This is a genomic window from Nocardia sp. NPDC004123 (assembly GCF_053603795.1).
Genome location: NZ_JBSGGG010000003.1, coordinates 1 through 111,822, shown reverse-complemented (window position 1 = coordinate 111,822; position 111,822 = coordinate 1). Strand labels below are relative to the sequence as shown.

Annotated in this window: 109 protein-coding genes and 11 pseudogenes; 42 read left to right on the top strand and 78 right to left on the bottom strand. The window is 64.3% G+C overall.

Translation table 11 applies throughout. The features are described from left to right. Positions 1-50 precede the first annotated feature (50 nt). Both ACWEQQ_RS04950 and ACWEQQ_RS04945 read left to right on the top strand, forming a co-directional pair. Positions 51-896, top strand: coding sequence for an IclR family transcriptional regulator (locus ACWEQQ_RS04950; RefSeq protein WP_452347188.1), 846 nt, complete (start codon positions 51-53; stop codon positions 894-896). A gap of 814 nt (positions 897-1,710) precedes the next feature. Then, complete coding sequence (locus tag ACWEQQ_RS04945) at positions 1,711-1,926, top strand: hypothetical protein (protein WP_452347187.1); 216 nt, start codon at positions 1,711-1,713, stop codon at positions 1,924-1,926. A gap of 109 nt (positions 1,927-2,035) precedes the next feature. Here the strand turns inward: ACWEQQ_RS04945 and ACWEQQ_RS04940 are convergent, their stop codons facing one another. The 12 genes from ACWEQQ_RS04940 to ACWEQQ_RS04885 form a co-directional block, all read right to left on the bottom strand. Continuing rightward, entirely contained in the window at positions 2,036-2,941 is a 906-nt protein-coding gene (locus ACWEQQ_RS04940) for a bifunctional 5,10-methylenetetrahydrofolate dehydrogenase/5,10-methenyltetrahydrofolate cyclohydrolase (protein WP_452347186.1), read from the bottom strand. A gap of 39 nt (positions 2,942-2,980) precedes the next feature. Next, positions 2,981-3,856, bottom strand: a complete 876-nt coding sequence (locus ACWEQQ_RS04935; protein WP_452347185.1) for a polysaccharide deacetylase family protein — start codon at positions 3,854-3,856, stop codon at positions 2,981-2,983. Positions 3,857-3,869: 13 nt separating this feature from the next. Further along, positions 3,870-4,556: an isochorismatase family protein gene (locus ACWEQQ_RS04930; RefSeq protein ID WP_452347184.1), complete on the bottom strand. Its 687-nt coding sequence runs from the start codon at positions 4,554-4,556 to the stop codon at positions 3,870-3,872. Between the two features lie 330 nt (positions 4,557-4,886). Then, a complete protein-coding gene (locus ACWEQQ_RS04925; RefSeq protein ID WP_452347183.1) occupies positions 4,887-6,413 on the bottom strand; it encodes an FAD-dependent monooxygenase in 1,527 nt (508 codons plus the stop codon). A 119-nt stretch (positions 6,414-6,532) separates the two neighbouring features. After that, a complete protein-coding gene (locus ACWEQQ_RS04920; RefSeq protein WP_452347182.1) occupies positions 6,533-7,423 on the bottom strand; it encodes a cupin domain-containing protein in 891 nt (296 codons plus the stop codon). Then, positions 7,423-7,833 (bottom strand): hypothetical protein, encoded by a 411-nt coding sequence (locus tag ACWEQQ_RS04915; RefSeq protein WP_452347181.1) that lies wholly within the window; start codon positions 7,831-7,833, stop codon positions 7,423-7,425. The genes ACWEQQ_RS04920 and ACWEQQ_RS04915 overlap by 1 nt, the downstream gene beginning before the upstream one ends. Continuing rightward, on the bottom strand, positions 7,833-8,993 hold the full coding sequence (locus tag ACWEQQ_RS04910) for an amidohydrolase family protein (RefSeq protein ID WP_452347180.1): 1,161 nt from the start codon (positions 8,991-8,993) through the stop codon (positions 7,833-7,835). The genes ACWEQQ_RS04915 and ACWEQQ_RS04910 overlap by 1 nt, the downstream gene beginning before the upstream one ends. A gap of 123 nt (positions 8,994-9,116) precedes the next feature. After that, the gene (locus ACWEQQ_RS04905) at positions 9,117-9,428 is read right to left on the bottom strand and encodes an EthD family reductase (RefSeq protein ID WP_452347179.1); all 312 of its coding nucleotides are present in this window, start codon (positions 9,426-9,428) and stop codon (positions 9,117-9,119) included. Between the two features lie 97 nt (positions 9,429-9,525). Next, complete coding sequence (locus ACWEQQ_RS04900) at positions 9,526-10,758, bottom strand: cytochrome P450 (protein ID WP_452347178.1); 1,233 nt, start codon at positions 10,756-10,758, stop codon at positions 9,526-9,528. Positions 10,759-12,155: 1,397 nt separating this feature from the next. Then, positions 12,156-13,427: an FAD-dependent oxidoreductase gene (locus tag ACWEQQ_RS04895; protein WP_452347177.1), complete on the bottom strand. Its 1,272-nt coding sequence runs from the start codon at positions 13,425-13,427 to the stop codon at positions 12,156-12,158. Positions 13,428-13,623: 196 nt separating this feature from the next. Further along, complete coding sequence (locus tag ACWEQQ_RS04890) at positions 13,624-13,794, bottom strand: hypothetical protein (protein WP_452347176.1); 171 nt, start codon at positions 13,792-13,794, stop codon at positions 13,624-13,626. A gap of 116 nt (positions 13,795-13,910) precedes the next feature. Beyond that, positions 13,911-14,045 carry an HNH endonuclease gene (locus tag ACWEQQ_RS04885; RefSeq protein WP_452347425.1) on the bottom strand — a complete coding sequence of 45 codons (135 nt, stop codon included), beginning with the start codon at positions 14,043-14,045 and terminating at the stop codon, positions 13,911-13,913. Positions 14,046-14,068: 23 nt separating this feature from the next. On the opposite strand from ACWEQQ_RS04885, the pseudogene ACWEQQ_RS04880 reads away from it, so the two are divergent. From ACWEQQ_RS04880 to ACWEQQ_RS04865, 4 genes and pseudogenes are all read left to right on the top strand, one after another. Then, positions 14,069-14,684, top strand: a pseudogene (locus ACWEQQ_RS04880) (3-oxoadipate enol-lactone hydrolase); the annotation flags it as partial. A gap of 298 nt (positions 14,685-14,982) precedes the next feature. After that, positions 14,983-15,800, top strand: a pseudogene (locus ACWEQQ_RS04875) (transposase); the annotation flags it as partial. Between the two features lie 120 nt (positions 15,801-15,920). After that, on the top strand, positions 15,921-16,148 hold the full coding sequence (locus ACWEQQ_RS04870; protein ID WP_452347424.1) for an IclR family transcriptional regulator domain-containing protein: 228 nt from the start codon (positions 15,921-15,923) through the stop codon (positions 16,146-16,148). Positions 16,149-16,175: 27 nt separating this feature from the next. Then, a complete protein-coding gene (locus tag ACWEQQ_RS04865) occupies positions 16,176-16,559 on the top strand; it encodes a thiolase family protein (RefSeq protein WP_452347175.1) in 384 nt (127 codons plus the stop codon). Here ACWEQQ_RS04865 and pcaB (ACWEQQ_RS04860) read toward each other — a convergent pair. Genes pcaB (ACWEQQ_RS04860) through ACWEQQ_RS04805 form a run of 12 tightly spaced genes read right to left on the bottom strand, consistent with a single transcriptional unit; the run spans position 16,493 to position 25,645 of the window. Then, positions 16,493-17,848, bottom strand: coding sequence for a 3-carboxy-cis,cis-muconate cycloisomerase (gene pcaB / locus ACWEQQ_RS04860; RefSeq protein WP_452347174.1), 1,356 nt, complete (start codon positions 17,846-17,848; stop codon positions 16,493-16,495). The two genes, ACWEQQ_RS04865 and pcaB (ACWEQQ_RS04860), sit on opposite strands and share 67 nt — an antisense overlap. Then, positions 17,841-18,374, bottom strand: a complete 534-nt coding sequence (gene pcaG / locus ACWEQQ_RS04855; RefSeq protein WP_452347173.1) for a protocatechuate 3,4-dioxygenase subunit alpha — start codon at positions 18,372-18,374, stop codon at positions 17,841-17,843. Before pcaG (ACWEQQ_RS04855) ends, pcaB (ACWEQQ_RS04860) begins: the two co-directional genes overlap by 8 nt. Then, positions 18,367-19,080, bottom strand: coding sequence for a protocatechuate 3,4-dioxygenase subunit beta (gene pcaH / locus ACWEQQ_RS04850; protein ID WP_452347172.1), 714 nt, complete (start codon positions 19,078-19,080; stop codon positions 18,367-18,369). Before pcaH (ACWEQQ_RS04850) ends, pcaG (ACWEQQ_RS04855) begins: the two co-directional genes overlap by 8 nt. Beyond that, the gene (locus ACWEQQ_RS04845) at positions 19,077-19,562 is read right to left on the bottom strand and encodes a hypothetical protein (RefSeq protein ID WP_452347171.1); all 486 of its coding nucleotides are present in this window, start codon (positions 19,560-19,562) and stop codon (positions 19,077-19,079) included. The genes pcaH (ACWEQQ_RS04850) and ACWEQQ_RS04845 overlap by 4 nt, the downstream gene beginning before the upstream one ends. Positions 19,563-19,599: 37 nt before the next feature. After that, entirely contained in the window at positions 19,600-20,364 is a 765-nt protein-coding gene (locus ACWEQQ_RS04840; protein WP_452347170.1) for an SDR family NAD(P)-dependent oxidoreductase, read from the bottom strand. Beyond that, entirely contained in the window at positions 20,361-21,116 is a 756-nt protein-coding gene (locus ACWEQQ_RS04835; RefSeq protein ID WP_452347169.1) for a class II aldolase/adducin family protein, read from the bottom strand. The genes ACWEQQ_RS04840 and ACWEQQ_RS04835 overlap by 4 nt, the downstream gene beginning before the upstream one ends. Beyond that, complete coding sequence (locus ACWEQQ_RS04830) at positions 21,113-22,309, bottom strand: NAD(P)/FAD-dependent oxidoreductase (protein ID WP_452347168.1); 1,197 nt, start codon at positions 22,307-22,309, stop codon at positions 21,113-21,115. Before ACWEQQ_RS04830 ends, ACWEQQ_RS04835 begins: the two co-directional genes overlap by 4 nt. Beyond that, the gene (locus tag ACWEQQ_RS04825; RefSeq protein WP_452347167.1) at positions 22,306-22,503 is read right to left on the bottom strand and encodes a ferredoxin; all 198 of its coding nucleotides are present in this window, start codon (positions 22,501-22,503) and stop codon (positions 22,306-22,308) included. Before ACWEQQ_RS04825 ends, ACWEQQ_RS04830 begins: the two co-directional genes overlap by 4 nt. Before the next feature lie 40 nt (positions 22,504-22,543). Beyond that, positions 22,544-23,326, bottom strand: a complete 783-nt coding sequence (gene hcaB, locus ACWEQQ_RS04820) for a 3-(cis-5,6-dihydroxycyclohexa-1,3-dien-1-yl)propanoate dehydrogenase (RefSeq protein ID WP_452347166.1) — start codon at positions 23,324-23,326, stop codon at positions 22,544-22,546. Beyond that, positions 23,323-23,631 carry a hypothetical protein gene (locus ACWEQQ_RS04815; RefSeq protein ID WP_452347165.1) on the bottom strand — a complete coding sequence of 103 codons (309 nt, stop codon included), beginning with the start codon at positions 23,629-23,631 and terminating at the stop codon, positions 23,323-23,325. The genes hcaB and ACWEQQ_RS04815 overlap by 4 nt, the downstream gene beginning before the upstream one ends. Beyond that, the gene (locus ACWEQQ_RS04810) at positions 23,628-24,215 is read right to left on the bottom strand and encodes a 3-phenylpropionate/cinnamic acid dioxygenase subunit beta (RefSeq protein WP_452347164.1); all 588 of its coding nucleotides are present in this window, start codon (positions 24,213-24,215) and stop codon (positions 23,628-23,630) included. Before ACWEQQ_RS04810 ends, ACWEQQ_RS04815 begins: the two co-directional genes overlap by 4 nt. Next, a complete protein-coding gene (locus ACWEQQ_RS04805; RefSeq protein ID WP_452347163.1) occupies positions 24,212-25,645 on the bottom strand; it encodes an aromatic ring-hydroxylating dioxygenase subunit alpha in 1,434 nt (477 codons plus the stop codon). Before ACWEQQ_RS04805 ends, ACWEQQ_RS04810 begins: the two co-directional genes overlap by 4 nt. A 106-nt stretch (positions 25,646-25,751) precedes the next feature. Between ACWEQQ_RS04805 and ACWEQQ_RS04800 the strand changes: the two genes are divergently transcribed. From ACWEQQ_RS04800 to ACWEQQ_RS04780, 5 genes are all read left to right on the top strand, one after another. Beyond that, positions 25,752-25,961, top strand: a complete 210-nt coding sequence (locus ACWEQQ_RS04800; protein WP_452347162.1) for a hypothetical protein — start codon at positions 25,752-25,754, stop codon at positions 25,959-25,961. A 214-nt stretch (positions 25,962-26,175) separates the two neighbouring features. Continuing rightward, the gene (locus ACWEQQ_RS04795; protein WP_452347161.1) at positions 26,176-26,955 is read left to right on the top strand and encodes an IclR family transcriptional regulator; all 780 of its coding nucleotides are present in this window, start codon (positions 26,176-26,178) and stop codon (positions 26,953-26,955) included. Between the two features lie 325 nt (positions 26,956-27,280). Then, the gene (locus tag ACWEQQ_RS04790; RefSeq protein WP_452347160.1) at positions 27,281-27,532 is read left to right on the top strand and encodes a hypothetical protein; all 252 of its coding nucleotides are present in this window, start codon (positions 27,281-27,283) and stop codon (positions 27,530-27,532) included. Between the two features lie 35 nt (positions 27,533-27,567). Beyond that, complete coding sequence (locus ACWEQQ_RS04785; RefSeq protein WP_452347159.1) at positions 27,568-28,068, top strand: DDE-type integrase/transposase/recombinase; 501 nt, start codon at positions 27,568-27,570, stop codon at positions 28,066-28,068. Continuing rightward, positions 28,007-28,339, top strand: a complete 333-nt coding sequence (locus ACWEQQ_RS04780; RefSeq protein WP_452347158.1) for a transposase — start codon at positions 28,007-28,009, stop codon at positions 28,337-28,339. Before ACWEQQ_RS04785 ends, ACWEQQ_RS04780 begins: the two co-directional genes overlap by 62 nt. Positions 28,340-28,647: 308 nt before the next feature. On the opposite strand, the gene ACWEQQ_RS04775 is transcribed toward ACWEQQ_RS04780, so the two are convergent. Next, entirely contained in the window at positions 28,648-29,901 is a 1,254-nt protein-coding gene (locus ACWEQQ_RS04775; protein ID WP_452347423.1) for a LuxR C-terminal-related transcriptional regulator, read from the bottom strand. Between the two features lie 187 nt (positions 29,902-30,088). On the opposite strand from ACWEQQ_RS04775, the gene hxlB reads away from it, so the two are divergent. Together hxlB and hxlA are read left to right on the top strand one after the other, a co-directional pair. Then, positions 30,089-30,670 carry a 6-phospho-3-hexuloisomerase gene (gene hxlB / locus ACWEQQ_RS04770; RefSeq protein WP_452347157.1) on the top strand — a complete coding sequence of 194 codons (582 nt, stop codon included), beginning with the start codon at positions 30,089-30,091 and terminating at the stop codon, positions 30,668-30,670. A 45-nt stretch (positions 30,671-30,715) separates the two neighbouring features. After that, positions 30,716-31,345, top strand: a complete 630-nt coding sequence (gene hxlA / locus ACWEQQ_RS04765; protein WP_452347156.1) for a 3-hexulose-6-phosphate synthase — start codon at positions 30,716-30,718, stop codon at positions 31,343-31,345. A gap of 318 nt (positions 31,346-31,663) precedes the next feature. On the opposite strand, the gene zwf is transcribed toward hxlA, so the two are convergent. Then, the gene (zwf, locus tag ACWEQQ_RS04760) at positions 31,664-33,205 is read right to left on the bottom strand and encodes a glucose-6-phosphate dehydrogenase (RefSeq protein ID WP_452347155.1); all 1,542 of its coding nucleotides are present in this window, start codon (positions 33,203-33,205) and stop codon (positions 31,664-31,666) included. Between the two features lie 199 nt (positions 33,206-33,404). Here zwf and gnd point away from each other — a divergent pair, with 199 nt between their 5' ends. From gnd to ACWEQQ_RS04745, 3 genes and pseudogenes are all read left to right on the top strand, one after another. After that, positions 33,405-34,304, top strand: coding sequence for a phosphogluconate dehydrogenase (NAD(+)-dependent, decarboxylating) (gene gnd, locus ACWEQQ_RS04755; protein WP_452347154.1), 900 nt, complete (start codon positions 33,405-33,407; stop codon positions 34,302-34,304). Between the two features lie 241 nt (positions 34,305-34,545). Then, the gene (locus ACWEQQ_RS04750) at positions 34,546-34,629 is read left to right on the top strand and encodes a hypothetical protein (protein ID WP_452347422.1); all 84 of its coding nucleotides are present in this window, start codon (positions 34,546-34,548) and stop codon (positions 34,627-34,629) included. A 276-nt stretch (positions 34,630-34,905) separates the two neighbouring features. Continuing rightward, a pseudogene (locus ACWEQQ_RS04745) lies at positions 34,906-35,148 on the top strand (glucose-6-phosphate isomerase); the annotation flags it as partial. Positions 35,149-35,247: 99 nt separating this feature from the next. Here ACWEQQ_RS04745 and ACWEQQ_RS04740 read toward each other — a convergent pair. From ACWEQQ_RS04740 to ACWEQQ_RS04715, 6 genes are all read right to left on the bottom strand, one after another. Further along, entirely contained in the window at positions 35,248-35,880 is a 633-nt protein-coding gene (locus ACWEQQ_RS04740) for an MBL fold metallo-hydrolase (RefSeq protein ID WP_452347153.1), read from the bottom strand. Continuing rightward, on the bottom strand, positions 35,877-36,962 hold the full coding sequence (locus ACWEQQ_RS04735) for an S-(hydroxymethyl)mycothiol dehydrogenase (protein WP_452347152.1): 1,086 nt from the start codon (positions 36,960-36,962) through the stop codon (positions 35,877-35,879). The genes ACWEQQ_RS04740 and ACWEQQ_RS04735 overlap by 4 nt, the downstream gene beginning before the upstream one ends. A 747-nt stretch (positions 36,963-37,709) precedes the next feature. Next, the gene (locus tag ACWEQQ_RS04730; protein WP_452347151.1) at positions 37,710-40,013 is read right to left on the bottom strand and encodes an FdhF/YdeP family oxidoreductase; all 2,304 of its coding nucleotides are present in this window, start codon (positions 40,011-40,013) and stop codon (positions 37,710-37,712) included. Between the two features lie 860 nt (positions 40,014-40,873). Continuing rightward, positions 40,874-42,343, bottom strand: coding sequence for an amidohydrolase family protein (locus ACWEQQ_RS04725; RefSeq protein ID WP_452347150.1), 1,470 nt, complete (start codon positions 42,341-42,343; stop codon positions 40,874-40,876). Between the two features lie 491 nt (positions 42,344-42,834). Beyond that, entirely contained in the window at positions 42,835-43,278 is a 444-nt protein-coding gene (locus ACWEQQ_RS04720; RefSeq protein ID WP_452347149.1) for an MBL fold metallo-hydrolase, read from the bottom strand. Positions 43,279-43,621: 343 nt separating this feature from the next. Beyond that, on the bottom strand, positions 43,622-44,104 hold the full coding sequence (locus ACWEQQ_RS04715; protein WP_452347148.1) for a hypothetical protein: 483 nt from the start codon (positions 44,102-44,104) through the stop codon (positions 43,622-43,624). A 300-nt stretch (positions 44,105-44,404) separates the two neighbouring features. Between ACWEQQ_RS04715 and ACWEQQ_RS04710 the strand changes: the two genes are divergently transcribed. Next, positions 44,405-45,145, top strand: coding sequence for an SDR family oxidoreductase (locus tag ACWEQQ_RS04710; protein WP_452347421.1), 741 nt, complete (start codon positions 44,405-44,407; stop codon positions 45,143-45,145). Positions 45,146-45,355: 210 nt separating this feature from the next. Here the strand turns inward: ACWEQQ_RS04710 and ACWEQQ_RS04705 are convergent, their stop codons facing one another. From ACWEQQ_RS04705 to ACWEQQ_RS04660, 10 genes are all read right to left on the bottom strand, one after another. After that, positions 45,356-46,354: a 3,4-dihydroxy-2-butanone-4-phosphate synthase gene (locus ACWEQQ_RS04705; RefSeq protein ID WP_452347147.1), complete on the bottom strand. Its 999-nt coding sequence runs from the start codon at positions 46,352-46,354 to the stop codon at positions 45,356-45,358. A 62-nt stretch (positions 46,355-46,416) separates the two neighbouring features. Then, complete coding sequence (locus ACWEQQ_RS04700) at positions 46,417-47,631, bottom strand: acyl-CoA dehydrogenase family protein (RefSeq protein ID WP_452347146.1); 1,215 nt, start codon at positions 47,629-47,631, stop codon at positions 46,417-46,419. 260 nt (positions 47,632-47,891) lie between these two features. Further along, positions 47,892-49,241 carry a PucR family transcriptional regulator gene (locus ACWEQQ_RS04695; protein ID WP_452347145.1) on the bottom strand — a complete coding sequence of 450 codons (1,350 nt, stop codon included), beginning with the start codon at positions 49,239-49,241 and terminating at the stop codon, positions 47,892-47,894. Positions 49,242-49,366: 125 nt separating this feature from the next. Continuing rightward, positions 49,367-49,894, bottom strand: a complete 528-nt coding sequence (locus ACWEQQ_RS04690; RefSeq protein ID WP_452347144.1) for a DoxX family protein — start codon at positions 49,892-49,894, stop codon at positions 49,367-49,369. A gap of 539 nt (positions 49,895-50,433) precedes the next feature. Further along, complete coding sequence (locus tag ACWEQQ_RS04685) at positions 50,434-51,291, bottom strand: SDR family oxidoreductase (RefSeq protein ID WP_452347143.1); 858 nt, start codon at positions 51,289-51,291, stop codon at positions 50,434-50,436. A gap of 43 nt (positions 51,292-51,334) precedes the next feature. Continuing rightward, on the bottom strand, positions 51,335-51,829 hold the full coding sequence (locus tag ACWEQQ_RS04680; RefSeq protein ID WP_452347142.1) for a flavin reductase family protein: 495 nt from the start codon (positions 51,827-51,829) through the stop codon (positions 51,335-51,337). A gap of 24 nt (positions 51,830-51,853) precedes the next feature. Beyond that, on the bottom strand, positions 51,854-53,101 hold the full coding sequence (locus ACWEQQ_RS04675) for an acyl-CoA dehydrogenase family protein (protein ID WP_452347141.1): 1,248 nt from the start codon (positions 53,099-53,101) through the stop codon (positions 51,854-51,856). A gap of 98 nt (positions 53,102-53,199) precedes the next feature. Continuing rightward, positions 53,200-54,051 carry a fumarylacetoacetate hydrolase family protein gene (locus ACWEQQ_RS04670; protein ID WP_452347140.1) on the bottom strand — a complete coding sequence of 284 codons (852 nt, stop codon included), beginning with the start codon at positions 54,049-54,051 and terminating at the stop codon, positions 53,200-53,202. Positions 54,052-54,131: 80 nt separating this feature from the next. Next, entirely contained in the window at positions 54,132-55,613 is a 1,482-nt protein-coding gene (locus ACWEQQ_RS04665) for a CoA-acylating methylmalonate-semialdehyde dehydrogenase (RefSeq protein WP_452347139.1), read from the bottom strand. 38 nt (positions 55,614-55,651) lie between these two features. Further along, entirely contained in the window at positions 55,652-56,206 is a 555-nt protein-coding gene (locus ACWEQQ_RS04660; protein WP_452347138.1) for a nuclear transport factor 2 family protein, read from the bottom strand. A gap of 440 nt (positions 56,207-56,646) precedes the next feature. Here ACWEQQ_RS04660 and ACWEQQ_RS04655 point away from each other — a divergent pair, with 440 nt between their 5' ends. Both ACWEQQ_RS04655 and ACWEQQ_RS04650 read left to right on the top strand, forming a co-directional pair. Beyond that, a complete protein-coding gene (locus ACWEQQ_RS04655; protein WP_452347137.1) occupies positions 56,647-57,105 on the top strand; it encodes a hypothetical protein in 459 nt (152 codons plus the stop codon). A gap of 231 nt (positions 57,106-57,336) precedes the next feature. After that, positions 57,337-58,119, top strand: coding sequence for a dioxygenase family protein (locus ACWEQQ_RS04650; protein ID WP_452347136.1), 783 nt, complete (start codon positions 57,337-57,339; stop codon positions 58,117-58,119). A 646-nt stretch (positions 58,120-58,765) separates the two neighbouring features. Here the strand turns inward: ACWEQQ_RS04650 and ACWEQQ_RS04645 are convergent. After that, a pseudogene (locus ACWEQQ_RS04645) lies at positions 58,766-58,943 on the bottom strand (IS701 family transposase); the annotation flags it as partial. On the opposite strand from ACWEQQ_RS04645, the pseudogene ACWEQQ_RS04640 reads away from it, so the two are divergent. After that, a pseudogene (locus tag ACWEQQ_RS04640) lies at positions 58,889-59,755 on the top strand (cytochrome P450); the annotation flags it as partial. The pseudogenes ACWEQQ_RS04645 and ACWEQQ_RS04640 sit on opposite strands and share 55 nt — an antisense overlap. A gap of 285 nt (positions 59,756-60,040) precedes the next feature. On the opposite strand, the gene ACWEQQ_RS04635 reads toward ACWEQQ_RS04640, so the two are convergent. Together ACWEQQ_RS04635 and ACWEQQ_RS04630 are read right to left on the bottom strand one after the other, a co-directional pair. Next, positions 60,041-60,712, bottom strand: a complete 672-nt coding sequence (locus tag ACWEQQ_RS04635) for a CoA transferase subunit B (protein ID WP_452347135.1) — start codon at positions 60,710-60,712, stop codon at positions 60,041-60,043. Next, complete coding sequence (locus tag ACWEQQ_RS04630) at positions 60,709-61,455, bottom strand: CoA transferase subunit A (protein WP_452347420.1); 747 nt, start codon at positions 61,453-61,455, stop codon at positions 60,709-60,711. The genes ACWEQQ_RS04635 and ACWEQQ_RS04630 overlap by 4 nt, the downstream gene beginning before the upstream one ends. A 153-nt stretch (positions 61,456-61,608) precedes the next feature. On the opposite strand from ACWEQQ_RS04630, the gene pcaH (ACWEQQ_RS04625) reads away from it, so the two are divergent. The 6 genes from pcaH (ACWEQQ_RS04625) (at position 61,609) to ACWEQQ_RS04600 (ending at position 67,631) form a co-directional block, all read left to right on the top strand. Beyond that, the gene (gene pcaH, locus ACWEQQ_RS04625) at positions 61,609-62,328 is read left to right on the top strand and encodes a protocatechuate 3,4-dioxygenase subunit beta (RefSeq protein WP_452347419.1); all 720 of its coding nucleotides are present in this window, start codon (positions 61,609-61,611) and stop codon (positions 62,326-62,328) included. Continuing rightward, positions 62,321-62,956, top strand: coding sequence for a protocatechuate 3,4-dioxygenase subunit alpha (gene pcaG, locus ACWEQQ_RS04620; protein ID WP_452347134.1), 636 nt, complete (start codon positions 62,321-62,323; stop codon positions 62,954-62,956). Before pcaH (ACWEQQ_RS04625) ends, pcaG (ACWEQQ_RS04620) begins: the two co-directional genes overlap by 8 nt. 9 nt (positions 62,957-62,965) lie before the next feature. After that, positions 62,966-64,276 carry a 3-carboxy-cis,cis-muconate cycloisomerase gene (gene pcaB, locus ACWEQQ_RS04615; RefSeq protein ID WP_452347133.1) on the top strand — a complete coding sequence of 437 codons (1,311 nt, stop codon included), beginning with the start codon at positions 62,966-62,968 and terminating at the stop codon, positions 64,274-64,276. Positions 64,277-64,377: 101 nt separating this feature from the next. Next, entirely contained in the window at positions 64,378-65,616 is a 1,239-nt protein-coding gene (pcaDC, locus tag ACWEQQ_RS04610; protein WP_452347132.1) for a bifunctional 3-oxoadipate enol-lactonase/4-carboxymuconolactone decarboxylase PcaDC, read from the top strand. Next, complete coding sequence (locus ACWEQQ_RS04605; protein ID WP_452347131.1) at positions 65,613-66,392, top strand: IclR family transcriptional regulator; 780 nt, start codon at positions 65,613-65,615, stop codon at positions 66,390-66,392. The genes pcaDC and ACWEQQ_RS04605 overlap by 4 nt, the downstream gene beginning before the upstream one ends. Before the next feature lie 27 nt (positions 66,393-66,419). Beyond that, positions 66,420-67,631 (top strand): acetyl-CoA C-acetyltransferase, encoded by a 1,212-nt coding sequence (locus ACWEQQ_RS04600; RefSeq protein WP_452347130.1) that lies wholly within the window; start codon positions 66,420-66,422, stop codon positions 67,629-67,631. A 99-nt stretch (positions 67,632-67,730) separates the two neighbouring features. Here the strand turns inward: ACWEQQ_RS04600 and ACWEQQ_RS04595 are convergent, their stop codons facing one another. Continuing rightward, a complete protein-coding gene (locus tag ACWEQQ_RS04595; protein ID WP_452347129.1) occupies positions 67,731-68,408 on the bottom strand; it encodes a M20/M25/M40 family metallo-hydrolase in 678 nt (225 codons plus the stop codon). Positions 68,409-68,558: 150 nt separating this feature from the next. Here ACWEQQ_RS04595 and ACWEQQ_RS04590 point away from each other — a divergent pair, with 150 nt between their 5' ends. After that, positions 68,559-68,948 (top strand): hypothetical protein, encoded by a 390-nt coding sequence (locus tag ACWEQQ_RS04590; protein ID WP_452347128.1) that lies wholly within the window; start codon positions 68,559-68,561, stop codon positions 68,946-68,948. Positions 68,949-68,966: 18 nt separating this feature from the next. Here the strand turns inward: ACWEQQ_RS04590 and ACWEQQ_RS04585 are convergent, their stop codons facing one another. Beyond that, entirely contained in the window at positions 68,967-69,230 is a 264-nt protein-coding gene (locus ACWEQQ_RS04585) for a hypothetical protein (RefSeq protein WP_452347438.1), read from the bottom strand. On the opposite strand from ACWEQQ_RS04585, the gene ACWEQQ_RS04580 reads away from it, so the two are divergent. Both ACWEQQ_RS04580 and ACWEQQ_RS04575 read left to right on the top strand, forming a co-directional pair. Further along, positions 69,135-69,509 carry a hypothetical protein gene (locus tag ACWEQQ_RS04580; RefSeq protein ID WP_452347418.1) on the top strand — a complete coding sequence of 125 codons (375 nt, stop codon included), beginning with the start codon at positions 69,135-69,137 and terminating at the stop codon, positions 69,507-69,509. The genes ACWEQQ_RS04585 and ACWEQQ_RS04580 overlap by 96 nt on opposite strands. A 26-nt stretch (positions 69,510-69,535) precedes the next feature. Then, positions 69,536-70,183, top strand: coding sequence for a helix-turn-helix domain-containing protein (locus tag ACWEQQ_RS04575; RefSeq protein WP_452347127.1), 648 nt, complete (start codon positions 69,536-69,538; stop codon positions 70,181-70,183). Between the two features lie 36 nt (positions 70,184-70,219). Here ACWEQQ_RS04575 and ACWEQQ_RS04570 read toward each other — a convergent pair. The 26 genes and pseudogenes from ACWEQQ_RS04570 to ACWEQQ_RS04445 all read right to left on the bottom strand — a co-directional run. Then, positions 70,220-70,537, bottom strand: a pseudogene (locus ACWEQQ_RS04570) (MBL fold metallo-hydrolase); the annotation flags it as partial. Positions 70,538-70,593: 56 nt separating this feature from the next. Next, entirely contained in the window at positions 70,594-71,808 is a 1,215-nt protein-coding gene (locus ACWEQQ_RS04565; protein WP_452347126.1) for an allantoate amidohydrolase, read from the bottom strand. Between the two features lie 112 nt (positions 71,809-71,920). Next, entirely contained in the window at positions 71,921-73,102 is a 1,182-nt protein-coding gene (locus ACWEQQ_RS04560; protein ID WP_452347125.1) for an NAD(P)/FAD-dependent oxidoreductase, read from the bottom strand. Further along, positions 73,102-74,457 carry an FMN-binding glutamate synthase family protein gene (locus ACWEQQ_RS04555; RefSeq protein ID WP_452347124.1) on the bottom strand — a complete coding sequence of 452 codons (1,356 nt, stop codon included), beginning with the start codon at positions 74,455-74,457 and terminating at the stop codon, positions 73,102-73,104. Before ACWEQQ_RS04555 ends, ACWEQQ_RS04560 begins: the two co-directional genes overlap by 1 nt. 22 nt (positions 74,458-74,479) lie before the next feature. Beyond that, positions 74,480-75,187 (bottom strand): GltB/FmdC/FwdC-like GXGXG domain-containing protein, encoded by a 708-nt coding sequence (locus ACWEQQ_RS04550; protein ID WP_452347123.1) that lies wholly within the window; start codon positions 75,185-75,187, stop codon positions 74,480-74,482. After that, positions 75,184-76,107, bottom strand: a complete 924-nt coding sequence (locus tag ACWEQQ_RS04545) for a glutamine amidotransferase (RefSeq protein WP_452347122.1) — start codon at positions 76,105-76,107, stop codon at positions 75,184-75,186. The genes ACWEQQ_RS04550 and ACWEQQ_RS04545 overlap by 4 nt, the downstream gene beginning before the upstream one ends. A 32-nt stretch (positions 76,108-76,139) precedes the next feature. Beyond that, positions 76,140-77,471 (bottom strand): type III glutamate--ammonia ligase, encoded by a 1,332-nt coding sequence (glnT, locus tag ACWEQQ_RS04540; protein WP_452347121.1) that lies wholly within the window; start codon positions 77,469-77,471, stop codon positions 76,140-76,142. Positions 77,472-77,993: 522 nt separating this feature from the next. Next, a complete protein-coding gene (locus ACWEQQ_RS04535) occupies positions 77,994-79,496 on the bottom strand; it encodes an APC family permease (RefSeq protein ID WP_452347120.1) in 1,503 nt (500 codons plus the stop codon). An 83-nt stretch (positions 79,497-79,579) separates the two neighbouring features. Then, positions 79,580-80,647, bottom strand: a complete 1,068-nt coding sequence (locus ACWEQQ_RS04530; protein ID WP_452347119.1) for a heme-dependent oxidative N-demethylase family protein — start codon at positions 80,645-80,647, stop codon at positions 79,580-79,582. A gap of 40 nt (positions 80,648-80,687) precedes the next feature. Then, positions 80,688-81,698 (bottom strand): PDR/VanB family oxidoreductase, encoded by a 1,011-nt coding sequence (locus ACWEQQ_RS04525; protein ID WP_452347118.1) that lies wholly within the window; start codon positions 81,696-81,698, stop codon positions 80,688-80,690. Further along, on the bottom strand, positions 81,695-82,237 hold the full coding sequence (locus ACWEQQ_RS04520) for a dimethylamine monooxygenase subunit DmmA family protein (protein WP_452347117.1): 543 nt from the start codon (positions 82,235-82,237) through the stop codon (positions 81,695-81,697). Before ACWEQQ_RS04520 ends, ACWEQQ_RS04525 begins: the two co-directional genes overlap by 4 nt. Next, the gene (locus ACWEQQ_RS04515) at positions 82,234-83,232 is read right to left on the bottom strand and encodes a heme-dependent oxidative N-demethylase family protein (protein ID WP_452347116.1); all 999 of its coding nucleotides are present in this window, start codon (positions 83,230-83,232) and stop codon (positions 82,234-82,236) included. The genes ACWEQQ_RS04520 and ACWEQQ_RS04515 overlap by 4 nt, the downstream gene beginning before the upstream one ends. Next, the gene (locus tag ACWEQQ_RS04510) at positions 83,229-84,173 is read right to left on the bottom strand and encodes a PDR/VanB family oxidoreductase (RefSeq protein WP_452347115.1); all 945 of its coding nucleotides are present in this window, start codon (positions 84,171-84,173) and stop codon (positions 83,229-83,231) included. The genes ACWEQQ_RS04515 and ACWEQQ_RS04510 overlap by 4 nt, the downstream gene beginning before the upstream one ends. Beyond that, the gene (locus ACWEQQ_RS04505; protein ID WP_452347114.1) at positions 84,170-84,709 is read right to left on the bottom strand and encodes a dimethylamine monooxygenase subunit DmmA family protein; all 540 of its coding nucleotides are present in this window, start codon (positions 84,707-84,709) and stop codon (positions 84,170-84,172) included. The genes ACWEQQ_RS04510 and ACWEQQ_RS04505 overlap by 4 nt, the downstream gene beginning before the upstream one ends. A gap of 9 nt (positions 84,710-84,718) precedes the next feature. Continuing rightward, positions 84,719-85,093, bottom strand: coding sequence for an ethanolamine utilization protein (locus tag ACWEQQ_RS04500; RefSeq protein ID WP_452347113.1), 375 nt, complete (start codon positions 85,091-85,093; stop codon positions 84,719-84,721). Between the two features lie 261 nt (positions 85,094-85,354). Further along, on the bottom strand, positions 85,355-86,149 hold the full coding sequence (locus ACWEQQ_RS04495; RefSeq protein WP_452347112.1) for a DUF4158 domain-containing protein: 795 nt from the start codon (positions 86,147-86,149) through the stop codon (positions 85,355-85,357). A gap of 706 nt (positions 86,150-86,855) precedes the next feature. Beyond that, positions 86,856-87,080 carry a hypothetical protein gene (locus tag ACWEQQ_RS04490; RefSeq protein ID WP_452347111.1) on the bottom strand — a complete coding sequence of 75 codons (225 nt, stop codon included), beginning with the start codon at positions 87,078-87,080 and terminating at the stop codon, positions 86,856-86,858. Positions 87,081-87,228: 148 nt separating this feature from the next. After that, the gene (locus ACWEQQ_RS04485) at positions 87,229-87,849 is read right to left on the bottom strand and encodes a GTP-binding protein (protein WP_452347110.1); all 621 of its coding nucleotides are present in this window, start codon (positions 87,847-87,849) and stop codon (positions 87,229-87,231) included. Beyond that, on the bottom strand, positions 87,830-88,207 hold the full coding sequence (locus ACWEQQ_RS04480; protein WP_452347109.1) for a DUF742 domain-containing protein: 378 nt from the start codon (positions 88,205-88,207) through the stop codon (positions 87,830-87,832). Before ACWEQQ_RS04480 ends, ACWEQQ_RS04485 begins: the two co-directional genes overlap by 20 nt. After that, entirely contained in the window at positions 88,204-88,626 is a 423-nt protein-coding gene (locus ACWEQQ_RS04475) for a roadblock/LC7 domain-containing protein (protein WP_452347108.1), read from the bottom strand. The genes ACWEQQ_RS04480 and ACWEQQ_RS04475 overlap by 4 nt, the downstream gene beginning before the upstream one ends. Further along, complete coding sequence (locus ACWEQQ_RS04470; protein ID WP_452347107.1) at positions 88,623-90,971, bottom strand: sensor histidine kinase; 2,349 nt, start codon at positions 90,969-90,971, stop codon at positions 88,623-88,625. The genes ACWEQQ_RS04475 and ACWEQQ_RS04470 overlap by 4 nt, the downstream gene beginning before the upstream one ends. A gap of 155 nt (positions 90,972-91,126) precedes the next feature. After that, positions 91,127-91,462, bottom strand: coding sequence for a hypothetical protein (locus ACWEQQ_RS04465; RefSeq protein WP_452347106.1), 336 nt, complete (start codon positions 91,460-91,462; stop codon positions 91,127-91,129). A 118-nt stretch (positions 91,463-91,580) separates the two neighbouring features. Further along, positions 91,581-92,402 (bottom strand): formate dehydrogenase accessory sulfurtransferase FdhD, encoded by an 822-nt coding sequence (fdhD, locus tag ACWEQQ_RS04460; RefSeq protein WP_452347105.1) that lies wholly within the window; start codon positions 92,400-92,402, stop codon positions 91,581-91,583. Continuing rightward, a pseudogene (locus ACWEQQ_RS04455) lies at positions 92,402-92,674 on the bottom strand (hypothetical protein); the annotation flags it as partial. The pseudogene ACWEQQ_RS04455 and the gene fdhD, both read right to left, overlap by 1 nt. A 361-nt stretch (positions 92,675-93,035) precedes the next feature. Beyond that, complete coding sequence (locus ACWEQQ_RS04450) at positions 93,036-93,692, bottom strand: MBL fold metallo-hydrolase (protein WP_452347104.1); 657 nt, start codon at positions 93,690-93,692, stop codon at positions 93,036-93,038. Then, on the bottom strand, positions 93,689-94,774 hold the full coding sequence (locus ACWEQQ_RS04445) for an S-(hydroxymethyl)mycothiol dehydrogenase (protein ID WP_452347103.1): 1,086 nt from the start codon (positions 94,772-94,774) through the stop codon (positions 93,689-93,691). Before ACWEQQ_RS04445 ends, ACWEQQ_RS04450 begins: the two co-directional genes overlap by 4 nt. A 288-nt stretch (positions 94,775-95,062) precedes the next feature. On the opposite strand from ACWEQQ_RS04445, the gene ACWEQQ_RS04440 reads away from it, so the two are divergent. Further along, positions 95,063-96,466 carry a PucR family transcriptional regulator gene (locus ACWEQQ_RS04440; protein ID WP_452347102.1) on the top strand — a complete coding sequence of 468 codons (1,404 nt, stop codon included), beginning with the start codon at positions 95,063-95,065 and terminating at the stop codon, positions 96,464-96,466. Between the two features lie 104 nt (positions 96,467-96,570). Here ACWEQQ_RS04440 and ACWEQQ_RS04435 read toward each other — a convergent pair whose 3' ends face one another. The 3 genes from ACWEQQ_RS04435 to ACWEQQ_RS04425 all read right to left on the bottom strand — a co-directional run bounded on the left by ACWEQQ_RS04435 (position 96,571) and on the right by ACWEQQ_RS04425 (position 99,345). Continuing rightward, positions 96,571-98,037, bottom strand: a complete 1,467-nt coding sequence (locus ACWEQQ_RS04435; protein WP_452347101.1) for an amidohydrolase family protein — start codon at positions 98,035-98,037, stop codon at positions 96,571-96,573. Positions 98,038-98,114: 77 nt separating this feature from the next. Next, a complete protein-coding gene (locus tag ACWEQQ_RS04430; RefSeq protein WP_452347100.1) occupies positions 98,115-98,660 on the bottom strand; it encodes a hypothetical protein in 546 nt (181 codons plus the stop codon). 253 nt (positions 98,661-98,913) lie between these two features. After that, positions 98,914-99,345: an acyl-CoA dehydrogenase family protein gene (locus ACWEQQ_RS04425; protein ID WP_452347099.1), complete on the bottom strand. Its 432-nt coding sequence runs from the start codon at positions 99,343-99,345 to the stop codon at positions 98,914-98,916. 157 nt (positions 99,346-99,502) lie between these two features. On the opposite strand from ACWEQQ_RS04425, the pseudogene ACWEQQ_RS04420 reads away from it, so the two are divergent. The 5 genes and pseudogenes from ACWEQQ_RS04420 to ACWEQQ_RS04400 all read left to right on the top strand — a co-directional run. Further along, positions 99,503-99,685: pseudogene (locus ACWEQQ_RS04420) on the top strand (integrase core domain-containing protein); the annotation flags it as partial. Positions 99,686-100,259: 574 nt separating this feature from the next. After that, a pseudogene (locus ACWEQQ_RS04415) lies at positions 100,260-100,379 on the top strand (IS66 family transposase); the annotation flags it as partial. A 650-nt stretch (positions 100,380-101,029) separates the two neighbouring features. Continuing rightward, positions 101,030-101,224 (top strand): hypothetical protein, encoded by a 195-nt coding sequence (locus ACWEQQ_RS04410; RefSeq protein ID WP_452347098.1) that lies wholly within the window; start codon positions 101,030-101,032, stop codon positions 101,222-101,224. Positions 101,225-102,011: 787 nt separating this feature from the next. Further along, positions 102,012-102,326, top strand: coding sequence for a hypothetical protein (locus tag ACWEQQ_RS04405; protein ID WP_452347097.1), 315 nt, complete (start codon positions 102,012-102,014; stop codon positions 102,324-102,326). 435 nt (positions 102,327-102,761) lie between these two features. Further along, positions 102,762-106,268, top strand: a complete 3,507-nt coding sequence (locus tag ACWEQQ_RS04400) for a protein kinase domain-containing protein (protein WP_452347096.1) — start codon at positions 102,762-102,764, stop codon at positions 106,266-106,268. 135 nt (positions 106,269-106,403) lie between these two features. On the opposite strand, the gene ACWEQQ_RS04395 is transcribed toward ACWEQQ_RS04400, so the two are convergent. Continuing rightward, positions 106,404-106,859, bottom strand: a complete 456-nt coding sequence (locus tag ACWEQQ_RS04395) for a transposase (RefSeq protein ID WP_452347095.1) — start codon at positions 106,857-106,859, stop codon at positions 106,404-106,406. 75 nt (positions 106,860-106,934) lie between these two features. Here ACWEQQ_RS04395 and ACWEQQ_RS04390 point away from each other — a divergent pair, with 75 nt between their 5' ends. Next, positions 106,935-107,237 carry a hypothetical protein gene (locus tag ACWEQQ_RS04390; protein ID WP_452347094.1) on the top strand — a complete coding sequence of 101 codons (303 nt, stop codon included), beginning with the start codon at positions 106,935-106,937 and terminating at the stop codon, positions 107,235-107,237. Here ACWEQQ_RS04390 and ACWEQQ_RS04385 read toward each other — a convergent pair. Then, positions 107,162-107,338, bottom strand: a pseudogene (locus ACWEQQ_RS04385) (transposase); the annotation flags it as partial. The gene ACWEQQ_RS04390 and the pseudogene ACWEQQ_RS04385 sit on opposite strands and share 76 nt — an antisense overlap. 587 nt (positions 107,339-107,925) lie before the next feature. On the opposite strand from ACWEQQ_RS04385, the gene ACWEQQ_RS04380 reads away from it, so the two are divergent. The 6 genes and pseudogenes from ACWEQQ_RS04380 to ACWEQQ_RS04355 all read left to right on the top strand — a co-directional run bounded on the left by ACWEQQ_RS04380 (position 107,926) and on the right by ACWEQQ_RS04355 (position 111,742). After that, positions 107,926-108,084 (top strand): hypothetical protein, encoded by a 159-nt coding sequence (locus ACWEQQ_RS04380; protein ID WP_452347093.1) that lies wholly within the window; start codon positions 107,926-107,928, stop codon positions 108,082-108,084. Positions 108,085-108,093: 9 nt separating this feature from the next. Continuing rightward, a complete protein-coding gene (locus tag ACWEQQ_RS04375; protein ID WP_452347437.1) occupies positions 108,094-108,708 on the top strand; it encodes a hypothetical protein in 615 nt (204 codons plus the stop codon). Beyond that, positions 108,623-109,192 (top strand): HNH endonuclease, encoded by a 570-nt coding sequence (locus ACWEQQ_RS04370; RefSeq protein WP_452347092.1) that lies wholly within the window; start codon positions 108,623-108,625, stop codon positions 109,190-109,192. The genes ACWEQQ_RS04375 and ACWEQQ_RS04370 overlap by 86 nt, the downstream gene beginning before the upstream one ends. 108 nt (positions 109,193-109,300) lie before the next feature. Further along, a pseudogene (locus tag ACWEQQ_RS04365) lies at positions 109,301-109,487 on the top strand (IS701 family transposase); the annotation flags it as partial. An 846-nt stretch (positions 109,488-110,333) separates the two neighbouring features. Continuing rightward, the gene (locus ACWEQQ_RS04360; RefSeq protein ID WP_452347091.1) at positions 110,334-111,542 is read left to right on the top strand and encodes a cytochrome P450; all 1,209 of its coding nucleotides are present in this window, start codon (positions 110,334-110,336) and stop codon (positions 111,540-111,542) included. Further along, the gene (locus tag ACWEQQ_RS04355) at positions 111,542-111,742 is read left to right on the top strand and encodes a ferredoxin (RefSeq protein WP_452347090.1); all 201 of its coding nucleotides are present in this window, start codon (positions 111,542-111,544) and stop codon (positions 111,740-111,742) included. The genes ACWEQQ_RS04360 and ACWEQQ_RS04355 overlap by 1 nt, the downstream gene beginning before the upstream one ends. The last annotated feature ends 80 nt before the right edge of the window (positions 111,743-111,822 follow it).

Genomic DNA, 111,822 nt, shown 5'->3' with positions numbered 1-111,822 from the left:
GGGACGAGACCTGCCGAGGGCGGTTGGAAGGCACGAAACGAGGACAAGACATGTCGGAGCAACGAGACAGCATGCTCGCGAAAGCCGTTCACCTATTGCAGGCATTCCGGCCGCATGGCCAGACGTTGACCCTGACGCTGCTCGTCGCGAAGACCGGACTATCAAAGGCGACAGTGCACCGGCTCGCCGAGGAGCTGGTCGAGCTGGGGCTGCTCGAACGACGCCCGATCGGATACCGCCCAGGAATCGGCCTGTTCGAACTCGGCGAACTCGTCCATACCAAGAGCAATATGCGTACCGTCGCGCTGCCCTTCATGGAAGACCTCTACGAAACCACCCGTGCAACAGTGCATCTCGCGGTCCCAGACGGCAAGGAAGTGGTATACGCGGAAAAGCTCCAAGGTCACAACAGTATCGAAATCCCGACCCGCGTCGGCGGGCGGCTGCCGATGACGTGCACCGCCGGCGGCAAGGCGCTGCTGGCGCATGCGGATGCCGCGACACTGAAAAGCGTGCTGTCACACCCACTGCGCAGGCTCACCAACCAGTCAGTGACCGATCCAAACGTGCTTCACGAGCAGCTCTCCCAGATCCGGGCCACTGGACTCGCGAAGGACCATGAAGGAACCACACTGGGCGCCAGCTGTCTCGCCGTCCCGATCTTCGTGGAAGGCATCGCGCGCGGAGCGTTGTCGGTGAGCATGCCGTCCGACCAACTCGTCGAACCCAACCTTGCACCAGCGCTGCGCGCTGTCGGGTTCGCGTTCGCCCGCGCCATGTACGAGGCCAAGCTGCGCTATCTTGAAGGGCCGTACGGTCAGCTCATCGCCGGTGGTGGACGGTCCCGCGTCGTGAGACCAACTGCTCTGCCGCCCACAGGCGAGCAAGATGATTGAATTTTCGCGCCCCAGACGAGAGCGGCTACTCCAAATTGATCGAGCGCTGTGCGGCATTCAGCCGGGTGCCACCAGCCACGCTTCGCTCCCCCGGATGTTCCGCGGAGACTCCGCCGACAAAGGTTTCGTCGAAGGCATCCGCCCGATCAGCAGGATTACTGCTGCATGAGCGCAGCGAATGATGTCAATCGTCCACTACGCCAACCTAATTCGATGGTCTTGAACCTCCCGAGGGCCGTTGGATCCAGCAGGATCCGCTGCATCCCGAACGGCGAGAGGTGGTCGCGGTCCACATAGACGCAGCAGAGCAGCAAGCCAGGACAAGGCTTTACTGGACATCGACCGCACAGGCGCGGGACCACGCTTTCACCCGAGGTTGCAACGCAGCTCGGCATGGGCCGTGGACGATGGGCGGATACCGATCCTCGAAGACACTGCGATCCGGCTGACCGTGGAGCAACCGCCTTGTCGAGGGGTCAACAAACCGGTGTGGTTGTGTGGTCCCACGTCGGCGCCTTAAGCACAGATATCGGCCGCTGCTCGCGAATGTCCCTACGGCGCTTCGATATCGAGTCCGAAAGCAGGGTGTTCGACTGGGTGACTGAGGCCGAGCTGGCTCAGCTCGGGTCGATCAGCTACCGGACGCTCCGGGTCCGCGACACCTATTCAGATCGCAGGGTCACTACCGCAGCCGGCGCTACGGTGTGGCTCAGCTGGTCGAGGCTCGACGGTCTCGGAAGAGTCGGCCTTGCGCCGTACTCTGTGATAATCACATTGATCCGCGAGGCGCCGGCGTCCACGTCATCGTCCGAGGGTGGTCGAACACCTGCCGCAGTTGCCCGGACGCACGGACCAGAGTTCGCACACCTTCCGGCTCGATGCGAGATCTGTAGGCCTCCCAAACTTCACCGCCCACCGGGGCGCGGAGTTCCTTGCAGTCGGCAGCCGGCGGATAGGGCCTGCTGCGGCTTTTGCCGCGAACGACGACATTCACCAGGGCGACCGTTTTTTCGACCAACCCAATGTGTGACTGTCCAACCGCACTTGATCACACCACAGGCATGATCGGCAGCTTCTCGGCAATGATTCGCGCAGCCGCTCATTCTTACCGACCGAAGCCAGCCTCGACACCATCCGAGCTACTGCGCGCAGCGGTAACTCCTTTCGCTCCGGTTTTCCTCCGGATGTCTCCCGATGCCCTTTTCAGCAGCTGCCACCACATTGCGGAAGAGCATCGCAACGGTCATCGGGCCGACGCCGCCCACTCGCGGAGTAATGGCCCCGGCCACAGCCTCGCATGCTTCGTCTACATCGGGCAGTAACGTCCGGCCCGAATAGCGCACCCCAGCGCCGATCACGGTCGCTCCCAGGGTGATGTGCTCGGGCTGAAGGATTCCTGGAACACCGGCCGCGGCAATCACGATCTCGGCCCGTTTCGTATAGCGTGCCCAGTCGCTTACCCCGGTGTGCACCAGCGTGACTGCCGCGTTCGCAGTCGGACGTTTCTGTGCGAGCAGCATCGCCAGCGGGCGGCCCAGTGTGACACCCCGTCCAAGGATCACTACCTCGCGTCCCGCTACCGGGATCTGGTAAAAGGCCAGCATTTCCTCGATCGCGGCGGGCGTGCACGGCAGCGGCCCGGGCGCCCCGATCGCGAGGCGGCCCATGTTCACCGGGTGCAGGCCGTCCACGTCCATGTCGGGATCCAGTTCGGCCAGCGCCGCGTCGTAGTCGAGGTGGTCCGGGATCGGGTACTGGACGAGCAGGCCGTGCACGTCAGGATCCGCGTTGTAGCCACGAATCACCTCGACGAGTCGCTCCTGCGTAGTGTTCGCGGCCAGGTGAGTATGCGGAGAGGCAATACCCACGCCCCCTGCCTGCTCCTGCTTGATCCGGATGTAACCCGCTGAAGCAGAGTCATCGCCCACCAGCACAGTGGCCAGTCCGGGCACAGTCCCGCGGTCGCGTAAAGCTTGCACGCGTTCCTTGACCTCACCCAGAATGTGGTCCGCTACCGGTTTTCCCGGCAACATTCGAGCAGTCACCAAACTACGTCCTCTGCTGAGGTACGGGACGGGTTCCGTTTAGCTCGCAACGCCAGACTCGGTTTTCTGGTAGTGGGAAGCGATCTCGTCGCTGGTGGTAACCCAGACATCCGGGTGTTCCGCGATGGCACGCAGGACCCGCTCGAAGTACTTGAACCGGAACGGCACCCCCACGGAATAGGGATGAACCGGCAGCGCAAGCACCCCGCCGCCCTCCCGAAGCAACACGTCCAAGTGGTCGAGGACGATCTCTTCGTACTCGCGCGGCGTTGTCGAATGCAAAAGAAAGAGACCCAGATCGTTGATATCCATGCTGTACGGCACCGAATACATGCCCGGTTCGCGCAGCGCGAAGGGACGGTCGTCACTGACCCAGTCGAGAACGTAGTCGAATCCACGTTCCCGCAACAACTTCGGCGATTCGAAGGTCTCTGTCAGGCCAGGACCCAGCCAGCCACGCAATGCGATGCCGGCCGAGCCGAACGTCGCGACGATATCGTCCAGGACCGCGGCCTCTTCACCCTCGCCGAACCCGTTGTGCATTACCGAGTTCGTCTGTCCGTGGCCGAGCCAGGCCCAGTCGCGCTGCTTCCCCGCCTTGATGATCTGAGGATACTGGGTAACCACCTCGGAGTTGGTGATCGCGCTGGCCCTGACTCCGCAATCATCCATGAGATCGATCATCCGCCAGATCCCGACACGCGTCCCATACTCGTACCAGCCCAGCTGCTTCGGATAGGGGTACGGCGAAATGTCTTGTCGGGTGGCGTAGTTACGCGGTCCTCCACCATCGGTCAGGTTGGGATGGAAGTACTCGATATTGAGTCCAAGGTAGAAAGCGACTCGTTTGCCGTCCGGCCACTGCACCGGTTGGCGCTCGGTGATCGGCGTGTAGTCATAGATTTCGTTGGTCATACCGTGCTCCCTTTCAAGCCTCGGGCTGGTCGAGATAGGCGGTTGTCTCGGCGAGGCTCACCACGTCGGCATACTTCATGTGCAGATCGAACAACGTGACCAAGTGTGAGATCTTGCTGCGATCTGCCACGCATTCGAAGGGAATAACGACGTGGTAATTGTGCTGGAACGCGTCCAAAGCAGTTGCCCGCACGCAGCCGCTGGTCGAGATGCCTACCACGATGACAGTGTCGACCTCCGCCTGAACGAGGTACGTGGCCAACGGCGTGCCGAAGAACCCGCTCGGTTTCATTCCTTTGTGGACGATTATTTCCCCGGCCTCGGGGGAAAGCGCCGCTACAATCGCGCCCCCCGCGGACCGGACGAACCCGGTACCAGGCTCCGTCCGGGCCGGTACCTTCCACCGTCCTCGTTCGATTGGGGAAATCATGTAATTGGGATCGCTCCACAGCGCCGTGAAGAACACTGGAATCCGTCGCTGCCTGGCGACCTGCAGGAGGCTCTGAATAGCTGCCACGGCCCGAGTCCCGCCAGCGTCGCCGTCTCGATCAGCGCCCTCGACACAATGCTCTGTCATGTCCACCACGACCAAGGCCGGGCGACTGCCAGCGTTCATCGGTCGCTCGGCCTGCTCGGCGCCCAGTGGAAAGGACGCGACGTCTGAATCCGGGATGACATCGATCCACGGTTTTCGGTCCATTTCAGGCAACTCCAGTTGTGCGACTCGGTGTTTGAGGCAGACTTCTGATACCAGGCAAGCGTGTCCAGTTCGGCGATACCCCGGAGCAAACCGCCGCCGTCAATGCCGTGACCCCCCTCCATGACGGGAGAGGGGAGTCTCGGCTGCGGTACTCGAGCCCCGGTTGTTCGTGCTGAACTGTTCGGTGATTCCGCGCACGGAATAAGCGCGCAGCCCATGTAGAACGAGGATCGTGAACCGCTCAGTCTCGAAGACCAGCAAGCGCTGTTCGTCAATCGCTAAGTGGTGCAAGGCTCCCGCCAATTCGTCTGAGCTTGCGCAAGGACAGAATCACTGTGCCGGGGCACCAAACCAGGTGGTCAGCGCTGCCACCAGATCCGGACCAGGAGCGGTCCAGCAGACATAACCATCCGGGCGGACGAGAAGCGCTTCGGCAGGTTCACCCGGCAGCGGCAGCGTCGTCAGTTCGACGATGTCGACCCGGTCGGACCACGGCGCCGCAGTGCGGACGAAGGCAGGATCCGTCGTGAGCAGCAGGCCGTGACCGCGGTGCAACAGGCTGCTCATCCACCGTGTCTGTTGCCCTGTCGCAGGCAACTCGATGTCGGGCATCCGAGTGCCCAGCAGCTCATGAGCTCCACTCTCAGTACTTCCGCCCACGGGGTAGCGAATATCCAAGCCCGAGAGCATACCCGCGACGAGCCGGTTCACCTCGGGCAGCGACATCAGCTCGATCAGCATCGTACGCATACCGTCCACGCCCGGATGATTAGAGTTCAGCGTCATGAGCCCCTGGGCTTTGGTTGACTCAAGAACTCGCTTGGTCGCCACGTGGCGTTCGGTGTGATAGGTATCCAGCAGCTCTTCGCCAGCGAATCCCTTGATATAGGCAGCGAGCTTCCAACCGAGGTTCATCGCGTCCTGGATGCCGAGTCCCATTCCCTGGCTGCTCGCCGGCAGGTGGATATGGGCCGCATCTCCAGCCACGAAGACGCGGCCCGCTCGGTAGGTTGCAACCTGTCGGCAGGCGTCGGTGAACCGGGATCCCCACACCAGCTCGGCGACCTCGATCTCATCGCCGAAGCGCTCATGCAGGGCGCCAGCCATCTCTTCCTTGGTCACCGGCTCGTCGGGATCTTCAGGACGTCGCGCTATGTTCCCATCGACATAACCGGCCCGGTAACGGCCGGGCTCGTCCAGTGCCATCAGGACGACGAACCGCGGGGTCTGTTGTGCGCGGCCGAACACACCCACCGCGGAGTGGTTCCGCGCCGACACCTCCTCCGGTACGCGACTGAGCACCACATCGCCAGCGACCCCGAACGCTCGGGCATCGGTACCCGGGAACTCGATGCCGGCGAGCTTGCGAACCGCGCTACCGCCCCCGTCGCAACCAACCAAGAAGCCGGCGCGGATCTCGTACTCGCCGTCCGGCCCACTCACAGTGACCGTCACACCGTCGCTGTCCTGTACCAGGCCAGTCAGTTTGCCCTGATACCGAACTCGCACACCCAGTTTCTCCAGATGCTCTTCGAGTTGCTCCTCCACCCGCGGCTGCGGTATGCGCAACAGGCTCGGATAACGGGCCGACCAGCCGTCGTAGCTCAACGGAACCGGCACCCCACCGTAGTATCCGTCGGCCAGGTGGGCAATCGCCCGCTGCTTCACTCCGTCGAGCACGCCACGCAAGTCGAGCACTTCCGCCGTGCGTGGCTGCATATGGAGAGCTCGGGTATGCCCGGTTCGCCCGGGGTTCCTCTCCAGCACGACGACATCTACGCCGGCCAGCGCTAGTTCCGCGGCGAGCAGCAGGCCGGTCGGACCGCTACCGGCTATTACTACCTGGCAGGTTTCCATCGCAATGATCTCCTAAATACTACGAATACGCATAACGTCGAGCGCGCGTGCCGCCGACAACTGTTCACAACGGACTCTTGCAGTGACTACTGGACCGAACCGGTCGGCGGATCGTGTTGTCATCGGCCACCGACCTCGGCCGCGGCGAAGTCCCGCATTGCTCCAGCCTCGGGTCGAGTAGCCCAGGTCTCCGTGGTCAGCAGTGGGGCGAACAATGAGTTCGTCGCCCGGTAATGCTCGACGGCCTGCGGGCCACCCGGCCGGTGGGTCAAGTTGATGGTCAACGGCCTCAACGCCTGGCTGATGGCGAACTGCCCGCGCTGGGTGCCGTACGGCCCATGCTCGTACCAGGCCGGATTGTTGATCACGGTCCCGGCGTCTCCCAGACCACGACCGGCGAAGAACAAATCGCCACTGAGGCACAGCAGTTCTTCCCAGGTATCCTCGTGATGCTCCTGATCGGCGGTGCACACTCCTGGCAGCGAGCACAACAAGACCAGGCTTCCGCAGTCGGAGCCGAACTCCCCCTCGTTTCCGACGAACGGAAAGCGAAGCGGTTTGTAGAACACCCCGTGCATCCCCGGCACGTCGACCGGGAGCCAGGGTTCCGACCAGGTGTCACGTCGCTGTGGTACGCCGTCCGGATAGCAGTTTTCCCGGCCGAACTGCGGGTTCCAAAAGACCAGCAGCTGCGCTCCGGACTCCGAGGACAGCTCGACGGTGCCGCAGTCCGAGGGAACCGCCACGAAACCACCGGTGCCCACCCGTTCACCATCGACCGAAAGACCACCGGCGGTCACAAAGATCTCTAAGGTTCCGGTCTCCGCAGGCTGCTTGAACCGCCAGCCGGCCGGCAATTCCAGCAGCAGGGTTGCGCTGCCGTCGGCGTCCTCGGACCGGCTGATCAGTTTGCCGTCGACGCCGTTGGCGATTCGAGGTCCCCGCACCGCACCCCATTCGACGGTGCCGATGTTGTACCAATTCGGAATATCGCGACGATGGTTTTCCATTACTTACCTCTCAAACCGGGTAGCCCAGGTCTCGTCGACAGTTTCACCAACGTCAAACTCTCGCGGCGGGCACGCCTGACCTCGGTCAGTCGACGCGCGTATTCGGGTGAGAGGTCGTCCTCGGTCCACTGCAATGTGGGGTCGAAGGTCACCTCCACCTTGGCCACACCGTCCAGGTGGTCGAGGCGCTGATGGGCGCTGTTCTGAAACGGCAGGCTCATCAGGCACCCGGGCTCGGTGATACCCAGCACCACGCGTATCGTCGCGCCGCTAGATCCTTGCTCGACGATCACAGACCGGACGAGGCCCATATCGGCAAGACCGGCCGGCGCCCCTGCAGCAGCACTGCACGGGTCCACGATTTCGTTGAGCAGCGCCCGCACGCGGGCTTCGGTGACCGGCTCAGCCATCATGGCCTGCTGACCGGCGCGGGGGACGTGTTGAACGGAGCCGGCATTGCCGCGTAGGCCTTGGCGCAGGCGGCCCGATACGCCTCCTTGTCCACCTGTGCGGAGGGCCCGCTCCACATCGCCGCAAGCTCGCTCAGCTCGGAGAACTCGTCGCCGGCCATGGTCCGCTTCATTTCGTCGATGTCGAGCCCGATGATCCGAGCCGCGTTCTCCCCGAGGATCTTGCGCTTGATCTCCTTCGTCAGCTCCGGATAGCCGTAGCCTTCGACCAGGTCCTCAGGCATCTCCAAGTCCCAGAACGCCTCCAGCATCGGCCGCGGGTGACCAGCCATGCATCCGGTCGCCCACATGATGCGATCCCCGCCACCGCTGGCGAGCATCTCACCAAGGATCCGGAGGAACTTCCGCGGTGCCTTCGGCAGCAACAGCGTCGTCGCTTCGAGGTTGACCACGATATTGGGGAACGAACCGAGCTGGAGCGCGGTCTCCTCGAGGAATGCGAAGCCCCCGTGCACGATCTCGAAGGTCAGGTCAGGGAACGCGAGTGCCGCAGTATCCATATCGCTGACCCCGAGCGGCTTGATCGGCGTCGGCCCGATCGGCACCGCCTTGTGTATAGCGATGACCTTGATACCCTTGTCCAGCGCGTACTGGAACAATGGGAAGCTCGCTTCGGGATCGGCCAGACTGATCTCGGCCACCTGGCCGTCGACGAGGTCAACTGGGTAAAGCTTGAGTCCCTTGACGCCGTAGGACTCGATGAGCATGTCGACGCGCTCGAAGGCATCGGGACGCAGCGGGCTTACCCCGCCGTACAGCTCGACACGGCCCGGCCAACGATCGCGCATCTCCGAGCCGCACCAGATCGGCGAGGTGCCGTCTTCGTAGAACATTCGATCGAGGGGAACCTCATGATAAATGGTGGCGTCAGTCTGGCTTTCCGCGAACAATGCGCGCGCGATCAGGTCCGGGTCCGCCCCGCGCATCCAGCGTTGCATTTCCAGCACTGAGCCCGCCGGCAGGGTGGAGGTGAAGATCTGGTAGGCGGCGTTCACCCACCCTTCGGCGTCCCAGCCCGGCCCCATCCCGGCCGCCGACACCTCCGGTGCGATGTGATAGCCGTGGCTCACGGCATCGATCACAAAGACATCATCCAACATGTGCACCTCTTCGGGATACGGGGACAAACTGATATGTATACATTTATCTGCGGACGCTAGGCGCTGGTTTTCCTAGCATAAGACGGACTCGTGATGGCACTCTGATGTTGCGTAATCAGATTGTTACTGCTGAGAAAAGTAGAGAGCCAAAAGCCCTCCCGTGGCAAAGTTCTCCGTATCCTGCGCCGCCGCCTTGCCAGCAGGATCATTCATGAATTCATTGAACTCGGCTTCGCTTTCGAACAACGCCTCGTAATAGCAGAAGACATTGGAAGCCGTCTCCTGGACCTGAGTATCGAGAGAGTGAACGTCGAAGGTGTACCAACGCTTCTTGATCCGGGGGCTCGCGCCTAGGGGCACATGGATCTCCTCGTAGTGCTTCTTGAAATGCTCCGGGTCCTTCGGCGTGAAGTAGAGGACGACGAACTTGTACATAAAAGAGTCCCTTCAGGGGAGTTGTCTTTTGATCATCAGCTAGCATCGGAGAATCGTCTCCGGCAGGCCTAGACCACACCTACTGCATGTCGCCCGATTAAGACAATGTACTCTCAATCAAATCGGGCTGCTTCTCGGAGAAGGTAAAAATAGCCTCGGTGACACCGTCGACGAGTGCCGCATATCGGACGAAAGGCTTGCTGCGATCCAGCTGCAGACCGGGCAGCCGGCTCAGGATCTCCTGCAGGAGAATCCGCGTCTCGAGCCTCACCAACTCCGCGCCGAGGCAGTGATGGCGGCCGACCCCGAACGACAGATGCCGGTTCGGCCAGCGGCTTGGATCGAAGCGGCTGGGTTCAGCTTGATTCTCGTCACCGCCATTAACCGCCTCGTCTCGATTTGCTGCCACGAACCAGAGCTGGAGCACGCTGCCAGCCGGGACGACCAGGTCTCCGAACTGCACCTCCTTGACGACGAAGACTGGCTTCACCGGAAAGGAAGTGAAGAATCGCAATCCCTCTTCGACAACCTTTCGCATCGCATCTATGTCGTCAAGGTTCTCTCGGACATAATCCAGAAGGTCGAACTCGGCCAGCAGTGAAAGCGAATTCACGAGACTCGTAGCCGTTGTATCTGTGCCTGCAGCTACGAATCCGTACACATAGCCGATCAACTCCCGGTCACTGAAGGCACCTTCCTTCCACGCACCGATCAGGAGGTCAAGCAATTCGTCCTGCGGGTTGATAATTCGCTTAGCTATCAATCGCCAGAAATAGGCCTCGGCGTCCCACTGCCGCGGAATCTGATCGTAGCTTACCGCCTGACTGAGCTCGTCGAGCTTCTCGCGAACCCATCCCTCTTGGTCCAGATCGATTCCGACAAGCCGACAGATGACCCGCATCGAAACTGCAGCGCCAAGTTCGGCCAGGTTGAAATGCCCGGCGCCCTCGGCAGCGATCTTATCGATCAACTCGACCACGGTCTCGCGGATCACCGGTTCCATGGATCGCACTGAACGATTCCGGAACCAAGGCTCAACCACAGACCTCAGTGCAGTATGGCGACCCTCTTCGCCGTTCATGGTGAATGGCTCTGTCACCCACATGAATTCGAGGCTCGGGTGCCGATCAGCCGACTCCGGAAGCCACGGTGATGGATCCCGCGAGAATGCTTGATCGCGATTAGTGATAACCGACTGAATATCGGCATAGCTGAAGATGTTGTAAGTACCGTTTTCATCGCGAAACGGCGGGGTATTCGGATCGCGATACTTCTCCTCTCGTGGAAAATCTGACGGCTTCACCTGGGCTTCAAGCGCGGTTCCGTCCATGGCTTCTATCTCCTCATCCGATACTCTGCATCGATCGCATACCAGAGTTCGGCATCGAACGTCTCCGATCAAAGATTGTCGACACCTTGAATATTGAAATGCCATCGCGTCGCCTGGTTTAACTCGAGCTGAACTGAACGTAGCCGCACACTTCAGTCGGCAACAAGCAATGTCTCGTGTGACGAGACCACCCTTGCGAGGGTCGACGACTGGTGACCGATACCTTGCCACCGCAACGGGAGCCTAGAATCGGCACGAGAGTGACCACCGCGGGAAGGGCACCATCAACGATCGCGAAGCGCGACAATGTCACGTCGGCGGGTCAGTCTGTGTCACGATAGTACCGCGTCCGCCGCACGAGCAGATCGCAATAATGCCGTCGATCATGAGGAATCTCCGAGCAGCGGCAGCAAACCGGTCCCGGAATGAGAGCAGGCTCAGGCCGGCCGGAACCGGCGGGCCAGCGCGGTCTTCAGGCCCGAGCCTGGAACGTTCCCGTATTACGTGACCGCCCGGTCGGACCATAATGGCGTGGGTGGATCCCCGAGCACCTGCAACCTGGTCACTTCGATGACGTCGACCTCAAGCATCCCAGCGGCTGACGTTCTCAGTGTCAGGAGCACAGGCACGCGTGCAGCAACTCGCTGATCCAGCTGCGCTCCTACTCACCTCCGCCGGCAGGGGTCGGTGAATCGCGAGGCCAATCGCAGTTAGGCAATCTTGATCTCGTCAGCGAGCGCATCATGGTGGCCCACGAGTTCCGCTTGGTCCTGCCGAGCAGCTCGACCGCTGAGCGGCGCGGCCCCTTATACGGGGCTAGACCCGTGCACGAGATACACCGACAACGGCACAGATAGCGGCTGTTCGAGCCGTTGCGTTCCTTCCACGACCCGACGTCGGGGAATCACCTATCCCGAGATGTCGTTGCTGCGGTTGACGATCTGAATAGTCAGGGTCAGAACGGATTTCGCCCGGTTGACCAGTGCGCCTGCGTAGGCGCCGTTGGCCCAGATCAGGCATTGAATGGGGTACGCCAGGACAGGAAATCGTCCGTAGATTGCGTGCCGCCGGTTATCCGTGAGACAGGAGATCGCGTCGATGATTCGGCGGGCGATATTCCTCGGAGCGGAATCCCGCGCCGTCGAACCAGACCAACCAACGGCAGCAACGCGGCGAACACCGCACATCGATGGTGTCGCATTTGTAGCAGCAGGTACCGCCGATACTCGCAGCCATCTGCGAGTTACGCGGATAACAGCCTAATTAAGGGCCGACATCGCGGTGCTGCCTAGAAAGAGCGTCGCCGTCGGCAACACCACGTTTGCCGACGGCAACGCTCTGCCGTCACCGGTTTGGTCAGCGGTTGGTCACCGGTTGCCCTGTTCGAGCTTGGTGGCCTACGTGAGCCGGTCGGCCGCGAGCTCCCACGGCCGCGCCTGGCCGGTCCCCGACGGACCGGCGAAGATCCGATCCCGCAGCGGCCCGATCGCGTTGATCAGCCGCAAATTCAGCCGGGACAACGCCAACCCCACAGTCCCAGATCCTGAGAACCGGTCGATGACCTCCATCGACTCGTCGATTGTGCCGTAGCCGTACTCCCGCATGTCCTTCTCGTACTCGCCGACTGCCGGCAGGAGGCCGACCGTCCCACGCGCGACTCGGCCGAGTTGGATGGCCAGGTGGTGCGCGTCGCGCAGGGCGGTGTTCCCACCACGGCCCACAGTGGGTGGCATGGAATGCACCGCGTCACCGAGCAGAACTACGTTACTCGGCTCCCATGGCGCCCGTTTCGGGCTGGACTTAAGCATGATCGAAGCTCGAGCACCGATGTCGGACTCGCGGATCTGCCGACGTAGATCCGGGTGCCAACCGCGAATCTTCTCCTCGATTATCGCGGTCACGAGCTCATCCGGTCTACCCTCGGGATTGTCGTGGTCGCCCTCTACCGGCCACGAGATTGCCTGCAGTACATACGGCTCGAACCCGCTCTCCGGCACCGGATCGAACACCGCGTTGAACCCGAATGTCGGCGTCGAGCCGAGGATCAGCGCCACGCCGTGGGAAAGAGCCGGAGGCAGCCAGGCCCGAGACCGGTCGTCGAGCGGCAGCTTGTGTGCCACACACATCACGCCTGACGAGATCAACCCGTCCGATGGCAGGTACTGCGACCCAACCCGCGAGGTAGATCCGTCGGCGCCGACCAATACGTCACCGGTAGCCCGGGTACCGTCGGCGAACACCGCGGTCACCCGACCATCGGTTTCTTGCGTGTAGTGGGTGAACTCGGCGCCGAAACGGACGACATCCTCCAGCCCCGTTAGCAACGCCGTGCGCAGTGCGCCGCGGTCAATGCCGTAGCGGTCGCCAATCTCCCCATTACTCGGCCAACGCACTGACCCGTCGACCCGCAACAGCGTGCCTAGCTGATCGTTCATGATCACGAACGCATCGTCTCGATATCGGGTGGTTCGGAATCTATCCCAGGCGGCCTGCGGTAACACAGCCTTTAGCGCTCGGGCACCCATCTCCTCGATGTCGATCCGGTAGCCCGACAATCGGCTGCCGAACGTCGTCTCGCGCTCGTGGATCTCAAAACTCACCCCTTGCTTGCGCAATCCCTGGGCAAGCGCCAGCCCACCGATGCCTCCACCGATGATCACAACGTGCATCGCTTGTTCCTCTCCTAACGGCCGTAGATCAGGGGGTGTTGGGGTGTGGTTATTTCCCGGCGTCAACTGCGGAAACCTGCGCCGTCACGTAGCGGGCCTCGTCCGTGGCCAACCGGAGCACCGCCTTGCTGATCTTCCAGGCCTGATACTGCTCGTCCTGTGTACTTCGCGACAGCCAGAGTCTCGTCCGGCGAGACTATGGGTCGTCACCACGGGCAAATTCGAGCACTAAGACGATGTTCCACGTCGCCGATTTCGCCTTCGCGAGTTTCTTGTACCACGTGAGTGCCGCGGCCAGGGTGAGGAAGGCGCGGAAGTGGATGCCTTTACGCTCGAACCGCAGGTTGAGTCGGTGATAGCCCGTCAATCACGAGGATGGGTCGACCGCGCGGCGAGGTTCCAGCCGTGGGCTGGTCCTTTTCCGCGCGGCCTCCCGCCGAACCGGACTTGATGGTTTCCCGATCATCCGGCTCTCCAGTGGAACTACTGCGTGAGTGGTGCGGTTGCGGTCGGGTGCCCGGTGTGGATGTGGCCGTGGCAGTCGGCGCAGACCACGAGGGTCTTGCGGCGCCGATTCGCCATGGCGTTAATCCATTGGGGCGTAAGCGGTCCGGGTATTCCGAGTTCTGCAGTGGGCGGCGCGCTGGTTCACTCCTGGTTTGGCCGAACGAGATCCGGCACTGGTCGCGCGGTGCCGGGCAATGGTCGCCGGCACGGAGGACGAAGGCTATGCCGCGTGTTGCGAGGCGATGTCGAAGTGGGACGGACAAGCGGACCTGGACCGCATCGCCGCGCCGACACCCGTGCTCGCCGGTGCACAAGATCCGGCCACGAAACCGGCCGACCTGCGCACGATCGCGAACGCCATAGCGAATTCGATACTGCACGAACTGAATCCGGCCGCACACCTTGCCAATATCGAACAAGCCCGACCCGTCTCGGCACCTATCGCCGCGCAATTCGCGGCGGCAGCGCATGTTCCATGCGGCGGCGAGCGCCGTTACAAGAGAGGGCATCTCGTTCCCCAACCCGGCCGAGCGCAATCACTCGGCAGCATTCGATGCGGGGATGCGAGTACGGCGGTCGGTACTCGGTGACGCTTACGTCGAGCGTGCGATCGCAGCTACTACCGAATTCGCCGACCCATTCCAAGATTTCATCACCCGTACGACGTGGGGCGATGTGTGGAGCAGGCCCAGGCTCGACAATCGCACCCGGCCGTTGCTGACGCTGGCCCTCCTCACCCCGATTGGGAACTCCTTGCCGGAATTGGCTGAGCCGCACCTGGAATCGCTAGCGGAACAAGCACGCGAGTCGACCTCGATATCGATTCTCGATGAAGATGACGTGGTGTACGTCGCTCGCGTCCCGGTCTGACGGATCATGACCGTCTCGATCAATATCGGTACGCGATTCCCAGCCTTCGCCATTTAGCGTCGATCCGTGGATGTGCTCGATGCGGAGGGTGTGCCGAAAATGGGAAAAGTGCCTTCCGAGCTGCGATGATTGATGTTCTCACGCAACAATCGAATAGCAGATCGGGAAGACACTTTCAGTGCGATTGTTCCACACCTTCGCCGGCGATTCGGCGCGGTTCGACAATGACAACCTCGTGTCGGTGGCTGGGCTGCTCCCGGTGATGACGCTGGCCGAACAAACCGGCTTGACCAGCATGTTCGCCGACAAGGTGAGGATCGAGGCGCCCCGGATCAGGGCCGGGTCGGCCAACTCGGCACCGAAACTGGCGACGTTGATCGCGGGGATGTGTGCGGGCGCGGACAGCATCGACGACATCGACCTGTTGCGCAGCGGCGGGATGACCGAACTGTTCGACGCAGTGTATGCGCCCTCGACAGTGGGGATCCTGTTGCGGGAGTTCACCTTCGGACACGCCAAGCAATTGGAGTCGGTGATGCGTGAGCATCTGCTCGCGCTCATCGCGCGGGCCGGTCTGCTGCCCGGCGCCGAGGCGAGGGCGTTCGTGGACATCGACTCACTGCTGCGGCCGGTCTACGGCCATCAGAAGCAGGGCGCCTCCTACGGGCACACCAAGATTGCAGGGAAACAGGTTCTGCGCAAAGGGCTTTCACCCTTGGCAGCCACGATCAGCACCGATCTCGCCGCTCCCGTTGTGGTGTGCGGTTGCGGGCGGGGAAAACCGGGTCCGGCAAGGGGGCTGCGACGATGGTCACCGCGGCGATCGGCACCGCCCGCGCAGCCGGCGCCACCGGGGAGATCCTGGTGCGTGGCGATTCGGCCTACGGCACTCGCAAGGTCGTGCGCGCCGCCATCCGGGCCGGTGCCCGGTTCTCGCTGGTGCTGACCAAGAACACCTCCGTCGCCAAGGCCATCGCCGCGATCGGCGAGCACTCGAATACTGTCGGCCGGGCTCTCCGAGGCCTCATTCGAGAAGTACTTGGCGAAGGTCAGTCTGACCCCGCTCCTCGGCCGCACCATCATAACCGTCGATCAACTGAGCGAGGAAGTGGCAAAGTGCGCACCGACGGGTGTTGCATCGTCGATCGCGAACTCAAGGAAGGGCTGCGCTCGATGGCCGCACCGATCCGCGACCACACCAGCACGGTAGTCGCCGCCATCAACATCTCGACACATGCCGCCCGGTACACACCCGCGGCTATCTGTAAGAACCTGATCCCACCCTTGATCACCACTGCGGAGAACATCCATCACGACCTCGCTCGCATCCAGACTCTAGCCTGAAATGCATTACTCTCCAAAGTAATCGCGATGCCCGATGCCGCCATCTATGAACCCTTACACACCCCGATCGGTCGATTTGTCGGCGTGTTCAAGGACATCGCGCCGGAAACACCTGCGGCAACTTTGATCGCGGAACTGCTGAAGCGCACCGGAGTGGACGGCAGCGATGTTGACGACGTCATCCTCGGTCAAGCGTCCCCGAACGGAGCGGCGCCAACGATCAGACGTGTCGCCGTGCTCGATTTGTGGAACCCACATATGTTATGTCGCCGCCCAGTAACCCGCCCAGCACGAGCCGGCTTCGTGCTCGATTCCTTCAAGGCGACAGCGCAGCTCGACCGGACTCATGATTCGCCCACCGTGCGATCGAGTACCCGAACGATGAATTCTTTCGTCGACCCGAGGTACTGATCCGCATCCAGCAACTCCTCGATACGGCCGCGTTCGAGGAACGTGCCGAGTGCCGGGTCAGCGGCGACCAAGTCCGCCAGTTCGCCGTCACCTGTCGCGGCTCTCCCGCAGCACGAAGCAACCGCGTCCGAGGCGGCTTGACGGCCCGCCGCACCGTCGGATGCGAACATTGCTGCGATAGCGACGTTCTCAGCGAGCAGAAGTCCTGAAGTGATCCCGACATTGGCGCGCATCCGTACGACGTCGACGCGCAGTCGTTCCAGACTGGTTCCCAGCCAGTGCACCGCAGACCCGGTGGTGCGCAATAGTTCTATGTAAGGCCGCCATTCGCCGTGCCATGCGCCGGCAGCGCGCTGATACTCGTGTGCTGCCGCTGCACCAAAGAGCGCGGCGACCAATCCGGGGGCCTGCGCGGCCGATCCGGAGGCCAGGATCGCCGCCACTGGGTTTCTCTTGTGCGGCATTGTCGATGAGCCGCCGGACCCCGCTGGACCCTCCTCGTAGACCTCGGCGACCTCGCTTTGGGCGAGGAGCGTGATGTCGCGTGCGATCTTGGCGACTGTCCCGCAGATCTGCCCGAGAGTCCCTGCGACCTCGGCGATACGGCTGCGTTCGGTGTGCCACGGAAGGGCCGGTTCGGCGAGCGCGAGCCGACGAGCCAGCCCGCCAAGGACGGCCACCCCGTCACCCCGCATTGCGGCCAAAGTTCCTGCCGCGCCGCCGAACTGGACGGCCAGCCGCTCGCGTCGAAGGTGGTTGATTCGCTCCCGGCCCGCGGCAAGGCCGGTAAGCCATCCAGCGGCGACCAGCCCGAAAGTCACCGGCCCGGCCTGCTGCAGCAGGCTGCGACCGGCCATCAGTGTCTGGGCATGGCTGGCGGCGAAGCGCGCAAGTCGATCGATACACGTGCGTAATTCGTCATCGAGCACGGTCAATGAGCGATCGGTAACAAGCATCGCGGCGGTGTCGACGACGTCCTGACTGGTGGCGCCGAAGTGCACGTAAGCAGCCGCTGAGGCGTTGATCTTCGCGGTGAGTGCCCGCACAAGCGGGCCTGCCGGATTGCCGATTCCGATAGCTTGGGCTCCGAGCACCGCGATATCGAACTCTTCCACACGGCAATGTCGCTCGATGGTCAGGGCGGCCTCGGAGGGAATGAGTCCGGCATCGGCTGAGGCGCGCGCGAGCGCACCTTCGAAATCGAGCATCGCTTGCACCCATGCCCGATCGTCGACCTGCTCGGCGATCGGACCCGCGGCGAGCACCGCATCGAACAGCCCGTCAGACATCGAAGAACACTGTTTCGAGCTCACCTTGCAGATGGATATCGAACCGGTATCCATCTCCAGTTCGAGTCGCGACCAATGTGTCGCGACGGTGCGCGGGAACCGAGATGAGTACGGGATCGTCACGATTCATTTCGGAATGCTCGGGAAAATAGATCCGGGTGACGACCCGATGCAACAGTCCACGGGCGAGTACCGACACATCGATGTGCGGGGCCTGCCCGTCGGAGAGTGCTCCCGGCACCAAGGTGTGTACCGCGAATTCGCCACCGCGGGTATGGCTTCGCGCGTAACCACGGGATTCTCCGCCATGCTCATGCTGGTGCGTGAAGTGCCCCGTCTCGTCGGCTTGCCAGGTCTCTATGAGCGCATCGTCGATCGGATCGCCAGCACCGTCGAACACCCGGCCCCGAATCCAGACGGCTCCAGGTGTGCCTTCCGGGACCGCGTACGGCCCGTCCGGCCAGGTCAGTCCGATGTCCAGATAGGGACCCACGGTCTGAGAGGGCGTGCTGGTCAGGTCACTCATCGTGATCATCCCGTTCGAAAGGGGTAGCGTCACGGCCACGCAGCACGATGTTGAACTCGAAGGCCAAGGCCCGCTCGGGTTCGCTGCGTTCGTAGTCGAACCTGCTGATCAAAAGGTTCCGGCCGTGTTCGGGCACCGCATTGAAGATCGGATCCTGGAAGAACATCGAATCGTCGGGAAAATACATCTGCGTCACCAGTCGCTGGGTGAACGACAGTCCGAACAGGGAGAAGTGGATGTGCGCGGGCCGCCACGCATTGTGGTGATTCCGCCACGGATACGCGCCCGGTCTGATGGTGGTGAATTCGTATCTACCCGCCGAGTCGGTGACGGTGCGACCGGCACCCTCGAAGTTCGGGTCCAACGGGCTGTCCCAGCGATCCCGATCATGACGGTAGCGGCCACCGGCATTGGCCTGCCAGATCTCGATCAGCGAATGCGGGACCGGCTTGCCGTCACCGTCGAGCAACCGGCCGTGCACGATTATGCGCTGGCCCACAGGCTCTCCTGGGTGGCCCACAGTCAAGTCGTTGTCCTGTGGGCCAACTCGGCCCTCCCCCAGAACCGGCCCGGTCAATTCGGTCAATCGCTGGGGCAGTAATACCAGTGCCTGGGTCGGATGGCGCAGCGCGGTGGATTTGTACTCGGGAGAATCCAGTGGCGGATGGGTACCTTGCGGGTCACGCCGGAAGCCGTGAATTGTCATGACGCCGCCTTCAGGGCACGCAGCGCCGCCAGCTCCGCGGCAGTCGGGGCGACGCTGATCCCCAAGTCCGGTGCGGCTCGCAATTCCCAACCCGCCGCCGCCTGGACCCGCCCCACATCGACACCCGGATGAACCGCGGTGAGCACCAGCTCGCCGGACGAATCTGGTTGCATGACACCCAGATCGGTGATCACCAAGGTGGGCCCGTGGCCCAGCAGACCGAGCTTTGCCCGATGCAACGGACCCACTCCGGGGTTTCCACCCCAAAAGAAGATCAGTTTCCGGGCGCAACCGGCCCCGATCATCTGGTCGTATCTGATGTCCGGGGTCATCCGCACCAATGTCAGGTCGTGTTTGAGTTGACGAATGATCTCGTGTCCGGCGGCGACGGGGATCAGATGCGTAAACCCTTCGAGCGCAACCGTGTACCCATCCTCGACGAGTTCGGAGACCGCCTCTGCCAAAGACGTAATACTCGCCACACTCACTCCTAGTTTGGACTGGTAAATCTGTTCAGGGTCAGGCGATTGTCAGGCCGCCGTCAACCGCAAGGGTCTGCCCGGTGATGTACTCGGCAGCCGGACTTGCCAGAAACACCAACGCCGCAGTGAGTTCGGCGGGGTCGCCCAGCCGGCCTACGGTAATGCGCGACAGTTGCCGGTCGAGGTAGCCGGGTTTGTACTGGGCGGTCATCTCGGAATCGAAGAAGCCTGGGGCGAGGGCATTCACGCGAATCCCGAGTCGGCCGCTCCACTGCTGGGCCAAGTCACGGGTCAGGCCGAGAAGACCGGCCTTGCTTGCCGTATAGGCGGCTTGCGGCAATCCCGCGGTGGTCAGCCCGAGCACGCTCGAGATATTGACGATGCTACTGCCGGGGTGCATCACCCTGGCGCATGCCTGCGCCATCCAGTAGCAGCCGTAGAGGTTCACGTCGATAACCTGTTCGAACTCCTCGACCGTCTCCTGTAAGGCCGGCACCGCAGTGCCGATACCGGCATTGTTGACCAGCAGATCGACCCGCCCGAATCTCGCCATCGCCGCATCGACCAGCACTTCGCAATCGAGTTGTCGCGCAACATCAGTGGCGACAACGAGCGCCGAGCGCCCGGTCTCCTCCACGAGCCTGCGGGTGTCCTCCAACCGATCGATGCGGCGCGCGGCGAGAACCACGTTCGCTCCTGCCTCCGCCAGACCACGAGCGAACGCAACTCCGAGCCCCGATGATGCGCCGGTCACGATCGCGACCCGGTTCGTCAGAGCGAAGCGGTCGAGGACAGAGGTCATATCAACTCCCCGATGGGCTGGGTCTGATTTCCGAGGCGCGCGAGCTCATGGCGCCAGGCGACGGCCAGGTTCAGCCCGGCACCCAGATCGGGGAGCTGTGCGATATCCTCGGCACTGATCGACCGCAGCGTGCCGCCCGCGGCGGCCACCGACAGCGAGATCGAAGCGATGGCATCGACCGAGATCGCCCGCAGGACCGCCTCTGCCACACCACTACCCGTAGAAGTCAGCCCGTGCCCTCGCATGATGACCAGCGGGCGGTTTCCGAGCGAGTCAGCAACAGCGTCACCCAGGTCAGAGGTGGCGATCAGCGCGGCCCGCGGGAATACCGGAACTCCCCCTTGGGCAAGAGCGGCTCCCGGAATGTCGTACGCGCCCACGATCGGAAGGATCGGTAGTCCTGCCAGGTCAGCGGCGACGACATCGCGCGGATGGGCGTGCACTACACACACTATTTCGGGGCGACGCGCCAAAATCTGCGCATGCAAAGGCAACTCGTACGGCACGGAATACCCGCCGTCCAACTCGCCTTTCGCGCCAGGAGCACCGGAAAGTTCGACGAGACGGATATCGCGCGCGGTGGTGTAGGCCAGTCCCCGCTCGCGCGGTCCGCGGCATCGGATCAGCATCCGCGATTCATCGAGCCGTACACTGATATGGCCCAAAATGCCCGGAGCCAATTCGCGCGCCGCCAGGACGCGGCAACCCAGCGCCACTTCGTCGCGGAGACGATCCAGCTCGTCCGCACTCATTTCGACGCTCCCAGCAGCTGCGCGCCGACTTCGGACGCCGGGGTTCCTCGGGAAATCCCCTGCCTCAACCGAACTGACGCTCGGGACCAATTCACTGTCATCCCACCGGTAATGCGACCTCGGTCGTCGGGCCACACTGCGGCCAAGCGGAAGGGATCAGCCTGTTCGATGATGTCCGGACAGCGGTCGACGTCTCGGGTGCCAATGAGCTGGATCTTCCAGTCGTACTGGTCACTCCACACATACGGCACCGGGTCGTGCGGAACGAGTGCTTCGGGGCGGACGATATTCTGCGCTACGCAGTCGGCCTGCTCCACCGCGTTCGTCCAGTGCTCGATGCGCGCTGCTCTGCCGAGTCGCGGCTGGAACCAGCAGGCGACATCGCCCACCGCGTGGATCTTGCCGAAACCCCTTGCACGGCCGTACTCGTCGCATTCGACGCCGTTGCCGACGGAAAGTCCAGCGGACTCGAGCCACTCGAGGTCGAGACGAGCACCGATACCGACCACGACGACGTCGACGTCAGCCACGGAACCATCTGAGAACTCGGCGCGCACCCTGCCACCATGCCGTTCGAGGGTGCTCACGCGGATCCCGAACCTGGTGTCGACGCCATTGATTCGGTGCAGATCTGCCAAGCGTTCACCCAACAGAGTGCCAACCAGCCGCGCCATCGGCACCGCCGCTTCGTCGATCAGTGTAACCGCGATCCCGGCGCTGCGGGCCAGCGATGTGACCTCCGCCCCGATGAATCCCGCTCCGATAACCAGCATGCGCTGCGCCGCCGCCAGATCGGATCGAAGCCCGCGCGCATCAGCCAAAGTTCGCAGCACGTGAACTCCTTCGCAGGTCCACGGCGCGGGCCGGGCGGCGGCTCCGGTCGCTATGACGAGATCGTCGTACCGCAGATCGCTTCCGTCATCGGTGGTCACTGCCGAAGTCTCAGTGGACAATTCGGCGACTCGACGACCCAAGACGAGCTCGATGCCCAGATCTTCTGCCTCCGCTCGGGTCAGCAGTGACACACGGGGATCATGTGCGACTGCGGATTTCGACAGGGGCGGTTTGTCGTACGGTAGTTCCGACTCGGCCTCGACCACCCGTACTCGCCCCTCATAGCCATGCCTGCGGAGTGCGCGCGCCGTGTGCACCCCGGCGACGGAACCGCCGGCGATCACCACACCGCCGGTCACCGTTCCTCCAGCCGCAGGGCCGAGACCGGGCAACTGCGTACGGAAGCCTGCACACGAGCCAGATCGGCGTCGGCGACCTCCGTCCTCAACAGCACCACGACTCCCGCGTCATCGATATCGAAGACGTCATCCGCGCCCACGACGCAGTTCGCGTACCCTTGGCACGCATTCAGATCTGCTCTGAGAACGGCCATTTCAGCTCTCCTTAGATTGAGTCGATCGACAGGTCGACCGTCAGACTTTGATTCCCATCCCGCCGTCGGAGTGCACGACACGGCCCGAGATGCCCCGGGCTCGATCCGACGCCAGGAATACATAGCTCCACGCATGGTCGGCACCGGAAAGTGCGACACCGAGCGGGTTGCGGCCGGCCAGCTCTGTGGCCCGGTTCGGGCCGTCTAGCCGTCGACCCGTGAGCCCGAGCGTCGAGAGACCCCGCAGATCCGTGTTCAGTGTTCCGCCCGGAGCAACACCATTCACCCGGATGTCAGGCGCGAGCTCATAGCCCAGCGTGGTCACCAGCCCACGCACCGCGAATTTCGAAGCAACATACAGAGTGCCGCCTCGGCCCGGGTAGTACGCCGAGGTCGATTCGGTCAGCACGATGTTGCCGCCGCTCTCACGTAGGGCCGGAATCGCGGCTTTGACGCTGTGCAGGTGCGATTTCACATTGGCGGAGAACATCTCATCGAAGGCAGCATCTAGTTGATCGGCGTCGATATCGGCCAGCGGCCGATAGAAGTCGAAGATTCCCACGCAATTGACCAGCACGTCGAGGCCGCCGAACTGGTCGACCACTGACGCGACCGCACGCGAGTTCGCTTCCGCTGTAGTGGCATCCCCGGCAACGACTACCACGCCGCCGCACTCCCGGGCGAGTGCCTTGCATTTCGCTTCGTCGATTTCCAGTGCACCCACCCGGGCGCCCTCCGCGCGGAATGCGTCGAGCACACCTCGTCCGATGCCGGATCCCGCGCCCACGACGAGAGCGCGTTTTCCTTCGAGCCAGCCGCTCATTGCTCGTCCTCCCGAATCAGCGGCGCGAACGGCCGACCCATCATTGCTGAGAATGTGGCGGTGGTTTGCCAGGTAACGGCCTCCAGCTCGAGCGGATCGAGCGTCACCCACTGCCCCGACCTCGGCGATTCGATCAGCAACCGAGCGCCATTGCGGGTCACCACTTTGCACACGCGGACCTCGGCGAATTCATTGCCGAGCACAATGGGCTCACCCTCTCGGCCCGCCAGCAAGGACCGCAATTCCGCATTGGATGTGGCGGCCGCTGCGGCGTCCTCCGCCTCACCTTCCCAAGACAACCTCATAGGAAGATCGCCAAGTTCTGGGTTCGCAGCACCGATTCGTCCACGCTGACATGGCGGCGAGCGAGCCGCCAGGTATCGCCCTCGCGACGAAGCAGGTCACTGCGGCCGGCCGAGATCAACGACGGTTCCGAGACATCCCCGCGACTGCGGAACAGCAGCACGGCGGATTCGACGACCAGTTCCTGCTCGGTCGGCGTCGCGAAGGTGCGAATATTCGACAGGTGGTGGCGGATTCGGGACGGCGGGTCTTCGGTCCAGGCGTGCTCGGTGTGGAACCGGGCGACTCGACGGCTGAGGGAGTATTTGTCCTCGTCGAAATGGGCCATCCGCTTGGCGGTGTCGTAGCCGGACCCCAGTGCTGTGGTCACCTTGATCGGCATGAAGTAGTGGATGTCTTCGGTAAGCGCCTCGAGCCACGCAGTGTAGTCCTGGCGATCGAGGAGATACGCCTCCTCGATCAGCCATCGATACGCCAGCAGGTGGCGAGGGTCGTCGAACGTCAGCGACGGCCCGACCGATTCGGTTGTCGACGCATTCGCGCCTAACGGCGACTTGCTCGAGCTGATCGGAATATAGGTGGTCATGACCGCACCTCCGCAGGGGTTTCGCTGCATGATTGGCCCTTCTCGCCGCATGATTCGCCGGTGTCGGCCGGTACGCCGATCGCGGGCGGGGCGATGGCGGGCGGTTCCATCTCGAGGTGATCGGCCCATTCGTCGAGCAGGTGCCGCTGGTTGAACTCGGCGTAACCGACGTGGGCGACACCAGGTCCGGCCCACTGATCGTTGGTCAACGGAGGGGTCACGGGAGTGTCGTCTTGCAGAATCCCCATGCGGCTATTGAGAAGTACCCGGCGGGCCATGCTGCCGCTGGCCGTCTTCGTTAGTGACACCCAGTTCTCGACATCGTCCTGTTCGAACATGCCGCTGCTGCCGAAGCACATGACATACGCCTTGTAAGAGAGCTTTTTGAACTCCTCCGGCGCCTCTTTGTCGACGACGAACCAGGACAGCACCTCGGTCTCGTCCTCGCTGACGGGCTGCCACTGCCGCAGCGAGATAAACGGCAGCACATCCTCGGAATCGGCGACCCGCGGCCAATTGTGCACCAGGCTGAGATTCGGGAAGACCGACGCCGCCGAGATCATGAATCCGTCCCGGCCGATGACATCCTGTTGCTCCTGGGACCACTGCTCTTTCATCCGGGTGACCATTTCGCTGGGATACCCGACGTATTGCAGCCGCTCCTCGAAGGAGCCTGGCGGCAGCTTGTAGGTGGTGCCGCCACCCCTGCCGGCCCAGTAGGTGGTGCCGTCCTTGCGTTTTTCGGCCTTCGGCTCCCGGAACAGGCCGATCTCCACGACACTCGTATGCGTCTGCGGGGTGTGGTACATGTCGCCAGCGAAGTTCTCCGCGCCGATCTTCCAATTGGCCTTGATTCGCCACCGCTGCGGCCCGAGTACCTCTGCGCCACTGGCACTTTGGCCGGTGTAGAAGTCGAGATAGAAGCGGAAGTCGCCGAGGAAATCCTCGAGCGACGGCGCATTGGGATCCATCGAGATGAAGATCAAGCCGTTGTAGGTGGCCAACTTGGGGGCGGGCAGCAACCGCTGCCCGGTGCGCACGAAACCGGCGTCACCGCCGTACGCCTCCTCATGGAACGGCAACCCGATGAGGCGGCCGTCATTGCGATACGACCACCCGTGGTACGGGCAGCGGAAGTGGGAGGCATTGCCCTGCTCAGCGCGGCATACCTGCATGCCCCGATGCAGGCACATGTTGAACATGGCGTGGATTCCGCCGGATTGATCACGGCTGACAATGAAGGAGTTGTCCAGCGCCCGTCGGACGACGTAGTCACCGGCCTGCGGCACCTCGCTCTCATGGGCGATGAAGGTCCACGCTCGGCTGAACAACCGCTCCTTCTCCGCCTCGAACACCTCGACGTCACTGTAGATGTGGGCAGGTAGGAGGCCTCGCCGGACGTTGGCGAGGACTTCGTCCGCATCGCGCATGGAACCCCACTTCAGAGAAGTTTCTGTCTTACAGAACTCGATTCTGCAACGCGGGAAGGCTGAGCGTCAACCCTTCAGCAGAAGTTCTTTCTGCCAGAAAGAAATCATGGCGATTGTGATCTGGGGCATCTCCGGCGCTTCCGCCCGCGTCAACTTCGGCGATCGCGGTTTCGGTGGTGAAGTGACACTGCGCAATTGGCTCAATAGTTGGAGCGTCGAAGTGTCGAAGTGCCAGGCCAGGGCTACACCTGCAGAAGGTCACGGTCCTGACGGCGGTCATGAATCGAGATCGTTACGAAGGCCTGTTCCCGAGTGACGTGGATCAGATCTTGGACACCATCCCGAGTACGGACAAAAGCTCGTAGACCTGCCCTGCGACCACGATTTCCGGCGACCGCGGGGCGCTCGCGACACCGTCACCAACGTCATCGCGGACTCCCCTGCGGCACGCTTCGCGGTCCGCGGACACTCACACGACGAATGCCGATTCGCCTGCGGGCGGTCCTGTCCGTAACCGCTACCCTGTGGGGGTGAAAGCCAGGGACGACGAAGAACCGGTCAAGCCGCAGTACCCGATCGAGTCCGTCGACAACGCACTGCGAATTCTGCTACTGCTGGGCGAGAATCGCAGTATCCGGCTCACCGAGGTCAGCGAGTACCTGACTGTCGCGTCCTCGACGGCGCACCGATTGCTCGCCATGCTGCAATACCGCGGATTCGTCCGGCAGGCCGCCGGGTCCCGGGCCTACGAGCCCGGGCCCGCACTGACCACGATCGCGTTCTCCATCCTGCGGCAGGTCGATATCCGGGAGCGATTGCACCCGGTGCTCGAAAGGCTGTCGGCCACGCTCGGGGAGACCGTGCATCTGGCCCGGCTCGACGCCAGCACGGTCACGTTCGTCGATTCGGTAGAGAGCTCACGCGCCGTACGGGTCGGGGCCCGGCTGGGCCAGCGGATGCCGGCACACTGCACGTCATCGGGCAAGGCCCTGCTGTCGATGATCGATGACGACACCCTGCTACAGCTCTACCCCGACGCGAATCTCCCTGCCCTGACACCGCATTCGATTGCCAAGCGATCGGAACTGCTGCGCCAGATCAAGGAAGTTCGCAAGCGGGGCTATGCGACCAGCAGCGAAGAAAGCGAGGACGGAGTCGCCTCGGTCTCAGTTCCACTCGGCGAGTACAGCTTCGCTCGCTACGCCCTCAATGTGTCCAGCCCCGTGGGCCGGATGACCGACCAGACCCGGTCCGAGATCGCAGAGGAACTACAGAGCGTGGCGCTAGAGGTTTCCGAGTACTTCCTCTGAGTCAGTCGCCGCATCGCACGCTCGCGGTGCGGACGGCCTGCATTGTGCCCCACTTCATTCTGGGAACACAAATGTCGCCACCAACGGCCCCGTTGTGGACCAATCATGAACCACCCGCGGGCGTGACGGGACCCCGTAGTTCGGGCCATCTGATGTGGCCCCCTGGAACCGGTCCACACTTGTGGGAGCTGAGGCAAAGTGATCCATGGGAGGTCACTGTGCCGAAGTCATATTCGCTGTCCTTGCGTCGTCAGGTATCTGCGCGGCTGCGTAGCGGCGAACCCTCGCCGAGATCGCCTCGGAGACAAGCATTTCGCCGACCACATTGTTCCGGTGGAAGGCCCAGGCGCTGATCGACGCGGGAGTCCGCGACGGAGTACCCAGCACGGACGCAGACGAGCTGGCCGCCGCCCACAAGCGCATCGCCCAGCTGGAGTCCGAGCTGGCGTTGACCCGCGACGCGTGCGCGCTGTTCGACGAAGGGGTGGTGATCTCCCCAAAGGAAAATCGCGATCGCCGCAGGATTGATCGCACTCGGTCACTCGAGTCGGTCGGCGTGCTGGATAATAGGTTTTGAACCGATCGACCTTTCAATTTCATCGCAGCCGCCCGATGCCGGCACGCCAGGTGCGGCGCATCGTCGTGGCGGATGCGATCGAGGAGATCCACCGACGCTCTCGCGGGATCTATCGAAAGCGTCGAATCCGCGCGGCTCTGCTGGTCGAACACGACATGATCGTGAATCTGAAACTGGTGGAGGCGATCGTGCGCGAACGTGGTCTGTCGGGCCTGCCGCGGCGGCGCCGCAAGCCCAGCCTGCTGGGCCTCGACACGCCGTCAGACCTGGTGCAACGGCGGTTTACCGCGGATCGTCCGAACCAGTTGTGGTTCACCGACATCACCGAACATCCGGCTCGCGACGGCAAAGTGTACTGCTGCGCGATCCTGGACGCGTTCAGCAAAATGATTGTCGCTCGGACATTTTCGACGATCGCCGATACAGCCTTGGTCAACAATGCAGTGAACATGGCGGTGCGAGAACGCGCAGGCTATGGGGCGACGATTCTGCACGCCCGATCACGGCACCCAGTTCACGTCGTGGGCGTTCGGTGAGAACCTGCGTCGGTGGAATCTGCTGGAATCGTTCGGGACCGTGGGTGATTGCTTCGATAACGCGGTCATGGAGTCGTTCTGGGGGCGTATGCCGACCGAACTGCTCGACACCCGGAAGTGGTCCACCACACTGGAATTGACCATCGCGATGGCCGACTACATCGACAACTTCTACAACGTGCAGCGGCATCACAGCTATCTCGGCCACCTCAGCCCAGCCGAGTATGAGATGCTCTGGCACGATATCCAACCCAGCCCTCAACTCTCATAACGGCGGTCTATCAGCAGGGGGCCACATCACCCGGACCGAAATCATGGGGTCAGGTCAGGCCGCTGTTGTCGCCGACCACCGCAACGCGACGTCGCTTCGAAGCTGCATGCGGCGAATTCCAGGTGCCGTGCCTGACCTGAATTCGGCTATGCCAGACAGAGATGGGAGGACGGGGCGCACAAAGTCGGCCAAGCGATATGGCAGCGCAGGCGGACGAAATCGCTTCAAAGTCGCAGAATTTCCGGTCCACTGCAGTGAATCGCCGGACGCGTCCACCCGAGCCGTCGCTCCGGCCTGCCGTCCGACAATCAGCTTCCTCGATCGGAGTGTGACGACGACGGCGCGACGACAATGCCGGCTCTTACACCGATCGCTCCAGCCTCTCCTCGATTGGCGACGTGGAGCTTCTTCAGCACACTGGCGACGTGGAACTTGACTGTGCTTTCACTGATTCCGAGCGCCGTTGCGATCGCTCGGTTACGCCGCCCGGTCGACAGATAGCCGAGGACCTCGAGCTCACGCGGGTTCAACTCTGCAAGAAGGTGCTCGTCGGGCCGCGTGGCAGGAGGATCGAGTGGAATCGTCAATGTGACACGACTTCCCCACCCGTCGATCGACTCGACATCAAGGTCACCCCGCAGTGTCTGCAACCGCGCTGACAGCTGATGCGAGAGCGCGTGACCGTCGATCGCACCTACTCCTTGATCGCGAATCTCGATGATCACATTCGCACCGTCACAGTCCCATGCCACGCGCAGGCGCTCCAACACCGGTTGCGCGGCGAACGCCAACACGATGGCCCGCACCATTGCCCGTGCGGCATGCGCGACTTCACCTGGAAGGGCCCTGCCATCTGCCGGAGGATCAACGTAACTGACCTCCACATCCCGATGACGGAGTAGCGGGCGCAATTCGCCCTGCAGGCGAGCGAAAGCGGTCGTTACGGCTTCTTCAGACAGTGCACGATCCGCATCGCCGGCCGAGCGGAGGGCGATCAGCGCCGCAGATGCGGTCTCACTCGCAGTAAGACGTGCGCGACGATCGTCGAGATCGTTCGAGCGGAGGGTCCCGAGAATCGATGCCAGCGTGGCCTGGTGCGCCTCGGTGAGTTCAACGATCGTGCGTGCACGCTCGCTCGAAGCGGCGCGGGATTCGGCAAGATAGGAGGGACTGGCCTGGACCACCTGCTGCTGAATGGACGTCGCCACAATCCCGAACTGCGCACCGATTTCCGACCAGTCAGCCGGTGGATCTTGCGCGTTCCGAGGCACAAGCACCAGCAAAGTGTCAGTCTCGTCTCTCAGCGCCCACACACGGCGCTCTTTTCCGGCCAAGACCGCTGGTCCGTCGAAAGCCGCTTCCGGAACGACCGAGCGCTTGAGCACTTCGAGTTCGTCGATGGTCACGCGATCGGTGATTTCGGTGAGACCGGCAACCTTGCGTGGGCGGCCCGTGCACTCACGGGTGAAGATTACCAACGCCGCATGCGGGCACGAACCGGTAAGGAACCGCGAGAAGCGCTGGGCGATTTCCGGTAACGGACCCGCGATCACCCGCCGCATACCGGTCCAATCCGTATGGGCGGCGACCTCTGCATCGATTGCGACCACGTCACCAAGGTACGTGCAGTTCGGAGTGGATCGCACTGGTAAACCGGTCAGCTCCAACCAGCCATTCGGCGAGGTGCCCACAGTGGAACCCGACGGCAACCTAGACGAGGTAAGCCACGGGCCTCAACCGAGGAGGATCATGACCGCGACCGTCGAGCAGACGAGGACGAGATTCGGTGATGGACGCCGCATCGTGCTCGAGGAGAATCAACGACTGCTCAATTCCGTTGCCGCGGAACAATGGGACCACGCTGGCACCCTGATCACCGCGGCACGAGCGGTCTTCGTGATCGGCAACGGGCGTAGCGGGCTGGCCACTCAGATGGCAGCAATGCGGCTGATGCATCTGGGGCTACGGGTGCATGTGGCAGGTGAAGTGACCGCACCGGCCATCGGCAGCGGCGATCTGTTGATCGCTGTATCCGGGTCGGGCACAACAGCCTCGGTGGTCGGCGCGGCAGACACCGCGAAGAAGGTCGGCGCATCGGTGATGGCAGTCACTACCGCGCCCGACTCACCGCTCGCCCAGCGGGCCGACGAGGTGTTGGTCCTGCCTGCAGCCGAGAAACAGGACCACAGCGCGGCCATCACCCGCCAGTACTCGGGCAGCTTGTTCGAACAATCCGTACTCCTGGCATTCGACGCGCTGTTTCTGTCGCTGTGGAGCAACGAGGACCAGACCGCCGAGAAGCTGTGGGAACGACACGCCAACATCGGCTGACTTGACTTACCCAAGACCTCGAAAAGAAACAATCAGGAGAAACACATGACGAAGCTGCAGGTTGCAGTGGATCTGCTCACCACTGCCGACGCACTGGCCTTGACCAATAAGGTGGCCCCGTACGTCGACATCATCGAGCTCGGCACTCCGCTGATCAAGAGCGCCGGCCTCGGGGTGATCAGCGCGGTCAAAGCTGCACACCCGGACAAGGAGGTCTTCGCCGACCTCAAGACGGCCGACGCCGGCTTCCTCGAGGCTGATCTCGCTTTCGCCGCGGGCGCCGACCTCGTCACCGTTCTCGGTGCCGCCGGGGACGCGACCATCAAGGGTGCGGTCGAGGCCGGTGACAAGCACGGAAAGAAGGTCGTCGCCGACCTCATCGGTGTCGACAACCGTGTCGAGCGAGCCCGCGAGATCGCAAAACTCGGCGTCGCGTTCGTCGAGATCCATGCCGGTCTCGACGAGCAGGCCCAGCCCGGGTACTCGATCCAGGCCCTCCTCGACGACGGCAAGACCGCCGGCGTGCCCTTCTCGATTGCCGGTGGCGTGAAGGCCGACACCATCACCGCGGTACGTGACGCAGGCGCCGAGGTCGCTGTGGCCGGGGGCGCCATCTACTCCGCCGAGGACCCCGCCGCAGCCGCAAAGGCCCTCAAAGACGCCCTCACCAGCTAGCCCGATCCAGGTAGAGCCCTGAACACCACCGTGTTCAGGGCTCTACCTGTTGTCGGCGCTCGCGCGCGAGACCCGACTGATACGTCAAATGCTCGTCCAGAAAGGTTGCTTCGGTAATCTGAAGCACTTCCCACAGGCTCAGGCCCGAAGAACAATCTTTCATATCGCAAGCGGCACAGTCGCAGACGCCACTCCACGGTATCCGGAATGAATCTGATTGTGCACCAACGCTTTCGGACTCATTCTTCGATTAGGCTCTAGCACCTTCGGCTCACCGACGACGCGGAAACAGCCTGGGGGCACGTTCGGCTCCGCCCGTCAAAGCGACCGCCATGCCCGGCCGGTACGTGCAAGCATCCCATCCGCCGACACCGGACCGGCGGAGCCGGACGGATACCGATCGGGTCGACCGCATCGCGCCCACTGGTCGAGTAGAGGGTCAATGACTCGCCAGGACTGCTCGACTTCCTCACCGCGCAGAAACAAGGTGGCGTCACCACGCAATACATCGAAGATGAGCCGCTCGTATGCCTCCGGCGCCGAATCGAAAATCGACCTGAAGTCCATACACAGGCTGATCGGCTGAATGTGCATGCCCCCGCCCGGGCGCTTGGCGCCGATATGCAGTTCGATTCCATCGTCAGGTTGTACCCGAAAGACGAGCACATTGGAGACCGGCGTAGCACGAGCTGCGGCGAAACCATGGGCGGGCAGGCTGAAGGTCACCGCTATCTCTGTCGTCCGCCGCGCTAGACGCTTGCCCGTGCGAATGTAAAAGGGAACCCCGGCCCATCGCCGGGTCTCCACGCCCACTGTCAGGGCGGCGAAGGTTTCCGTCACCGAATCAGCGGGAAAGCCGGACTCATCGACCAGGCCGGAGACCGACACACCGTTTTCGACACCCGGTCCGTACTGTCCGCGAGCAGAGGTTTGATCGAGTGGACCGAGAAGTGCGGTGGCGGAGAGCACCTTTATCTTCTCCGCAGCAATACTGGCAGCATCGAACGCGACAGGCTCTTCCATCGCAATCAAAGCCAGCAATTGCAGCAAGTGGTTCTGAATGACGTCGCGCGCCGCCCCGACACCGTCGTAGTATCCGGCACGACCTGTCACACCCACACTCTCGGCCATAGTGATCTGCACATGGTCGATATGCCGATTGTTCCACAGCGGCTCGAACATCCCGTTCGCGAAACGCAACGCGAGAAGGTTCTGCACCATTTCCTTACCGAGATAGTGATCGATGCGATAGATCGACGCCGGTGGAAACACGCGCTCGAGCGCAGCGCCGAGCACTCGGGAGCTGGCGAGGTCGTGTCCGAACGGCTTTTCCACCACGACTCGGCGCCATCCGCTCACCCCACGGTTCAGGCCGGTGTTCGCGAGCTGATCGCAGACCAGGGCGAACGCCGAGGGTGGAATGGACAAGTAGAAGACGTAATTGCCAGCCTTGCCGTGTCGAACATCGAGCTCTCTCAGGCGAGTGGCCAGGCGTGCAAATGCGGAGGTGTCGTCGAACGAGCCCTGGACCAGGTGGAGGCGGTCGGCCAGCGCGTTCCACACAACCGGGTCGAAGGGCATTCGCGCGCAGGCTTTCACCGACTCGCGCAGACGGTCGTGGACATCGAGGACATCACGGGCGAAACCGACGACGTCGAAATCTGGCGGCAGCTGGCCGGAATACGCGAGGTCGTAGATCGCCGGCAGCAGTTTTTTGCGAGAGAGGTCACCGGTGATTCCGAAGATCACCATCGAAGCCGGCTCAGCGATTCGTCCGGCACTTCCGATCAGCACCCCGCCTGCTCGGTCGGTCAACACATCAACCAGCGGGGCCCTGTCCTGCACGTCAGACACAGTCACTTCTGCTGCACTCCGTTTTCGCTTCACCCTTACGCATTCGGACAATGCGTCGACTGCCAGTGTCGAACTCATGCCGTGAGAGCGCACTTGGCCGAGCGGCCAGTTCTAGCCGTCCGACCGGGCAGGTGAGGTCGACACCGAACGTCCGTAGACATAGGAATCGACAAGATTACGCTGGCTCGAGAGTAAAAAGGCAACGATGAAACTGGGATTGGTCGGTCTGGGCCGCATGGGAGCGAACATGCGGGAACGATTGCGCGAGCGCGGACACGAGGCGATCGGATACGACCCGAATGCGGCCGTCAGCGATGTCGACAGCCTCACGTCGTTGATCGAACATCTGCCACAGCCTCGCACGGTGTGGGTGATGGTGCCCGCCGGACCGTCGACTCGCCTGGTCATCGACGAACTGGCGTGCTCGCTTTCCCCAGGCGATCTCGTGGTCGACGGCGGCAACTCCCGATTCACCGACGACAAACTTCACGCCGAAACCCTTGCAACGCGTGGGATCAGCTATGTCGACTGTGGTGTATCCGGCGGGGTGTGGGGACGCGCGAACGGGTACGCACTGATGGTGGGCGGAGACGCCACCGACATCGGCCGGTTGATGCCGATCATCGACGCGCTGCGGCCCGATGGTGATCTTGCCGACTCCTTCGTCCACGCCGGACCGGTCGGCGCCGGCCACTACGCGAAGATGGTGCACAACGGAATCGAATACGGGCTGATGCAAGCCTATGCCGAGGGGTACGAGCTGCTCGCGGCCGAAGATTCGATCGTCGACGTGCAAGCCGTCCTTCGCGCCTGGACCAAGGGCACTGTGGTTCGGTCCTGGTTGCTCGAACTGCTGGTTCAGGCTTTGTCCGAGGACCCTGGACTGTCCTCCTTGTCCGGCTTCACCGCAGATTCCGGTGAAGGCCGGTGGACAGTCGAAGAAGCCATCGCGCACGCGGTTCCCGCACCGGTGATCTCCGCCGCACTGTTCGCGCGATTCGCCTCCCGACAGGACGACTCGCCGGCAATGAAAGCTGTTTCGGCCCTTCGCAATCAGTTCGGCGGGCACGAGGTACGACGCGCCGAACCCGCTGGAATGGCCTGAGTCGTGACGTACGCGCCCGAGCCTCATATCACCCGCTCGCCCGAGTAGAACAAGTTATGGGCTCACTACATCGAATGGCAGACCTTCAACATCGCCGACGGTTCGACGCCGACCTGGAACGTGGTCGCGTCCTGGCCCTTGATGCCGGTGATCTCCATATCGACTACAGCTTGATCTGGATCAGACCGGGACGCACTCCGACCTGGCCCGCGCCGCGGGCATCGAACAGCGACGCGACCGCATGCTGCGCGGAGAACAGGTCGACACGACCGAGGTCCGGGCGGCTCTGCACACAGCGCTGCGCCTCCCGCCGGTTCGACACTGACCGTGAGTGGGCACAACAACGTCGCAGACGTACATCGAGTGCTCGACCGAATGGGCGAGTTCACCCACAGCGTTCGTAGCAGGCAATAGCGCGGGGCCACCGGTGCACGCATCACCACCGTGGTCACCATCGGCATCGGTGGCTCCGACCTGGGACTCGCATGGTCTGCGCGGCGCGGCGCCACTACGCCGCAGCCAACATCAATGTCCGGTTCGTGTCGAACGTCGATCCTGCCGACATCGTTGGTACTCTCGCGGATCTCGACCGGCGGCGACGATGTTCATCGTGTCGTCGAAGACGTTCACGACCACCGTAACTCTCGCCACCGCGAATGCCGCTCGCCGGTGGCTGACCGCGGCACAAGGTGAGGACGCGGTCAGCCACCATTTTGTTGCGGTTCCACCAACACGGCTAAAGTGGCGGAGTTCGGTATCGCCGGGGAGGGAGAACATATTCGAGTTCTGGGACTGGCCCGGCGGACGACACTCGGTTGGGTCCGCCATCGGATCGGCCGTGATCATGACGCCAGGCCCGGATGCGTTCAGTCGGTTCCTGGCCGGCATGCACATCATGCATCGCACTTCGCCGAGAGGCGACGCTGGAGAAGAACGCGCCCGTTCAGTAGCCGCGCGCGATCCATTCCGACAGATGTGGCGCCTCGGCCCCGATGGTGGTGGCGTCTCCGTGACCGGTATGAACCCGAGTGTGTTCGGGCAGCGTGAGCAGCCGGTCGCGGATGGATCCGATAATCGTGGGGAAATCTGAGAACGACCGACCGGTAGCCCCCGGTCCCCCAGCGAACAGGGTGTCGCCGGAGAACAGCGCATCCGCTTCGGGCAGGTACAGACACACCGAGCCGGGTGAATGCCCCGGCGAGTGGATGATGTGGATCTCGGTGCCCGCCAAAGCGATTCGTTGGCCATCACTGAGGTACCAGTAGCGCTGGCCCGGGTGGGTCAGCTGCCAGAGCGGGTCGTCACCGGGGTGGACGAGGACCGGGGCGTGCAGGTCCTCCGCCAGTTGCGGGGCGAAAGTGACGTGGTCGTTGTGACCATGCGTGCAGACCACAGCGGTCACGTGACGGTCGCCCACGGCCTCGACAATAGGTTTCGGGTCGTGAGCCGCGTCCACCACCACCACTTCATCATCGTCGCCGATCACCCACACATTGTTGTCGACATCCCAGGCGCCGCCGTCTAGTTCGAAGACGCCTGAGGTGACGACCCTCTCGATGCGCAGCTCGCCGCTCACAGCACCACCACCGAGCGCAGGACACCACCGCTGTGCATGGTGTGGAAGGCCTGCTCCACCTCATCGATCTTGATACGCTCGGTGACGAACTTGTCCAGCGGCAGCCGTCCCTGCTGGTATAGATCGATCAGTACTGGAAAGTCACGCTCGGGCAGGCAATCGCCGTACCAGGACGACTTCAATGCGCCACCGCGGGAGAAGAAGTCCAGCAGCGGCATCTCCAGCCTCATATCCGGGGTCGGAACACCCACCAGGACAACCGTGCCGGCCAGGTCACGGGCGTAGAAGGCCTGCTTCCAAGTCTCGGGCCGCCCGACCGCGTCGATCACCACATCGGCACCGAAACCTCCGGTGAGGTCTTGGATGGCGGTGACGGGGTCGGAGTCGGTGGCATCGACAGTGTGCGTGGCGCCGAGCTCAGCTGCCCAGCGAAGTTTGCGCGGGTCACGATCGACAGCGATGATCGTCGACGCCCCGGCCAGACGGGCACCGGCGATCGCGGCATCGCCCACCCCACCGCATCCGAACACCGCCACCGAATCACCGCGCCCCACCCCACCGGTGTTTACCGCGGCCCCCAGCCCGGCCATGACCCCGCATCCCAACAAGCCGGCCACCGCCGGGTCTGCGGTCGAGTCCACCTTCGTGCACTGTCCGGCGTGCACCAACGTCTTCTCGGCGAACGCACCGATCCCCAGAGCCGGGGTGAGTTCGGTGCCGTCGACCAAGGTCATTTTCTGCTCGGCGTTGAAAGTGTCGAAGCAGTACTGCGGCTTCCCGCGCTTACAGGCACGACAGCGACCGCACACGGCGCGCCAGTTCAGGACCACGAAATCACCGACAGCAACGGAATCGACTCCTGCGCCGACACTTTCGACCGTTCCCGCCGCCTCATGGCCGAGCAGGAACGGAAATTCGTCGTTGATGCCGCCATCTCGATAGGTCAGGTCGGTATGGCACACACCGCACGCGGCGACGGCGACGACGACCTCACCCGGCCCAGGATCCGGGATGACGATATCGGTCAGCTCGACCGGCGCCCCTTTCGCGCGGGCAATGACTCCACGAACCTGCTGCGGCATATTTGCTGACTCCTCCGATCGATCGGGCGACCATGCTCGAGCGCACGACTCCGGACCGACAGTAACGACGAGACATGAAAGCCGAACCTGGCCGTTAGTCGAGTAGGAACTAGCCTTTCCGAGGGTGGCCAAACGACGCGCTACCTGCCGCTCCTACCTCAGCCGCGTGCACGAGGCGATCGTGGAGTCCGACGACGTAGCCCCACGAGCTGCGCTCGGTGCGCGAAGCCAACGATGAACCGTGGGCCATATCGATGGCCGGTCTCACGAGTGTTGACAGAAAGTTGGTCGCGTCGCGCCATGGTGATTTTCAGCTGGGGCCTGGTGCCCGGTGGGGTGTGAGCACTCTGTCGGCGTACACGATCACTATGTCTCCTCGGTACCGGAAACTGGTCTGGGGCTGCTACACGATCAGGCGACAGTGTGATCTGCCCTACCGGTTGGGCTCCGGTTGTCACTTATCCGTACAGCAGCCCCAGCCGATGGAACGTGGAATTCACCAGATCGTCTGCGGTCGCGACTCCGCGTAGCTGCTTTACGCAGACGCTGGCAGGCAATCCATGGATGCCGAGAGGTTCTTCGGCGCCTACCGTGTCGACACGAGTAAGTCGCCGTCCACCGCTGATGCGACTGATCGGTCGCCGCCTCGTTACCCGAGCCACTGCGAACGCCTCACCTAGAAGGGTCCACCAGCAGTAGAGACGGCACCCTTTTTCCCCTTTGGTCGAGGAAGGAGCCCAGTGGAGTTCAGTCCCGCTTCTCGAGGCGAATGGTGACCGCCTTCGATACCGGGGTGTTCGACTTCGCCGCCACGTGGTCCAGTGGGATCAACGGGTTCGTCTCCGGGTAATACGCGGCCACATTCCCCTGCGGGGTCGGATACGGCACCAACCGGAAATCGTCGGCCCGCCGCTCCTGCAGACTCCCGTCCGGCAGGATCCACTCGGAGATCAGATCCACCCGGTCGCCCTCCGCGAATCCCAGTGTTGCGATGTCGAGTTCGTTGACGAACAGCACCCGTCGCGCACCCTTCACCCCGCGGTACCGGTCATCGAGACCATAGATGGTCGTGTTGTACTGGTCATGGGACCGCATGGTCTGCAAAATCAGTCTCCCATCGGGGACCGGTACCCAGGACAAGGGATTCACGACGAAGTTCGCCTTCCCGGTGTGTGTCACGAACCGGCGTTCGTCGCGTGGCGGATGCGGCAGTACGAACCCGTCAGGCAGGCGGACCTTGGTGTTGAAGTCCTCGAATCCCGGGATCACCCGGGCAATTGAATCGCGGATCCGGTCGTAGTCTGCCGAGAAGTCCCGCCAAGGTACGGGGTGGTCGACCCCGAACAGCTCCTCCGCAAGCCCGCACACGATGGCGACTTCACTGCGCAGCTGCTTACTGGCCGGCGGCAGGCTGCCGCGCGAGAGGTGCACCACGGACATCGAATCCTCAACCGACACTTGCTGCTTGCGGCCGTTCTGTACGTCCTTGTCTGTCCGGCCGAGTGAAGGCAGGATCAGCGCGGTACGCCCGGTCACCAGATGGGACCGGTTCAGTTTCGTCGACACCTGCACCGTCAGCGCACAGTTGCGCAGCGCCGCCTCAGTAACCTTGGTGTCGGGGGTGGCGGCCACAAAGTTGCCGCCCATCGCTATGAACACCGACGCCGCGCCATCGCGCATCGCCCGGATGGAGTCGACCGCATCGAGGCCGTGCTTGCGGGGCGAGGTGATCGAGAATTCGGTGTCGAGGGCATCGAGGAAGGCGTCGGGCATCTTCTCCCAGATGCCCATCGTCCGATCCCCCTGGACATTGGAGTGCCCACGCACCGGGCACACCCCAGCTCCCGGTTTGCCGATCATTCCGCGCATCAGCAGCAATGCGACCGCGTCCTGAATCGTCGCGACCCCGTGGGTCTGTTGCGTCAATCCCATCGCCCAGCAGATGATCGTGCGCTTCGACTCGATCAACGCCGCTGCCGTCTGCTCAATCTGGACCAGGGTGAGCCCGGTGGCGGCCACGATGGTGTTCAGGTCCACACTTCGGCGGATGTGGTCGGCCCACTGCGCGAAGCCGGCGCAATGCCCGTCCAGGAACTCGTGGTCGAGGACCGTGCCCGGGGCGGCGTCTTCGGCGTCGAGGACCAGTTTCGCCAACCCCTGGAACAGTGCCTGATCGCCGCCGATCCGGATCTGTAGGAACTCGTCGGCGATCTGCACGCCGTCGCCGACGACGCCATGCACCTTCTGCGGGTCCTTGAACCGCAGCAGACCGGCCTCCGGCAGCGGGTTGATCGCAATCACCCTCGCCCCGTTGGCCTTCGACTTCTCCAGGGTCGACAGCATCCGGGGGTGGTTGGTACCAGGGTTCTGGCCGGCGATCAGAATCAGGTCGGCGTTCTCAATATCCGGGACCGACACCGATCCCTTGCCGATGCCGATCGTCTCGACGAGGGCGCTGCCCGAGGATTCATGGCACATGTTCGAGCAGTCCGGCATGTTGTTGGTTCCGAAGGCCCGGATCATCAGCTGGTACACGAACGCCGCTTCGTTCGACGTGCGCCCGGAGGTGTAGAACACCGCTTCGTCCGGCGAAGCCAACGCCCGCAACTCACCCGCGATCAGCCCGAACGCCGCATCCCAGCCAATCGGCTCATAATGCGTCCTCCCCGGCAACCGAACCATCGGATGCGTCAGCCGGCCCTGCTGCCCCAACCAGTAGTCGGTCCTGCCCACCAGCTCCGATATCGGATGCGCGGCGAAGAACTCCGGGCCGACGGTGCGAGTAGTCGCCTCTTCCGCGACCGCCTTCGCCCCGTTCTCACAGAACTCCGCATGTTTGCGGTGGCCGGGGGTTTCCGGCCACGCGCAACCCGGGCAGTCGAAACCCTTGCGCTGGTTCAGCTTCCACAACGTCCGGGCAGTGCGCACCGGTCCCATCTGCTCGATCCCCCGGCGCAACGACACCAACACCGCAGGAACACCTGCCGCAGAGGACTTCTCGCGCGTGACGACGACATCAGTCTCGTCGATGTCGGGCAGATCGTGAGTCATACCAGCACTTTCTAGGAAGGCAACTACCGATTGCGAGTCGAAGCTCCGTCACGCCGAATCGACCAGGATCTCGTCGGACGGCGGCACGCGATACCGGAACCAGCGGCACGCAGCTTATAGGATTGCCAAATCCGGACCGTTCATCTCTCCCTCTACAGTTCATCCACGAACGAAACGCCTATGGCGTTCGATTTGCCGATGTTGCCTGGTGGCACCGCACTTCTGACATCATCTCCGGAATTGTCGAACACAAGACATTGCAAGAACGCCCGAAGTCGGCCAATCGGGACAGAACAGGATCACACTTGACCGGGGTCGATACGGCGGTGTGCCTTATCTCCCCGTTACCTGCGCGTCCTTGTCAAGGCATCGATAGGGGGCCGAGCAGCCGTCCGCCTGCGGGCCGCCGTTGCTGGCCCCGCACACACTGCCCATTCAGGCTAGATGTGCTGTGTCCAAATCCGTTGGGAGCGTTAGCAATAGATGCACTCAACCACGCAGACCGTCCAGCCATGACGCACGCAGGGGTTCAAGTCCCCCTTCGCGCACCGTTTCCGGCAGATCTGCCTGTTTCGCATTCCGTGTGTTGGAGTGCGCTCGAACACAATCGCCGTAGACACGGCGGCCGCATGCCGGGTTCGGCGAGCGGCCCACAGAACGGACAGGTGGCAACACCGGGCACCGTGCTACTGGCCGACTCAATCAACCGTTGGGCGAAGGCTCTCAATGCCTTCGACGTAACCTTCGACGCATGCATGTCCGCCGGACGAAATTAACAACTTACACCGCTTGCTGGGCAGTCCCGCAAAGCGTCGACGGGCTCCAGCACTGCGCTGGAGTCCGTCGACGCTTTCGCTCGGTCAGTTGCCGTCTGCGCCGATGGTTGCCTGTTCGGCGAAGATATCGCCAGTGAGTCCGCGGGCGGAGTACAGGTAGTCGCGGGAGGATTCGATGAGGCTTCGGATCTTGTTCAGGTCCTGGCCAACGAGTGCGCCACGGAACTTGCGGACCCGTCCGGCGACGAACACGGTGTCGACGTTGCCGGCGTGCGCGAAGGCGGTGACAGTGGCCAGAGCGTTCGACAGGGGCGCGGTGTTGATGTCGGTCGCACGGATCAACACGATGTCTGCGTCTTTGCCGGGGGTGAGCGATCCGGTGCGGTCGGAAAGGCCAGCGTTGGTAGCTCCACCGATGGTGGCGTAGGTCAGGACATCCGCGGGTGACAGGTGGGCGGGAACATCTTCCTCACCGAGGACTGTCTTTTCGAATGTGCGGCCGCGGTGACCGTTCAGCAGCGTCTGCATTTCGGTGAACATGCTCAGCCCGTAGCTAATCTCGTTGTCGCCGCTGAGGCCGGGCAGGATGCCGAGTTGACGGATCTTGTCGATCGGCGGGAAGGCGGTCCCGAGGCCGAACGCGGCGTCCGCTCGTGGGCAGACGTTCACTGTTGCACCTGAGTTGCCCAGCATGTCCCACACTTTGTCGGGCAGGTTGAAGCAGTGGTTGAACGTGTGCTTATCGGTAAGTAGACCACGTCCGCTGAGATCGGCGATCACGTCTTCGACGTTCTCGATGTGCGCGCCCATTTCATGTGAGACCCACAGGTTTTCGGTGCGTGCGAAGTCCCATACCTCGACGGAGGGGTAGAGATCGAACAGCCGCAGTGTGAGGAGTTGGTCGTCGGAGCTGAAGTACTCGCTGCGCAGGCGGGTGACGTCGGACAGCCATTGCGCCGCGTCGCCACCCACGGGGGCGCCCGAGGCGTGGACTCCGCGGATCCCCGCGTCTCGGAGCGCTTCGACTGCTGCGTTGGAGTGGTCGGGGCTTTGCGAGTTATGGGAATTGTCGATGATCGTGGTGATTCCTGCGTCGAGCGCGACCAGTGCTGTGGCGAGTGTGCCGACGTAGTTGTCGTGGGGCCTGTATGCGGGCCCGTAACCGAAGGCGGTGAAGCCAAGGTACGCACCGAAATCGAGAGTCGGTGCCGTGCCGCGGAGCTGGCCTTCCCAGGCGTGGACGTGGGAGTCGACGAAGCCCGGCGTCACGATCGTGCCGGTTGCGTCGACGACGACGGCGTCCTTGGCCGAGGCCTGCAGGTCGGGGCCGATCTCGATGATTTTTCCACCGCGGATCAGCACGTCCCCGACGAGATCGCCCACCGCGGGGTCCTGGGACAGGATGGTTCCGCCCTTGATCAGGATGGCCTGGTCGGCGACGGTGTTCTGTAGTGCGGCGAGGGTGGCAGCGTCGTGCGCCTGGTCGCGGACAGGCATCGGCGCTGGTGCCGAGCCTCCGGACGGAGGGGTGGCGAAGGTCGAGATGTCGGTCATGGCTGGTGCGCCTTTCAAATCTGGGAAGTGCCCCGGCAAGTGGGGCTGATCGCTTTCATCCCGCACGCCCGGCCGTGGTGTCGGATCGTGTGCCGCGCGTTGGGCTGCGTAACACTGCTTGGGCTGCGGTGGCACGCGGTTCCTGTTCGGGCGGATTCGTTCGTCACGCTGGCCGGAATGTTCGGGAAGTTGTCATCGCTGAAAGTCAATCCCACTTGTGATCTGTATCTCTTGCCTCCGGGGCCCAAAACCCGGGTCGGTTGTGGGGATGGAGGCGCAACGCCGCTGGCCTCGATGTATCTGCTTCGCCGGCGAATTGGCGCTGTGAGCATGGCGGTGCCTAGTGCGGATCCGTCGGCGCGGGCAGCGGGTTGCGCTGCGAAACCAACATGGTGCGATCACCCTGTGTCCGTGTCCGTCGCGATCTGGGCGTGTTGGGTGCTTTGGCTCTGCGTGAGCGGCGGTTGCACCTGACGGTCGGGTGTCGCGTGTCAGCAGAAGCGAGCCGTGCGCTGGAGGTGCGTTGGGGGACCTGAGCACATTGGAGCCGACACGGTCGGTTTGTCAGGTTTGCTGGTGCTCCAGCGGGGCAGTGATCGACGCGAGCGGGAAGCGTTCGCTGTGACCGGGATGAACCTGAGTGGATTTCGGCTGTTTCTGGAGCACACCGAGCGGCTTGGTGCCAGGCGCGAGTGTTCACCGACGCCGGGCGCGTGGACGGCGTCTCCGGTCAGCAACGCGCCGATCGCCGGGACGTGCAGTGACACCGAGCCGGGTGTATGCCCCGTGGTGTGGAGGGCGTGAATTTCGTTTCCCGCGATGGCGATACGGCCTCTGTCGGTGGGTTGCCAGTATCTGCGCCGAGAGCGGGTGGCGCGCCAGAGGTCGTGGTCGGCGGGGCGCAGCAGTATCGGTGCGCACAATCCGACGCCCACCTCGACGGCTGGGGATATGTGCCCAGTGTCCGTGTGTGCAGAGCACAGTAATCACATTGCGGTGTCCCGCCGCTTTGGCGATCATGTGCGGGTCGGCCGCCGGATCAGTGATCGCAACGTCCCGGTCTCCGGAGACAAGCCGTGGTTTGACCGTCTGCGATTAACCTCTGGGGCGCCGACTGCGTTTTCCGCATTGCTCTACCTGCTCGATGCCGAGCGGACTACTCATCTGGTCACGCCCTATCGGATAAGCAGTGCGGTGGCGACGGACGACGCCGCTCGGTTCGGGGTTCGGGCCAAGTCCGACTCGGTGGCAGTCGTGTCGCTGCCGGAACGGCTGGGGTCAGGCTGCCGCATAAGTGGCGGTTGTTTCGCACCATTGACTGTCGACGGACACTGCCCCGGAGAGTGCGATCGCATCCTTGACCTGTCCGCCCGTGCACAGCTGGTGGTCCACGTCGCGGTGCGATAGCCGGCGCGTTCCCCACCCGTCCCGAATGGTGGTGGCGCCGACGAGGACCTCGGCCGGCGCGGTGCTGCGTTCGCCCTCGAGCAAGATGACTTCCTGGTCCACGACCCGCACCGACACACCGTCAGCGCCTATGACACTTCCGACCATCAGCACGACGATCTCGTTGTCCCAGTCGGCATCGCGGTACGCCAGAAGACGGCCGGTGAGTTTCCCGAGCGGGACGGTGACATCGAGGGTGATGCGGGAGCGCCGCTCGCTTTCGGGATTCCCACCCGCTGGGGCGACCGATACGGTGCGAGGGAGCAAGACTCGCCTGGCGGTCCAACTGAAGAACGGTTCGCCTGCGGTGCTCATGATGATCGTCCTCCCAAATCGGCGGCTTTGTACTTACCTCGATCCTGTGTGACGGGGGCCATATTCTCTCGTGGTGGTTGCACAATTTCCGGTCGGGCTTTTGCGCTGTCAGCGCGACGGTCTCAGGGAGTGATGCCACCCAGCGCGCCGCCGTCGATTGCCTTGCGCTGGCAGATCAACGAGCGGCACAAGGTTGCGATGGTGGGCCAATTGTGTGAGCGAACCCGGCGGGGTGAGATTGCGTTGGGGCCCGAATCGGTTCCTCCGTTCGACGCATTCGAATCTACGAAAAGAGTGCTCATGTCCACAAACGGTCACCCGAGCGTCCGCACCGCCGTCGTCACTGGTGCCGGTGGAGGCATCGGCGAAGCGACAGCGCGGACTTTGGCAGCGCGGGGGTTTCACGTGATCCTCGGTGCCCGGCGATCGGATCGGTGCCAGGCCATTGCCGAGGAGATAGGGGGCACCGCGATAGAGCTCAACATCACCTCCGATCAATCGGTCCTCGACTTCGCCGGACAGATCGGTGACGTGTCGGTTCTGGTGAACAATGCCGGCGGCGCCCGCAGGATGAGGACGATCCTTGAGGCCGACATCGACGACTGGCGGTGGATGTGGGAGACGAACGTCCTCGGGACGCTGCGTCTGACCAGGGCTCTCATCCCAGCTCTTGTGGCCTCGAGGTGTGGGGTCGTCGTGACCCTGACATCGACCGCGGCACTCGAGATCTACCCCGGTGGTGGCGGCTACACTTCGGCGAAGCATTCCGAACGGGCACTGCACCGCATGCTCGAAGCCGAACTGGCCGGCGCACCGATCCGTTTCACCGAGGTGAGCCCGGGAATCGTCGAGACCGACTTCTCCCTGCACAGATTCGAGGGTGACGCCGACAAAGCCGCCGGGGTGTACCAGGGGCTGACCGCGCAGGACGTTGCCGACGTCATCGCGTTCGCTGCGGACGGCCCGGAGAATATCTCCCTCGAGCACATCGTGGTGCGGCCTCGAGCGCAAGCGGATTCCACACATATCCACCGGGACTGATCGCCGCACCACACGGGCCGGGTCATCGACTCGCACATCGGACGATCTCACGAGCCAGCCATAGCGCAATACGCTGTGTACGCCGCAATACGCTGTGTACGCCAGGTGGCTGGGGCGTCTGGTCGTTGGTGCCGATTACCCGCCGATCCGGGAAGGTTCCGGATCGGCGGGTCAGTGCTGTGAGCCCGGGTACGGCTCAGGTGTGCGGTCTCAGTCCGCCGCCCGCAGGAGGACATCGATGTCGACGCGGACCGACTGCGCACCGGCGGTGCGCAGGACACGGCGGAGCGCACTGCTCGAGGTGCCGATTCGGTCGATCAGTACGTTGCGGTGTTCGCGCGGATCGCGGGTGTGGCCGCAGGTGGCGGCGACCAGAATGTGCGGATACCGTGATCGCGCCCCCGCCTCGAGCAGCAGATGTTCGGCGGGCACCGCCCGCAATGGCACCTCGACCTCGCTCTTAATGTCACCGATGAGCAGGCACGTCCAGCTCACTCCAGCGTCCTCGAACATGAGCATCCGCGCCCGGCCGGCTGGTAACTCGAATACGGAATCGAAGACCGTATCGGGCTCGGCGTGTGCTGCGAGGTCGTTCAGAGCTACCAGAGGAAGGTGGTGGCGGTCAGCGAAGGTCGTCAGGTCCTGTCCGGCGGCCAGTCCAGTCGGGTCGGTGATTCCGACGAGGGTCGCGAACAGCGCCGCGGGCCGGCGGCCGGCGGCGGTGACCAACTGCAACGCCGCCTCTGCGAATCCGCTCACCCCACGATTAGTGTCGACCCGGACCGGAACGAGATGTCCAGGGCGGGTAAAAGATTCGATCGTCGACTCGGTGGCCGCCAGCGCGGCGGCGGTGGCGGCCCGGTCGGCGGCGGAAATGCCCGTTCCCACTCTCTCGGCGGCGTCGACGCTCACGCACTGTCCGGCGGTGGGGTCGTCGGCGCCGCACTGCGCGGTCAACCCGAGGGCGGTGCACCGGTCTGCCGGCAGAGCGACCTGCAGGAAGCCGGAGGTGTGGCGTACCGCGAACGCGGTCGTGTGCTCGTCGGCGCACTCGGCCGGGAAAACGATCTCACCACGACGTGGCCGGTCGAGGTCGTCGCATAGTAAGATCGCGGCGCCGCCGGCCAGTGCGGCAGTCGCGGCACGCACCCGACGGTGCGCGTCGCGTTCCGGTCCGCTGGGCGACAAGCTGATCGTTTGTGCGACCATTGTTCCCGCCTCATACATCATCGTCATGGCAAGATCCGTTTCCTCGGTCCCGAACGGTCGTGTCAGAAGGGCGCGACCTGCTCCTCGATGCCGAGCAGCGCCCGGCCGTACAGCTCACGGCTGAGATCGGTGTTGATGCTGGCGTGACGAGAGGCGGTCTCGATGTCGCGCCAGATGCGCTGCAGGGAGTTCACCTCGGCGAAGGAACCGGCGCCGCCGACGTTGAGAAGCAGGTCGACGGCCTCACGCGAGTGCTTGGCCGCCTGGCCGATGTCCATCCGGATCCGTGCCCGCTGAAGGGTGCCGGGGATCTGGCCGGTGCGGCCTGCCTCATCGAGGTCATCGGCGGCGCGCAATGCGTGCAGCCTCGCCTTGTCGATCAGTGAGGCGGCGTCGGCGATGTTGAGCTGGTAGCTCGGTGAGTCGGCCGAGCGCTGGTAGAACGAGTACGAGATCGGCTTGCCCTTCGCAACGATGTCGAGGACCCGTTCGAGCGCGGCCTGGGCCATGCCCAGCTGGGGGCCGACGATCGCCAGGACGAGGGCGGTCAGTGCGTGGGTGCGGTACTCGGCTTCGTCGGTGAATTCGGTCGCATACTGGCCCTGGGCGAGGGCCGTGAGCGAGAGGATGCGGTGGTCGGGGACGAAAACGTCCTGCGCTACGACGGTGTTGGAGCCGGTGCCGCGCATGCCGGCGACGAACCAGGTGTCCTCGATGGTCAGCTCGGACATCGGTACCAGGGCGAGACCCTGGTCGATCGGCTGCCCCTTGTCGTCAACGATGTTGAACACCAGCACGATCCAGTCGGCCTGGTAGCTGCCAGAGGCGAATCCCCACTTGCCGGTCAGGACCTGCCCGCCGGCGGTGCGGACTCCGGTGGCACCGGCGCTGAGTACACCGGCGACGGCGGCGTCCGGGTTGGTGCCGAAGACCTCGTTCTGGGCCTTCTCGTTGTAGAGGGAGGTGCTGAAGTTGCCGCCGCCGAGGATCATCGTGACCCATGCCGAGGAGCTGCATCCGCGGGCGAGTTCGGCGGTGACTTCGAGGTAGGTCCGCATGTTCGCCTGGTGTCCGCCGAAACGGCGGGGAGTGGTCAGTTTGAAAAATCCGCCGTCGCGCAGGGCCGCGACGGTCTGTTCGGGCAGGCGACGGTCGTGGTCGGCCTGGTCGGCGGTGGCGCGCAGTTCGGGCACCAGCGCGTGGGCGGCGGCGAGCAGTTCACGGCGGGTCGCCAGCTGCAGGTCGTCGGTTCCAGGTCGTTCTTGGACGGCGGTCATGGATTCCTCCTGTGTGTTCTACGCAATCAGCGCCGGATGTTTGTGGTCGTCATCACGTCGCTTGCCGGGTTTGATTCAATGCCTCTATGTGGCCGATATCTCGGTCCGCGGTCCCATAATCGGTTTGGCGGTTTGGGCTGCGAGTGCTGAATACGGCCGGATGACGGACAGCCGATTCAGGGAGTATCGCGAAAGGTGTTTGCCGGAGGATGCTTTGGACAACCGGCGGCACCGAGGCCCACTGTGGAGCGGGCCGTGCATCAGGCGCGGCGTGCCTTGTCTCGGTCCTCGCGCTCGCGAGTGGGGGCGTCAGGATCGGCCGAGCCGATGCACTGCTCGAGCCGGAGCGCGACATGGAGTTCGAGTTGGCGTTCGGCCACGGTGCGCCCGAGGAGACTCTCGGCCTTCTTCACCCGGTAAGACACGGTGTTTCGGGCCACGTGCAGGCGCTTGGCGACGGCGTTGACGCTGCGTTCCTCGTCGAGATACGCCAGCAGTGTCTCGCGTAGGTCCCGGTTGCCGGGTCCTACGCCGGCAAGGCCCGCGAGTTCACGGCGGACGAAATCGTGGGCCATCTCGAGATCGAGCGACATCAGAGCGGCGATTCCGTGGGTGGCGTAATCGATCAACCAGTCGGCGCGGTAGCCGGTGTCGCCGCGGGCACGGTTGCGGGACAGTCGGATCGCGTGTTCGGCCTGTTGGTGGCTGCGCACGAAACCGGTCACACCGGGGGCGGAGACTCCGACCCCGACCCGGATCTCGTCCGGTGCGGGGTAGCTGCTGATCAGTGCCGGGGTGCTCGTGCTGGTCACCGTGCCCCACGCCCAGACGATGTTCGCTCCTACCGGAACTATGAGGTGGCCGCGGCAGCGCGCCAGTTCGAGGAGGGACAGGGCGGTGCGCTGAAGCTCGCCGGGGTCAGCGGAGGCGGGGCGATCGGATTCGAAGATGAACGCCAGATGGGTGTGCCCGAGGGCGTAGCCCAGCGAGTTCTCGGCGGTGGTGAGGTCGACCGGTTCGTCCGCAAGGATCGCGCGCACCACTTCCTTACGCGTCGCCGCTGCGGTCGAGACCCAGCGGTCACGTTCCTCGAGGTATTCGCGCGCCACCTGGTCGGAGAAGACGTCGAAGAATTTGAGCATCAGTTCGGTGATCTGGCGCATCTCGTTGGCGCGGTCACGCGGGGGTACGTACTGCTCGCACACATCGAGGAAACGGCGCAGCGCGAAGGCGTGGCCGAACTGCACTCCCCGCAGGACGGTATTGAGGGCGATGCCGCGGCGGACGAAATCGTGGTCGGCGACGACTGTCTCGGGGGTGACATTGGCGACCGCCGGGTCGTCGAGCGCCAACAGCAAAGTGGCGGTCAGCAGGTGCGACTCGGTGCCGATCCGGACGGTTTGAAAGGCACCGTCGCCGGTGCCGAATTCGCTCATCTCCTCGAGGATGTAGCTGGTCATCTCGTGCGCCGTCTCGACCGCCCAGCGGATCGCGTTCGGGCTCAAAATGCCCGTCACCTTGTTCAAGGTGGCGACACTGGCCGGCTCGATCTGTCGGTCCGGTTCGATGGGCGCAAGGTTGTTCACCCATTCCCGTTTGATCTCGACCATCGACTCTCACCACTTTTCTGCTCGCGGATCACCACGACCTGTCCGGTCGTGCGGCCCGCCGTGTTGTTCATTCTCGGCTCTGCGCCGCGTCGGTGGGGCCGAAGCGCACACCGCCGGCACCCGAGTCAGGGGGTGTCGACCGCGCGGGCAGCCAGGGCCTTACGGGTGGCGAGGATCGGCCCCGAGGCACCGGTCAGGGTGACCGCCGCGACCAGCAGACCGGTCAGAACAGGGTGCGCCCCGGTCCAGGCGTCGATACCGAAGACGAAATCGATGCTGTAGGCACCCGGGCCGGTGAAGCCGAGACCGATCGCGAGGGCGGCCAGCACGAGCGGGTATTCGCCGCCGCCGGAGGTGTTCCAGACACTTCCCGTCAGCAGAACCAATGAGGCGCCGGCCACGAGCATCGTCGCCGCGGCGATGGCGGCGCCGACCGAGGACGCCAGACCCGATGCCAGCAGCACCGCGGCGCTGATCTCGCAGGCCACCGCGAGTTTGACCTTCGTCCGGGGCGGCGTCTGCCCGAGCTTGCCGAACAGGCCGGTCGCGCCATCGAGGCCGGGACCTTGGAACCAGCCGGCGGCCTTCTGCATGGCGTGGGAGAACAAGACGGCGGCGATCAGTAGTCGCAGGATGAGCAACCCGGTGTCCATGGTGAAACTTTCTGTCGAGGCGGTGCGTATGCCGCGCGGCGGCATGTAAGCGCCGAAGTCCGATCTCAGGAACTCCATGGTGTGTGACTCGTGCCACAACATGCTTGGGCTGGTGTCCCAATTTCCCGGACCGCGATTGCGCTCGCCTGTGACACACCGACCTCAGAGCTCGTGGGCCGTACGCCCAACCGCCGAAGGGTTTGTTGGGATAAGGATCCAAGCCTTTGTGTCGCCAGTCACACAAGATCAGGAATGGAAGTCGCCGGGTCGTCTCGCGCCCCACACATCCCATTCCTTGAAAGACAGACCATGTCGAAACGAGTGCGCCCAGTCTGGCTTCGATCGACTGACGGTATTGGTGCGGTCGACGCCGAGGACCGCATGATGATCGACTTTGCGCGGCGATGGCTTCCGTTCGGGAGCCCACGCCAGGAGGACATCCTCGTCGAATTCGGTTTGCCCCTCTTGTTTTCGCGGATCGGGTTCTGAGGTTGCTGGAGACCCGGCACCCGTGCGTGGACAGGCACCGGGTGTACTCGTCAGCCCAATGCGGCAGCGACTGCCGCGGGCATGGACGTGGTGGCCCGGCCGATCAGGCGGCTCAGGTCACCCGTCTCGACCAGCAGGTCGCCGCGAGCGACACCGAGGTCACCATCAGCGAACACCTCGGCCAACCCGGCGGGAAAACCGAACCCCCGCAGCGCCTCGACATAGCGATCGGCGGACAGATCGGTGTAGCCGACGGCCCTGCCGCTGAGCTCGGACAGAGCCTGGGCGAACTCGGCCATGGTGAACGCCCGGTCTCCCCCGAGTTCGTAGACGCTGCCGGTGTGACCGTCCTCGGTCAGCACCACGGCAGCGGCGTCGGCGTAGTCGGCGTGTGTCGCCGCGCTGACCCGGCCGTTGCCGGCAGCCCCGAGGACAGCGCCGGCCTCGACATAGGCGGCGGCCATGTCGGTGTAGTTCGCCAGGTACCAGCAGTTGCGGAGGAAGACGTAGGGCACGCCGCGCTCACGGATGTACGCCTCGGTCGGCTTATGATCGGCGGCGACCAGCAACCTCGTCGTGTCAGCTTTGGGCACACTCGTGTAGGCGATCAGGTCGACCTCGGCCTCGGCGGCGGCGTCCACGACGTTGCGGTGTTGGTGCACTCGGTTCCCGACATCGGTGCCGGAGACGAACAGCACCTTGTCGACACCGTCGAAGGCGATGTCGAGGGAGGCGCGGTCATCGTAGTCGGCCACCCTCGTCACCGCGCCGATGTCGGCCAGCGCCATCAGCTTGTCACGGTCACGGCCGACGGCGACGATGCGATCGGCCGCGACGCCGCGGCGGATCAGGGCATCGATGGCGTGACGGCCGTAGCGGCCGGTCGCCCCGGTGACGGCGATGACCAAGGTATCCTCCAAAGGGTTGGGCGAAGGGGATTTCGCCGACGACTCAGTTCTCATGCGGCTGGTGGGTTCCGAACAGTCGCCCGTGGTACACCAACGGATGTCCGTCGGTGAGTTCGGCGGCGTCGACGGTGCCCAGGACGACGACGTGGTCGCCGCCGTCGACCAGGTTCGCCACCGTGCACGCAATCCATCCCGGGGCACCAGGGATGCGGGGCAGGTCGTGGTCGAGGTCCCAGCGGGTGCCGTGAAACTTGCCCACCCCGCCCTTCCTCGCGAACGACAACGCGGTCGCGGCCTGGTCGGCGCCGAGGATGTTGAGCCCGAACCGGCCGGATTCGCGGACCAGTTCCAGGGTTTCCGATCCGCGGTCCAGGGAGACCAGCACCATCGGTGGGTTCATCGACAGTGATGCGAATGCGCTGACGGTGGTGCCGTAGGGCAGGCCCCCCGAGTTGGTGGTGACGACCGAGACGGGGGTGGCGACGGCGGCCATCACTTCCTTGAACGCGGCCTGCACGTCGGGCTCGGTGATTGTCATGTCTCTGGCTCCTTGCACTACGGGTCAGCCGGTGATGTCGCGGCCGAGTAGTTGGCGGGCGATGATCCACTTCTGGATTTCGTTGGCGCCCTCGTAGATTTCGCCGATCTTGCTGTCGCGGTAGATCGCCTCGACGGGGCCGGGGGTGCCGTCGGCGCCGAGTTCGCGGGTGAATCCGAGTCCGCCGAAGAGTTGGACGGCATCGCGCGCGATGGTCACCGACAGTTCGGTGCCAGCGAGCTTGGCCATCGCCGCCTCGGGTTCGGGGAAAGGGTTGCCGTCGTCGAGGCGGATCGCGGCCTTGACGTACAGCGAGCGGGCGGCTTCGAGGGCGAGGGCGTGCTCGGCCATCCGGAACTGCCAGTGCTGCATCGCGCCGAGTTTGGCGCCGAACGCTTCCCGCGTGGCGAGGCGGTCGGTCATGTGGTCGAAGGCGGCCTGCGCCATCCCGACGCCCGCGGCGGCGATCCCGATGCGCCCGTAGGTCAGGGTGGACAAGGCGATTTTCAATCCCCCGCCGACCTGGCCGAGGACAGCGTCGTCGCCGAGTTCTACGCCGTTGAGGATGACGTCGGCGGTGAGTTGTCCCTTATTGCCGAGCTTGCGGTCGGGTCGGCCGATCGTGACCCCTGCAGTGGTGGTCGGAACGATGAACAACGACAGCGTCTGCTCGGTGCGGGCCAGGATGACGATGACGTCGGCGACCGGGGAGTTGGTGATCCACCGTTTACGGCCGTCCAAACGCCAGCCGGTGGCGGTCTTGGTGGCCACAGTCTGCACGGCCTGCGGGGATAGATCACTGGAGGCCCCAGGTTCGCTGGTGGCAAAGGCACCGATGATCTCCCCGCGCACCAGCGGTGTAAGCCACCGCTGCCGCTGGTCGGCCGAACCTTGGTTGAGAGCGTTGCCGGCGAGGATGCAGTGTACGTCGAAGATCGCGGCAACGCTGTTGGAGTAGTAGGCGAGCTCCTCGACCACGGCGGCGGTCGCCGACGCCGGCCGGGTCAGCCCGGTTCCGTGCACGTCCGCGGGGAACGGGACCTCGAAGATCTTCTGGGTGGCCATGGCGCCGAACACGTCGAAGGGGAAACCGTCGTCGACCTCGTCACCGGCGGCGATCCGGACCGCGGCCGGGGCGACGAACTCGGCCGCGAACCGGCGGGCACGGGCACGGATGTCGGTGGTCTCCGGGCTCGACAACAGGTCGTGGTACAGCCGATCGGACTGGCGCGCCGGGGCCTGCGTGGCGGTGGTCTCGTTGGCGATGGTCATCGTCTCTTCCGTGGTGGTGGTCGTTGGCTGGCGGGTGGGAAGGGAGTATCGCCCCACGGATCAGTTGGACCCACCGCCTCGGATCCGTGGGACGAAGCTCATCTGGGGTCAGACCCGAACTGGTCGCGGCTGATAATCGGATTGCGCAGCACACCGATCTTCTCGACCTCGACCTCGACCACATCACCGGGAGTGAGGAACCGCTGCGGATTCATGCCGACACCGACCCCACCGGGGGTGCCGGTGGCGATGACGTCGCCCGGTTGGAGGGTGACGGTGTCGGTGATGTAGGCGATGATCTTGCCGACCGAGTGGATCAGGTCGGCGGTGTTGCCGTCCTGCACCATTTCCCCGTTGACCCGGGTCTGCACCCGCAACCCGCTCGGGTCGGGCAGCTCGTCGGTGGTGACGATCGAGGGGCCGATCGGACCGGAGCGGTCGGCGTTCTTGCCGAGGGTGAACTGCGGGGTTTCGATCTGCTTGCGGCGGGCGCTGAGGTCGTTGAACGCGGTGTACCCGAGCACATGCTGCAGTGCGGAGTCCTCCTCGGCTGCCCACACCGTCTCACCGATGACGGCGGCGAGTTCGACCTCCCAGTCCAGGCCCTTCTCGGTTGGGGGGACCGGCACCTGCGTGCCATCGACCACCAGGGTCGATCCCCAGCGGCCGAAGATCATCGGGAACTTCGGCAGATCGAGGCCGGCGACGGACTTCGACTCGTCGGCGTGCGAGATGTAGTTGATGCCGACGCAGAAGATCCGGGACGTCTCCGGCACCGGCGGTGCCTGCTGCAGGTCGGCGAGGGCGAGCACGTCACCGGTGCGGTCGGCGTGCAGGGCCGCCCGCGGGTTGCGGTAGAAGTCGGCGGTGGTGCCGAGCGGGGTCACCTTGTCGCCGTCGACCGCACCGATGTGGCGGGTGCTACCGACGAGGTATCCGATCAAACGCATGAGTGTTCTCCTATAACCAGATTGGTTGATGGGTCTGGTAGTTCGGGTCTATCTGGTGATTCGGGTGCGCTGACGTGGTGTCAGTTGGGGCGGAAGCCGAAGTCGACACCGGTGACGGTTTCGTCCCACCGAGAGGTGACGTACTTCGGTTGGGTGTAGAAGCGCCAGGCGGCGTTGTTCAGGCCGGTGTCACCAAACACGGAGTTCTTCCACCCGGCCACCGCATAGGGAGCGACCGGGACCGGGATGGGGACGTTGACGCCGACCATGCCTGCCGAGGCTTCGCGTTGGAATTTGCGGGCCGCACCACCGGAGGTAGTGAAAATCGATGCCCCGTTGCCGTATTCGTGATCGTGGATCAGCTTGAGGGCGTCGTCGAGGGTGTCGACGCGGACCACCACCACGACCGGTCCAAAGACCTCGGCCCGGTAGATCTCGGCGGTCGGATCGACGCGGTCGACGAGGGTGGGTCCGACGTAGAAGCCGTTCTCGAACCCGGGCACGACCTCGGCGGAGCGGTCCACGATCACGTTCGCGCCGGCCTGTTTCGCTGCGGCGACGATCCCCTGGATGCGCTGCTGCGCGGCGGCGGAGACTACCGGACCGATTTCGGACTTGGGGTCGTTGCCCGGTCCGACCACAACCGCTTTCGCCCGCTCGGACAATGCAGCGACCAGGTCGTCGCCGACCCCGCCGACTGCGACGGCCACCGAGATCGCCATGCAGCGCTGTCCGGCGGCTCCGAACCCCGCCGAGGAGATGGCGTCGGCGGCCGCCTCGATGGGGGCGTCGGGCATTACGACGAGGTGATTCTTGGCTCCGCCGAAGGCCTGCACCCGCTTGCCGGCGTTCGCGGCGCGCTTGTAGATGCTGTGCGCGATCGGGGTCGAGCCGACGAACGAGACACCCGCGACCTCGGGGTGGTCGATCAGCGCCTCGACGACCTGCTGCTGGCCGTGGATCACGGAGAGCACCCCGTCGGGCAGTCCGGCTTCCTTGGCCAGTTCGGCGAGCCGGATCGCCGGGCCGGGGTCCTGCTCGCTGGGCTTGAGGATGAAGGTGTTGCCCGCAGCGATGGCGATGGCGGCCATCATCAGCGGGATCATCACCGGGAAGTTGAACGGGGTGATGCCCAGGACCACCCCGAGCGGGTGCAGGGTGGAGAAGGTGTCGATGCCGCGTCCGGTCTGCTCGGAAACCTCGCCCTTGAGCAAACCTGGTACGCCGCACGCGAGTTCGACGCTGTCGAGACCACGGGCGACTTCGCCGCGGGCGTCGTCGAGGGTCTTGCCGTGCTGGGCGGTGATCAGCTCCGCGAGCTCGTCCTGGTTCTTGCGGATCAGGTCCCGGAACGCGTAGAGCACCTGCGCGCGCCGCGACGCCGGCAGATCACGCCACGCCGGCAGCGCGGCGGCGGCGGAGGCGACGACCTGCTTGACCGTGTCGTCGTCGGCGAGGGCGACCGAGGCCAGGGTCTGGCCGGTGGCCGGGTCGAGTACGGGAAGCTGGTCGCCGGCCGAGACGTGCGGTTTGCCGTCGATCCAGTGGGGAATGGTAGTCATTTGGAAGGCTTCTCTCGCGATGGTGTCGACTCGGGGCGTCAGGCGGTTGGGGCGTGCTTGCCGACGACACCGTCGAAGATTTCGACGATCGCGTCGTCCGGGATGGAGTCGTTGTCCTCGGCGGAGTCGATTTCGCGCCACATCTCGTAGGCGATTTCGCGGGCGATCTTGCCGTCCCGCATCTGGAAGCAGTGCACGAGGCGCACGCTCATCTTCGTCCCGATCGGGTACGGCAGGTTCGGCATCTTGTCCCCCACAACCGTGACGTGGGCGATCTGGTCGTCCATCACGAAGTCCTCGGTGGCGAACCGGCGCAACGCAATAGTCTTGTCGTAGACCAGGGTTTTGAAGATGTCCATGTACGCCGAGCGGACCTCGGCGGGGTCGGTGTAGACCATGCCACGCGAGGGGGCTTCCCACACGATGTCCTCGGTATAGAGGGCGATCGCCTTGTCCACGTCGTCGGGGTTCTCGTTGTGGAAGTGTGCTTGCACCACCTCGAGGTTCCGCGCGATGATCTCCTCACGGGTAAGGTCGGAGTTCGGGCGGGTGTCCGCGATCGCAGCGTCCACCAACGTGTGTGCCTGGGTCATGGGGTCAACCTTTCGAGGTGAGGGCAACGTCGTCCCCGACGGGCACGTCCATCTCGCCCGAGGGAACCGCCAGTTGTGGTCCGTTGCCTGATGCGTCCTGGCGTTTGACCTAGATCCTGTGTGAGTCATGACACAGAGCGCTTGGGTGTGTGTACCAAAGTTCACCCACTCGATTGCGTTCGCCGCCCATCCCCGCTGCGTACGGGCATCGACCGCACATCCGTCGGTCGGCACGCATTCCCAGTACGCAGGTTGCGCCGGCAAAGGCCCAGTGGCCACGACCGCCGCGGGGCGAATCGTGGTGCGTGCGAGAGCGGACCCAACGCGCACCCCTCGCTTAGGGCTCCAGGCGCAAGATCGCTGGGCTCGACCAGCACGAGAATGGGTAAATCCGAACCACTCACCACCGGAGTGCTCGTGTTCGGCGGAAGGGGCCGGAGATGAAGGTACTTATCCGTGGGGGATACCTGAATCCCACGGCCGAGCGCGCCAACAATATTCCCGAGGCGGACATCCTCATCGAGGACTACACCATCACCGAGGTCCGCGAGCCGATCGACCCTGCGGTCGATCACATCTGCGACTCCGGCGCGCGGGCGGTCATCCCGGGCCTGATCGACCTGCACCGGCTCACGTGGGAAACGGTGCTGAGCAACTCGGTGTCGGATGCGACCTGGCCCTCGTGCCAGGAGCGCAGGCACACCTTACGGCGGGCATTCACCCCGGATGACGTCTACGCCAGCACCCTTCTCGGAGCCGCGTCGGCCGTGCACCCCGGGAGCACCACAGGTCGTCGACCTCGACGACCTGTACACGTCGCCCGAACAGATCGCCGCCGCAGCCTCGGCCTTGCAGCGCGCTCGGGTTCGCACCGTCCACGCCGTCGTTGGGGACGGTAGATCGGATAGTCACCGGCCGGGCACGGACGGAACGCCGTCGCCGGCCATGCGTCCACCGCGCCTGCCCAATTCATCGCCGCCGGGCTCACACCGGGGCTGGGAATCGGGAACGCCATGGTCACTAGCATCGCGCCCTTCGATCAGCTCCACAGCGCATACCAGCACGCCCGGCTCGCCTACTGACGCCCTTTCCCAGACCCCGATATCCCAACCACTCAGGAGCACAGTTCGATGACCGAACCGACCATGCCCGCTGTCTTCCTCAGCCACGGTGCGCCCCCACTCGTCGACGACACCCGATGGGTACGTGAACTGCAGGCCTGGTCGACGACACTGCCACTCCCCCAGGCGATCCTCGTCGTCTCCGCGCACTGGGAATGTGCACCGCTGACCATCGGCTCGACCCTGACGGGAACACCGCTGACCTACGATTTCGGTGGCTTCCCTCAGCGTTTCTACGACGTTACCTACCCCACGCCCGGGGCACCTGATCTCGCCCGCACCGTCGCCGCCCTGATGCCCGACAACGAACCCGTCGCGCACAACCCAGGCCGAGGCCTCGACCACGGTGCGTACGTGCCGCTGACTGTGATGTACCCCAAGGCGGATATTCCCGTCCTACAGATCTCGCTGCCGACCCTCGACCCGGCTCGGCTCATCGCACTCGGTCAACGTCTCCGTCCCCTGCGCGACGAGGGCGTGCTGATCATCGGCTCCGGGTTCACCACCCACGGGCTGCCGTTTCTGCGCGAGTTCGTCCCCGACGCCACCCCACCTGGATGGTCGGTGGACTTCGACGCGTGGGCCTCAGAGATGCTCGCGACACGCAACATCGACGCGCTCGTCGACTTTCGGCGCAAGGCACCCGGAATGCCGTTCGCGCACCCCACCGTCGAACATCTCGCCCCGCTATTCGTCACGCTCGGCGCATCCACCCGCATCGACGACGTGCCCGATCAGGTGATCGACGGGTTCTGGATGGGTCTGTCGAAACGCTCGTTCCAGCTGAGCTGACCTTCCGATCACTGTAGACCGCCGTTGCGGCCGGGCACGCACCCGTGGTGACCGGCCGCCCTGCGCAGGAGTTCCGACTGGATCCGTCGCTCCCGGCACGCGAGTCTTGTGCGGTCACGACCGCGAAATGTGAGAGCACCAGCGAACGATGACGCACCACACCGACGATCACGAGCACCAGGCCGACTTCCGCGAGCACGAACGGAGTCACCACGCTGAACAGGAACAGCATCCGCGACTGCGAGGACGTGGCGGAGGCTGCGTCGGCGATGGACTGATCGAGCTATCTGCTCGGGGCCGCGGCAGCGAACCGATACGACATCCATGCCGAACGACATCCATGCCGAATCTGAGGCCAACAGGATCAGACATCCGATACCGACTTTGCACTACGTCAGTTGAAGTTGACATGTCCGCCGGGACGAGCAAAGGCGAGCAACATCATTTCCCCTAGCACGAGAGTTATTTCGTTGCGGTGTAATCGTTTTCGTTGATGTCTGAGGTTCAGGAGCGGGCTTGATGGCCTCTGCACCAGTGTGCGGCGGCGAAGCCGTGGACTGGTGCGCGGGCGGGGTCGAGCACTATCGCCAGGAGACGGCGGATGTCGGCGACTGTGATCGGGCTCGGCCCGCGTGGGCTTTGGGTCGGTGGTGGCGAGGAAGGCGTGGGGCGAGCATGGCGAGGGTGATGTGCCGATACCAGGGGTGCCATTTCCGGACCTGGAAATGATCCAGGCCGCACCGGTCCTTGGCGGCTTGGAAACGTTCAATGGCTGACCGCCGCGAGGGAACTCGTCGACGAGGTTTTGCGCGAGGAGTCCGAGTTCGACGCGGTGCGTCGCCTGGCTGCCGAATTCCCTCTGCGGGTCTTTCCAGACGCGGTCGGACTGCCCAGGGAAGACCGCGAACATCTCCTTCCCTACGGCAGTTTCGCGTTCAATGCGTTCGGTCCACACAACGAGCTGGTCGTGGACGGCGAGGCCGGGATCGGCGAGCACTCGTCGGCGTGGGTGAACTCGCAATGCACTCGAGACAGCCTCGGCGACAATGGGTTCGGCGCGAAGATCTATGCCGCCGCCGACCACTGCGACATCACACAGCGGCAGGCTCCGCTGCTGGTCCGCTCATTGCTCACCGCCGGTGTGGACACGACCGTCAATGGAATCGCGGCCGTAATATACGCTTTCGCCACCAATCTCGATCAATGGCAACGACTGCGAGCGGCACCGGCCCTGGCGCGTACGGCATTCGACGAGGCCGTGCGCTGGCAATCGCCGGTGCAAACCTTCTTCCGCACCGCGACCGCCGATGTCGACCTCGGCACAACTCTCGTCCCGAAGGATCACAAGATCCTGATGTTCCTGGGAGCGGCCAACCGGGATCCGCGGCGCTGGCGCGATCCCGACCGCTTCGATCTGTCCCGGGATCCGTCTGGGCACGTCGGTTTCGGAATGGGCATCCATCAATGCATTGGCCAGCACGTGGCCCGATTGGAGGCCGAGGCGTTGCTCACGGCGCTCGTGAATCGTGTCGAGAACATCGAACTCACCGGCACCGCACGCGTCCGACTGAACAACACGTTGCGGTCCTGGGCCGAGCTTCCCGTCCGGATGGCGCGCGCCGGCTCACACGGCTGAGTTCGTCTCATGCCGTGTGTGGGCACACGCCAATCGACGTGGCGTCGAGGAAACTTCCTCGTCGCCACGCAGTTGTGTCGTGCCGGTATGTACCGTCAACTGCGGTACCACGCATACGACGTGAGGCACGCGGCGTACGAATCGGCACAATCGTCCGAGCAGTACCGAGACCCTTCGGCCACGGCCAAAAACAGGTCACGACCGCAAAACAGGCAGAAGAGCGTCCGTGTCGCGGACTTGGCACGAACGAACCACACCAAAGATCGCAACATCGTCCTCACCCGATCACTCCTGGACCCCACCGGCCGCAATAGGAAGCAGGGCATCGGTCAGGATCAAGTCCGCGGCCGTTCCCGTGCGCACCTCATCGATGCTGATTCCCGGCGCGGTTTCCACCAGAATCAGTCCCTTCTCGGTGACGTCGAGTACCGCCATATCGGTGATGATGCGCTGCACACACTCACGACCGGTGAGCGGAAGCGTGCATCGCTCAACGATTTTCGGTTCACCTCGACGCGAAACATGCTCCATCATCACGATCACCCGGCGCGCGCCGTGCACCAGATCCATCGCACCGCCCATACCCTTCACCATCTGGCCGGGGATCATCCAGTTGGCCAGATCGCCGTTGGCGGCGACCTGCATGGCGCCCAGAACCGCGACATCGACCTGTCCGCCGCGAATCATTCCGAACGACTGCGCCGAGTCGAAGAACGCCGCGCCCGGCAACGCGGTGACTGTCTCCTTGCCCGCATTGATCAATTCGGGGTCGAGCTCATCTTCGGTCGGGTAGGGACCGACACCGAGCACACCATTTTCCGAATGCAACACCACCGAGGTGTCGGGGGCCAGGAAGTTGGGCACCAGTGTCGGCATGCCGATGCCGAGATTGACGTACTGTCCGTCTTCGAGTTCCGCGGCGACTCGAGCCGCCAGCTGTTCGCGAGTCAGCCTCATGCCCGCACCGTCCTGTTCTCGATTCCGACTCGGACCTTGCCGACATGCACGACGCGCTGCACGTGGATCCCTGGGGTATGCACATGATCCGGGTCGATGTCGCCCGGCTCTACCAGGTGTTCGACCTGAGCTATGGTGATCCGGCCAGCGGTGGCGGCGGGCGGGTTGAAATTGCGGGCGCTGCTGCGGTACACGAGGTTTCCGTGGCGATCGCCCTTCCATGCGTGCACCAGAGCGTAGTCGGTGACGATGCCGCGTTCCATCACATAGGTCACGCCATCGAACTCGCAGGTCTGCTTCGGCGGGCTGGCAACCGCGACACCCCCGGCACCGTCGTATCGCAGCGGCAGGCCGCCATCCGCAACCTGAGTGCCGACACCGGCCGGGGTGAAGAATGCCGGGATGCCGGCGCCACCGGCTCGCATCCGCTCCGCGAGTGTGCCCTGCGGGGTCAGCTCGACTTCCAGCTCACCGGACAGATACTGACGTTCGAACTCATCGTTGGAGCCCACGTAGGAGCTGATGGTACGCCGGATACGGTGCTCTGCCAGCAGCACACCGAGCCCGAAACCCGAAGTGCCGCAGTTATTGCTGACAGTCTCGAGGTCTGTGGCGCCCTGCGCGAGCAAGGCGTTGATGAGCACTTCGGGAACCCCGACGAGCCCGAATCCGCCTACCGCGAGCGAGGCACCGTCGGGGATGTCGGCGACCGCCTCAGAGGCCGAGGAAAAGACTTTGTCGATCACGATCCCACCGTAACCAATCTCGTGCGCAATGTGAACAACAATTCGTATACCGAACTTTTGGGCCTCCAACCGTTGCCTGCATCACCAGGCGCGAGCTACCGTGTTCACATATTGACGATGTGTCCGAATAACGAACGTAAGGTCCTGGACATGCTCCACCTACCGCCGCGATACCGCGGCATCGACGAGGGCGAAGAAGCTCCACTCGATTTCACGGACTACCGGTCCACGACGAGGCGCCACCCCAAGCAGTCACTGCACCTGCTGCCTCAGCGGCTCACCGAGCTGACCGGTCCGGTGTTCGGCGAGGAACGTGTCACCCAGGCGGACGCAGACCTGACGGTGGCCAATGGTGGTGAGGCGCAAGGGCAACGGATCATCGTGCACGGACAGGTGCTGGACACCGATCGCAAGCCGGTGCCGAATGCCTTGATCGAGATCTGGCAGGCCAACGCCGGCGGGCGCTACCGGCATCAAGGCGATCGGTGGCCGGCCCCACTGGACCCTCATTTCAACGGCGCAGGCCGCACGGTCACCGATACGCAGGGCTACTACTCGTTCACGACAATCAAGCCTGGCGCGTACCCGTGGGGCAACCACCACAATGCGTGGCGGCCTGCTCATATCCACTTCTCGCTGTTCGGCACTGCATTCACGCAGCGGCTGGTGACCCAGATGTACTTCCCGAACGACCCCATGTTCTTCCAGGATCCGATCTGCAACTCGGTGCCCGATGGCGCCAGGCAGCGGATGGTCAGCGTGTTCGACTACGAGGCGACCACTGACAACTGGGCACTCGGGTTCCGATTCGACATCGTGCTATGCGGGCACGACGCGACCCCGTTCGAGAAGGACGACCATGATGACTGATACCGCTACACCGCTATTCGCACCGCGTTACCACGTGGCTCCTGCTGAGACCGACACCGTCGAGTTCGGACCGACTCCATCCCAAACCGTGGGCCCGTACCTGCACATTGCACTGTCTTGGCCGGACGGACCAGATGTGGTCTCACCGGGCACGGAAAGCGCGATCACGATCACTGTCACTGTATTGGACGGCCACCGCGAACCGATCGCGGACGCGCTGGTCGAGACCTGGCAGGCAGACACGAACGGCATCTTTGGCCACCCGGATGATCCACGCGCGCAGTCGAATCCGCTATTCCGCGGCTTCGGACGCTGCGCCGCGGACACCACCGGGACGACTCGGTTCACGACAATCAAACCCGGCCCCAATCCGACCCCGGACGGCGAAAACGAAGCTCCACACCTGAATATCTCCATCTTCGCCCGCGGCATGTTGAACCGGCTGATCACCCGGCTCTACTTCCCCGACGAAGGGGCCGCGAACTCTTTCGATCCGGTGCTGTCCTCACTGCCGGAATCCCAGCGGCCCAAACTGATCGCCATCGCGACCGACAACGGCTACCACCTCGACGTCGTCGTCCAGGATGACGACCCGGACGGTGCGGAGACGCCGTTCTTTTACCTTTAGGAGCAGCGCGTGTCGCGTGGAGAGCTGTTCGATCCCCTATTCGGAGCCACGGCAGTCGGTGCGGCTACATCAGACCGCGCATGGATCTCCGCCCTGCTCGAGGTGGAGGCCGCGTTGGCCCGTGCCGAGGCAGCGGTGGGCGTCATCGAGCCACGTCACGCCCAGGCCATCGACACGGTCGCGAAGATGCTCGCCGAGACAATTGGCCCAGAGCAACTCGGGCGCGAAGCCGTCGCGGACGGAAACCCGGTGATCCCCTTGGTGGGACACCTACGCGCAGCGTGCGTGGCGGCGGAAGTACCAGCGGACGCCGTGCACAAGGGCGCGACGAGTCAGGACATTCTCGACAGCGCGCTGATGCTGCTCGCACAACGCGCCGGCGCCTTGATCGTCCTCGATGTGAAGGCCGCCGCCGATGCGGCCGCCGCTCTGGCCCACGTGCACCGCGACACTCCGATGGCCGCTCGCACCCTCGGTCAGCAAGCACTACCCACGACCTTCGGCGCCCTCGCGGCAAGCTGGTGCGCGGCCCTCGACCGTGCCGCGAGCGGACTCGCCGAAGTGCTGGTCGACCTACCGGTGCAATTCGGCGGAGCCGCAGGTACTCTCGCCGCGCTGCACCCCCAAGGGCTCGCGGTCGCCGATGCACTCGCCGCGGAGCTCGGCCTGGCTCCGCAGGGAATCCCCTGGCACACGAATCGAGTGCGCATAGGTGAGCTGGCCGCCATGTTGGGCGTCACGGCAGGCGCGGTGGGCAAAATCGCCACCGACATCATCGCGCTGGCGGCCACCGAAATCGGTGAGGTCACCGAGGCGCTACCCGGCGGATCCTCGGCCATGCCCCATAAGCGAAATGCCGTCGCTGCGATCACTGCTCGTGCTGCCACACGGCGAGCGCCTGGTCTGGTCGCGACGGTCCTCAGCTCGATGGACCACGAACTCCACCGCGCAGCCGGCGGCTGGCACGCCGAATGGGAGTCCTGCACCGAGCTGCTCCGCGTCACCGGGGGCGCCGCGAATCGCTTGGTAGAGAGCATGTCCGGCCTCCAGGCGCACCCCCATGCCATGGCGCGCAACCTGGCGCTCACCGGCGGGGTACTGCTCGCCGAGCGAGTCACTACAGCGCTTGCCACCCATACCGACGCCGCGCGCGCCGTCGTCACCGCCGCGGCCACCAGCGACACGCCGGACTTAACCACCGATCCTGGCATCAACGAATATCTCGACCCGGAGGAGGTTCGCGAATTGCTCGACCCCGCAGGCTATCTCGGCCATGCCCGCGACTTCGTAGACCGGGTGTTGGCCGACCGAACCGACTAAGGACCAGCTTTGAGTTACCTCTGCCTCAGCACCACTGTTCGTCGTCACAGAGTGAGCAGTTTCCGGCATATGGGCAACAGCGAGACCGGGACGGTGCGGTCGTGAGCATCGATTTGGCGTATCAGATTGCCGGCCAGGGAGCAGCCGTGCCCCCCGTGGTTCTGCTCGGGTCACTCGGGTCGAGCCGCTCGCTGTGGGCACCGCAGATAAGTGCATTGTCCGCGACGCACGAGGTCATCGCGGTGGATCTGCGTGGCCATGGTGAATCTCCCACGCCGCCAGGCCCTTACACCATAGGCGAACTGGCCGGTGACGTATTGACGCTGCTCGACCGGCTTGATCGGACCGAGGTGCATCTGGTCGGTCTGTCCCTCGGAGGCGCGGTGGCACAGTGGATCGCCGCACACGCGCCGGAACGGGTGCGAACACTGACTTTGATGTGCACTGCCGCGAAATTCGGCACGCCATCGATATGGCTGGACCGGGCCGCCACGGTCCGTGCCGACGGCACCGCATCCATCTCCGACACGGTTGTGGCCCGCTGGTTCACTCTCGGTCTCGCCGAACGGGATCCCTCGTTGATCGCACGGTGTCGGGCTATGGTCGCGGCCACCGACGACGAGGGCTATGCCGCGTGTTGCGAGGCGATTTCGCAGTGGGATGGGCAAGCGGACCTGGACCGTATCGCCGCACCCACACTCGTCCTCGCCGGCACTCAGGATCCTGCCACCACCGTGACCGATCTTCGATCTCTTGCCGACGGAATAGCGAAGTCGACCCTGCACGAACTGGACCCGGCGGCGCACGTGGCGAATATCGAGCAGGCCGGACGGGTCTCAGCATTGATCGCCGCGCACATCGCGACTTCCTCGCCCGGTTCTGGCGCGCTTAGCGCGATGGCAGGACAGCGTGTCTCGGCCGGCGATCGCGCGTCGGCCTTCGATGCGGGAATGCACGTGCGCCGGTCGGTGCTCGGTGACGCACACGTGGATCGCGCCATCGGCGGCACCACCGAGTTCACCGCACCTTTTCAGGACTTCATCACCCGCACCGCGTGGGGCGATGTGTGGAGCCGACCCCAACTCGACCATCACACCCGCCGGCTCCTGACCATGGCGGTCCTCACCGCGCTCGGCAACACCCACGAACTGGATATGCATATCAGGGCGGCATTGCGCGCCGGGGTGGCTGCCGAGGAACTCGCCGAAGTGTTCCTGCACACCGCGATCTACGCGGGCGTGCCGAACAGTAACCTCGCATTCGGACTCGGCAACGCGGCGCTCGCGGAGGGCGTCGGTCCCTCCGAGTTCACCGACGAGGAGGAACCGCACCCACAATGACCGAACCATCGACGGACTATGTGCAATCGCTCGGCCGCGGCCTGGCTGTCATCAGGTCCTTCGACAGCGAACATCCGCGCCGTACCCTCAGTGATGTAGCAAAGGCCACCGACCTGACCAGAGCGACCGCCCGGCGGTTCCTGCTGACATTGGTTGAGCTCGGGTACGTGCGCACCGATGGCTCACTCTTTTGGCTGACCCCGCGGGTACTCGAACTCGGCTACAGCTACCTATCCAGCCTGAGCTTGCCGGAATTAGCCGGGCCACACCTGGAATCGCTGGCCGAGCAGGTGCACGAGTCGACATCGATATCAATTCTCGACGACGAGCACGTCGTGTATGTAGCCCGCGTTCCGGTCAGCCGGATCATGACCGTCTCGATCAATATCGGCACGCGGTTCCCTGCCTTCGCCACCTCGATGGGCAGGGTGCTGTTGGCCGGACTGCCCGAGACCGCATTCGAGGAGTATCTGGCCAAAGTCACGCTCACCCCACTCACCGGCCGCACCATCATCACCGCCGACCAGCTGCGCGAGGAAGTCGCGAAAGTGCGCTCCGACGGCTACTGCGTCGTCGACCGGGAGCTCGAGGAAGGGCTACGGTCGATGGCCGCGCCCATCCGTGACCACACAGGCACTGTGATCGCTGCCGTGAACATCTCCACGCACGCCGCTCGCTACACGCCCGCAGCGGTCCGCAAGGACTTGATACCTCCATTGATCGCAACTGCCGATGCCATCCATCACGACCTCACCCGAGTTCAGTCCCCAACCTGAATCACCACCAGCTCCAAAGGAATCGCTATGCCCGATGCTGTCATCTGCGAACCGCTGCGCACCCCGGTGGGCCGGTTCGGCGGAGTATTCAAAGACATTGCGCCGGAATCACTCGCTGCGACAGTGATAGCGGAATTGTTGAACCGCACCGGAATTGACGGCAGCCACGTAGACGACGTCATACTTGGGCAAGCCTCTCCAAACGGGGAGGCACCGGCCATCGGGCGTGTCGCCGCACTGGATGCCGGTCTCGGCGTGGGCGTGCCCGGGCTGCAGGTGGATCGGCGGTGCGGATCCGGGCTGCAGGCGATCATCCAGGCCTGCATGCAGGTGGCGACCGGCGGCAATGAGCTGGTCCTCGCCGGCGGTGTGGAATCGATGAGTCAGGCCGAGTTCTACGCGTCCGGAATACGGTGGGGAATCAAGGCAGACGGCGTCGCTCTTTCAGACCGCTTGGACCGCGCGAGGGTCAATGCGGGCGGGAAGAACTTTCCGGTCGCCGGTGGCATGATCGAGACGGCCGAGAACCTGCGCGCCGAGTTCTCGATCAGTCGCGCCGATCAGGATGCACTCGCGGTGCAATCACATCAGCGCGCCGTAGAGGCACAATTCTCCGGCCGATTCGCAGACGAGATCGTGGGGGTCGCGGTGCCGCAGCGGAGATCGGGACCGGTGGTGATCGAGTCCGACGAACACCCTCGTGCGGAAACCAGCATGGAGTCGCTGGCGCGGCTTCGACCGATCCGCGCAAGCATCGACCCGGGCTCCACCGTCACCGCAGGCAATGCCAGCGGCCAAAATGACGGGGCCGCGCTGTGCATCGTCACCACCTCCGATAGAGCTCGCGCCTTGGGCCTACGCCCCCTGGCGCGCCTCGCGTCATGGGCGGTGGCCGGGGTCCCGCCACGCACCATGGGCATCGGCCCGGTACCCGCAACCGAAAAAGCTCTCGCCCGACTGAATCTCACGCTCGACGACATCGACGTCATCGAACTCAACGAAGCTTTCGCCGCCCAGACTCTGGCGGTCCTGCGCACCTGGAAACTCGAACCCGACGATCAACGGCTGAACCCCAACGGATCCGGGATATCGCTAGGACATCCGGTCGGCGCGACAGGTGCCCGCATCCTCGCAACGCTATTACGCGAACTCAACAGACGAGAAGGACGCTACGGGCTGGAAACGATGTGCATCGGCGGCGGCCAAGGCTTGGCTGCTGTGTTCGAACGCATCGGATAGATCGCCTCGGCCGGGATCCGCCGGAAACCTACTGAGGAGTTCAGGCTTGGATCCCGGCCACAACGAACCCGGGCTATCGGCCCGAAAATTGCCCAGCTTTTACACCCAGGCCGCCATCACGTCGGCCAACGCGACCGCGCCGCGCCGACAATCGTCCGGTTCGGCGTATTCGGGCGCTGAGTGCGATATCCCGGTTGGGTTGCGAACGAAGAGCACCGCGGTCGAGACCTGTTCTGACAGGACTCCCGCGTCATGGCCCGCAGCAGTGGGCAGCACCGGAATATTGCCCAGGTGCGCGAGCTCCGCGCGCAGTCGCTCCCGCGTCTCATACGGGAATTCGACTATGGGAGAGCGTGATTCGGTAACGGCCTGCAAGGAAACACCGTCGCGGACGGCATGCCGGTGTGCCAGGTCTTTGATCTCGGCAACCAACGCTTCGAGGGTTTCTTCGTTCGCGGCGCGCGCATCGAGCCATGCGTTGACCTCTGAAGGGATGGCATTGGTCCCGTTCGGTGCGACGAGCACTTTCCCGAATGTCGCTACCGCACCAAGTTTTTCTGCGCTTGTGCGAGCTATGAACAGTGGATACGAAAGCCAACATCGGGTCGCGCCGGCATGGTTGGCCTCGCCGGTGAAACAGAACGCCCAGCGCCCGTGCGGCCATATCGACGACGCAAGTGCCAGCGGACTGTCGATCGGATCGAGTTGCCGGGATGGGCTATCTGAAAAGAGGACGGATCCATCGGCTACGGCGCCGGACTCGAACTGGTCACCCATCCGATGAGCTCCGCGTGGGCGGTCGAGGGGTTTCCGTGGAATGTGTTGCGGGAGCTTCGTATTCACGGAGCCTATACCGACAACCAGGTCGGTATCCATGTCCAAGTGTCCAGGGACGGGTTCGCCTCACCCGCGCACGTGTATCGGTGGATGAAGTTCGTGTACCGCAACGAATCCTTCGCCACCCGCCTGGCCCGGCGCCGTAGCGACGATTGGGCCAGCTTCGACCCCGATGCCCGCGCCGAGATCGTCAACTTCGTCAAAAGCAACCGCTTCGGCTACGGCCGCTATCAAGCCATCAACGTGTGCCCCGAGCAAACCTTCGAGGTCCGCATCTTCGCCAGTTCCCTTCAACCACAACAGGTCCAGGCCGCCCTAGCCTCCGTGGCCGCGTCGATGGAATACACCCGTGATCTCACCGTCGCCGATGTCGCCCGCCGGCGCGGCTGGGAGTGGACTGCGTTCGTCACCTGGGTGCGCCAACACCCGATCTATCAGCCCCTGCTGGCGGAAATGGAGGCCCTCTCGTGTGCATCCTGACCTTCTTCAAGCCCGGCATCACCCCCGAACTTCGATGCCCTGCGCGACGGTGCGGCTGCCAACCCTCACGGACATGGTTACGCCGTCGTCGCCGGTGACCGAATCCTTGTCGGACGCGGCCTCGACGCCGCATCCATGGTCGACGAGTTCGCTTCCGTCCGGGCACAATTTCCCGAAACCCCAGCGCTGTTCCACTCCCGGTTCGCCACTCACGGCTTCATCACCAACCAGAACTGTCATCCCTTCGCGATCGGTGGTGACGAGCGGACGGTGATGGCCCACAACGGGGTTCTCCCCGACATCGTGCAACCTCGGCCCCGGGGATCCGCGTTCGGACACCCGCGTGGCCGACGAGGACTTCCTCCCCCTCGAACCGTTCGGGCCGCTGGACTCCTGGGTCGGACGCACCGGGCTCGAGGACTGGCTGGGAGGGGACAAGATGATCGTCTTGACCGTCGACCCCCGCTACAAGCACACCGCGAACCTCCTCAACGAACACCACGGGCCAATGCGAGCGCGTCTCGATCAACCCGAACTGCTCACCGATGGTCACTGAGGTGAAACACTGAGCATCTACAGTTACCTACATGGCCGATGACAAGGCGCTCCTTCGCAACGCGGGCACCGCGTGGAGCCGCTACCCACAGGAGCGTGTCGAGACCCTCGAGCTCGAGGCTGCGATCGCCCGGAACGTACGGCAGCTACGCCAGCAGCAGGGACTTTCTGTGGGCGACATGGCCGAGAGAATAGGAATCTCCAAGGCGATGCTGTCCAAGATCGAGAATGCCCAGACTTCCTGCAGTCTGGGCACCCTCGCGCGCCTCGCGCAGGGGCTCGATGTGCCGGTGACGAGCCTGTTCCGCGGCGCTGACACCGAGCGGCCGGCCTCCTTCGTCAAGGCAGGGCAGGGCACTCCGATCGTGCGCAATGGCACCCAGGTGGGACACGAGTACGAACTGCTCGGCACGCTCCGCGGCGAGCACAAGCGGCTGGAATGCCTGATGGTCACCCTCAACGGCGCGAGCGAGGTCTACCCGCTCTTCCAGCACCCTGGAACGGAATTCATCTACATGATGGAGGGTGTCATGGACTACGGCCATAGCCGCTCGATCTACAGGCTCCACCCTGGCGACTCGCTCCAGCTCGACGGCGAAGGAGCTCACGGCCCGACCAACCTGATCGAGCTTCCGATCCGGTTTCTCTCGGTCATCGCGTTCCCGGACTCGAGTATCTAGGACAACTCTGGCCGGGCCCACCGAGGGTTCCTCTGATCAGCCTGCGCGCGTTGCCTCGGCAGCCATCTGCGCACGCTCGTCGGCGATGGTGGTGTCGTCACCGTGGCCGGTGTGCACGATGGTGGCGTCCGGCAGGGTGAAGAGCTTCGCGCGGATTGATGCCTCCAAGGTCGGGAGGTGACTGTACGACCGGCCGGTGGCGCCGTGGCCGCCGTGGAAGAGGGTGTCGCCGGTGAAGACACAGCCCAGGTCGGGGGCGTAGAGGCAGACGGCGCCCGGGGCGTGGCCGGGTGTGTGGAGTACCCGCAGAGTCGTACCGGCCACGGTGAGGGATTGGCCGTCACAGAGGTCGCTTCCATTCCGCCACCGTTGGTGGCTGACTTGTCCAACGCTGTGGTGGTCGACCTGGCTCAGCGTCGTGCCAGCATCTCCAGGCTGTCCGCCAGGGCCAGCGCCCCCGCCTCCGCATCGCCATCCTCGACGTGCTCCGCGGGCGCGTGCGAGACGCCTGAGGGGTTGCGTACGAAGAGCATCGCTGTGCTGACGTGGTCTTTCAGGACGCCGGCGTCGTGGCCGGCACCGGTACCGAGCTGCGGTGCGTCCTGGATCACCCCGCAGAGCGCGTCGCGTAGTCGGGGGTCGAAGTCGACCGCTGGGCTCCACGACTCCTCGGTCATAGTTACCTCGCAGCCCTCCGCACGGGCGACGGCGGCGACCCGGGTGCCGATTTCCTCGACGAGGTAGCGCGCGACGGCGTCGTCCGGGTGGCGTACGTCGAGCCAGATCTGGACCTGGGAGGCGATCACGTTGGTGCCGCCGGGGATCGGCACGAGCCGGCCGACGGTCGCGCGCGCGTCCGGCACGGAGCGGGCCAGCGCTTGGATAGCAACGACCGCCTGCGCAGCGGCCACCATCGGGTCGCGCCGGTCGGCCATCAGTGTGGTGCCGGCGTGGTTGCCCTCGCCGGTGAAGACCAGCCGCCAGCGGCCGTGGCCGATGATCGAGGTGGCCACGCCGACCGGGGCTCCCAAGTCGACGAGTCCGCGGCCCTGCTCGACGTGGAGCTCGACGAAGGTATCGATGCGGGCGAGGGTTTCCGGGTCGGCGCCGACATAGTCGGGTTGTAGGCCCTGGGCGCGTGCCGCCTCAGCGAAGGTGACGCCGTCGGAGTCCTTCAGCGCCAGTGCGCGCTCGGGTGGGATCGCGCCGGTCAGCAGGAGCGAGCCGAGACAGGCCAGCCCGAAGCGCGACCCCTCTTCCTCCGGGAAGACCGCGATCGCCCGGCGGCCCGGTACGTTCCGGGCGGCGAGGATGTCGAAGGCGACCAGCGCGGAGGCCACACCGAGCGGGCCGTCGTACGCACCGCCACCGGGGACGGAGTCCAGGTGGCTCCCGGTGACGACGGCACCCGCCTCGGGGCTGCCCTGCCAGGCCCAGATGATGCCGTTGCGGTCGGTCTCAACGTCGAGGCCGCGCGCACCTGCCGCGCCGATGAACCACTCCCGCAGCCCCAGCTCAGCCGCGCTATAGACCGGCCGGCTGTAGCCGCCACGGACCGGGTCGCGGCCGATGTCCGCGATCTCGGCCAGGAGGGAGGAGACGGTGTCACTGCGGGGAGCGGTCATAGGAGTCCTTCGGGTGTGGGAGCAGTTGTAGGTCGGCCGGCATCTCGCCGAGGTCGACCGTTGCGTCGGCGGGCCCTTCGGGGGACGGACTCGCCGGGGTCCTGCAGCATCGTCATCGCATCTCGCTCGCGCCAACGTAGCGGTGCGGGCTGGTCAGCAACTTCCCCTCGGCAAACCGCTCGAGGCGAAAGTCCGAGGCCGGGATGTCGGGGTCGGTGCTGTCGCCCTCGAAGACGAGATCGGCAACGAGGTCGCCGACGGCCGGGCTGATCTTGAAACCGTGGCCGGCGAAGCCAGCGCACAGGACGAGGCCGTCGACACCGCCCACCGGCGCGATCACGGGATTCCAGTCCGGCGGGACGTCGTACACCCCGGCGTAGGTGTGTGTGACCGACGGGTCGGGGAAGCCTGGGAACCGGTGCATGAGCTTCTCGGCGTACTTTTCGATGCTCGCCTCGCCGGCGATGTTGGAGTAGTCGTCGGGGTCGACGAACTTCTTCTGATGATCAGCATGGTCGCTGTTACCGACCAGGAACTGGCCGGAGCCCTCGATGCGGCAATACTGGAGGCTGACCAGGTCGGAGACGACCGGCAGGTCGTGCAGCGGCTCGCCCGCGTCGACGATCAGCAGCTCGGAGCGGTAGGCGTCGATCGGGAAGTCGATGCCCAGGTCCGCCATGAGCTTCGCCGACCACCAGCCGGCGGCGACGATGACGAGGTCGGCCTCGATGATCTCGCCGCTCTCGAGCGTGACGCCGGTGACCTTGTCGCCCTCGGTGAGGATGCCCGCGACGGGTGTGCTCTGCCGGATCTTCGCGCCCTTGTCGCGGGCCCGTCGGCCGAAGTGCAGGGCAAGCTGTGTCGCGTCCGCGAAGCCACCCCGCGGCTCGTACGCAGCGAGCGCGACGTCCTCGGTGTTCATCTTCGGCCACAGCGTCTGGAGCCGGTCGCTGTCGATGAGGTCGACTTCGATGCCGAGACCCTGGTGCATGAAGACATTGGCCTCGAGGGGCTCGACGTTCTCCTCGCCCACGATGACGGTGTAGCCGACCTGACGGAAGCCGACCTCGGCGCCGAGCTGTTCGAACAGCGGCAGGCTGCGCCAGGCCATGGCGGCGATCGAAGGGACGCCGTAGTGCGCCCGGACGATTCCGCTGGACTTGCCGGTGCCGCCGCCGCCGAGCAGGTGGCGCTCCAGTACGACTACGTCGCAGAGCCCTCGCTCGGTGAGCGCACGTGCAATGGACAGGCCGATGAGGCCGCCACCGATGACAACTGCTTTGCGTCCACTCATCAAAGGGTTCCTCCGTTGTTCCAGCCCGGGATCCAGGAGGTGCCGGCCAGCGGTATGCGAGCCATGGCGGCGGCCTCGATGGAGATCGCGACCATGTCCTCGGGCTCGAGGTGGGTGACGTGGGCCTTGCCGCAGGCGCGAGCGATGGTCTGGGTCTCCATGGTCAGCACACGGAGGAAGTTGGCGATCCGACGGCCGCCCTCGACCGGGTCGAGTGCCTTCTGCAGCTCGGGGTGTTGGGTGGTGATGCCGGCCGGATCCTGGCCGTCCTGAAAGTCGTCGTAGAAGCCGGCGGCCGAGCCCAGCTTGGCGTACTCGGCCTCGAGTTTGGGGTCGTTGTCCCCGAGCGCGATGAGGGCTGCGGTACCGATGGCGACCGCGTCGGCACCTAGTGCCAGGCACTTGGCGACATCGGCGCCGTTGCGGATGCCTCCGGAGACGATGAGTTGGACGCCGTCGGGCTTCTTGTGGACGCCGAGTTCCCGCAGGGCCTGGACGGCCTGCGGGATGGCGGCGAGCGTTGGGATTCCAACGTTCTCGATGAAGACCTCCTGGGTGGCCGCGGTGCCGCCTTGCATGCCGTCGACTACGACGACGTCGGCGCCGGCGTGGACGGCGAGCTTCACGTCGTAGTAGGTTCGCGAGGCGCCGACCTTGACGTAGATCGGCTTCTCCCAGTCGGTGATCTCGCGGATCTCGTTGATCTTGATGGTGAGGTCGTCGGGGCCGGTCCAGTCGGGGTGACGGGAGGCCGAGCGCTGGTCGATGCCGACGGGCAGGTCGCGCATGCCGGCGACCCGCTCGGAGACCTTCTGACCCAGCAGCATGCCGCCGCCACCGGGCTTGGCGCCCTGGCCGAGCACGATCTCGATCGCGTCCGCGCGGCGGAGGTCGTCGGGGTTCATGCCGTAGCGGTTGGGCAGATACTGGTAGACGAGGTTCTTGGAGTGGCCGCGCTCCTCGGTGGTCATGCCGCCGTCGCCGGTGGTGGTCGACGTGCCGGTCTCGGAGGCACCGCGCCCGAGGGCCTCCTTGGCGCGGCCCGAGAGGGCGCCGAACGACATGCCCGCGATCGTCACCGGGATGTCGAGGTGGAGCGGGAACCTCGCGTTGCGGGCGCCCAGAATCACGTCGGTGCCGCACTTCTCCCGGTAGCCCTCCAGGGGGTAGCGCGACATCGACGCGCCAAGGAAAAGCAGGTCGTCGAAGTGCGGGAGGGGCTTCTTGGCGCCCCAGCCGCGGATGTCATAGATGCCGGTCTCGGCAGCGCGGTGGATCGCGGCGATGGTGGCGCGGTCGAAGGTGGCGGACTCACGCAGGCCCAGTCGGGCGCGATCCTCGGGTGTGAACGTCATAAAGTGCTCCGTCGCTTGGAGATCAGTACGTGTTGTCAGCGTGGAAGTGGTACAGCGTGCGAGCCGAGCCGTAGCGTCTGTACGAGGCCGGGTCGTCATCCTCGTAGCCGGCGGCCTTCAGCAGGCCGGCCAGCTCCTCGAGGTGCTCAGCTCGCATCTGCTTCTCGATGCAGTCGGCGCCGAGGGACTTCACTGTGCCGCGCACGTAGATACGGGCCTCATACAGCGAGTCACCGAGGGCGTCGCCCGCATCACCACGCACGACGAGGCGCCCGCGTTGCGCCATGAAGGCACTCATGTGACCGATCGAGCCTCCAACCACGATATCCAGGCCCTTCAGCGAGATGCCGCAGCGCGCACCCGCGTCCCCGTCGATGATCAGCAGGCCGCCACGACCGGTCGCGCCGGCGGACTGCGAGGCCGAGCCGGTGACGTGCACCACCCCGCTCATCTGGTTCTCGGCCAGACCCTGGCCGGCGTTGCCGTTGACGGTGATCTCGGCCTGCTTGTTCATTCCGGCCGCGAAGTAGCCCAGGTGGCCGTTGATGGTGACCTTCACGGGGGCGTCGATTCCGACCGCGACGTTGTGCGCGCCGAACGGGTTGTCGATGACGAACTCGCCCGACAGGCACTCGGCGTGCAGCGCCTGGTTGACCTCGCGCAGCGGCGTGATGACGAGGTCGAAGGTGGTGATGGCGCTTGTGGTGGGCTCGGTGGCGATAGTGCTCATGCGGGGACGACCTCCTCGGTCTCACGACGGGTCCAGGCGTAGATGACCTCCGGCTCGGGCTCCCAGATGCGGGCGTACTCCACACCCGGCAGGTGGGCGAGAGCGCGGTACTCCGAGGCCATCGCCACCCAGTCGTCGGTCTCGGCGATGACCGCCGGTTTGCAGGCGATCGCATCGCGGACCACGGCGAAGGAGTCGCGGTTGGAGACCAGCAGCGTGTAGAAGCCGTCGAAGGTCTCGGTCAGGCCGGTCAGCGCAGTCTCGACGTCCTTGCCGCCGGCCAGCTCGTGGGCGACGAAGCGTGCGCCGACCTCGGTGTCGTTCTCGGAGTCGAACTCGACGCCCGCGGCCTCGAGGTCACGGCGGATCGAGGCGTGGTTGGCGAAGGAGCCGTTGTGCACCAGGCACTCGCCGGGGCCGACGGCGTACGGGTGCGCGCCGGAGGCGGTGACGGCCGACTCGGTCGCCATCCGGGTGTGGCCCACGCCCTGCCAGCCGGTCACCTTGTCCAGGCCCCAGGCGGCGGCGAGGTCCTTGGGGGTTCCAACCCCCTTGAGCACTGCGAGGTCCTCGCCGAAGCCGCCCACGAGTACGTGCGGATAGAGTTTCTTGGCGGCAGCCAGGAGCGCGCTGGAGTCCGCTGCGCCGCTGGCCATCAGCACGTTGTCGACCACGGTGACAGCGATCTCGGCGCCGACCTCCGCTGCGAGCGCGGCGGCGACCACGTCGGCGGGCACCTCGATGTCGATCAGCGAGATCGTGCCCTGGCCTTTCGGCGACCAGACTTCGTTGCCATAGACGGCGATGCCGGCGGAGTCCGCGCCGCGGTCCTGCATCTCGCCGAGCATCCCTGTGAGCAGCTCACCGAGCTGTGGGTAGAGCTGGGGGTTGCGCAGGTGCAACCCGACGATTCCACACATTCCTGTCTCCCTTGATCTGGCTGGTCCCGGCTTCAGAAGGCCGTGAGGTAGCGGTCGTGCTCCCACTCGGAGACAGCCGCGTGGTAGGCGAAGAACTCGTCCTTCTTGAGCTTTGCGAAGTAGTCGGCGACGCCGGCGCCGGCGACGTCGAGGGCGCCCTTGACAACCTCGTCGCCCTCGAAGGCCTCGACCGCGTGCAGCAGCGTCAGCGGGAAGGGCGTATTCGGGCCGGTACCGGCCTCGCCGAGGGCGAGGCCGCTGGCGATGCCGTCCAGGCCGGCATCGACCGCGGCCGCGATGGCCAGGTAGGGGTTGGCCGAGCCGTCACCGCCGCGCAGCTCGATGCGCTGGTTGTCGGGGATGCGCACGTAGTGGGTGCGGTCGTTGCCGCCGTAGGTCGGCAGCTTGGGCGCCCAGGTGGCTCCGCTCGCGCTGGAGGCGACCGCGCCGGTTCGCTTGTAGGAATTGACCGTGGGGGCGATGACCGCCTGCAGGGCGGTGGCGTGCTCGAGGATGCCCGCCACGAAGGAGTAGGCCGTCTTGGACAGACCCAGGCCGACAGAGTCTTCCCCGCCCTCGCTGCTGGCGGGGAAGACCGCGGTGTCGGTCGCGGTGTCGCGCAGCGAGAGGTGCAGGTGCAGGCCGGAGCCGGTGCGGTTGGCGAATGGCTTGGGCATGAAGGTCGCGATCATGCCGCGCTCCTGGGCGAGCACGCTGAGCAGATAGCGCAGGGTGATCACCCGGTCCGCAGTGGTCAGAGCCTCGGCGTACTGGAAGTTCTGCTCGAACTGGCCGTTGCCGTCCTCGTGGTCGTTGGCGTAGTTGCCCCAGCCGAGACTGTTCATCGCCGTGCTGATCGAGGTGAGGTGGTCATACATCCGGGTGACGCCGCGGGCGTCGTAGCACGGCTGGGCGGCCGAATCGAGGTCGTCGGCGGGGACAAGGGCCCCGTTGACGTCGCGCTTGAGCAAGAAGTACTCCACCTCTGCACCAGCGAATGGGACGAACCCGGCCAGGGCGGCCTTGGCGACAACCTCCTTGAGAATCACCCGCGGGGCGAAGCGCCACGGCTTGCCCGCCACGTGCGGATCACAGTGGACGATCGCGAGCCCCTTCTTGACGAAGGGAATCGGCGTGAAGGACGAGACGTCCGGGATCGCCATCAGGTCGGGGTCCTTCGGCTCCTGGCCGATCGCACCCACCGCGTAGCCGGCAAAGCCGACGCCGTCCGAGGCCAGCTCCTCGACCGCCTCGACAGGCACGAGCTTGGCACACGGCTTGCCGTTGAGGTCGACGAACAGAGCGAGGATGAAGGTGGTGCCGGTCTCTCGGCAGAGACTGGCGAGGTCATGCGTTGTGGGCATCGCTTGCTCCCGTCAGATGTTCACTACTGTGAGTCAATGGTTCATCACAGTAGACAGCGGTGGTTACGGCCATGTTGCAGATCAGTGAGAATCCGATGTTGGTACCCGCCGAGGACGGCCGACCCCGTTGTCGACCGCCTTCGCGCAAGAAACCTCACGCCCGTGCTGCGGTCAGCCGAATGCCGCTACGCACGCTCGCCAGGGCTCGCTGGCGCCGCTTCTTGTACGTCGGGCGGAATGCTAGGAGCGCACCTCCGACCAGCAGCGGCGCACCGAGCGCCCAGGCCGGGTGGATGGCGACCAGCACTGCGGCCACCACAACGGCGCCGAGAACCAGGCCAAGGACTAGATGACGCAGTCTGGCCAGGTCGTTCGCACCCCTGGTCACGACGTCGATCGCGGTGGTGTCCGGCGCCCAGCAGCGGGCACATGCTGGACACACCCACGCCTGCCCCGTTTCAGCAACCCAGGTGCCGACGTGGCCGCAGGTGCAGCTCAGCCGGACTGGCACGCCGGCCATGCTCAGGCCGTCTCGGGCGTCATCCCCGGCACGAGCGTGCTGGGGTGCTTGTCCTGAAGGCGGAAGGCGCCCTTGTCCTCGACCATCGTGCGGTAGATGTAGAGCAGGCACCCGACCGCGAGCAGGCCCAGGCCGACGAAGACCTCTCCCCAGCCGCCGTAACCCGTGATAGAGAACGAGGTTGCGCCGACCGCAAGTAATGCGATGTTGAAGACGACCAGGACACCGGCAACCCACAGCCACGGGGTCGACAATTTGAGCGGGCGCGCCAGACCGGGCCGGTCCTTGCGCAGCAGCAACACGGCCGACAGCGCGAAGATGTGACACAGGACGTAGCCCATGTTGCTGGCGGCGAGCACAGCCACCGTGGTCGGCAGGAACAGCACCGCGAGGATGTTGACGGCCACGTCGACGTACATGCCTCGGCTGGGGACGTTGTGCTTGTTGATATGGCCGAACCACTTGATCGTCATGCCCGACTTCGACATGCCGTAGAGCGTCCGGGCCCCGCCAGCGCTCGCCGCGTTCATAGCCAGCATGAAGCTGCCGATCATGAACACCACGACGATGTTGGACCCGACCGAGCCGATCTCGCGGTGCAGCAACGTCGCGTAGAAGCCCAGCGGCGCCGCGGCCTGGTCGCTCTGCGAGACCGCGCCGCCCAGCGACAGTGGCAGCAAGGCGTAGACCGCGAGGCAGAACATCGCCGAACGGATGAGCGCCTTATGAGTGTCCTTCTCGGTGTCGTGGTATTCCGGCGCGAAGGTCGCGCAGACTTCGATGCCATACGCGGACCAGGCATTGAGGTAGAGCCAGGCCAGAACCAGCTGGATCGTGCTCCACGTCGAACCGTTGGCTCCCTCGAGCCCCCACGTGAGGTTCGAGGCGGAGTAGTCGGAGAGCAAGAACGGCACGATCATGAACAGCACCAGCGGGATGAACAGCAGCCCGCCGGTGAGGTAGCCCAAGATCTTGACCGGCTTTACGCCCAGGGCGTTGATCGCCCACAGGCCCAGGATCAGCGCGATCGCGATGACGCGCGGCAGGTCCAGGTGGATGCCGGCCGAGACGCCCCAGGTCGTCGTCGAAAACCACTGCGCCTGGATCAGTCCGCCCGTGGTGAGGCCGAAGATCGCCAGCACCGAGGACCACCCTGCCCAGTAGCCGATCGCCGACATCGGCCCGGCCAGACTGAAGCGCGAGCGCCAACCCTCGAAGGCATACATCGCGATGCCACCGGAGTGCTCGGGGAACATCGTGGCGGGCTCGGTGTAGACCTTGTTCTGCAGCACCGCGATCACCATCGATCCCAGCCACACGGCCAACGCGCCGAGCGCCCCGAGCGCGCCAGTGGTGTAGCCGATGGTGGCGATGATGAAGCCCGGGTTGGATAGGGCCATGACGAAGCCGTCATACCAGTGCATCGTCTTGAGCAGCGCCGGCTCGTCCACGGCCGCGACGGCGAACTCGTGGCCCACGGCCGGCTCCTGATTGGAAATTGTCATCGATCTATCCCTTTGGATTGGGTCACAGGTCAGCGGGAAAAGCGACGGCGCTGTCGCGATGAGGTTGGTAGGAAGGCGCACGGTCAGCGTCGGAGATAGGCGACCATGTCGGGGATAAGGTCGATGAACCCCTTGTAGGTGGCCAGGTCATCGGGAAGTTCGTCGAGGATGGTGGCGAGCTGCGCGGCATATCGTGGGTATTCGAGAACCTCGGCGAGCGAGGCCATGAACGTGCGGATATTGAAGGTCACCGCTCCGGTCATGGGTAGGCGGATGAAGTGTTCGAGCTCGATGCGGAACTGGCAGTTCTCGATCGCATCGCCGCGGTGTACGGCGTCGGGCATGTCGCGGCCCCACTCCGGTAGCGACTCCAGGGCGATGTCGTACTTGCGCGTGGGCGAGGCGGCGATGTTCCAGTTGACTCGGCGGAAGACCTGGTCAGCTGGCAGACGCAGGAGGAACTGCTCGGCTCGGGCCGTCATACCGGAACCGGTCATGCGGGGCACCGGGCCGTGGATCTCGTACATATCCATGCCCACGTCGAAACTGACCGACCAGGCAGCCGCGAAGGTGACCGCGCCGGCGTCGAAGTGGAGCTTTCCGTCTCGTTCCCGCACGAGAAGCAGGTCGTCGGGGACTTCGCGGGCGAGGAACTCCAGCGGTCCACACGGTAGCGACGACTGCTCGCCGAGCACGAAGACCTGGTCGGTGCCCAGCACGTCGTTGCGCCAGTGGAAGCGGTCGGGATCGCCGTCGACCTGCTCGTCGAGGTGCATGATCGCGGGGTAGGACAGAGAGAGGTCGCGCAAGTAGTACAGGAGCAGGTCCCAGCAAGCCAGCTCCATGCCGGGCAGGATCTGCACCCGGGACGCATCCGTGTCCAGCACAACGCGGCGCTCGGCCATGATCCGGGGGTACTCGGCACCACCGAGATCGACGATGTGACGGCCCCACTCACCGGCCAGCGTCGTGCGCGGCACCCGAGCCTGGTCGACGTTGACGGAATAGCGGAAGGACTCGGAGCCGTCCGGAAACGGCCATGGCAGCCGGGCCATGTGGTCGATCGGCTCGGCGAGGAACGTCGCTACAGCCGGGGTGTCGAGGGGAGTGATCGTGGTGAAGTCGGTCTTGGGCTCACGGGCGATAGTCATCGCGCTCTTCCTGGCTGGGCCGGTCCGAACTCGGCCGGGTTCAGAGGTCTACTTTGATGTCATGGCCGCGCGAAACGCAGGCCATGATGTGGGTGGCTGCTTGTTTCTGCTCGGCGGTGAGGACGAAGTCGCGGTGCTCGAGGGCCTTCGCGGTCTTGACCGCAATCCGGCACTCGCCGCACACGCCCTGCTTGCACAGGTAGTTCACGGGGACGCCCGCCTTGAGCAGCGCGTCGAGCAGGCTGACACCGCTGGGTATCTCGACCTCCTGGCCGGTCGAGGCGATCGTCGCCGTGAAGGGGTCACCAGGATCCAGCTCAGGAGCAACGAACCGCTCCAGATGCACCCGGCCGGCCGGCCAACCAGCCTCGAGTGCAGCTGCCTCGTACGCCCCCAGCATCGGCGCCGGGCCACATGCGTACCCGTGGGTGCCGAAGGGCTGGTCGGCCAGCAGTACCTCGAGGGCCGTCCGAGTCTCGTCCACCGACGTCGCCTCGACGAGGCGGATGCGCTCCCCGGCCAGGGCGCGCAGGTCGTCGAGGTGCGCCGCGTGGCCGGGCCGGTACGAATACAGGATGGTCGCGGACTTGCCCGACCGGGCCAGAGCGCGTGCGTGGGACAGCACCGGCGTGACGCCGATGCCGCCGGCCACCAGGACGGCGTGTTGCTGGTCGTGCACGGCCGGGAACATCGAGCGAGGCCCCTCGATCGCGACGGACCGGCCGATCTCGAGGTTGTCGTGCAGCCATGCCGAGCCGCCCTCGCCGCAGTCCAGGCGCAGCACCGAGATCTCGTAGGTGCGCGGGTTGAAGCCGTCGCCGGTCAGCGAGTATGCGTTGCGGCGCCCCTCGCCGACCGCGATGATCAGATGGCTGCCCGGCTGGTAGGGGGCGAGCGGTGTGCCCGCAGGATCGGCCAACTCGATGTGCAGGATCTCGTCGGTGAGCTGGGTCAGGCCGACGACCTGCAGCGTCCGCGGGTCCAGCGCGTAGCCCGGGTGCTGGTGGCCGGCGTACTCCTCGGCCCGCTGGTGCAGGGCGGTGGTGCTCACAGGATTCTCGCCTTCGCGTCCGAGGCCAGGAAGCTGCCCAGCAGCGCGGCCAAGTGCTCGTGCACCTCCAGGTCCCGGCCACAGCCGGGGCAGGTGGCTGCGCCGCCGGGCGCGGCGACGGCGCGGAAGATCGTCTGGCAGTGAGCACAGAACACCGGGATCTCGGAATAGTCGGTCACGAAGCAGCGGAGCTCGGCCTCGAGGGCTCCGGACCGGCGCAGCATCGACAGGGACTGGAGCACGTCGTACTGGCCACCGACGACCATGACGCGGACACCTGTGCGGGCGCGTCCCAGCACGGTCTGGAAGGCTTCCCGGTCCGCCGGGTGGTCGATCGCGTCGAGTACGGCCAACGTCGTCGGACCCAGTGCCTCGGCCTCGGCGGTCCACTCCCGCGCGAGCGCAGCCGCCTTCGAGCCGCCACCGACAGCGAGGACGAGGAAGCTCGTGCCGGTGGTGTCGACCGGTTCGGTGCTGGCAGGCCAGCGCGGCAGCGAGGGGAACTGTGGAGGAACCTGCTCGACGATGGCCGCGCTCATGCCGCACTCCGGTGCGTTTCGAGCCAGGCTGCCGCGCGGTCCTTGTACTTGACAATGCCCTTGTACTCGGCCATGTCCCGGGGCAGCTCAGCGAACACGCGGGCGGCGCGGGTGCGCCACGGCTCGATCGTCGCGAGCACCTCCAGCGGCATCATGTAGGTGCGGATCAGGAACATCACCGCGCCGGAGTCGGGCAGCCGGATCAGATGCTGCACCTCGACTCGCAGGTGCACCAGACGCCCGAAGGCCTCGTCGTCGACGATCTGGATCGTCTCCCGGTCGGGGCCCCACTCGGGGTAGATCTCAGTGGCCACGTCGAGGCGCCGCCCGATCGTCAGTGTCCAGTTGGTGCGGCGGTACGGCGCATGCGGCTGCAGCCCCTCGAGGAACGCATGGGCGCGGGTGATGATGCCCTCCTCGCGGATGCGCGGCACGGGTCCGTGGATCTCCAGGAAGCTCATGCCGACGTCGAAGGCCATGCTCCAATCCGCCGCGAAGGTCACTACGCCGGCGTCGCCGTAGAGTTGGTCGCGCTGGTCCAGCAGCACGATGTCCTCCTGCACCTGCGAGGAGATCCACAGCAGGGGCGGCACCGGGAGGGTCGCGTCGTCGCCATAAGTGAATTCCAGGCTGTCGCCGGTCAGAGCGTTGGTCCAGTTCCAGCGTCCGGCGCCGAGGTGGGTCAGGGTGCAAGAGGCCGGGTAGGCCTTAGCGAGCTCACGCAGGATCGTCAATAGCGCGTCCCAGCACGCGGGTCGCATGTGCGGCAGCACCGCGTGGCGACTCGGGTCGCGCTCGAGGATGCGGGCGCGCTCGTCGAGCTCGGCGAGGTAGTGGTCGTCGATGGCGATGATCGAGTCGCCCCACCGGCCGACCGGTGTTACGACCGGCTTCCCGGCGGGCTCGACGTTGGTGCTGTAGCGGTACTGGTCTTCGGGGAAGGGGAACGGGAAGCCCTCCCCGACTTCAGGAACGATGCGCTCGGCGATTGTCACAGTGCCACCTCCAGGCTGGGTCCGTCGGCGCGTGAGACGCACGGCATGACGGCGTCTGCACAGGCCTTCTCCTCGTCGGTCAGGAATAGATCGCGGTGCAGCGGCTTGCCCGCAATGACGGGGATCCGGCACTCCCCGCATACGCCCTGTCGGCATAGGTTGGGGACGGCAATGCCGGCTTGCTCGAGGGCCTCGAGCAGGGTGGTGCCGCTGGGCACGTCGACGGTCCGCCCGCTGTTGGCGAGCGTCACGGTGAAGGGCTCGCCGGGGTCGAGGGTGTCCAGCGCGAAGCGCTCCAGGTGCACGCGCGACTCCGGCCAGCCCAGCGCGGTGGCGGTGTCGATGACCGCATCGATCATGGGCCCGGGGCCGCAAACGTACAGGTGCGTGCCGACCGGCTGGTCGAGCAGTACGTCGTTGAGCCGCGCCAGGAACTCCTCTGGGCCCCGGGTCAGGAACTCCGTATCGGGAGCGAGGGTCCGGACGTCGTCCATATGGGCGCCTCGACCCTCGCGGAACGTGTAGAGCACCTGGACCTCGCACCCCCACCGGGCGGCGGCCCGAAGGTGTGACACGATCGGCGTGACGCCGATGCCGCCGGCGAGCAACAGGTGCTTGACCGCAATCGCAGCCGGAGCGAATGCGCTGCGCGGGAGCCGCGCGGTCACCACATCACCGAGGGCCAGTTCGTCGTGAATGAAAATCGAGCCCCCGGCACCGTCTGCGACCCGGAGCACCGAGATCGAGTACGACAACGGGTGCACACCATCGCCGGTCAGGCTGTAGGCATTGAATCGTCCCCCGACGTCGATGGCCAGGTGGCTCCCGGCGACGAAACCGGGCAGCGCGTCACCATTGCGGGCGGCGAAGGTGATGCTGCGGATTTCGGGGGTCGAGTCGTCGATGGCCGTCACGACAAGCTCGAGCGTCTCGGTAGTCATCGGGCACCTCGCTGCGGAAGGATCTCGGCGTCCGCCTGGAAGCCGAGATAACAGCCCGTCAGACGGGAGACGTGGTAGTAGACCTGCAGTCCCAGCCCGCACCTGGCGCATGGGGTGACGTCACCGATGCCGGCCTCGGCCCGAGTGACCTGCCGGCAGTGCGAGCAGTAGACCTCGATCGGCCCGGCGCCGGTCGCAAGGATGGTCAGCTCGTCCTCTTCGAGCCCGGCGCTGAGCAGCTGCGCCCGCACTACCAGACAGTCGCCCGAGGGGCCGGCGACGGCTACCCGCACACCGACCCGCGCCTGCGAGATCGCCTCGGCCACGTCGGCCCGTACGTCCTCGGCGGTCGCCCCCGTGACCTGGGTGACAGCTGCGCCGTCGAGTTCGGAACCCCAGTCCCGCAGGGCGGCCACACCGCCCTCGCCGAGGGCAACGTGAATCCAGGAGCGGGCTGCGGCGTCCGGCCGGGCGGACGCAAGGGATAACCCTGTGACCGCCCAGCGGGGGACGCTGGTGGTGGCATATGCCGTCATGTCACAGCCTCAGAGCGCTTCGGCCTGGCGGTGGCCGGTGTAGAAAGCCAGGGCACGGTCCGGTGTGGAGAACAGGATGCGCGAGCCCTTCGGGAAGAAGATCGCATCCTTCGCCTTGGCGACCAGCTTCTGTCCCGTGTCGGCGTTTTCCAGGAGGAACTCACCCTCGAGAACGACCTTCATCTCGTCGTAGGTGTACTCGTAGAGCAGCGGCTCATCGGCGTGGTTGAGTTCGAAGAAGCCGCTGCACATCACGCTGCTGTCGGGGTTGGCGTAGGTGTCGGCGATGTAGCCGTCAGTGCCGGGGTACTGCTCCTGCGGCATCTTCGGCAGGTTCTTCCATGCGTCCGGGGTCACGCGGAACGGGGTGATCTTGTCGCTCATGGCTCACTCCAAGTCCTCAGGGGAAACTTTGTCTTCCACTAGGAAACTTGGCTGCCATTACGCCCGTGTCACGAATCGTTGAATATGGCGATACATCGTTTCACTGCAATATTCATGCTGCCGCAACAAGCCCCGGCCCACGTAACCCTCTTGTTGGGTATGACACGAATACGCCGGAAGGGGCAATGGCGGGATCTGGTAGCTGAGTTCCTTCGGGCATCCGGCTGCTTGCGATGCGCGGCCCCCTGTTCTGAAAGATGGTCAGACCGGTGGGGCGTCGAGTTGCCGTAGATGAAGCAGAGCACGGCTGATCTGGGTTGCGGCGTGGCTGAGCGTGTCGCGGGTGGGATGCGGCGCAATGGGGCGCGGCAGCCCAGGGAAACGAATACGCCCGACTCGCTCACCGAGGGCGTCGGACTTCGCTGACGGCCGACGTCGGGAACCAACCAGCGCGGCCAGGGCGGATGACACGCGTTCTGGCAACCGCGCCAGCCGGGACCGCTCGGGCGGGCCGATCCGCGTGGCCACCGCCGTGTAGAAACCGGTGTTGACCTCGGTGCGGATGGTAGCGGTCGTCGCATCCAGGGTGGTGTAGCCGGGCAACCCGCACGACTGGCGCACCAACTCCTCCAACGCGACGTTGATCAGATCCGCCGGATTGTCCTTCGTCTGCGCCGCCGCCCGGATCGCGGCCTCCGCGACCGCCCGCACCCGCGCAGGCTCGTACACCACACCGAAGTACTCCCGGATCAACTGCCGATGCCACTTCGCCGTACGCGGCGAATCACGCTCCACCGCCGCGACCTCCGACCCTAGACCGGCGGCCGAGCTGACATGCGCGACAACAACTTCGGGCACATCAGCAAGCTTCGGAAAATACCCGAGCCGCTGATACGACTTCAGCCACACCAACAGCACCAGCACATGCACCTCAGACGTGGTATGCGACCGCGCCGACGCCACCTCGGCATCCGAGGGCGTGAACGACCCGGCCAGCTCTCGCCCCGACACCAGCCGCTTGAACCGCGGATACGCGGTCCGGTCGATCGACGCCACACAACCCCCGACACCCTGGTAAACACAACCGCCCGAACCCTAAACGACCAGGCCGACCACCGCGACAGATACCTGTGACCAGCGACTACAGAACGCCCTTGCCCCTTTCCGGCGTATTCGGGTCACACCTGTTGTTGACCGGCACCTCTGCTGGACCGGGGGCGGCAAAAATAGGTATGCCGCGGGCAGTTCGGTCGTCGCGGGTAGGACCCTCGGTGACGCAGGCTCGCCAGTGACAGCGCAGACAAGAACTGGCGAGGATTCCGATGTTTGACCACAAGCCGGAGAACCGACGACCCACTTCGGTGGAAATACTGCGCTGGGGCAGGCAATCGTCAACGGCACGATCACCGAGCGTGACTTCTTCGACCAGGTGGCCGCGGGCGTTGCTGATCGTGTTCAACCCGGTCTTGCCGCTGGCGTTCGGGCGCGGTAAGTGAAACTCTTCGCGGACTACAGCGAGGACACGCTGGCGTTCTTCTTCGCACCAAGCAACTCAGCGTCCGTCTTCAGTCCCCTTCGCGGCGGGAGAGGGCACGATGTAGATCTTGCTCGTGCGGGTCGGATCGGGGCGTCCAACGGTGGTCGCGACACAGACCGCGCGTGTGCCGGGATCGACTGCGATCACCCTGGGCTGCACATCCAGAGGGGTTGGATTGGCTTCCCTGATGCGCAAGGGATCCGTCGATCCTAAGACGCGCTGATTTCATTCTCGATTCGAGTTACCCGCGTCGTCATGCCGACGACGTCCGGTTAATGTCGCGACGGCGAGCACACCTGCGAGCAGCGACACTACGCCGACCACGTCACACCAGCCCGCAAGCACCCAGACGCCGGCCGACGCAGCGCTGGCACCGACCGCGGCGCGACAGACCTGGCCTGCGGTCCAGGTCCGAGGAATTCGAACGTTTGCTGCTTCCAGAGCATCCATATTTGCCTCCACCAACTCGTAAAGTACTCGTGATCCTGCAACCCGTTCATGCCCCGCTGAACGCGTTGCGGTTACCCATCGGTCGAACGCAGGCAAGACAGTTCATTCTGAATCCGTCAGTGTCGCATTGTGTACAACTCCGGCACGGTTAGCGGCTCCCAAGTGGTACGTCGCGCGTTCCATCGCTTCCGGACCGTGTGATCAGGAATTGGACCAAGGTGAGGAGCAAATCCTTCGCGGAGTCGCGGCGCCGTACATCACACAGCAGAATCGGGACGACAGCGTCGAGGTCGAGCGCTGCGCGTACTTCTTCCGCGCTGTAAATCGGGCCGCCGTCGAAGCAATTGATGCCGACAACAAAAGGGAGTCCACGGCGTTCGAAGTAGTCGACGGCAGCGAAGGAGATGTCGAGGCGACGCGGGTCCGCGAGGATGACGGCGCCGAGCGCTCCGCGCGAGAGCTCGTCCCATAGGAACCAGAAGCGGTCTTGGCCTGGAGTACCGAACAGATATACGACCAGCTCATGGTTGATGGTGATGCGCCCGAAGTCCAGTGCGACGGTTGTGGTGGTCTTGCGGTCGACACCGGTGAGGTCGTCGACGGCGGAGCCGGCGTCGGTGAGCAGTTCTTCTGTGCGCAGTGGGGGGACCTCGCTGATGGATGAAACCATCGTTGTCTTCCCGACACCGAATCCCCCCGCGATGAGGATCTTCACCGATCTCGGCGGCAGCGGTGTATCGGTTGTAGAGTCAGAGTTTTCGAATGCCATTCAGTACCGCCTGCAGTAGATCCGGGTCATTGGGAGCGTCGGTCTGTGGCGCGGCCGGTGGGCGGTAGGCGAGATACCCGTCATCGATCAGGTCACAGATCAGAATTTTGGTGACAATCAGCGGAAGGTGCAGTTGCGCTGCGACTTCGGCGACCGACAACGCTCGCGCGCACATGCGCACGATGCTAGCGTGCTCCGGCTCCATCCGAGCGACACCGCCGTCGTGGCGCACCGTCATTATGAGTGTGATCATGTCGAGGTCGTAGCGCACTCCTGCGCTGCGGCCGCCCGCGACGGCATACGGGCGGATCAGCGGTCCGACGTCGTCTTCGAACCAGGACTCGCGGGTGGGGGTCACGGTCGTGAATCGATGCGGCTGCGCTCGTCGTGCCGCGCCGTTGCGGACAGGTAGGTGCCTACGCGTTGGACGGTTTGATTCATCTCGTAGGCAACCATTCCCATGTTCGCGGATTCGTCCGCCCATAGCGCCAGACAGGCGTTGGGCCCGCCCGAGGTCACGAACATCACCGCATCATCGAGCTCGATGACCGCTTGGCGCACACCGCCGCCGGAGAACCGGGCACCCGCGCTGCGGGCCAAGCCGTGCAGGGCCGAGGACATGGCGCAGAAGAGTTCGGCATCGGCTTGCGCCATAGTGCTGCAGCGTGCGATCAGTAGCCCGTCGGTCGATAGCAGCACCGCATTGCGCACTCCCGGCAGACGTTGCACGAGTTCGTCGAGAAGCCAGTCGAGATCAGCGGAAGCGGGCGTTGTCATGATGGTCTGTCCTCATCGTCGGTAGCGGTGTCAGGGGGGATGTGGCGGCCTTGCCGGGTGCCGTTGGCGATTGCCGACATCAGATCTCGTGCCTGCTCCGCTGAGCGGGTCCCGGCTGTGTTCCCCTTAGGCGCCTCGATCACGCTGGGAGACTCGGCCAGTTGCGGGGCAAGGCTTTCCTGGCGGCGGCGCCGTGGCAAGGGAGGCCGATCGTCTGGCACTACCTGCGGTCGACCACCGAACGCGGGCTGAATGGGTGGCTGCGTCTCCGTGGGTTCTTCCCACACGTCGAAGATCGACGTCTCAGTAGCGACCGGAATCTCTGCAGGAGGCGTTGGAAAGTCCCGGTAAGAGTTGGCAGTCGAGATCATCTCGACCCCTTCCTCAACAGTCGAGACCCGATGTGCCGGTGTGTGAACAGCCGAGGTGGTCATCCTGGAATTGGCATCGTTCTGCGACGCCGATCGAGCCTCATCGGCGAATCCTTGCCCAGGTTCGCCAACTAGAAGCGTTCCCGGTATGAGCACTACCGCTTTGATCCCGCCATAGTCGGACTCGGCCAGGCGCACCTTGATCCCGTTCCGAGACGCGAGCGCTGACGTTACTATCAGTCCCAGGCGCGAGTCGCTCGACAATTGCATCAGGCCGAAGTCCGGGCTGTTACTGAGCAGTGCATTGATACGAACGATTTCGCCTTCAGGCATTCCTAGCCCCTGGTCGATGATCTCGACCACCGCTCCTCTGCCGACCAGGTTTCCGGATGCCTCGACACGAGAGGCCGGCGGCGAGAAGGAAGTGGCGTTGTCGATCAGTTCAGCGAGCAGGTGGATGACGTCGGCCACCACACTTCCGTTGATTCGCACTTCCGGTAGCCGGGTGGCTTGCACGCGTGAGTAGTCCTGCGTCTCGGAGATGGCGGCGCGGACGATGTCGCGTAGTGGGACCGGATTGCGCCATTGCCGACCGGGGCGCTCACCGCCCAGAATGATGAGGTTCTCCGCGTTCCGTCGTTCGCGGGTCGCCAGGTGATCGAGCTGGAACAACAGGCTCATCAGCGCGGGGTCTTCTTCACGGGCCTCGGCAGCGTCCAGGACTTCGAGTTGCCGGTGGGCCATCAACTGGCTGCGGTGCGCCAGATTGAGAAAGACCGCGTTGACCGCCTCCCTGGTCTTGGCTTCGGTCACCGCCGCCAAAACCGCTGTCCGCTGCGCGGTGTCGAATGCGTTTGCTACCTGCCCGATTTCATCGTGGCCGAATTCTAGTGCGGGCAGCGCCGAACCGACATCGACACGTTCACCGGAACGGATGCGCGCCATGATCGCCGGTAGTTGCTCATCGGCCAGCGCGAGAGTCTCCAGACGCAGCCGCTTGAGCCGCCGAGTGAGACGGTTCGCGAGCCACAGAGTGACCAGAAAGGCCGCAATCGTGACCAGCAATGCTATTCCACCGCCGAGGACCGCGGCATGTGTAGTGTCATCGGCGATCTCGGCAGCCCGCCGCTGCACCTGCTCGTAGTACATGCGCCACAGCGTCCGTAGCCCGTCGACAGCTTGCTCCGAATGCTGTTGCAAGACAGCCTGATCCATCGCTGACTGGGACTCTCGATCACTTCGGGACGTCGGAAGGTTCTTGGTCGAATCCTCCTCGTGCGCTGCGCCGCGATTGATCAGGGCGTCTTCGAAGGCCGTCAACTGCTGCCACGCCGGGTCTGTGGTGAGTTTTGAGATCTGCTCACGCAGCCGCGAGTCGTCGCCGTGGCCGAGTGTGTCGATCTCCGCACGGTACGCCCCGACCCGGCTGACGAACTCGCGCAGGGAACGACTGTCAAGTCCATCATCGGTCGACACCGCCGCAGCCAGCGCATGCGCCGCCGACATGGCATCGGCCGCGCGGAATAACGCCGCAGTGTTTGCGGTGGCCACAGCGCTACCGATGTCCGGGGCGTGTCGCACCATGATGTCGATGGCGTCCGCCCCGATACCGGCTAGTCGACCATAGGTCTGATACACCTCGTCTACGCTGGAATTGCCGGCGTCGACCCGAGTGCGCAATCCGACCAATTGACGGACGTCGCCGCCGAACCCGGTACCGAACCCTTCGAAGGTACCCGGAATAACTAGGCTCAGCGCCGCTATCGTATCCGTCAACGCACGAACGGCAGCGTCCACACGCTCCCGCTCGGTTCTCAACGCCGTTTCGTCGAAAGGCCGGTGAGAGATTCGAAGCATCGTCAGCCGACGCTCTTGCTGGATAGCATCATTGAAGTCGACGACATTAGGTGCCGACTGCAGGATCATGTCAGCCCATTGTCGATCTTGGCGGGCCTGACCGATCAGGTTGCTCATGACACCGGCTACTGCAACGGCGAGCACGACACTGGGAATCAGTGCGATTGCAAGAATGCGGGCACGGACGCTGCCGAATCGGATCGACCCGAACCTGCGAGGTCGGCCACCAGGTTCGCCGCCATTCGGTGAATCGGCCCACGGGAAACGAGGTTTCATCGGGCATACCCTTCGGCTCGATGGTCGGGAACCAGGCGGCCGGCCGCCACCAGCTCCTGAAACGCGGCCTGTTTACGGTTGCAGGTACCGACTCGGCACCGCCGATGCACCTGCATCACCCTGTGCGCTTGATCCAGGGTCAGCGCTGCCGCGGGAGGTTCATCGCAGTGGCCGATGAGCCGCCACGGATCGGAGGCTCGATCGATGCCGCCCGGCACGTCCAGATCCCGAAGTCGTTCGCGGCGTCGATACCGCGCGTTGGGGCGCATCATGGCCAGTCCAGCGATGTAGATACCGATGAGCACGAGATAAACAGCGATCAAAAGATCCATGGCATCTCCGTAAGGCGGAGGTCAGGGTGTTTCGCCGCTGGCGGGTTCGGCAGTAGCGACCGGTTACTCAGTGGTGGCCGTCGGCCGGGTCGCGGTGATAAGTCGGGGGTCATCGCCGTCACCGGACCCGGGTTGCATGGGTGTAGACGTTCATAGTGTGGCCGCGCAGGAAGCCGATCAGGGTGAGCCCGGTCTCCTCGGCTAATTCGATCGCCAGGGAGGTAGGTGCCGAAACCGCGGCCAGAATCGGGATTCCCGCCATGACAGCCTTTTGTGCCAGTTCGAAGGAGACTCGGCCGCTGACGAGCATGATGATGCCGCGCAACGGGACTCGCTGATGTTCGGCGCTCCAGCCGATGAGTTTGTCGGTGGCATTGTGTCTGCCGACGTCTTCTCGGAGGGCGAGCAGTTCACCGGTGGTGGTGAATAGCCCCGCGGCGTGCAAACCACCGGTGGTCGTGAAAACCTTTTGTGCAGCAGCGAGTGTGTCCGGCAACGCTGACAATATGTGGCGCGTGACAGAGGCGGTGTCGGTGGCAGGCAAGTACCGGGTGCGTTGCCGGATGGCGTCGAGGGCGGCTTTGCCGCAGATCCCGCACGAGGAAGTGGTGTAGAAGTTTCGTTCGACCGCGACTTGTGGCGGCGCGACATGAGCTGCCAACTCGACGCTGAGCACGTTGTAAGTATTGCGGCCCTCAGCGTCGCGGCTGTCGCAGTAACGGATCGCGGCAATGTCGTTGCGGTCGCTGATAAGGCCCTCGGTGAGCAGAAACCCTTGCACGAGTTCGATATCGGCACCTGGTGTACGCATGGTGACCGCTATCGGTTTGCCGTTGATCCGGATCTCCAGGGGTTCTTCGACGACGACGGTGTCAGGTCTGACGATGTCGTGGCCCTCGCTGTGGCGCCTGATCCGCACGCGTGTGGTGACCCTGCCCATCACGAAATTCCTTCGGTCGCGCGCTGAACCACGCGGATGGTTACAGCTTCGGAGACCGGCGTTTTGGATTGAGCCGCCAAATAATCGAGCGGTACCAGCGGATTCGTCTCCGGGTAGTAAGCGGCAGCATTCCCGCTCGGGGTCGGGTAGGGCACGAGCCGGAAATCCTGCACACGCCGCTCTTCGACAGCCCCGTCAGACAGGGGCAGTTCGGACACGAGGTCGACACGCTCGCCGACCGACAGCCCCATCGATTCCAGGTCTGTGGGATTGGGGCAATCGAACCCGTTGCGCTGGTTCAGCTTCGACAGCATACGTACCGTACGCGCCGTGCCCATCTGCTCGATGCCACGCTGCAACGAGACCATCACCGCCGGAACCCCTGCGGCGTAGGACTTGGTGGGGCCAATGATGATGTCGTTCTCATCGAGCTCGTAGCGATCGGTGCGCGACACTGGACTCCTACTACTTTCTCTGCTGACTCGGCGAGGTCTCGAGGCGACCGCCCGAACAAGACACCCAGTTCGCCGTGGTCGTTGCGATGGCGGATCGGCCGCTATGATCCGGTGTTCGACCGCTCACCGAGCCGAGGCAGCCGTTCCGGTACTCGCCGATTCGAAAGGCGCTGTCTCATCACCGCCCACGTTCGATCCACTCAGCGAGGTGCGGCGCTTCATGTCCGATGCTCGTGCTCTCACCGTGGCCGGTGTAAACGGCAGTCGATGCTGGCACAGTGAACAGGCGCTCACGGATCGAGTCGATGATTGTCGGGAAGTCCGAGTAGCTGCGACCGGTTGCACCCGGCCCACCGGAGAACAGGGTGTCTCCGGTAAAGAGTGCGTGTGCTTCGGGCAGGTAGAAGCAGGTGGAGCCCGGCGAGTGTCCAGGAGTGTGGATTGCGTGGACCTCGGTCCCGGCGAGGGCTATTCGCTGTCCATCGTGCAGGCTCCAGTAGATTTCATCGGGGTGGCTGGCCCGCCACAGCATGTCGTCAGCGGGATGCAAGAGAATCGGTGCGTGGAGCAGTCGGCCAAGGTCTGGTGCCACCGTGATGTGGTCGTTGTGGCCGTGGGTGCACAGGATCGCGGTGACGTTCCGCCCCGCGACGGCATCGATAATTGGTTGTGCTCGGTGCGCCGCGTCGATGACGACGACTTCTGTGTCGTCGCCGATGAGCCAGACGTTGTTCTCGACTGTCCAACTACCACCGTCGAGGTCGAATGTGCCTGTGGTTACGACTCGTTCGACACGCAAACCGGTCGCGTGTGCATCCTTTGTCGAGCCGGTCACAGAACCACCACCGACCGCAGCACGGCGCCTTCGCGCATCGTGTTGAATGCGTCCTCGATGTCGCCGAGACCGATGGTTTCGGTGACGAACGCGTCCAGATCGAGCCTTCCCTGGCGGTAGAGATCGATCAGCATGGGGAAGTCACGGGAGGGCAGGCAGTCTCCATACCAAGACGACTTCAGAGCGCCACCACGGGAGAACACGTCGATCAGCGGAAGTTCGACGGTCATCTGCGGCGTCGGGACGCCGACCAGGACAACGGTCCCGGCGAGATCGCGAGCATAGAAGGCTTGTTTCCAGGTCTCGGGTCGTCCTACCGCGTCGATCACGACATCCGCACCGTTGCCTTCGGTCAGTTCCCGGATCGCCTCGATTGCGTCGGTATCGGCGCTGTTGATGATGTGCGTAGCACCGAAGGACTCTGCCCAGAAGAGTTTGCGGTCGTCGAGATCGACAGCGATGATCGTGGTCGCGCCCGCCAGCGCCGCGCCCGCGATAGCGGCATTGCCGACACCCCCGCACCCGATGACGGCGACAGAGTCGCCGCGGGTGACCCCGCCCGTATTGATCGCCGCACCCAATCCCGCCATGATTCCACAGCCGAGCAGACCCGCCGAGGTCGGTGCCGCAGACGGGTCGACCTTCGTGCATTGCCCACTGTGGACGAGTGTCTTTTCGGCGAATGCACCGATGCCCAGGGCCGGCGTCAGAACTGTACCGTCCTGCAGTGTCATCGGTTGAGCAGCGTTGTAGGTGTCGAAGCAGTACTGCGGCTTGCCTTTTCGGCAAGCCCGGCATTGGCCACAGACTGCGCGCCAGTTCAGGATTACATAGTCTCCGGGCGCAACGGTGGTGACCCCTTCGCCCACGGACTCGACGATTCCGGCTGCTTCATGACCGAGCAGAAAGGGGAATTCGTCATTGATGCCACCGTCACGATAATGCAGATCGGTATGGCACACACCGCACGCTTGGATCTGCACCACGGCCTCTCCCGGCCCCGGATCGGGGACGACGATCGTTTCGATCGATACGGGCTGGCCAGCTTTCCGGGCAACGACACCCCGAACCTGTTGTGGCATAGATGCTGCTTCCTTCTGTTCGCGGCGGGAAATGACGCTGACCAGCAGTACAAACCAAGAGAAGTGCCTGTGTCTTGGTCCAGGGACCCAACAATGGCGCCGCCGGTTGACTCGCGACGTCAATCGGCAGCCGTCGATTGGCCACAGCGACCAAAGTTCGGGTGCTCTTTGGTTCCGGAGACCAAGAAGCATGTGAGGCCCATCACAGATGATGTGGGTGAAGTGCAGGCAGGGCTGATCGGGAGACAGCCGACGCAAGACAACGATGTCGGATGGAGGTCGCCGTTGATGACCACCGTGCGCGGGCAATGGGTCCGTGATCTGCGGGTTGAAAACCCGTTCGAGATAACTCCGGTGTGTGAGCCCGAAACCATTGAGAGGGCCACCACCCAGGTCGGTGCCGACGCGGTCGATTGGGCCGTACAGGTCGGGTATCGCATGGCGCAACACGCAATCGAGCTCGAGCCAATGTTCGGATGGGGTGAGGGCGCAGAGCGAACCTTGCGCCTGGGAACCGAATCGGCGGCGATCTGGACGCTGGTCAGCATCGTCGCCGGAGTCCGGCATAAGCCCGAGGTACCAAGTGAGACTCAGCCGATGGTGCGCGACTATGTGCAACGCCGAATGCCGTTGGAACGGATCTGGGCTTCCATCCGGCTGGGCCACTCATGGTTCAGTGAGTACTACATGTCGGCGTGCCGTAAATTGGTCGACCGCGGTGAGCAACCCGAACAGCTGGAGCTGATTTCGCGGATTCTGTTTCAGTTCGTCAACACCTTCTCAAGCGCAGTTGGCGAGACTTATCACGAGGAGGAACAACGCTGGGTCACCAGTGCCGCGGCCGCGCGCGACGAGACTGTGCACGCGTTGCTCAACGGCGAGAATGTCGACCCGGCGGCGGCTTCTCACCAGCTCCGCTACGAGTTGACGCATCGTTACCACCTTGGGCTGATCTTCTGCCACGAAGGCAGCGCTATACCCGACACCACTGCCATACATCGTCTAGCCGAGGCCGTATTGCTCGAATTGGGTGCGACGAACACCGTGATCATGCCGGTGGGCCGCACCGAGTTGTGGGCTTGGGGCACCTCGCCCTCCCCCTTCAACGACATCGAATCGGGTGCGACCGTTATCGACCTGCGGGGAGCGCGCGCAGTGGCGGGCAGCCCCGGTTTCGGGGTGGAAGGCTTCCGTCGTACCCACGCCGAAGCACAAGAGGCTGCCCGGGTGATCCTGCTCTCAGAGTTCGACCAGTCCGGCGTCGTCACCTATTCATCGATCAGTTTGCTGGCATTGCTGACCAGCGATCCGACGCTGGCATACAGATTCCTGCACACCGAGCTCGGAGCGCTGGCCGGCGACGACCCTGCGGTGGAGACACTGCGCACAACCGTGCTGGCTTACCTGGAGTGCCGGCGAAGTCCCCAGCAGACCGCGTCGGCGCTGTTCGTCGCGAAGAACACTGTGGTCTATCGCGTCAAACGCGCCGAGGAACTACTCGGGCGCAGCATCGATGTTCGCCAACCAGAGTTGTGGGTTGCGCTATTGCTGGCTCGTGCGCTCGGTGTGGCCGATGAGCCCAAGGAGCAACCCCCGAAGCCGGTTGCCGTTCGCCACTCGGCTGTGACGGCGATTCCGCCTCGATGGGTCACCACCCGTCGTAAAGCGGCAACCCTCCAGCGCCGTTCCTAACGCCCGCCGTGCCTGAAAAACTCCCTGTCGCAGTATTAATTTCGCACACGGCAACGCCGGGCATCGCTCACTGAAATGCCCGGCGTTGCTATCCCGCTGTTCGTTCAGGCGCTCGTTCTGCCTTGCGGGGCAAGGACGTCAAGACGCTGGCCGCAGGCGGCGAACAAATAGTCGCGGGAGGCCTCGATGAGCCCGCGGATCCGGCCCAGGTCATGACCCACCAGCACGCCACGGAACTTGCGAACCTGCCCGTCGACGAAGACAGTGTCGACGTTGCCCGGATGGGCGAACGCGGTGAGGGTGGCCAGCGCGTTCGACAGCGGGGCGGTGTTGACGTCGGTGGTGCGGACCAACACGACATCGGCCTGCTTGCCGGGTGTCAGCGACCCGGTCTTGTCCACGAGGCCCGCGTTCGCGGCGCCGCCCAGAGTTGCGAACTCGAACACATCGGCAGGCGACAGAGGTTCGGGCACCGACTCGTCACCGGCCACGATCCGCTGGAACATACGGCCACGCTGACCATTGAGCAGTGTCTGCATTTCGCTGAACGCGCTGAGCGCGTAGCTGATCTCGTTGTCGCCGCTGATCCCGGGCCGAAGGCCCAATTCACGGATCTTGTCGATCGGCGGGAACCCCGACCCTAATCCGAACGCTGCATCCGAACGCGGGCAGACGTTGACAGCGGCCCCGGAATCAGCGATGAGCTCCCATGCCTTGTCAGGAAGGTCGAAACAATGGTTGAAGGTGTGCTTGTCGGTCAGCAGCCCCTTCGCGGCGAGGTCGGCGAGTACGTCGGCAACATTTTCGATGTGCGCGCCCATATCGTGCGACACCCACAGGTCGTGCTGTTTCGCAAACTCCCACAATTCGGCGGAGGGATACAGATCGAAGAGGCGCAGGGTGACCAGCTGGTCATCGGAGGTGAAGTACTCCGCCTGAAGCCGCTCGACATCGCCCGGCCAGTGTGGCGCATCGGCGCGGACCGGAGCACCGGATGCGTGGACTGCGCGGATACCGGCATCGAACAGCGCCTCCACGGCGGCGTTCGAGTGATCGGGGGTGCGGGAATTGTGCGAGTTGTCGATGAAGGTCGTGATCCCGGCATCCAGTGCCACAAGTGCGGTAGCGAGCGTGCCGACATAGTTGTCGTGCGGGCGGTAACGCGGGCCGTACCCGAATGCGGTGGAGCCGAGATAGCCCGGGAAGTCCAGAACCGGTGCAGTCGACCGCAATTGTCCCTCCCACGCGTGGACGTGAGAGTCGACGAATCCGGGAATCACGATCGCGTCGGAGGCGTCGACGATGATCGCGCAGGGAACCTTGTCGGCAAGGTCTGCGCCGACCTCGACGATCCGGTTCCCGCGAACGAGCACATCGCCTGCGGCGAAGTCGCCGATCGCTGGATCCCGGGTCAGTACCGTGCCGCCGGTGATCAGAATCGGCCGATCGGCGTCGCGGGCGGTCAGCGATGCCAGCACCGCCGCGTCCTGACTGCGGTCCCGGTCGGACACTGCCAGCGGAGCGTTGTTCGGTTCGTCGGATGCGGCGTAGCGCGAAGGGGCGGTGGTCATGATGAAAGGTCCCAACTATGTCGGTGGTGGCTGGGCGGGACGAGGGGCCATCGGCTCGTCCCGCCCGGAACTTCGGATCAGAACGCGGGGCTGACCTGCTCCAGACCCAGCAGCGCGTGGGCATAGATCTCGCTACCAAGGTCGGCGTTGATGTCGACGTTGATATAGCCATGCCTCGAAGCGCCACCCAGGTCTCGCCAGATGCGCTGCAGCGGATTGGCGGTCGCGAAGCTGCCGGCTCCGCCCTTGTTGACCAGTAGCTCAACGGCTTCGCGAGCCCTGTTGATCGCCACGGCAATATCGCTGTGCACCCTGGCCCGGCCGAGCTCGTCGAGTTGCGCGCCCTCGCGTGCGCCACGGTCGAGATCTTCGGCCACCTGGAGGTGCAGGCGTGCCGAGTCGATCGCGCCGCGCGCATCGGCGAGGTTCAATTGGTAGCTCGGGGACTGCTTGAGGTCGGTATAGACCGAGTATGCGATCGCCTTGCCCTTGCCGATCGTGGCCAGTGCCGCGCCCCACGCCGCTTCGGCCAAACCCAGAATCGGTCCTGTGATCGCCAAGGTCAACCCGGTCACCGCGGCCGAACGGTACAGCGGCTTGTCGGTGTGTTCGGAGGGCGTCACGCCCGCCCCCCAACTCGAGCAGCGACAGCGTCCGATGCGCTGGCACGAAGACTTCCTCGGCGACGAAGGTGTTGCTGTTGGTGCCCGCCATGCTGGCCACGAACCAGCTGTCCTCGATCGTCAACTCCAAGTTCGGCATCGGTGCCAGCCGCAAATCGGTCAGCTCTCCCTGCTCGTCGACAACGGGGAACGCCGAGACAGTCCACTGCGCCTGGTAGCTGCCCGACTCCCACGTCCACCGGCCCGACAGCACCTAGCCGCCCTCCACGATCGTGGATTGAGCCGAGGGAGTGAACTGGCCGGCGACCGCGGCGGTGGAGTCGCTGCCATAGACATCGACGCGAGCCTGATCGCCGAACAGGCCAATACAGAATGCGCCTCCGCCAAAGATCATCGTGATCCAGGCCGCGGCGCTGTCGCCATTGGCGAGTTCGGCGCACACTTCCAGATAGGTGCGGAAGTCGGCTTCCGCACCACCACAGCGTTGTGGCGCCATCAGCTGAGACAGCCCCGCCTGCGGCAGCGCTCGCGCGCTCTCCTCGGGCAGCTGCCGATCGCGTTCTGATTGTTCAGCATTGGCCCGCAACAACGGGTTCAGGTCGCGTGCGACCTGAACCCGTCGTTCGCGGTCCCGATGCGGATTGGTGGAGAACGCGGCGTGGTCACGTTCTCGAATGGCAGTCATGGGGATCCTCCCGAACTCGAGCGACGACATCGACGCCCGCCGCCTGTATAGCCTGTGTCACGTTTTGACAGTTCGATTCAAGAACCTCATCCCGTCTCAGTTCTTGGCCCAGCACGCCAAACTCCATGCCTCCGTTAGGCACCAGGAGTCTGCCGAGAGCGTCTGGGACTGCGATGACAACGCGATGATGGATCGTTCTGGTCGCGGATGCAGGTCGAACTCTTGGACCGTCGACGCTGGGACATCCGCGCCGAGTTGGCCAACGCGATCTTCGAATACCTCGAGATCTTCCACAACCGAGCGCCGTCACAGCAGCCTCAGCAGGAGAACCAACCCCGATAGAGTCCGAAAACACAACCGTCGCGGTATGAAGCCCAGGAACACGACTTCGAGAAAAACAGGGAAGACAAGCGTCCGGACTCACCGGGCGATTCAGCCTCCTTCCATCCGCAGACTTGGCAAAGGGTCACCAAAGGTGTTCTGTGGCTCCTGGTTCAGGCCGGGCGGCATCACCGGACTCCAGGTGCAACGGCATCATGACCGAACTTCCGGTGTGACCGGCGTGGTTGTCGTCCGTGGGCCCGACCGGACTCTATGCCAGTACACGCCAATATTCGGGTTGGCAGTGTACGAATCGCGACTTGTAGTCCTTCGAGGGTCCTCCCATGTGCGTTGATCAGAACGACTCCGGCGTTGAAGAGACAGTCGAGGCAGAATTCGAGGAAATCGTCGCGTCCGCCGTCCGGGCAACGCAAATTGGGTTGCAAACCGGGCAAAAAGCCTGGCGCACAGGGTTTCACGTTGCGGCGCATCAACAATCCGACCCGCATCGAGAACCATTTCGCAGGCGAGTGCGGCGGGTGCGGTGCAATAACGATCCCCGTCGTGACGAGCGTTGACGGTCGAAGACCGGGAGCCTGTTGGAGCGTTTGACCTCACGCGATAAGGAGATCATGCGCTTCGCCCGAGACCTCACAGTCCCGTTCACGAATAATCTCGCGGAACGAGACGTGGGGCCAGCAAGACCCAACTGAAGATCTGCGGCAGCCACTGCTCCAGCAGCGGTGCCCGAGCATGGCTGCGAATCGGCGGCTACATCTCCACCATGCTCAAAAACGGCATCGCTGTCCACTCCGGACTCAACGATCTGATCAGCGGGCCCCTGGACACCAGCCACCGGCTGAATTGTTATTGCAGCCCAATGACCGCGCATGAAATTGCGCGCCGCGCCCAAGAGGCGGCCACTCGTTTTGGGGAGGATGGAATCTCCCCACCGCTACGCGGTCGCTCGAAACCATCTGGGGGTCAATGTGAACACGTACCCGCCACCCGGTGACACCGTTCCCGTTGCAGTGCACCGCTCCGTCGGCGGAACAACGGTGCGGTTGCCTCAGGCCAGAGCCAGGTACCTGCGCCCGCCGCGCCGCCGACCGAGGAATCAATGATGCACTTTTCCGTCCATCCACCACCTGGTCGCCATGACGCGGAACGAAGCCCATCAGACACCGCTGATACCGCTCACCGTCGACCAAGCACACACCGTGATGCACAACCACGTGGCCGGCAAGGTGAAGAACCGCCCACGCACGCGCCACGCGCTCGAGATCCTCGCCGCGGCTGGCCGCGTGGTGCCGGACATGAACAGGCCGCGGTGGCCACGGCCTCATTCCCACCCGAGGGTGACGTGCACCTGCGTGTGCGGCTGGGCGGCCTGATCTTCGATTACCGGGCCACAGTGTCGGCGGCACGCAATTTCATCCAGGATTGGAGGCAAACACATTTCGAGACAATCGAGTTGGTCCTCGACACCATCGAGCAGTGTCGGAAGCTGCCGCGTTTGCCGTGCGAACGTCTGTTTCTCGACCCTGTTCCGAAGTAGGGCGATGAAACCGGTCGGGTCGGTGCGGTGTCCTACTGCGCGGCCCGGTCATTCCACACCGCACGATCACACCTTCCAGGACCCTGGTACACGATGGTGTCCCCACCAGCGCAACGGTTTACCGGGAGTCGATCGCGGCACTTCGCGGTACCACGCAGCCTGCAACGCGGCGCATTTCCAAGTGCCGCTACCGCGGGGGTAGCAAGTCCGCGGTAGCGGCACGCCGCGCCAATGACGACTGAAAATGGCGCGGACTTGGAATGCGCCCTCACCGTCCACGTAGTTGACGGCAAGGACACAACACGCCACACAACTTCCGGGAAATGTGGCGTGAGATCTGGATGCTTCGCCACCACCGCACTTCGGGGAAGTCACGCGGTAGTGGTGAACCACGCCATACGACGGGTCGATGGCGTGAGCTGTGAAACAAGTCGCATTAGGATCTTGGAATCGGAGTTGGTAGGCAAAATAGCTAAGAGTATTCCCGAAATCCCGTTTGCAACCGCCGGTACAGTCTCTATGACTCACAAGCATCACGCTTGCGCTCAGAGCCCAAAGTTTCGTGTCGCTGTTGCACCCTTGATACCAGTCACGAAGACGCGCCGACCGGACTCCGGCGGAACCCGACCAGACAGTCGGCGTAGCGACTGCCCACGACATGCAGTAGAAATACCACCACTCACGTATGAATAGTTCGGGAAAACTCTGCGGGGTAGACGACGGGATCTCACCCGCGGACCCCCGGATCCGGACATAAACCAACCAGTTTGCCGGCAACTGCCTCACCTTGAAAAACGAGCTCGACACGCTACGTAAGACGGTCCAGGACATCATCAAGAACCTGGACGAACGACTCGCCGCCCAGCTCGCCGGCACGATCTTCGCTTGCCTCCTGACAGCCGGGACCGGTGCGCCCGAAGCGGTCGGTGGCGAAGCCGCCGCCTTGTCCGCCAATCCGTACCCTGCCACCTCGACCTGCGCGCCTACTCTAGGGCCGACCCGGATGCCATCGCCGACGAGCTCAACGGCCGCCCTCGACAAACCCTCCTATTCCGCACAACCGGCAGAAGCACTCGATGAGGTTTTGCAAACGACCACTTGAGCCCGCACTGCATAGCGGTCGTTCGGGAACGCAGCGTTCGCCAATCTGCAGCGCTATATCCTGTTCCACCACTGCGCTGCTGTCGGTGGCCCACGACTGGCAACCTGGTGGTCCCACAACGGCGGCAAACGACAAGCAGTGGTTGGCGCGCGTTCCGCAGAATCCGTGCGGCTAGACCCGCGATTTACACTCTGACCTGTATCGACATAGGTGACCGCACCGAGAAGTCGTGTCTCCAAGCGGGGTATCCGAGCTGTCAGGGGCTAGCGTGAGTTCCACGATTTGGGCGGGTGCGAGGATCACCGGGCGACCGAGCAGATCGCGTCCATCCCACCACGTAGCCAATAGATATCCTGGAATCACCTTTACACGAGGTGATTGCTATGCTTGCGTCAACAGGGCCTGCATCGGGGCAGCATCAGGGGACGGTCACGCATGCGTGAGCACGACCCCACAGCCACACAACGACAGTCGATGCCAGATCTACCTGCCGAACTGCGCGCCGAGGGCTTCGACGACGCGCAGGAGATCGGACGCGGTGGCTTCGGAATCGTCTATCGATGCCGACAGCGCTCACTCGACCGCATCGTCGCAGTCAAGATCCACACCGCCAACGTGGATCCGGGAAATCTCGAGCGCTTCCTCCGGGAGCAAAGAGCCATGGGACAGTTGTCCGGACACCCCAACATCGTCTACATCAACCAGGTGGGTGTCACCGGGGGCGGCTACCCATACATCGCCATGCAGTACTACCCTGGCGGATCTCTCGAGCAACGCATCCGCCGCACCGGGGCGCTCGGGTGGAGGGTGTCACTCTCACTTGGGGCCCCCTTGGCCGGGGCCCTTGAGTCCGCACATCGACATGGCATCATTCACCGCGACATCAAACCGGCGAACATTCTGCTCGCCGAATGCGACGTTCCGAAATTAGCGGACTTCGGCATCGCCCGGGTCACCGGTGACTTCGAAACCAGTCAGAACGTCATCGTCGGATCGCCGGCGTACATGGCGCCGGAAGTGCTCGCCGGTGCGCCCCCGACCCCGGCCGCAGACGTGTACAGTCTCGCAGCCACGTTGTTCACCGCCATCACCGCCCACGCCGCATTCGAACGCCGCGAGGGCGAGGAGCTCGTGGCCCAGGTCCTACGGATCACGGCCCAGCGGCTTCCCGACCTACGCAACCAAGAGGTCCCCGATGATGTATGTGTCGCAATCGAACGCGCAATGGCGCAGGAGCCGGCAGCACGCACGGCCTCCGCAGCCGAGTTCGGTGACGAACTGCGTCAGATCCAGCGCAACCACGGGATACCCCTCGATTCCGTGACAGTCTTCGAACGTCAGCCGCAACAATCTGTCACCACGGCGCACGTCGGCAGGGGCGCCGTCCATAACGCCGCCCCGCCCCCGTCTCCCGCCACAAAGTTCCGGCCACCGACGCCCCCGCAGCCACTCATTGCGCGAGAACGCCTCCTCGATCTCCTACATACCACCGAGCAGCGTCGGTTGATCGTGATTCACGCCCCCGCCGGTTTCGGGAAGAGTTCTCTCGCCGCCCAGTGGGCCGAGCGGTTATCAGCCCAGGCCGTCAAGGTTTCGTGGCTATCGATCGATGAGGACGACAACAACACAAGCTGGTTCTTAGCCCACCTCGTCGAATCCATCCGAGGGATCAAACCAGATTTGGCCCGCGAACTCACTGGGGTACTCGAAGAACACGGCGATGGTGCGCAGCGTTATGTCCTGACGACGCTGATCGACCAGATCCATATCTCTGGAGACAGAGTCGTGCTCGTGATCGACGACTGGCACCGTGTCACCACCGCCTCGACGATCGCTGCACTGGGCTTCATCCTCGAAAACGGCTGTCACCATCTCCAAATCGTCGTTACCAGCAGAACGAAGTCGGGCCTGCCGATGAGCCGGATGAGGGTGCAGGACGAACTCACCGAAATCGATTCCGCGGCCTTGCGTTTCGACACATCCGAATCACGCGCATTCCTCATCGACCGCGGCGGGCTCGATCTCTGCGAGCCTGACATTGGCCGACTGCAGGAAGCTACCGACGGTTGGGTGGCTGGCCTTCAACTCGCAACTCTGTCCCTCCGGAACGCCGACAATCCGTCCTTGCTCATCGACCGCATCTCCGCTGGACACCACACCATCAGTGAGTTCCTGGCAGAGAATGTTCTCGAATCCCTCGATCCGCAACTGCTGCACTTCCTACTCGCCACGTCCATTCCTGATCGGGTCAACGGTGAGCTCGCGGTTGCTCTGTCCGGGGAGGGCCAGGGACAGCGGATGCTCGAGGAGGTCGAGGAGCAGGATCTGTTCCTCCGCAGGATCGACGATGCCGGACCGTGGTTCCGATACCACCATTTGTTCGCCGAGTTCTTGCGCAGGCGGCTCGAGCGTGACGAACCTTCGCGGGTGCCGGAACTACATCTGATCGCGGCATCGTGGTTCGCCGACCACGGATTCCTCAATGAGGCGGTTGACCATTTTCTCGCGGGGGCGTGCCCGCAGGGCGCAATCGAGTTGGTAGAGCGCGACGGCCTGCGTCTGATCGAACAATCACAAATGTCTACTCTGCTCAACATCCTTGCGAAACTCCCCCAAGACAAGATGGCGGCCAGCCCACGCCTACAACTGGCATTGGCGTGGGCCGATGCCTTACTTCAGCGAACATCTGAGGCACGAACAGTGCTGAGCCGCCTACAGCTCCTCTTGGACGGCGAAACACTCGCCCCATCCGAGAAGGGCTTGCTGCAAGCTGAGGCTCAGGTCGTCGAAGCGTTCATACAACTGGCATCGGATCGACCGGACCAACTCGGCGACCTCGTCGCACCCGCCCTGGAGCGGTCTGACGAGCTCGCCCCGTTCGTCTTGTCTGCCGCTGCGAACGCCGTCACGTACGCCGAAATCTCCCGCTTTCGATTCGCCGAGGCGGTCGACACGCAACAACAGGCCTCCCTCTATCATTCCCGGACCACAGGCCCCTTCAGCGTGTCGGGCGGATACTGCCTGACGGGAATCGCAGCCAACGAGCGACTCGATGCCGACGCCGCCGAGTCGGCCTTCCGACACGCGTTGGTCATCTCACGCGACTCGAGCGGAAATCAGTCGTACGGTGCGAGGCTGGCCGGCGCGCTACTCGGCGAGGTGCTATACGAACGAGGAAGAATCGATGAGGCGGCGGCCCTGTTGGAGGACGCGCACGAACTGGGTGGCATCGGTGCAGTCATAGTCGATTTCCTTCTCGCAACCTACGGGATCGGTGCCCGGATCAAGACGCTCCGAGGAGACAGCTCCGGCGCAGCCGCCCTATTGGACGAAGGAGCAGACATCGCTCGAATCCACAATTTGCCCAGGCTCGCGGCCCATATGAACAGCGAACGGCAGCGTTGCGGGATCGGCGAAACCTCGAGCCCAGCTTCAAAAAGAACCTCGCTGACCGGGACTGAGCTATACACCATCACTCAGCAGATACAAGAGGCGACAGCAATCCGTGCGCTGCTCGCCATACGCGGATCGGATCAGGAAGAAGCTGTCACAAGGGCGGAAAAGCTAGCCCAGGTGATCGAATCCCAGCAACGCCCGAGGGCTTATCTGAAGGCGAGACTACTTCTTGCAGCGGCCCTCGCGTCCTGCGATCGCAGTCACGACGCAATGCAGATCTTGCTTCCGTGCGTGGAGCTGTGCGCCAGCACTGGACTGGTACGACCACTACTGGACGAGGGGCCGCAATTGGCTGCACTCGCGCGAGCATCCCTGAACACTGACCAGCACGACCTTCGTCTTTCTGGTCGGACTCGCTCGAATGCCACCTTCGTGAAGAAGCTCCGGAGCGAACGCCCCCTCAGCACGCCGCAAACCTCCTATGTCAAGCCTGATGCCATCAACCCCCGCCCATTCGTCTGGCGCGAGACCCCCGAAGAAATCTGACCTGACCCCGTGATTTCGGTCCTCGACTCCCTCGCACGATATCTACATCGGATTTGAGGCGCGGAACTCTAGCGTGTGTCGAAATGAGGTGAGGCCAGGACCCTGGCCGCGGCATGGTCGGCGAGGTCGCCATCCCTAGGTTCTGTCTCGCAGTGGTGAGGGCGGGCCTGTGGCCTGCCCGCACCGCTGCCGGAGCCATTGGTTGATGACAGCGACATGGATCGTGGCCTGGTATAGGACCGCGAGCTTGTCGAATCGGGTGGCGACCGCTCGATGTTGTTTCAGCTGATTGATACCGCGTTCGACAGCGTTGCGGTCACGGTAGATCACCGGATCGAACGCCGGTGGCCGACCTCCGGAGCTGCCTTGTTGCCGCCGGTGCCCGGCCTGATCGGCAGGGACCGGGATGGTTGCTCGAATCCCGTGACGCCGCAACCATTCCCGGTTGCCGCGACCCGAATACGCCTTGTCGGCCAACGCCCTCTCGGGCCGCACCCGCGCACGCCCGCCACCGAGTTTCGGCACCGCAATACCGTCGGGCACCGCCGTGAACTGCGGCCTGTCCCCGGCCTGCCCAGCGATGACCAACACCGACAACACCCGGCAGCCCTGCTTACACGCCAGATGCGGCTTGCTGGTCCAGCCTCCCCGCGAGCGCCCCAATCCATGATCGACCGGCTCGCGTTCACCCGGACCGGCCGGTGGCTCGGCCTGCCCACCACCCTCGCGGCGGGCACCCGCGCATGCTGGTGGGCACGGGTGATCGTGGAGTCCACGCTGACCTGCCACTCGATGACCCCGGCCGCGTCGGCCAGCACCTGCAGCGATGTCACGATCACCGACCACGCGCCCGCCCGCTGCCAGCGCCGGAACAGTCCATACACCGCCTGCCAGGACCCGTATTCGGCCGGCACGTCCCGCCACGGTGACCCGACCCGCGTCCGCCACCGGATCCCGTCGATGAGCTGACGTTTCGTCCACTTCGACGGGCGTCCCGCCTTCTTCCCACAGGGCAACAACGGCTCCAACCGCGCCCATTGGGCATCGGTCAGATCCGCTCGCCCCGCCACCGCTACGCTGGCCACGAGGTCTCCGGCACTATTCAGATTTGCTTGGTCGCTAATCCGAAATACCGGAGACCTCACCTATATGCGAACTTGGGCAACAGCTTTCACCAAACATGCTGGTGGGGTGGCACCGCTCCGCGGTGCCACCACATCACACACACTTCGAGACACTTTTCAGGGCCTGCACCGAGCCAACCAACGTCAAAGCGGGTGGCGGCGCCTACGCATCCGGGGGCAATCACTCGCCCGTGCCAGGTCGCCTATTCAACTGGCGTTCACGACGGTTGCTTCGCCAGGTCGGAGAGGTATTTCTCCAAGCCTGCAGTATCTTCGTAGCGACGTAGGTGATCCACCCGCAGAGCCTTCGCTAGCCGAGTTGTCGCAGGTCCGGCGTCGAGGATCGGTCTCAACAGACCGAGGCGTGCGCACTGCTCGGCGAGCGGTATCAGAGCCGTCAATGCGGCATCGTCTCGCCCGGCTACGGCTAGCGTTTCGACGCGCAGCAGTGCAGCGTTCAAGTAGGCCCGAGGGCGCACGCCGGAATTGATCGATTCGACCAGTGCGCGCGCACGGGCGCACGCCTTTTCCAGTTGGTCACGATCCTGTCGGAGAAGGTCCACGACAACCGGTTCCTGCGGCTGCTGCGCAACATGCTGACAGCCGGATACCTCGAGGATTGGACTTGGCATGCGACACCCAGTGGCGCACCGCAGGGTGGTGTCGCCTCACCGGTCCTGTCCTCGATCTAGCTGCACAAGTTGGACCAGTTCGTCGAGACGGTTCTGATTCCGGAATACACCCGAGGCACGCGCAGGGCCCGCAACCCTGCCTACCTGGAGGTTGCGAACTCGCTCGCGCGCGCTCGCAGGCGCGGCGACCGTGTCGAGGCCGCCAGGCTCCGCAAGCAGATGCAGAGCCTGCCCAGCCAGGATCAATACGATCCGGGCTATCGGCGGCTGAGATATGTCCGCTACGCCGACGACCACCTGCTCGGGTTCATCGGACCCAAGGCCGAAGCCGAGGAGATCAAACAACGCCTGGCGGCGTTCCTGCGCGACGATCTCGCGCTGGATCTGTCGCAGGACAAGACCCTGATCACGCACGCTCGGACCGGGCGAGCTCGATTCCTCGGCTACGACATCGGAGTGCAACGCGACGACAGGCAGCGCGCCCGCAACGGCCATCGCGGCGTGAACGGGGCGATCAGCCTGGGCGTTCCCACTTCGGTGATCAAAGGCCAAGACCGCCCTTTACCGCGAGCGCGGAAAACCCGCGCGCCGGTCCCAGGTGATCAACTACAGCGACTACGACATCGTTCGCATCTACGGGGCCGAATACCGGGGCATCGTGCAGTACTACCTGCTGGCCGGTAACATCCGGCGGCTGCACCGATTGCGCTGGGCCATGCTGAGTTCGATGCTGAAAACGCTGGCGAGCAAGCATCGTTCGACGCCCACCAGGATCGCCGCCAAATATCAGGCGAAGATCAGGACGCCATACTGGCCTCGACGCTGCTTCGAAGCCATCGTCGAACGCGGAGGCACCAGCACGCCCCTGGTCGCACGGTTCGGTGGAATTCCTTTGCGACGGCAGAAAACTGCGGTCATCGCCGACCGCAACCCGGAGCGGATCAACCGCCGCAGCGAGCTGATCAATCGGCTCCAAAGCGGCCGATGCGAGCTCTGTCAGCAACCCGGACAAGTCCAAGTTCACCACGTCCGCGGCCTGGCCGACCTCGCTCGATCCGAACCGACCCCGTGGACACAGGCCATGGCCCGTCGGCACCGCAAGACCCTCGTGGTCTGCGATGCCTGCCACGACCTCATCCACACCCCCGTCACCGCGTCCACGACGTAATCACTGGAGAGCCGTGATGCCTGGAAAGCGGGCATGTCCGGTTCGGTGGGAGGTCGCGCGGAAAAGGACCCGCTATCGCGGGCACCTCGCTGCGCGGCCCACCCTACCCAAGCCGCCAAGGACCAATGCGGCCTGGACCACTACCAGGTCCGCAAAGGGTATCCCTGGTACCGCCACATCACCCTGGCCCTGCTCGCCGACACCCTTCCTCGCCGTCAGCGCGGCCACCGACCCAAAAGCCCACGCGGGCTGGGCCGAATCACAGTCGCCGACATCCGCCGTCTCCTGGCGATAGCGCTGCACCCGGCCCGCACCCTCACCCACGCATTAGCTGCCTGCCACTGGCGCCGCCACCACCAACATCACGCCAGACAACTCCGCTACCGACCAAACCGATTATGAAACAACGAAATACAACTGTCGCGCTAGGCCGCCACCGCTCCGTTCGCTCGGAGGGCGCAGTTCGAGCGCATCAAGGCCGAGGCGGGCGCCTAGAGCGACCAGCATCCGGCCTAAGCATCCCCCTGTGGGCGCAGCCGCATGGCTGCGCCCACAGGGGGATACAACGACTCCGAGCACCCGCCACCAACCGCCCGTGCACCTGTCAGTTGACGATCAACACCTAAATAGACAACTAATACTTTGATTTCGTGCTTACCGATCGCATTGTTACCAGGTGGGCGCCGCTGCGGTTCCCCTGCGCAATGCGGATCCTGCATCGGATCAGGCCACCTGCGCCCATCACACTCGGGATCCCCGAACCTGCCGATCTCGCCGGCCCCAATTTGACCGCGCACAGATCGCGCAGTTGTGGCCGCCCGGCCCAACCTCCCCGTGCGCTCAAGCCCGACCATCCCAACTCCGACAGCTTGCCGGGGGGTGAATCGAGTGCGTATCGAGGTGCTGGATTCAGCGGACATGAAGCATCTCCTGCAGAAGTCGGGGGTACGAATGAGCGCGTCGTCGAGGTCCGACGCAAAGTCGGCACCTCGCGAAAATGCCGCTCAATACACTGCTTGCTCGAGTGTGTCACCAGTCTCCGTGGGCCTCAGATGTGGTTCTTGACACATATCCTACCGATACCTAGCCTAAAAACAAACGATCGTTTCTACGATCGCAGCCCCGAGGAAAGGCCCCCGCAGTGACGCAGCAACAGTTCGGCCGCGACATGTTCAACGACTTCGACATCGATGACCCCCGGTTCAACGAACACTTCACCGATGTGCTCGATGCGTTTGTCGCGAAGTGCCCCGTCGCGCACAGCAACGTCGGCGACGGCTACTACGTGATCAACCGATACGAGGACGTGCGCCGCGTAGGCCAGGATTGGCAGACCTTCAGCAGCGCGAAGGGTTTCCAGCCCAACCGTCCCGAGGGGCTGCCCTATCTCTACCCGGAGGAGTCCGATCCGCCGTACCACGACCAGTGGCGCACCGTGCTCAACCCGTTCTTCGCGCCACGGGCGGTCGCGGCCTTCGAAGACCAGATCCGGGCGGACGCGACCGAGCTGATCGACGGCTTCATCGACCGCGGAGAGTGCGACTTCGTGGCCGACTTCGGCGCCGAGCTGCCCGGCCGCGCGTTCTTCAAGAATCTTGTCGACGTGCCGGTCGAGGACCTGCCGATGTTGCTCGAGGCGATGGACACCGGCATCTACGGCCCGCCGGACAAGCGCGCCGACTCCTTCGCCAAGGCGTTCGGCTACCTCGGGGAACACCTCGCCAAGCGCAAGGGCAACCCCGGCCCCGGCGACCTGCTCGATACCATCGCCGCCGGTGTCGACAAGTACGGCGAGCTGTGCCCGTGGGAGGACCGGGTCTCGATCCTCACCGATCTGACGCTGGGTGGCATCGCGACCACCACCTACGTGATGTCGGGCGCGGTACATCACCTGGCCAACAACCCCGCCGATCGTAAGGCTCTGGCCGCCGATCCCACGCTGATCCCGAATGCGGTGGAGGAATTCGCCCGGGTGTTCCCGCCGGTGGTCGCGCTGGGCCGCTCGGTGACCCGCGACGTCGAGGTCGCCGGAACCCAACTCAAGGAGGGCGATTTCATCCTGCTCAACTACGCCTCCGCGTCCCGCGACCCCGAGGCGGTCGAGGATCCGAGCAAACTCGATATCTACCGCGACGGCATCGTGCACACCGCTTTCGGAGTCGGCGTGCACCGGTGCATCGGATCGCACCTGGCTCGTCTCGAGCTGCGCGTGGTCCTCGAGGAGGTGCTGCGCCGGATTCCCGACTTCGAGGTCGCGCACGGCAAGTCCCCCTCCTACGAGACCGGCGTACTGCGCAGCATGACCACCCTGCCCCTGGTCTTCCCGGCCGGCGGCAGCGAGGGGGCGTGATGAAGTACCGCGTCGACCAGGAGCTCTGCGCCGGGCATGGCCGGTGCTGGACGGTGGCGACCACCGTCTACGAGGCCGACGACAACGGCTTCGCCTCGCCTGTCGGCGAGTTGATCACCGTCGCCGCCGGGCTCGAGGACATCGCGCGTCGTGGAGCCCGCAGCTGCCCGGAAGGCGCCATCGAGGTCTTCGACGACTGACCCTACGGCCCCCGCAAGTCCCGTCGGTCCGGCTCGGCCTCCAGCACCTCCAGCCCGGCCAGCGCCGCGGCGATGCCGGA

Coding starts and splice junctions, on each gene's coding strand:
- ACWEQQ_RS04510 (WP_452347115.1), bottom strand. CDS start 84,173: ATGACTACCGAGACGCTCGAGCTTGTCGTGACGGCCATCGACGACTCG.
- ACWEQQ_RS04505 (WP_452347114.1), bottom strand. CDS start 84,709: ATGACGGCATATGCCACCACCAGCGTCCCCCGCTGGGCGGTCACAGGG.
- ACWEQQ_RS04555 (WP_452347124.1), bottom strand. CDS start 74,457: ATGACGTTCACACCCGAGGATCGCGCCCGACTGGGCCTGCGTGAGTCC.
- ACWEQQ_RS04815 (WP_452347165.1), bottom strand. CDS start 23,631: ATGAGGTTGTCTTGGGAAGGTGAGGCGGAGGACGCCGCAGCGGCCGCC.
- ACWEQQ_RS04840 (WP_452347170.1), bottom strand. CDS start 20,364: ATGACCTCTGTCCTCGACCGCTTCGCTCTGACGAACCGGGTCGCGATC.
- ACWEQQ_RS04780 (WP_452347158.1), top strand. CDS start 28,007: ATGGGGCGACGATTCTGCACGCCCGATCACGGCACCCAGTTCACGTCG.
- ACWEQQ_RS04725 (WP_452347150.1), bottom strand. CDS start 42,343: ATGACCGACATCTCGACCTTCGCCACCCCTCCGTCCGGAGGCTCGGCA.
- ACWEQQ_RS04600 (WP_452347130.1), top strand. CDS start 66,420: ATGCCCGATGCTGTCATCTGCGAACCGCTGCGCACCCCGGTGGGCCGG.
- ACWEQQ_RS04675 (WP_452347141.1), bottom strand. CDS start 53,101: ATGACCATCGCCAACGAGACCACCGCCACGCAGGCCCCGGCGCGCCAG.
- ACWEQQ_RS04915 (WP_452347181.1), bottom strand. CDS start 7,833: ATGGCTGAGCCGGTCACCGAAGCCCGCGTGCGGGCGCTGCTCAACGAA.
- hcaB (WP_452347166.1), bottom strand. CDS start 23,326: ATGAGCGGCTGGCTCGAAGGAAAACGCGCTCTCGTCGTGGGCGCGGGA.
- ACWEQQ_RS04355 (WP_452347090.1), top strand. CDS start 111,542: ATGAAGTACCGCGTCGACCAGGAGCTCTGCGCCGGGCATGGCCGGTGC.
- ACWEQQ_RS04605 (WP_452347131.1), top strand. CDS start 65,613: ATGACCGAACCATCGACGGACTATGTGCAATCGCTCGGCCGCGGCCTG.
- ACWEQQ_RS04490 (WP_452347111.1), bottom strand. CDS start 87,080: ATGGATGCTCTGGAAGCAGCAAACGTTCGAATTCCTCGGACCTGGACC.
- hxlA (WP_452347156.1), top strand. CDS start 30,716: ATGACGAAGCTGCAGGTTGCAGTGGATCTGCTCACCACTGCCGACGCA.
- ACWEQQ_RS04785 (WP_452347159.1), top strand. CDS start 27,568: ATGCCGGCACGCCAGGTGCGGCGCATCGTCGTGGCGGATGCGATCGAG.
- ACWEQQ_RS04560 (WP_452347125.1), bottom strand. CDS start 73,102: ATGAGTGGACGCAAAGCAGTTGTCATCGGTGGCGGCCTCATCGGCCTG.
- ACWEQQ_RS04435 (WP_452347101.1), bottom strand. CDS start 98,037: ATGACCACCGCCCCTTCGCGCTACGCCGCATCCGACGAACCGAACAAC.
- ACWEQQ_RS04930 (WP_452347184.1), bottom strand. CDS start 4,556: ATGGACCGAAAACCGTGGATCGATGTCATCCCGGATTCAGACGTCGCG.
- ACWEQQ_RS04665 (WP_452347139.1), bottom strand. CDS start 55,613: ATGACTACCATTCCCCACTGGATCGACGGCAAACCGCACGTCTCGGCC.
- pcaH (WP_452347172.1), bottom strand. CDS start 19,080: ATGACAATTCACGGCTTCCGGCGTGACCCGCAAGGTACCCATCCGCCA.
- gnd (WP_452347154.1), top strand. CDS start 33,405: ATGAAACTGGGATTGGTCGGTCTGGGCCGCATGGGAGCGAACATGCGG.
- pcaG (WP_452347173.1), bottom strand. CDS start 18,374: ATGAGTGACCTGACCAGCACGCCCTCTCAGACCGTGGGTCCCTATCTG.
- ACWEQQ_RS04730 (WP_452347151.1), bottom strand. CDS start 40,013: ATGACTCACGATCTGCCCGACATCGACGAGACTGATGTCGTCGTCACG.
- ACWEQQ_RS04565 (WP_452347126.1), bottom strand. CDS start 71,808: ATGACCGCTCCCCGCAGTGACACCGTCTCCTCCCTCCTGGCCGAGATC.
- ACWEQQ_RS04500 (WP_452347113.1), bottom strand. CDS start 85,093: ATGAGCGACAAGATCACCCCGTTCCGCGTGACCCCGGACGCATGGAAG.
- pcaH (WP_452347419.1), top strand. CDS start 61,609: ATGCTCCACCTACCGCCGCGATACCGCGGCATCGACGAGGGCGAAGAA.
- ACWEQQ_RS04390 (WP_452347094.1), top strand. CDS start 106,935: ATGATCGACCGGCTCGCGTTCACCCGGACCGGCCGGTGGCTCGGCCTG.
- ACWEQQ_RS04705 (WP_452347147.1), bottom strand. CDS start 46,354: ATGGTCGCACAAACGATCAGCTTGTCGCCCAGCGGACCGGAACGCGAC.
- ACWEQQ_RS04900 (WP_452347178.1), bottom strand. CDS start 10,758: ATGGACGGAACCGCGCTTGAAGCCCAGGTGAAGCCGTCAGATTTTCCA.
- pcaG (WP_452347134.1), top strand. CDS start 62,321: ATGACTGATACCGCTACACCGCTATTCGCACCGCGTTACCACGTGGCT.
- ACWEQQ_RS04865 (WP_452347175.1), top strand. CDS start 16,176: ATGCCCGATGCCGCCATCTATGAACCCTTACACACCCCGATCGGTCGA.
- ACWEQQ_RS04470 (WP_452347107.1), bottom strand. CDS start 90,971: ATGAGCAACCTGATCGGTCAGGCCCGCCAAGATCGACAATGGGCTGAC.
- ACWEQQ_RS04825 (WP_452347167.1), bottom strand. CDS start 22,503: ATGGCCGTTCTCAGAGCAGATCTGAATGCGTGCCAAGGGTACGCGAAC.
- ACWEQQ_RS04950 (WP_452347188.1), top strand. CDS start 51: ATGTCGGAGCAACGAGACAGCATGCTCGCGAAAGCCGTTCACCTATTG.
- ACWEQQ_RS04655 (WP_452347137.1), top strand. CDS start 56,647: ATGAAGGTACTTATCCGTGGGGGATACCTGAATCCCACGGCCGAGCGC.
- ACWEQQ_RS04595 (WP_452347129.1), bottom strand. CDS start 68,408: ATGGGTGACCAGTTCGAGTCCGGCGCCGTAGCCGATGGATCCGTCCTC.
- ACWEQQ_RS04735 (WP_452347152.1), bottom strand. CDS start 36,962: ATGCCGCAGCAGGTTCGTGGAGTCATTGCCCGCGCGAAAGGGGCGCCG.
- ACWEQQ_RS04800 (WP_452347162.1), top strand. CDS start 25,752: ATGGCGATTGTGATCTGGGGCATCTCCGGCGCTTCCGCCCGCGTCAAC.
- ACWEQQ_RS04535 (WP_452347120.1), bottom strand. CDS start 79,496: ATGACAATTTCCAATCAGGAGCCGGCCGTGGGCCACGAGTTCGCCGTC.
- ACWEQQ_RS04715 (WP_452347148.1), bottom strand. CDS start 44,104: ATGAGCACCGCAGGCGAACCGTTCTTCAGTTGGACCGCCAGGCGAGTC.
- ACWEQQ_RS04920 (WP_452347182.1), bottom strand. CDS start 7,423: ATGGAAAACCATCGTCGCGATATTCCGAATTGGTACAACATCGGCACC.
- ACWEQQ_RS04545 (WP_452347122.1), bottom strand. CDS start 76,107: ATGTGTGGAATCGTCGGGTTGCACCTGCGCAACCCCCAGCTCTACCCA.
- ACWEQQ_RS04465 (WP_452347106.1), bottom strand. CDS start 91,462: ATGGATCTTTTGATCGCTGTTTATCTCGTGCTCATCGGTATCTACATC.
- ACWEQQ_RS04910 (WP_452347180.1), bottom strand. CDS start 8,993: ATGTTGGATGATGTCTTTGTGATCGATGCCGTGAGCCACGGCTATCAC.
- ACWEQQ_RS04485 (WP_452347110.1), bottom strand. CDS start 87,849: ATGGCATTCGAAAACTCTGACTCTACAACCGATACACCGCTGCCGCCG.
- ACWEQQ_RS04710 (WP_452347421.1), top strand. CDS start 44,405: ATGTCCACAAACGGTCACCCGAGCGTCCGCACCGCCGTCGTCACTGGT.
- ACWEQQ_RS04680 (WP_452347142.1), bottom strand. CDS start 51,829: ATGACAATCACCGAGCCCGACGTGCAGGCCGCGTTCAAGGAAGTGATG.
- pcaB (WP_452347174.1), bottom strand. CDS start 17,848: ATGTCTGACGGGCTGTTCGATGCGGTGCTCGCCGCGGGTCCGATCGCC.
- ACWEQQ_RS04425 (WP_452347099.1), bottom strand. CDS start 99,345: ATGACTGCCATTCGAGAACGTGACCACGCCGCGTTCTCCACCAATCCG.
- ACWEQQ_RS04440 (WP_452347102.1), top strand. CDS start 95,063: ATGACCACCGTGCGCGGGCAATGGGTCCGTGATCTGCGGGTTGAAAAC.
- ACWEQQ_RS04670 (WP_452347140.1), bottom strand. CDS start 54,051: ATGCGTTTGATCGGATACCTCGTCGGTAGCACCCGCCACATCGGTGCG.
- ACWEQQ_RS04805 (WP_452347163.1), bottom strand. CDS start 25,645: ATGCGCGATGCGGACGAAGTCCTCGCCAACGTCCGGCGAGGCCTCCTA.
- ACWEQQ_RS04475 (WP_452347108.1), bottom strand. CDS start 88,626: ATGACAACGCCCGCTTCCGCTGATCTCGACTGGCTTCTCGACGAACTC.
- ACWEQQ_RS04935 (WP_452347185.1), bottom strand. CDS start 3,856: ATGACCAACGAAATCTATGACTACACGCCGATCACCGAGCGCCAACCG.
- ACWEQQ_RS04700 (WP_452347146.1), bottom strand. CDS start 47,631: ATGACCGCCGTCCAAGAACGACCTGGAACCGACGACCTGCAGCTGGCG.
- ACWEQQ_RS04530 (WP_452347119.1), bottom strand. CDS start 80,647: ATGACTATCGCCCGTGAGCCCAAGACCGACTTCACCACGATCACTCCC.
- glnT (WP_452347121.1), bottom strand. CDS start 77,471: ATGCCCACAACGCATGACCTCGCCAGTCTCTGCCGAGAGACCGGCACC.
- ACWEQQ_RS04575 (WP_452347127.1), top strand. CDS start 69,536: ATGGCCGATGACAAGGCGCTCCTTCGCAACGCGGGCACCGCGTGGAGC.
- ACWEQQ_RS04445 (WP_452347103.1), bottom strand. CDS start 94,774: ATGCCACAACAGGTTCGGGGTGTCGTTGCCCGGAAAGCTGGCCAGCCC.
- ACWEQQ_RS04635 (WP_452347135.1), bottom strand. CDS start 60,712: ATGAGGCTGACTCGCGAACAGCTGGCGGCTCGAGTCGCCGCGGAACTC.
- ACWEQQ_RS04750 (WP_452347422.1), top strand. CDS start 34,546: ATGCTGCGCGGAGAACAGGTCGACACGACCGAGGTCCGGGCGGCTCTG.
- ACWEQQ_RS04520 (WP_452347117.1), bottom strand. CDS start 82,237: ATGAGCGCGGCCATCGTCGAGCAGGTTCCTCCACAGTTCCCCTCGCTG.
- ACWEQQ_RS04905 (WP_452347179.1), bottom strand. CDS start 9,428: ATGTACAAGTTCGTCGTCCTCTACTTCACGCCGAAGGACCCGGAGCAT.
- ACWEQQ_RS04925 (WP_452347183.1), bottom strand. CDS start 6,413: ATGGAAACCTGCCAGGTAGTAATAGCCGGTAGCGGTCCGACCGGCCTG.
- ACWEQQ_RS04695 (WP_452347145.1), bottom strand. CDS start 49,241: ATGGTCGAGATCAAACGGGAATGGGTGAACAACCTTGCGCCCATCGAA.
- ACWEQQ_RS04400 (WP_452347096.1), top strand. CDS start 102,762: ATGCGTGAGCACGACCCCACAGCCACACAACGACAGTCGATGCCAGAT.
- ACWEQQ_RS04690 (WP_452347144.1), bottom strand. CDS start 49,894: ATGGACACCGGGTTGCTCATCCTGCGACTACTGATCGCCGCCGTCTTG.
- ACWEQQ_RS04835 (WP_452347169.1), bottom strand. CDS start 21,116: ATGAGTGCGGACGAGCTGGATCGTCTCCGCGACGAAGTGGCGCTGGGT.
- ACWEQQ_RS04590 (WP_452347128.1), top strand. CDS start 68,559: ATGAAGTTCGTGTACCGCAACGAATCCTTCGCCACCCGCCTGGCCCGG.
- ACWEQQ_RS04650 (WP_452347136.1), top strand. CDS start 57,337: ATGACCGAACCGACCATGCCCGCTGTCTTCCTCAGCCACGGTGCGCCC.
- ACWEQQ_RS04550 (WP_452347123.1), bottom strand. CDS start 75,187: ATGAGCACTATCGCCACCGAGCCCACCACAAGCGCCATCACCACCTTC.
- fdhD (WP_452347105.1), bottom strand. CDS start 92,402: ATGGGCAGGGTCACCACACGCGTGCGGATCAGGCGCCACAGCGAGGGC.
- hxlB (WP_452347157.1), top strand. CDS start 30,089: ATGACCGCGACCGTCGAGCAGACGAGGACGAGATTCGGTGATGGACGC.
- ACWEQQ_RS04810 (WP_452347164.1), bottom strand. CDS start 24,215: ATGACCACCTATATTCCGATCAGCTCGAGCAAGTCGCCGTTAGGCGCG.
- ACWEQQ_RS04895 (WP_452347177.1), bottom strand. CDS start 13,427: ATGCACGTTGTGATCATCGGTGGAGGCATCGGTGGGCTGGCGCTTGCC.
- ACWEQQ_RS04775 (WP_452347423.1), bottom strand. CDS start 29,901: ATGCGGCGGGTGATCGCGGGTCCGTTACCGGAAATCGCCCAGCGCTTC.
- ACWEQQ_RS04660 (WP_452347138.1), bottom strand. CDS start 56,206: ATGACCCAGGCACACACGTTGGTGGACGCTGCGATCGCGGACACCCGC.